This is a genomic window from Thermodesulfovibrio thiophilus DSM 17215 (assembly GCF_000423865.1).
Lineage (GTDB): Bacteria > Nitrospirota > Thermodesulfovibrionia > Thermodesulfovibrionales > Thermodesulfovibrionaceae > Thermodesulfovibrio > Thermodesulfovibrio thiophilus.
Window position 1 is genome coordinate 1 of the sequence record NZ_AUIU01000015.1, and the last position, 115,343, is coordinate 115,343.

The window sequence follows — 115,343 nt, forward strand, 5'->3', positions numbered from 1 at the left end:
AATCTCTTTTACTGTCTTTGTAGAATCTAAAGTAAGTTCTACTGCTTCAATCTTAAATTCTTTTGTGTAAACTCTCCTTTTAATCATCGTAATTCTCCTTTCTACTCCTTTCTACTCCTTTCTACTTATTTTTATAGTTGCCTTATCTTTTTGTCTACTAAATTGTAGCAAGTTCACTTCTTTCCTTAATTCTTTTAGCCATTTTTGCAGGGGAAAGGACTATTTATGACCTATATCATATTTTTTTATGCTTTAACAGGATAAAATTAGAATAACAAAGATAATCAAGGGGGATAAGACTATGATAAAAAGACTGATAGTCCATATTGATGAAGAAAAATGTGATGGCTGCGGAGCCTGTGTTGATGCCTGTGCTGAAGGTGCCATTCAAATTGTAAATGGCAGGGCAAAGCTTGTCGATGAGATTTACTGCGATGGACTTGGCGCATGTCTTGGAAGCTGTCCAAAGGAAGCAATAACAATAGTTGAAACAGAGGCTGTGCCTTTCAATGAAGAAGAGACAAAAAAACATCTTGAATTTTTAAAAAGTCATTCAACTCCATCCTGTGAGTGTCACTCTTTTGCCAAAAATCATAAACTCCCAAACTGGCCCATTCAGCTCAAGCTTGTATCTGTAAATGCTCCATTTTTGAAAAATTGTAATCTTCTTATTGCTGCAGACTGCACGGCATTTTCGTATGCTGACTTCCACAGCGATATTCGTAAAGATAAAAAATTGATTATCGCCTGTCCAAAACTTGACGACGCAAAACTTTATATGGAAAAACTGACAGACATTTTTAAATTAAATAACATCAAATCAGTTACAGTGCTAAGAATGGCAGTTCCATGCTGTGGAGGTCTTACCTGGATTGTTAAAGAGGCATTGAAGTTATCAGATAAAGACATTACCTTGAGCGAAAAATTGATTGATATTGATGGAACTATGAAGATTTATTAAGTTCATCAATAACCTTTTTTGCAAGCTTTAGATTAAATCCAGGAAGTGTAGCTATTTCATCTTCAGTTGCAGATTTTATCCTGGCAATACTGCCAAAGTGTTTAAGTAAAGTAAGTCTTCTTTTTTTACCAACTCCTGCAATCTTTTCAAGAACTGATTCAAATGAAGCTTTTTTTCTTAACTTCTTATGATAGCTAATTGCAACTCTATGTGCCTCATCTCTGATTTTCCTTAAAAGCAGAGATGAAGGTCTTTTATCATCCAGAGATATTTTCCTTCCATCAGAAAATACAAGTCTATCTGGCTCTTTTGCAATTGCAAAAACATTCATTTCTGCTTTTAACTCTTTTACAACTTTGAGAGCTGTATTGAGATGTCCCCTTCCTCCATCAATTAAGATTAATTCAGGTTTTGGTACACCTTCCTGAGTGTCAAATTTAGTAATAACTCTGAAAACAATCTCCCTCATTGAAGAGTAGTCATCAATTCCAGGAGTTTCTTTTATTTTTAAATGTCGGTAGAGGTTTTTGTTAAATGCTCCATCTTCCCAATAAACAAAGCTTCCAACAGAATGAGTTCCAAAAAGTGTTGAAACATCAAAAGCTCCAATTCTTGACGGAGTGTCTCTGAGATTAAGTCTCTCCTTAAGCTCGTTCAGGATTGTTTCATGCGATGAGCTTTTTGATTTTAGATGAATTGTTGCATTGTTCAATGCCATATTGAGCAAAGACTTTTCTTCATTCGTAGTGGGTTTTCTCAATTCAACTATGTCATTTCTTTTGTCTTTAAGCCATTGTTTAATTTCATCTATATTGTCAGGAATACTTTGTAAAACTATGATAGGTGGAGGGATTAAAGCCTCTTTTGAATAGACTGCTTCAATAATTGAAATAGTTAATTCTTCTTTAGTTTCATAAAAAGCCTTTTTTACAATATAATCCTTTGAACCTACAAGCAAACCGTTTCTTACAAAAAGAATATTCACAGATATTTTTGAGTTTTCAGTATAAGTAGCTATAACATCAATGTTTTCAAAGGTTTGTAGTACAACCCTCTGTTCTGTAAAAATTTTTTCGAGCCTTTTAATCTGGTCTCTCACCATTGCAGCTTCCTCAAACTTCAGGTCATCAGAAAGTTTTTGCATTTTCTCATATAGCATGCTTAATAACTGCTTTTTTTGTCCTTTTAAAAATAAAATAACCTCTTCAATGCCTTTCATATATTTTTCCCTGCTGATGAGTTTTGCACAGGGAGCAGGGCATCTTTTCATCTGATATTGCACACATGGTCTTATTGATTTGCTCAGATTATATTTACATGTTCTTATCGGGAAGTTTTTTCTGATAAAAGACAAAGCTTCCCACATTGATTGAGCAGGAACATAAGGACCGAAGTATAAATTTCCATCTTTTTTCGGTTTACGCACAACCTCAATCCTGGGCCATTGTTCAGCTATCGTTATTTTTAAATATGGATAGCTCTTATCATCTCTCAGCAATACATTAAAAGGTGGTTTATACTGTTTTATGAGGTTTGCTTCAAGAACTAAAGCTTCAAATTCGTTTGATGTTACAATATATGAAAAATCCTTAACAAGCTCAACCATTTTTGATTTTCTGGGATCAAGATCACCATGAAAATAGCTTCTTAGCCTGTTTCTCAAAATCTTAGCTTTCCCTACATACAGAATCCTGCCTTTTTTATCTTTGAACAAATATACTCCTGGCAGAGCAGGAACTGTTGCAAGTTCTATCATAATAGTATTTTATCTCAAACTTGCTGTATCCAGATACTTTGAGTCTGAAAAATTGGCTTAAACATACAGCTCTACTATTATATAAACTTGCGATTTTTTATGGATGATTGCTATTATAAAAAGATTTAAAAATTTTGGAGGTGAATTATGAATTTTTTAAATTTCATATCTAATGCTTATGCAATGGGACCTGCTCCACAGGGAGGTGCTGGAGGACAGGGGGATCCGATTATGAGTCTTGTTGCAAGTCTCCTTCCTTTGATTTTAATCATCGTTATTTTCTATTTCCTTCTTATAAGACCGCAGCAGAAAAGGGCAAAACAGCATAGACAGATGCTTGACAATATTAAAAGAGGAGATAAGGTGATAACTGTTGGAGGAGTATACGGTGTTGTTGAAAGCGTGAATCCTAATACTGTAGTTGTTAAGATTGCTGAAAATGTTAAGGTTAAACTATCAAAACAATCAATTGCAGCATTGAGGCCCTCAACTGACGAGGATTAATACTGTTTTATGAGAAAAAGCATTTATTTGCGAATAGTATTAATAGTTTTAACGGTGTTGGTTGCAGTAATTTTCTTTTTGCCGAACACTCCGCTATTTGACTATATGCCACAGTGGTGGAAGAAAAATATGCCTAATAAAGGAATTGTTCTTGGTCTTGACCTAAGGGGTGGTTCTCATCTGATTTTTGAGGTTGACCTCAACAGAGCGCGACAGATAACAGTGGAGAGAATTGGCATGCATCTTCAAAATCTTTTGGACAAGAAAGGACTAAAATCATCCCTCAAGGTTGAAGGAGAAAAGATATATATCCATCCTGGAAATGATGAAATAAAAAAATTAATAAGAGAAAACTATCCAGACCTGTCTCTCTCTGAAAAGGAAAACAGTATTGTAGCTCAGCTCCCAGAGTCTGCTCTTAAAAAAGTTGAAACAAACTCTGTGGAGCAGGCTATTGAGGTAATTAGAAATAGAATTGACCAGCTTGGTGTTAGTGAGCCAACAATACATCGTCAGGGTGAAAATGAAATCGTTGTTCAACTGCCAGGAGTTAAAGACCCCAGGAAAGCTGTTGAAATAATTGGCAAGACAGCTCAACTTGAGTTTAAGCTTCTTGATGAAGAAACTCCTTTATGGAAGGAGCTTCCTTCATTGATAAAAGTTGGAGAGGAAGACGATTTTCTTAAACAATGGAGTACTAAAATTCCTGAGTCTGATGAAATAGTTTTTCAAAAAATTGTAAATAAAGAAACAGGTGAGGTTTATAAAAGGCCTTATATTGTGAAAAAAGAAGCACTTCTTAGAGGTGATCTGCTTGCAGAGGCTCATATAAGCATTGATCAGAGATTTAATGAACCATATGTATCATTAAGATTCAATGATGCCGGAGCAAAAATTTTTGAAGATATTACCGCCAAATATGTCAAACATAGACTTGCCATAATTCTTGATGGGAATGTTTACTCTGCGCCTGTTATTCAGGAAAGAATTGAAGGAGGAAATGCTCAGATTACAGGAAGTTTTTCTCTTGAAGAGGCGAAAGATTTAGCAATTGTGTTAAGGGCAGGAGCTCTTCCTGCGCCTGTAAAGCTTATTCAGAATGTAACTGTTGGACCTACTCTTGGAAAAGACTCAATTGAGGCTGGCAAAATGGCTGTGATAATTGCAGCTTTGTTTGTTGCTTTGTTTATGATTTTTTATTATCGGCTGAGTGGTTTAATTGCTGATCTTGCGTTGGTATTGAATATTATTCTACTCATTGGTGCTCTTGCTGCATTAAATGCAACACTTACCCTGCCAGGTATTGCAGGAATAGCTCTGGCTATAGGAATGGCTGTGGACTCAAATGTTTTAATGTTTGAAAGAATACGAGAGGAACTCAGACTTGGCAAAACTCCGAAAGCTTCTATTGAATCTGGATATAAAAAGGCTTTCTGGACTATTTTTGACTCTCATATAACAACGCTTATTACGGCAGCGGTACTTTTTCATTTTGGTTCCGGTCCTATAAAAGGTTTTGCTGTAACCCTGACTCTTGGTGTTGCAATAAATCTTTTTACAGCTCTGATAGGTACAAAAACTGTTTTTGACTTTATTTATATTGGAAAGGAGCGTAAGAGCCTGAGTATATGATACATTTTCTTGGCAAAACAAATATTGATTTTTTAGGTAAAAAATATTTCGCCCTGATTTTCTCATGTGCAATGATAGTTCTTGGATTAGTTGCAATCTTTCATATTCATGCTGGCAATGCAAATCTAGGAGTTGACTTTGCTGGTGGATTAGGCCTGCAGGTGAGATTCTCACAGCCTGTAACACTTGCCGAAGTAAGAGAAGTTCTTGATCAGGTGCAAATAAAAGATGCTGATATACAGGAGCTTCCAACAGAAAAGAAGATTCTAATAAAGCTAAAGAAGCAAGAGGAAGGAGCTCAGGATACAATCGAAAAAGCATTGAAGGACAGTCTTGTAACTAAAGAGCCAATTATTGAATCAGTGACTGCAATAGGACCAAAAATTGGAGAACGTACAAAGAGGGATGCATTACTTGCAATTCTGGCTGCAACTCTTGGAATTCTTCTTTACATTGCTATAAGATTCAGGTTTCATTTTGCCATAGGCGCTACAATTGCAACATTTCATGATGTTATGGCTTTACTTGGAATTTTCTATCTTCTTGACAAGGAAATCAACCTGATATTTATAAGTGCTCTTTTAACAATTGCGGGTTATTCTCTTACTGATACAGTCGTTGTTTTTGATAGAATCCGTGAAAATCTTGGCAAAGTTGCAAAAGGCAATGTAACACTCGAGGCATTGATGAATAAGAGCATCAATGAGGTATTATCACGAACAATTATAACGTCTCTTACAACTTTTATTTCAGCTTTAGCTTTATTTTTCTTTGGAGGAGAGGTATTGCACGATTTTGCACTTGCTATGATGCTCGGCATAATCATTGGAACATACTCATCAATATTTATAGCAAGTCCTGTGGTGCTTTTGATTGGTAAAAACTCTCTGATCAAGAGATAAAATGCAGTACAGTGAATGGGTTGTTGTTAAGACAAATCAAGAATATCTTCAGTATATATCGCAGTCCTTAAACATATCTCTGCCACTTGCACAGGTTCTTGTATCAAGAGGACTTAAAGACATTGATGAAATTTATTCATTTCTTAATCCTTCAATCGATAGAATTGACCCATTTGAAATTTCCGGGATTTATGATGCTGTAAAAATAATAAATCAAGCCATATCTAACGGAGTTAAGATTCTCATTAATGGGGATTATGACGCTGATGGACTGACATCAACAGCAATTCTGTATGATACTTTGCATAAAATGGGAGCTCAGGTTTTTTATCACATTCCACATAGAATTCATCACGGATACGGTTTGAGCACTGCGAGCATTGAAAAAGCCAGAAAAATGGGAGCAAAGCTGATTATAACTGTTGACTGTGGAATAAAAGATTTCGATACTATTCAGTATGCGAAAAAAGAAGGAATTGATGTAATTATTACTGATCACCATGAACCTTTAAGAGTAAATGGAGAGTTAATTTTACCTGATGCTCTCTTTATAGTAAATCCAAAAATCGATGAAAATTTGTACTATCAATGCCTTGCAGGAGTTGGGGTTGCTTTTATGCTTGCCATGGCATTAAACAGAGACAATGCAATGGAGTATCTTGACCTTGTAACACTCGGAACTTATGCTGATATGGTACCTCTTAATACTACTAATCGAGCATTAATAAAGCATGGCTGGGGACTTATCGAAACTCCTGTCAGACCATCTATAAAGAGGTTAAAAGATATAACAGGTGTAAACTCAAACAGCCTTAAAGGATTTCATCTTAGCTTTTATCTTATTCCAAGAATTAATGCACCTGGAAGGATTGATCATGCTCAGGATGTTGTCAAATTTTTAATTTCAGAACAATCGGATGAGATTGAAAAGCTCGGTCAATGGTTAAACCAGATAAATTCTTTAAGACAGAAAACAGAAGAAAAAATTATGCAGGAAGTTGAAGAAAAGCTTACAAAAGAATTTAATGACGAACCAGTAATTGTTTTATGGGGGGATTGGCATCCTGGAGTTGCTGGAACAGTGGCAAGTAAACTTCTTGAAAGATTCAACAGGCCTGTGTTCATTTTTTCTGTTCAGAATGAAAAAGCGAAAGGTTCAGCTCGAAGCCCGGCAAATGTTAATCTTCAGGAACTTCTGATTAACAGCAAAGATTTACTCGTAAGATTCGGTGGACATAAACAGGCAGCAGGTATGACACTTTTAAAAGAAAACCTTACAAAGTTTAAAGAAAAAGTTTGCAGTATTATCAGGGATCAGGTTTTGGACGATAAAAATATTCTCTGTCTTGATGCAGCTGTTAGCCTTTCAGAAATAAATCAAAAAGTAACTGAAGAAATAAAACTTCTTGAACCTTTTGGAGAAGGAAATCGAGAACCTGTTTTTGGAGCAAAAGATCTAACTGTGGTAAATTTAAGGAAAGTGGGTAATAATCATCTTAAAATGTTTTTGAGACAGAATGGTAGTACTGTCTCAAGCATAGGATTTGATATGGGAGAAGAAAATGTCCTTGAAGGATGCCTTGTTGATGCTGCTTTTACTCCCACTATGAATGAGTGGGAGGGCATGAAAACGTTACAGCTTCATCTTAAAGCATTACGAAGGTCACAGGGATGAGATTTACAGTAACTGATCTTTTGAATAAAAAGCAGCAAAAGCAAAAAATTACAATGCTCACAGCCTATGATTATCCCTTTGCTCATCTTGTTGATGAAGCTGGAATAGATATGATTCTTGTGGGTGATTCTCTTTCAATGGTTGTTCAGGGAAATGATACAACACTGCCTGTAACAATGAAAGAAATGATTTATCATACAAAAATTGTAGCTCGATCAACAAAAAGAGCTATGATTGTTGCTGATATGCCTTTTATGTCATATCAAATCAGAGTTGATAAAGCAGTTGAAAATGCCGGCAGGTTAATTAAAGAGGCAGGTGCTCATGCTGTTAAAATTGAAGGAGGAAGAGAAATCTTACAGCATGTAAAAGCAATTACAGAGGCTGAAATTCCTGTTGTGGGACACATAGGATTAACTCCACAAGCTGTGTTGAGAATGGGTGGATATAAGCTTCAGGGCAAAACAGATGAGCAGGCAAATAGAATAAAGGACGATGCTTTAATATTACAGGAGGCCGGAGCAATAGCAGTTGTATTAGAGGTTATTCCGTCAAAATTAGCAAAAGAAATCACAGAGACACTTCAAATTCCTACCATTGGTATTGGCGCAGGTCCTTATTGTGATGGTCAGGTTCTGGTAATTCATGATTTGCTTGGTTTGTTTGAAAAATTCACACCTAAGTTTGTGAAAAAATATGCAAACATAAGAGGAGATATTTTACAGGCGCTAAAACAGTATAAAGAAGAGGTTGAAAGAGGAGAATTTCCCGATAAGGAGCATTCATTTTAAGGAGGCAAAGCATGCTTGAACCTGATAAACAATTAGAAATCATCAAAAGAGGAACTGTTGAGATAATCCTTGAGGAGGATTTAAAAAAGAAGCTTGAACGCTCATATAAAGAGAACAAGTCTTTAAAAATAAAAGTGGGTTTTGATCCTACAGCTCCAGATATTCATCTTGGGCACACTGTGCTACTTGAGAAGATGAGGCAGTTTCAGGAACTTGGACACAAAGTGATTTTTTTAATTGGTGATTTTACAGGAATGATTGGAGACCCATCTGGTAAAACTGAAACCAGGAAACCTCTTACAAGGGATGAAGTGTTAAGCAATGCTGAAACTTATAAAGAGCAGGTTTTCAAAATCCTTGATTCAGAAAAGACAGTAATAATGTTTAACAGCGAGTGGTTTGGTAGTATGTCTGCTCTTGATATGTGCAGACTTGCAGGTTCAGAAACTGTTGCAAGAATGCTTGAAAGGGAGGATTTTAAAAAGCGTTTTCAGGAAGGGAAACCAATCTCAATTTTAGAATTTTTATATCCTTTGCTTCAGTCCTATGATTCTGTTCATTTAAAAGCTGATATCGAGCTTGGAGGCACAGATCAGAAGTTTAATCTTCTTATGGGAAGGCAGCTTATGAAGACATATGGACTGGAAGAGCAGGTGATAATAACAATGCCTCTTCTTGAAGGGCTTGATGGAGTTCATAAAATGTCAAAGAGTCTTGGAAATTATATTGGAATAAATGAATCACCTGATACTATGTTTGGCAAGATAATGTCAATTAATGATGAACTTATGCTTAAATATTATGAACTTTTAAGTCATATATCAATAGAAGAGCTTAATCAACTTAAAAAAGATATAAAAGAAGGCAGAATTAATCCAAGAGACGCAAAAGAGGCTCTCGCAATTGAAATTGTAACGAGATATTACGGTCAGGATAAGGCACAGAAGGCAAAAGAAAACTTTATAAGGCTTTTCAAACAGAAAGAAGTGCCTGAAGATATTCAGGTTGTTGAAATGAAGGCTGAGGAGGACGGAGTCTGGTTGCCAAAAATTCTTAAAGAACAAAGCGTTACAGCAAGTACATCAGAGTCAATAAGACTCATTAAACAGGGTGCTGTAAGAGTGAATGATAAACAGATCTATAATCCTGATATAAAGCTTAAAGCAGGCGAGTATGTTGTAAAGGTTGGCAAAAGAAGATTTTTAAAGATAAAAATTAACTAAAAAACTCCCCGGAGCGGAGCTGTTCCGGGGAGTGCTACAATCTACCTTACAATACTCATAAGGTCATTTAACATATTATCTGTTGTTGTTATTACTCTAACATTTGCCTGATAACCTCTTTGTGCGGCAATCATTCGGACAAATTCTTCTGCAAGGTCAACATTGCTTGCTTCAAGTGAGTTTGAATATACTGTACCAACTCCTACTGTACCGGGTGCTCCATATATTGGGCCACCTGAGCTGTAAGATTCAAGAAATAAATTTTTACCCACTTTTGTGAGATTGGGTGCAGCTACAAATTTGGAAAGAACTACTTGTGCGACTTTTTTTACCTGGCCGTTTGTAAATACACCTGACATTACACCATTCTGATCAACAGTGACGCCTATTAGATTACCTGTAGAATATCCATCTTGAGTTTGAAATACAATAGCATTTGGAGACCCATATTGAGTTGAGTCGGCAAAATTTAAAGTGATATTTTGAGGATTTGTAGCGCCCCATGCAGAAAAATCAAACGATACAGCATTAGCCTGTGTAGAAGTGTCAGGAGTGATACTCTGAAGCGTGCCATTAGAGTTGAACTGCAATTGTATAGGTTGAGTTCCTGCAGTTGCGGTATCAAAATCTATTTCTGTATAGTTTGGCTGATTTGGATTAGTTCCGTCATCATATATAACATGAGCTTCCCATTGATTCGCTGTTGAAGTTTTTACAAAATAGGTATAAACAAGATGTGAGTTTCCAAGACTGTCATATACTGTAATTGCATTTGAATAATTATATGATGAAGAATCTGGCAAATCAGATCCTGAAGTGAAACTCCATGTTTTGGTATCGTCTCTTGAGTCCAGATTTACCTGCATATTTATATTGGTTGTTGCTGAAGGGTTACTCATCAATCCTGCAAGATGAACATCGCTTATGGTACCTGTTAGATTGCCAGACTGGTCCATCTGATATGCCTGAAGCCTGTATCCATTTGGATCAACAACATAGCCATTTTTATCAAGACGAAACTGTCCTGCACGTGTGTAATAGGTGGGACCATTTGTCTGTTTTACAATAAAAAATCCATCTCCATCAATTGCCAGATCAAGAGGATTTGATGTTGACTCTAGAGTTCCCTGTGTGAACAATTTCTGAATATCAACAATCATTGTTCCACGACCAACCTGCATTGCCGATGCGCCACCTAGAGTTTGACTCAGAATGTCTCCGAAGTTAGCTCTACTTCCTTTAAATCCTGGCGTATTTGCATTTGCAATATTATCGCCAATTACTGATAAAGCCACACCATTGGCATTAAGTCCACTTATTCCTGTAAAAAGTGATGTTAGCACGGATTATTCACCTCCTAAGCTTTTATTCCCTGAATTTTATCAATTGTTAGAGTTTTGCTTCCCACATCAACTGAAAGTGTGCCATCCTGATAGCTTATTCCTTTCACTGTAAACTCTTCTGAATCGGTTGTTATAATTGTTTTACCTATAAGATTGGCTCCAAGTGTTAATGCATCTTCATTTGTCTTGGTAGAAATAAAGTTGTTCAAAGTGTCTCCGATATTAACAACTTGTTCTAACGCAGAAAACATTGCAAGCTGACTTACAAACTGTGTATTATCCATTGGATTTAACGGATCCTGATACTTAAGTTGAGCTGTAAGAAGTTTGAGAAATGCTTCTTTGTCAATTGCGTTGTTGCCGGTAGCAGTTGTTTTCTCCTGTGTTGTATAAAGCGGATTGTTAAATATTGATGTTACATCTGACATTTTGCACCTCCTGATTATGCAAAGTATTCAAAAAATTTCTGGTTACCTTTATATTTTTGCTGACTCTGTCCATTATAAGAATCACTGTATCCTCGATGGTCCTTTGTTAAATCAAGCAGAAAGTCAGAAACTTTCACTCCTCTTGATTCAAGGTTGCTTTTTATTTCTGGAATTAATCCTGTAATCATCTCCTTTATGTGAGGATAGTCAACTTTCATATCAGCTTTTATGCCTGAACTGTCCATAGAAATTCGGATTAATATTTTCCCGAGCTCTGGGGGTTCTAATTGGACAGTAATAGATTTCTGCGAAGTGGATACTGATTTAAAAACAATATCTGATAGATTTTGAATATTAGAAACAGAAAGTTCGATTTTTTGAGGATTTTTGGGTGCAGTATTTGAAATATTATGCATGATATTAAGCTGAGATAGAGTATCATTGAAATTTTTTTCATCTGTTTTATGTTGAAGATTTGTCAATGTTTCAACTTTGTCGCTTAAAAATTGCAAAACTCTTGTACTGTTATCAGTCTCATGCCTGGTCGGCAGAGAAACAGAAAATCCTTTATCAAGAGATAACGAATTTTTATCTATATTCATAGAAACCAATTCTTTAGTTGTTTCATTCTTCACGATGGTAGAATTATCTGTAAAAGATTTAGCTGTTATATTAGAGTCTTTCACAATAGGCAACTCTTTCATTACACTGGCGTTTATGGAATTAAAATCCTCACTTACTGGCATTATTTTCATGTTCTGCAGCAATGATGATAACTTTTCCATATTAAGATTACCATTTTGAAATAAACTTAAAAGTTCAGACTTGACATTATCATCAAGTTGTAAAACTCCAGAAAAATTCTGATTGTTCTGTAAAACAAGAGAAAATGGCAATGCTCCAGCAGGTAGTACCATTAAATCATCATTAATGTTTGAATTCTTGCTTTCAAACAGAATCTTTAAAAGTTCATTAAGAAATGCATCAATACCTAAATTCTGGGTAGATGATATATTATTTTGCATATCTGAAATATTCAGTCCGTTTAAATTTAAATTATTCAGTATCATCATATTATGATGAAGAAATATCAATTTCCATACCAGATATCAAAAAGGAACTTTCAGTATTGACAGTGTTTTAAAATATAACTTTTTTATTAGTTCAAAAAATAAAAATTAGTCATTGATAAAGGAAAAAATTTCCTACTTGGAAGACTTTTCTGTTATTAAATTACGAATGCGCAGAAATAATTAGCAGTAAATCTCAGCAAACAAATCACGCATTGACAAACAGATTATATTTTATTACAATACTTTATGAAAAAGAGTGGTAGAAAAGGACTAAAAGATCTACATCAGTCTTGTATAATAGGAAGTGATATACATAAAAATTATACATTAAAAGGAAAATTCTGGATTGAAGGTCATGAAGGCACTTTTCTTGGATATGGGAGAATTGCTTTACTTGAAAGAATTAAACAATACGGATCTATTTCAAAAGCTGCAAAGTCAATGAATATGTCTTACAGACATGCGTGGAGACTTATAACTTCAATGAACAGACAGGCTGGTAAACCATTTATTGAAACTCATGTAGGTGGTAAAGATGGTGGTGGTACAATTTTAACAGAGGCTGGTGAACGAGCAATTGAGCAATTCTGGAGCATTCATAAAAGTTTAAAGAAATTTTTTTCAGAAAAGATTAAAAAGTTTGATGTTTAGATTTTTTTATAATTATCGTTATGTTTAAATAAATATAATGGAGGTGTGGTGTAAGATGAAAAAATTAGTAACAATGCTATTATTTATTTTAATTTTTCTGGTAAGTGGAAGTCTTTATGCCGAACAGAAATGTACAGAAGTGTATGGAAAAGGACTAAATAAAATTTCAGTGGCTACTGGAAGTCCTGGTGAACTCGGACTTTTAAAAGTACTTGGTGAAGAGTTCAGTAAACAAGAAAATGCTACTCTCTGCTGGATAAAAGCTGGCACAGGAGAAGCTTTGAAGCTCTTAAAAGATAAAAAAGTTGATATGGTTATGGTTCACGCTCCTGAGGCTGAAAAAAAGGCTATTAAGGAAGGATGGGCTTCAAATAGAACCCTTATTGGGTCGAATGAACTATATATTGTTGGACCAATCAATGATCCAGCAAGAATTTCAGAAGCTAAGGATGTTATAGAGGCTTACAGGCGTATTAGTAATGCAAAGGCTAAATTTGTTTCAAGGGGAGATAATTCCGGTACTCATAAAAAAGAGATGGAAATATGGCAAAAGGCAGGTATTTCACCACAGGGAGACTGGTACATTATTACAAAGGATTTTATGAGTGCGAGTTTAAAAAGAGCTAATGATGAGAAAGCCTATTTTATGACTGACAGCAGCACCTGGATAATGATGAAAAAGGATTTACCCAATCTAAAAGTCCTTTTCAAAGGAGACAAACTTCTTGTGAATGTTTATCATGCTCTCTGTCAGGGAAATTGTAGCCCTATAGCGAAAAAATTTATAAACTTTCTGGTCTCTGAAAAAGGTCAGAGCATTATAGGAAACTTCGGAAAAGATCAATATGAAGAAGCCTTTTATAATGGTGCCAACTATGCCAGACAATATGAAGAATAAGATAAAATGCCTGCTTAAAAATTACAAAGGAGGAGGGTTAAGATGAAGATTTTTTTAAGCTTATTGTTAGCTGGATTAATTATGTTTGCTGTTAATGCTCAGGCAGCGGAAAATGTAATGATTCTTTCTACAACCACTTCGGTAGAAAATTCAGGATTGTTGAGTTATATTTTACCATCGTTTGAGAAGAAAACTGGCATAAAAGTTAAAGTTGTTGCAAGAGGAACAGGAGCAGCGATAGAGATGGGTAAAAGAGGCGATGCTGATGCTGTTTTTGTTCATGCCAAGGAGCTTGAGCTTCAGGCAGTAAAGGAAGGATGGTTTGTAAATCGTCATGATGTATGCTATAACGACTTTATTATAGTTGGTCCTCCAAATGATCCTGCAAAAGTAAAAGGTTCTCACTCTGCCACTGAAGCATTCAAAAAAATCGCTGCATCCCAAAGTTTTTTTGTTTCAAGGGGAGATAATTCCGGTACTCATGTAAAAGAGTTGAAGCTATGGGAAACTGCTGGTATTAATCCGAAAGGACAAAAATGGTATTTAGAAGCTGGACAGGGAATGGAGAAAACTCTAAGAATTGCAAATGAAAAGCGTGCATATACTCTTTCAGACAGAGGAACATGGCTTGCAATAAGGGATAAACAGGATTTGGCAATCTTGTTTGAAGGTGACCCGGTATTATACAATCAATATGGAGTTATGGCGGTCAATCCAGAGAAACACAAGCATGTTAAATATAACGAAGCAATGCAGTTTATAAACTGGATTATATCAAAAGAAGGACAGGCAGCCATTGCTTCATTTAAAGATAAGTACGGGAATCAGCTATTTATCCCGAATGCAAAATGAATTTTATTTTAGAAGCTTTTAAGCAGGCATTTTATCTTATTGTTAATCTTGACAGAGAGCTCCTCACGATTATATGTCTTTCTTTAGAAGTTTCAGGAGGAGCTCTCCTTATTGCAGCAATTACAGGAATTCCAATAGGAGCTTTTGCAGGACTGAAGAAATTTTATGGCAGGCAAGCAGTACTCACTATACTTAACACATTTATGGGACTTCCACCTGTTGTTGTAGGCCTTTTTCTCTATCTTCTTCTTTCTCGGAGTGGTCCGTTTGGTTTTTTAAGCTTGCTGTATACTCCCACCGCAATGGTTATTGCTCAAAGCATTCTTGCATTTCCAATTGTTGCAGCTCTTACTCATTCGGCATGCGTTAAGGTTGACTCAAATGTAAGGCTGGCTGCTAAAACGCTCGGTGCGACTTCTCTGCAAATAACACTTACAGTAATAAGGGAAGCACGATATGGAATAATAGCTGCTGTTGTTGCAGCCTTTGGAAGAGTGATGGCAGAGGTTGGATCAATACTCATTGTGGGTGGGAATATTGCAGGATATACAAGAGTTATGACTACCACAATTGCCCTTGAAACAGACAAGGGCAACTTTGAGCTTGCAATGGCACTTGGAATAATACTGCTTTTAATCTCCTTTGCAATAAATTTTGTTTTATTTTCATTTCAGAAAAAGGGAGTTATCAAACATCAATGGCTTTAAATTTAGTTATTTCAAAAATCAAGAAATTTTACAATGGTAAAGAAGTCCTGAAGGATTGTTCATTTTCCTTTGATAAAAGCGGAATATATGTTTTGATGGGACCCAATGGATCAGGGAAATCCACACTTTTACGAATCTGTGCGCTTTTAGAACAGCCTGATACTGGTGAGGTTAATTATTTTGAAGATAACAAAGCGTTACAGAATGATTTAAATCTGATGAGAAGAATTACACTTGTTCTGCCAAATATCGGAGCTTTCAATACAACAGTATTCAAGAATATTGCCTATGGACTGAAAATAAGAGGAATGAAACGAGAAGAAATAAAAGAACGAGTTGAAAAGGCACTGGATTTTGTCGGCTTACTTCATAAAAAAAATCAGAATGCTCTTACTCTTTCAAGTGGAGAAATAAAAAGAATGGGAATTGCACGAGCTATTGTTTTAGAACCAGAGATTTTGTTTCTTGATGAACCAACAGCCTCTGTTGATACTGAAAATACAAAAATTATAGAGGATATAATAATTCAATTAAAAAAGAATCGTAACTCAATCGTAATCATGTCAACACATGACACATCTTCAGCAAAAAGAGCTGGAGATTTTGTATTATTTCTCAATGATGGTAAACTTGTTTCGTAACTGGAGCCCTGTCCTTCGCATAGAAGCTCTTTAAAGAAGCCTGCCAGCTATATTAAAGCTTTAATAGTAAAATTTTTATATTATATGTATAATCTAACCAGAATGCCTAAAAATATAATAAGTATTAAGTGGTTTTTTGTAATAACAATGATAGTCCTCGTTGCAACCATTTCCATAAGTAACTATCTTTTTTCTTATTATCTATATCAGGTTTATCTCAATAAACATTTTTACACCGCCTCTTGTCTTTTAAAAAAAGAAATTGAAAACTTCACCAGACCCGTTGAAACCTTTTTATACAATATTCAGAGTCTTGTCTGCCGTGATGTTTTAAATTTTAAAGACGTTGAAAAAACTAACAGATTATTGATGGACTTTATGAAAAAGTACCCCCATGTAACATCAATAAACTATGGAGATGATAAGGGAAATGGGTATTTGATTTTAAATGATAAAGGTAGATGGTTAAATAGACTCAAAAAGGCAGAGGATAGTGGATATGTAACATGGCATACTCTGAATGATAATGGAAAAATAACGAAACAAAGTAAAATTAAAGATAACTTTGACCCCAGAAATACAATCTGGTATAACGAGACAATACTAAATCAAGAGATTCAATGGAGTAAAGAATATATTTTAAGAACAACCAAAGACCCCGGAGTAACTGCATCTTTGATGCTATTATGTGGACCCTCTAAAAAAGTTATCGGCACAGACATAATGATAAAAGATTTATCAGAATTTTTAACTCACATAAAGCAACATATCCACCCACATGCAAAGCTCTATCTTATTTCTCATGAAAATAATGAATATTATGATGACAATGTCATAGCTTTTACAGATGAAGTAAAACCAGAGCCTGGAAAAATTTATACTGTAAATAAAAAAGATTTCCCATTGCTTTACAGTATACTGAACTCAGACAATTTTGATAAATCTTTTACCAGAGTACATTTTAAGAAAAATAAGTGGTTCGTTAATATTGAAAGGTGGAAGACTGCCAATAAAGAACTTTCCCTTGTGATTTTAACACCGAACAGAGTTATAACAGAACATCTTAATTTTTATCTATTTTATCAATCTCTTTTCACTTTATTGTTGATATCATGTGCATTTTTATATATTGCCAAAAGATATATAACCCCTTTGCTGGACATCTCAAAAGAAGTGAAATTTATGGGGATTAGAGAATTGGCTTTAAATAAATATGCTGAAAGAAATGATGAGATAGGACATTTAAGCAAAGCCATATCTGAAGCATCTGTAAGTATTATAAAAAATAAAGAGATAGAAAAGAAAATGAAGGAAGCTGAATATTTTGAGTCTGTAAGGCGTTGTCTTGGTGAAGCAGTGCATAGATTTAAAGATTTAATTAATATAATTCAGGGATTTGCGATTCTTGCTCAAGCAAAAGTTACAGATGATTTTGTTAAGAACGCTTTACAACAAATAATAAATGTATCCAAAAGAACGACATATCTTATAAAAGAACTGCTAACAGTTACTGGAGAGAGGAAATATGATATGCAGATTTTTAATTTAAATGCTGTTATTGGTTCAATGAAGACAAAATTGCAGGTATACGTTGGTAATACGATAACGATAGTTTATGACCTTTCAGAACAACCACTTCAGATCAAGTTTGATATTGAGGCATTTGAAGAATTTATTATGAATTTAATATCAAATGCAAAAGATGCTATGAAGGATGGCGGAACAATAACAATTAAAACAGGAACTGCTCTACTGTTAGATAAAAAATTTGTATTGCTTTCTATATCAGATACAGGTACGGGTATGGATGAAGAGACAATGAAAAGAATATTTGAGCCATTTTTTACAACAAAAGGATCACAGGGTACAGGGCTTGGTCTGTCAATTGTTTATAGAATTATCAAAGACCATGAAGGATTTATAGAAGTTCAAAGTGCGTTGAACAAAGGGACTACATTCAAAATTTATATTCCTGTTCAACTATAATAATTTTAAAGCTATATCCACAGCATCTTCTGCTGAAGTTGCTTTTATAATGCCTGGAATATGCCATGTGTTTAAGCCTATAACTTTTTTCCCTGTTTTTAATGCCAGAGCTATCTCACTTAGAGTGCCGTATTGTCCTCCAATTGCAATTAAAATATCAGAGGCTCTTACGATTAAAGCATTCCTTATCTCTCCAAGCCCTGTAGGAATAGGTATTTTAACATAAGGATTTGCATCTGCTTTACTGTCTGTTGGTAATAGACCTACAGTTATCCCTCCTTCAGCACACACACCACGAGATGCTGCCTCCATCACTCCGCCTAAACCTCCAGTAATTACGATAAATCCATTTCGTGCGAGAAGCCTGCCAACTTTCTCTGCTAATTCTAAAAGTTGCGTGTTAGCGTTACCAGCCCCTATGACGCCGGCTGTTTTCATTTTAATTCAACAATTGTAACAGCATCTCCTCCTTCCTGGGGAGAGCCTTTTGAAAAAGTTTTAACTAATGGATGGTCTTTCAAAAACTCTCTTGCAGAATCTCTCAGGATACCTTTACCGATGCCGTGAATAATAACTCCTGTTGAAAATTCGCTCAGAGAGAGTTCATTTAAAAATCTTTCAATTAAAGGAATTGCCTCATCAACTCTTAAACCGCGAATATCCAGTTTTTTTTGTGTCGCTTCTCCATTGCGTTCTGGGTGGGTTATTATATTAATTTTTCTTTCCTTATTTTGCCAGAATTGCATTTTTTCAAGGTCATTAATCTTTGCTTCTATCTGCACGGTGTCTGTTTGAATTCTGGCTCTTTCATTGTCAATATCTAAAACTTTCCCTGATAAGTTAAGGCTTCTTATTTTCACAACATCACCGAGTTGGATTTGTTCAACGGTTTTAACTTCTTCAGGCCTAAATCTTCTTGAAATCTCTGAAATTTTGTGGGATATTTCTTTAAGTCTTTTTCTGTCTGCTTTTTTAGCTTCTTCATAAAGCAAGTTAATCTCTGCTTTCATTTTTTTAAGCATTGATTGAGCCTCTATTTTTGCCTGTTCAATAAGTTTTTTCTTATTTTCAACGGCTAAAAGAACTTCTTTTTCTAATTTCTCCTTTTCAGATATGAGAGTAGTTTTAATTTTTTCAATTTCTTGTAGTTTTTCATTGTATTGCCTTTTAAGTTTTTCAAGTTCATCCATTAGTTCATATATTTTTCTATTTTGCATGCCTTTGAGTGCATAAGCTCTCTGAATAATTTTTTCAGGAAAACCATACTTCTGAGCCACTTCAAGTGCATAGGAAGGCGTAAGACTACCAATGCTTAATTTATAAAGTGGAGTCATATTGCTTTCATCAAAAAGCATTGATGCCACTTCCATATTCTTATCAGCCATAGCAAAAACTTTAACTTTGCTTAAGTGCGTTGTTGCAAAAGTAAATGCCTGTTTATTTTTCAACTCTTCAAGAATTGCGCATGCTAAAGCAGAGCCCTCTTCAGGGTCTGTGTTTGTACCTATCTCATCAAGGATAACAAGACTGTCTATGTCAGCCTGTTCAATAATATTTTTAAGAGTTACAATATGAGATGCAAAGCTTGAAAGATGTTCTTCTATAGAGCCTTCATGAGAAAAGTCAACATATATTTTTTTAACAAACGGAATTGTTGAGGATGGACTTGCTGGAATTGGCAGTCCTGAAATGGCCATGCTTACAAGAAGTCCTATTGTTTTTATGGCTACAGTCTTTCCTCCTGCATTAGGTCCTGTAATAACAAGAACTTTTTTGTCTTTAAGTTCCAAATGAAGTGGAACAACCTTGTCTTTTGAAAGCATAAGGACAGGATGTTTTGCATTAATGAGTCTTATCTGCGGCTGTACGCTTAGTTCGGGTACCTCTGCATTAAACTTTTTAGCGAAGTTGTATATTGAATGCATTTTATCAAGATAAACAAGCAGATTAAACTCTTTTTGAAGAGTTTCAGCAATCTGACAAATGTCAAAAGAGATATCCTTTAAGATTTTTATCTCTTCCAGCTTTTCTTCAATTAAAAGTTCTTCCAGCTTTTTAGAAAAATGTGCAATTTCATATGGCTCAAGAAAGGCTGTCTCGCCAGAACGGGAAATATCATGAACAATTCCAGAGACCTGTCCCTTTGAGTCCATTCTTACAGGAATAACCCATCTATTGTTTCTTTTTGTTATAAATCTGTCCTGAAGGAAGACACTTATATCTGGACGATTTATTATTTCTTCCAGTTTATTTTTTATTCGTTCCTCTGTTATCTTAATCTGTTTTCTGATGTATTTAAGAGCTGGAGATGCTGTATCAAGAAGATTACCATCTTCATCAACTGTGTTTCCCAGCCTTTCAAGCATGTATGGCTGTCCTACGAGTAAGTTGTTTTCAAGAATATTTTTAATTTTTTTATTGAGATAATGGAAATTAAAAAATTGTTCAATTAGTGGAGAAATTTTATCTAGGACTCTCAGAATTTTTAAAAATACTGTGAGTTCTTGCGATTCGAAGAAAGCTCCTTCTTTTTCTGCCCTTTCAATTAATGGATAAACATCAGGGAAAGGCGAGACAGGGAGCTGTCCGCCTTTGTCAACAAACTCTTTTAAATCTACAAATTCCTTTAGAGAGTTTTCTACTTCTTCAAAGCTCTCAAAAGGATAAATTTTATTAATGGATTTTTTTGTAGCTTCTGAATTTGTAAATTCTTCTATTACACTTAAAACTTTAAAATAATCTAAATCCTTAAGAGGTTGATCTTCAATCAATCAAGCCTCTCCAGAAGCTTTTTCTTTTTTTCATCAATCATTTTAGAAAGCTTTTCAATCTGGTTTAAAATCTCTTTTTTAGTGTCAGCACTTAATTCCTGTCCGCGCTCTTTCATATCGTTAATTTTTTCTTTTAACATTTCTGAAATCTCTTCAATTTCATCATAGAGGTCTTCAGCTGCTTTTACTGTTTTTTTCTTAAGTTCTTTTGCTTTCTTTTTAATATCCTTTCTTGTTTCCTGTCCAGATTGTGGTGCATATAAAAGCGCTACTGCTGCTCCGATAAATCCTCCAAAAAGGAATGCTGCTAAAATTTTACCTTCTTCTTTCATGTCTGCCTCCTTAATTTATATTTATATTCCATTTTAACACTTTTTATTATCAATTGTTCTTTCTAATTACCATAAAATTTTGTAGCCATACCGTATTTATTTCAGCTATAATTATTTAAATTAAAAAATAAAAACCCGGAGGTGTTATATGCTTTCTAAAATTCCTTTTTCATTGGAAAATATTGCAGATGAAGATCTTGACAGACAGATATTAAGGATCGCTATTATTGCTGAATTTGATGCAATTAATCTGTATGAACAACTTTCATCTTTAACAAAAGATGAAAAGATGAAAGCTATTTTTCTTGACATTGCAAGAGAAGAAAAAACTCATGTTGGTGAGTTTCTTACTTTGCTTCTTATGAATGACGAAGAACAGGAAGACGAACTTGATGAAGGCAAGGAAGAGGTAGAAGAACTATTAGAAGAAGATGAGGAATAACTCAGAAGGGTTTGATAATTAAAAGGGCATATATAAGATAAAAAGAACCCGAAAAAATCAAAGTAATAGGGGAAATTCGTTTTTTCAAAAGAATTTCCCCTATTAATATTAATCCTGCCAGAATTGCCAGACATGCGCTCAATAATGCATAACCAGTAATTTGCCAGTCTGTAAATATAATTCCAACTGACACAGGAAAAGTAGACTGAAAAACCATTGCACCTGTTACATTTCCCATTGCAAGAGTATCTCTGCCCTTAAATGTCCAGGTTATAGAGTTAAATTTTTCTGGAAGTTCTGTAGCTATAGGAGCAATTAAAAGCGCAAAAAGAAGTGGATCAAAGCCAAAGTTAAATGCTACTTTTTGCAGAGCTTCTACAAATCCATTAGCACCTTCAATCATTATAAAAAGAGCAATCAAAACTTGCATCAAAGAAAAAAATCCCTTAAATTTTTTCACCGGTAGAAGTTGCCCTAAAAATTTTTCCATATATAGCTTTTCTTCATAGAGAATTTGATTGCTTTCACCTTTAAAAGTTAGATAAATGTAATAAATATAAGCAATTACAAGTAAAATTGCTACAATAAAGTGTTGTTTTATAAAAATTGGAAGGAAAATGCCTGCGGAATACATAATTAGAAAAAATATCAGATCTCTTTTTATAGAACTTATCTCCGCATCTATTGCAAAGCTTTCTCTTCTTTTTAAAAAACGGCTAAATACAGATGTTACGCCTATCATTAAAAATGCAAGAGTTGCAAGCATGAATGGAGCACCTAAAATAGCACCGATTCCTATAGAATGTCCTGCTTGTCCTTTATGTAAAAGAATAGCAACTAATGGAAGTATGGTTTCAGGTAGTGCTGTTCCAACTGCTGCAAGAATACTTCCCACCACTGCCTGACTGAGAGAAAGTCTTTTGCCGAAAACTTCGATACCGTTCGTAAATATCTCCGCACTCAGCAATATCAAGAGAAGACAAAAAATGAGTAGAAAAATATCACCTATCATGTTTAAAATTATAAACTAAACTATAATGTATTAACAATTAAATTATTGAATAATTTTTTGGTTATGAAAGGAGATAAGCATGGAAAAAACTAAACAAAATATCGAATTAACGTCCAATGCAATAGAAGTTTTAAAACGGCGATATCTAAAAAGGGACGAAGAAGGCAGATTAATTGAAACTCCTGAAGAGTTATTTAAAAGAGTGGCTACTGCAATTGCCCAAATAGATGCGAAGTATGGTAAATCAGAAAAAGAGATTTACAAGACAAAAGATGAATTTTTTGAATTAATTACATCACTCAGATTTTTACCTAACAGTCCTACGCTTATGAATGCAGGAACACCTCTTGGTCAATTAAGCGCTTGTTTTGTTCTTCCTGTTGAGGATTCTATGGAAGGCATTTTTGATGCTGTTAAGTATGCTGCAATGATCCATAAATCCGGTGGTGGTACAGGGTTTAGTTTCTCTCGCTTGAGGCCTAAGGGTGATGTTGTGGGATCAACAAAGGGAATAAGTTCAGGCCCTGTCTCATTTATGGGTGTTTTTGACTCAGCAACAGAGGCTGTTAAGCAGGGAGGGAGACGCAGAGGTGCTAATATGGGACTTTTGCGTGTTGATCATCCAGATATACTTGAATTCATTAGATGCAAGGATGACCTTACGAGATTTACAAATTTTAATATTTCTGTTGGCTTAACTGAAGAGTTTATGAAAGCTGTTATAAATGATGAAGAATATGAGCTTGTTAATCCAAGAACAGGTCAAATAGTAAAGAAACTTAAAGCAAAAGATGTTTTTGATTTGATAATTCATCAGGCATGGAAAAATGGTGAGCCAGGAATAGTTTTTCTTGATCGAATCAATGCTGCAAATCCAACCCCGCAGCTGGGAGAGATTGAAGCAACCAATCCATGCGGAGAGCAACCTCTTTTTGCATATGAGTCCTGTAATCTTGGGTCAATAAATCTTGCAAAAATGGTAAAAGACACGTCGGTTAACTGGGAACTTCTCAGGGATACTGTGTGGAAAGCAGTTCATTTTCTTGATAATGTAATTGATGCAAACAAATATCCGCTTGTACTTATTGAAAAAATGACAAAGTCTAACAGAAAGATTGGTCTTGGAGTAATGGGATGGGCTGATATGCTTGTTCAGTTAAAAATTCCATATCATTCCAAAGAGGCTTTGAATTTAGCAGAACAGATAATGAAGTTTATACTTAATGAAGGCAGACTTGCTTCAATACAACTTGCAAAAGAAAGAGGAACTTTCCCTAATTATGAAAAAAGCATATACTATGATAAACTTCCTTTAAGAAATGCTACTATAACAACAATTGCGCCAACAGGAACCTTAAGCATCATAGCTGCATGTTCTTCAGGAATAGAGCCTTTCTTTGCATTATGTTTTGCAAGAAATGTTATGGACGGGACAAGACTTGTTGAAGTTAACCAGTATTTTAAAAAGGAAATGGAACGACTCGGGCTGTGGTCAGATTCTCTTGCAGAGAAAATAGCTGAAACAGGTTCCATTCAGCAGATAAAGGAAATACCTGAGGAAATAAAGAAAATTTTTGTAACAGCGCATGAGATTGCTCCATCAGAACATATTCGTATGCAGGCAGCATTTCAGCAATATGTTGATAATGCTGTAAGCAAAACAGTGAATCTTCCACATGACGCTACAGAAGAAGATGTAAGAGAAGTCTATCTGCTTGCCTATCGTCTAGGCTGTAAAGGTGTTACTGTTTACAGGGATGGCTCAAGGCAGGGACAGGTTATTCAGAAGGGACAGAAAACAGAGACTCAATTAACACAGATAAGCCTGAAACCAAGAAAAAGACCGGAAACACTTAAAGGTATAACAAGATTGATGAAAACAGGTTGTGGCAATCTTTATGTAACAATCAATAAAGATAAAGATGGAAAACCATTTGAAGTATTCACAAATATAGGTAAAGCAGGTGGGTGTGCAGCATCACAGGCAGAAGCAATTGGAAGGCTTATATCTCTTGCTATGAGAAGTGGAATCGAAACACAAGAAATAGTAAAACAACTTAAAGGAATTTCCTGTCATGCTCCTGTCTGGTCAGGTAATGGTAAGATTACGAGCTGCTCAGATGCTATTGCAAAGGCAATTGAAGCTGAGTTAAGAGATAGTAGAGGCGATATAATAGAAGACAAAGACGAAATAAAAAGTAATTCAGAAGTTGCTCATTATGGAGCCTGTCCTGAGTGCGGAAGCTCTTTATCATATGAAGAGGGATGTGTTATATGCCATAGTTGCGGGTTTACCAGGTGTAGCTGATGAAAAATAATAAAATAAAATTTAATTGTTAAAAAAAAGAAATGAAAACAAAAAGAGAATTTATTATTGTTGGTGACAGGGTTCTTATTGAGCCTGATGAAAAAATAGATAAAACATCTGCTGGCCTTTTTTTACCTCCGACTGTGAAAGAAAAGGATAAAGTTCTTGCTGGAAGGATTATCAAAGTGGGACCTGGTTATCCTGTACATGACCCTTCGTTAGTACTTGAAGAGCCGTGGAAACAAACAAATACTGAATCCATCAAATATATTCCGCTTCAGGCTCGTGAAGGTGACTATGCACTTTTTCTTAAAGATGCAGGGATTGAGATAGAGTTTGAAGAAAAGAAGTATTTAATTGTGCCACACTCAGCAATACTTGTATTGATAAGAACTACAATTATAGAGGATGAGGATGATAGAGGATTTTAAGTCTTCTGATACATGGCGTGTTTTTAGAATACTATCAGAGCTTGTTGAAGGATTTGAAACTCTTCACGGAATTGGACCTGCTATATCAATATTTGGAAGTTCAAGATTGAAAGAGGACAATTTTTATTATCAGGAAGCTATGAAAGTTGCACAGCTTTTAAGCCAATCTGGCTTTTCAATTATAACAGGCGGAGGGCCTGGTATAATGGAAGCTGCAAACCGAGGAGCAAAGATGGGAAAAGGGAAATCAATCGGACTTAATATCGAAATACCACATGAACAGCATCCGAACCCTTATCTGGATATTTCTATTTCATTTAGATATTTCTTTTTAAGAAAGCTCATGTTTATAAAATATGCTTTTGGATTTATAATATTTCCCGGAGGATTTGGAACTCTTGATGAACTTTTTGAAGCTTTAACTCTTGTTCAGACAGGCAAAATTGAATCTTTTCCGATCATTCTTTATAGCAAAGCTTACTGGGAAACCTTGCTTGAATGGTTTGTAACTACACCAAAAACAACGGGGACAATAAATATTGAAGATTTTAAATATTTTCAAATATTGGACAAACCTCAAGATGTATGCAACTATCTGAAAAATCATCTTCTCAGACTCGGAATTCCTTTACCTGATTTTGAATGCGGATAAATGATAAACCTGAAAGATCTTAATTTATTTCAAACAGAAAAAATCATAAAAGATGAATCCTTGCCTTCCTACAGAGCAAAACAGCTTATTAACTGGATTTATAGAAAATTTGCAATCTCTGTGGATGAGATTACTGAATGGTCAAAAGCTCTTAGAGAAAGCTTTTCAAAAAAATATTATATCGGTAATCTTATTTTGATTGACAGAAAAATTAGTCGTGATGGAACTGAAAAATTTCTTTGGAAACTTGAAGATGAAGAACAGATAGAAAGTGTTTTGCTTCCTGATAAAGATAGATTAACTCTCTGCATTTCAAGTCAGGTCGGGTGTGCTCTTAAATGCAGATTCTGTCTTACCGGGCAAATTGGATTTAAAAGAAATCTGAAGGTATGGGAAATAATTGACCAGTTTATTCAGGTAACTAGGTTAATAGAAAAGGATGCTAAAAAAATTACAAATATTGTTTTTATGGGAATGGGTGAACCTTTGTTAAACTTTGAGAATGTTATTGAAGCATTATGGAGGTTTAAAAACCTACTTCAGTTTTCACCTCAAAGAATTACTCTATCCACAGCCGGGATTATTCCTGCTCTTAAACAACTTCCGTATAAAGCACCCAATATAAAACTCGCGGTTTCATTAAACACTGTAGATCCTGAAATGAGAAGCTTCCTCATGCCAATTAATAAACAATATCCACTACATGAACTCTTGAATTCTTTGAAAGAATATCCGTTAAAGCCCAGAGAAAGAATCACATTTGAGTATATTATGCTAAAAGGCATAAACTGTTCAGAGAAAGATGCTTACAGGCTTGCTAAACTTCTCAGGGATATTCCCTCAAAGATAAATCTCATTCCTTTTAATCCATGGGCAGGTTCTGAGTTTGATAATCCTGATGAAGAGGATATTGTCAATTTTCAGGAAATACTGATATCAAAGGGATATTCAGTTTTTATAAGAAAAAGCAAAGGTAAAGATATTCTTGCAGCTTGCGGACAGTTAAAAGCAGTGTATTCTTAATTTTCATAAAGCCTGAAGTCAAATGTTAGACGGCTGGAATAAAGACAGGATTATTTTGTAATTTGAGAGATTTTATGCTTCGATATCTATTCTGTGTTCTGAAGTCTTTTCCTCTGAAGAAGAGCTTTCTTCATTAGATTCTTCTTTCTTTTTAAACTTTTTTTTGATTTTGTATTTTGCAAAAACAGAGCCTTCTCTTAAAGATCGTATGCCTCGATACTGTCCCAGCGGATCTATCCTGTCTTCTGCAGTCATTTTCTTAACTCAGTAGAAAATCTTTTTGCTTGTCAAATTTTATTGTAAACAATCCTATGAGCTCTTTTAGAGATTCTTCTGTCATCCCAACGGATTCATAATCTATTTCAGTTTCAATGGGATCTTTTAACCCTATTGCAAGATTAAGACATATCTGGTCTGCAACTCTGACCAGGTTACAGATGTTTGCAAAAGCCTGATCTTCATAATCCGGATAAGGATAGGTATGATGATAAGTTATAATCATTTCTAATTTTTCAGGAAGTTTCCACTTTTTAGCTATAAGATTGCCTATGGTTGTGTGATTAAATCCAAGTACCTCATTTTCGATTTCAATTAACGTACGTTTTTCTTTATACATTTTTTCATAAATTTGTATATACAGTTCAGGCATTGCATTGTTGATTACTGTTTTACCAACATCATGCATTAATCCACACACAAGAGCCTCATCTGAGGTAGCAAGACGCGTTACCATGGCAAGCAAACTTGAACATAGAGCAACTCCAAGACTGTGTTCCCACAGTTTTTGCTCAAATATTCCAAATTGCCTGTTCAAATCTTTCAAAGATGCTGCAATCACAAGTGATTTTAAAGTTTCAAAACCTATAAGAAGCAGAGCTTGAGAAATATCTTCAATTTTTCTATCTCTACCGTAATATGGAGAGTTTGCTATTCTTAAAAGTCTTGTTGCAAAACCCTGGTCACGTGATATTATTTCTTCTAGAGCTTTTAAAGAAGCGAAATCATCTTTTATAAGATTCATCACTTTCATGGCAACTGGAGGCAAAGAAGGGATATCAACTGTTTTAAGAATGATTCTTTCTATCATTTCTTCCTGCAAGGCATCCTCCTATACTGAATTTATTATTTCACCAGCTATCTCTTCAAGAGGTATTACTTTATCAGCAATACCTGCTTCTACTACTGCACGTGGCATACCGTATACTACACAACTTTCTTCACTTTGAGCAAATACTCTTCCGCCAGTTTCTTTTATTCTTTTACATCCTTTAGCTCCATCATTCCCCATGCCAGTTAATATTACTCCAAGACTTCTACCTGGGAAACAATCTGCAACAGAGAACATCAGAAAATCCACACTTGGCCTGTATATAAATTCTTCTTTTTCCTCTGAAATCGAAACATAAGTCTCAATACCTCTTCTTTTAATTCTCATATGTCCTCTGCCAGGAGCTACATATACAATGCCAGGTTTTACACTTTCTCCTTCTTCAGCTTCTTTAACATGAAGATGACTTAGCTGGTCAAGCCTCTCTGCAAAAGGTTTTGTGAAATTTGGTGGCATGTGTTGTGCAATTACCACTGGAACTGGAAAATCTTTTGGTAGTTTTGGAATTATTTCCTGTAAAGCTTTAGGCCCACCTGTTGATGTACCTATTGATACTATACCTACTTTTCTTTCTCCAGTTGTTCTAACCTTTGGCATTTCTTTTGGTATTTCAATTTGTTTCTCTGTTGTTTTAGATACAGGTCTTTTCCTTACAATGCCTCTTTTGCCTATTGTTTTAATTTTATCTATGAGCATGCTTTTGATCTTGACAATGTTGACGGATAGTTCTGCCAGGTTTTTAGGAATAAAATCAACAGCCCCAAGTTCAAGAGCTTCAAGTGTTACCTTTGCTCCTTCTGTTGTTAATGAACTAACCATGATCACAGGAACCGGGTTTTTCTGCATTATTTCTTTTAATGCAGTGATTCCGTCCATTCTTGGCATCTCAACATCCATTGTTACTATATCAGGTTTAAGTTCCTGAACCATCTGAACAGCTTCAATTCCATCTCTTGCCATGCCGATTACTTTTATCTCAGGGTCTTCCTGAAGCATTGAAGATATAGCTTTTCTCATGAATGCAGAGTCATCTACAACAAGTACTTTAATCATATATCGCGCTCCTTAAAAGCCAAATTCTTTAAGTAAGTCATCTACATCTTCCTGTGAAACTTTTTCAGTTTCTTTTTGAACTACTTCTTTTTCTTCAATTTTTAATCCAAACGTTTTTATGAGTCTGATAAGCTCAACTTCCAGGTCTCCTACAAGTGATATCACTTTTTTAAGAACCTGTCCTGTTAAATCCTGAAAGGATTGAGTTGTGATAATTTCGGTTAGATCATCTTCAAGAGAGTTTTTAAAATTTTTAAGAACCTCTATACTTTCTGCTGGTCCCTGAATTTGTCTTAAATGATTTGAAAAGTTATCCATCTGTAAAATATATTTTTCAGCAATTTCTAAAGTTCTTTGAGCTGCTTCTTCTGTTTTATCAATGACCATCTGAAGTTGATCAACTGCTCGAGGCATCTTTTCTGTAGCAATTTCTTTCAATCTTGGATCAAGAGCTTCTCTAAAATTTTTCAGAGAATCATGTAGCTTTCTTGCTACCTTTCCGACTTCCTTAAATAAATCACTCTGGCTTTTTTGAATAATGTTGTTCATTATTTTATTTGCCTGTTCGTAATCTCCCTGTGCAACCATATTCATAAAATTAGTTATCTCTTCTAGAAGCATATATTTTGGATCATCTTTTGATAGCCCCTTTTCTTGATAAAACTTGACCGGATCAACAATCTCTTTGAAGGTCATTTCTCCACCCATACCAGTAAGCTTTTTAATGACCTCAACTCTGTTACCATCTTCATGGATTTCCACTATATCTTCTTCAAAAAGACTCTGGTCTTCAGTAGGAATTAATTTTTTTGTATCAAGCAAAACAAGTAATCTATCATTTAAACGAGCAACTCCTTCCACCTGACTCTGGCCGTGTTGTAAAAATTCTTCAGCAGGCTCAATATCTTTTTCATCTATATTTACAACTCCTGTAATATCATCAACCAAAGCACCAAATGTTATCTTTCCTGATGAAATTACAATTACTTTACTGCCAGGGCTTTGTTCTTGGATACCAAGAATTTTTTTTAAATTTACCACAGGAATTATTCTGCCACGAAGATTTGTAACTCCTTCAACATAATAAGGGACACCTGGCATTTTTGTGATCTGAGGAAGTTTAATAATTTCCTGCACTTTAAGAATAGGCACGGTGTATTCGTTTCTTTCAAGAATAAAACCGATATACTGTTTCATGTCGATACTCCTTAAAATTTATTTTATAGTTAAAACTCTTCTTGAAAGTCCAGCAAGATCGAGTATTAAAACTACCTTTCCATCTCCTGTTATGGTAGCACCCATTATTCCACATTCTTCTGAATCTATACCATTTATTGTTTTTATAACAATTTCTTCCTGCCCAAGCACAGATTCAACGGAAATACAGAATTTTCTGTCTCCCACAGATGCAACAAGAACATATTTCCTATCATTATCGGCATTATCGGGAGCTCCAAGAATATCATTAAGTAAAAAAAGCGGTAATACTCGATCTCTTATTGTCAGAACCTTCTGTCCTGTTACTTCTTTAATATCATTAATACTAATTCTTAATGTTTCTTCAATCATAGACTGAGGAATAGCATAAATTTCATTTCCTACCTGAACCATCATGGCCTGAATTATTGCGAGCGTGAGAGGTAGACTGATTCTGAATGTTGTACCCTTATCTTTTTCAGTAAAAATTTCTACATAGCCATTAAGTTTTGCAACATTTGATTTAACCACATCCATCCCGACACCACGTCCACTTACCTCTGTTGAAACATCTTTTGTTGAGAAACCAGGTAAAAAAATTAAATTTATTATAGCTTCCTCAGACATTTTTTCAGCTTCTTCTAGTGTAATTAATCCCTTTGTAATGGCCTTTGCTTTAACTGCTTCGTAATCTATTCCCTTACCATCATCGGTGATATCTATTACAATCTGAGTTCCTTTTTGATAAGCATTTATAACGATTTTACCTTTTGGAGATTTACCTTTTAATTCTCTTTCTTCTGGAGTTTCTATACCGTGATCTAATGAGTTTCTTATTATGTGGACAAGAGGATCTCCAATGTGTTCAATGACTGATTTGTCAACTTCTGTATCTTCACCTATAATCTCTAGGTCAACTTCTTTATTAAGTGCTCTTGCAAGATCTCTTACCATTCTTGGGAATTTTACAAAAACTTTCTGAAGCGGTTGCATTCTCATTTTCATTACTGCAAGCTGTAAATCAGAGGTAACTCTATCAAGAAAAGAGGTTGTTTCAATCAGTCCTTCTACATGTTCATCTCCTGCATATTTTGCTTCAAGTTTATTCGATAAATTAAGAAGTCTGTTGCGGGCTAAAACTATCTCACCAGCAAGGTCCATTACTTTATCTATTCTTTCTACATCAACTCTGAGAGTGGAAACTTCTTTTTCTTTCTCTTTTGGAATCTGTGTAACAATGTCTTCAGCTTTTGGAATTTTTGTTTCAGGTTCTTCTGATAATGGTTCTTCAGGCTTCTGTTCAGTCTCTGGTTGTTCAGCTTCTTTTAATTGTTCTGAAGAAGATTTCTCAAGTGTTTTATCAAGTAACTCAAGAACAGGTTGGATATTTTCTAGTACTTCATCTTTTGCTTTAATATGAGAAATTAGCAGTCGTAATGTATCTGTTGCTTTAAGAATAGCATCAGTTATCTCTGGAGAAATATGTATTTCTCCTTCCCTTACTTTTTTTAAAATAGTTTCTGCTCTGTGTGCAACATCAACGACATCTTGAAAGCCCAAAAATCCGGCAGCACCTTTAAGAGTATGCATACCTCTGAATATTTCGTTTATGATTTCAGGATCCTGGCCTTTTTGTTCCAGTTCAACAAAAAGAGGATCAAGTTGTTCAAGAATTTCTTCTGCTTCAACAATAAATTCGTTTATTATCTCATCCATCTCATCAGCCATTACTGTCCTCCCTTAAGAGATGGTTTTTTCTGAGCGATTTTTTCAAGTTTCTCTTTTAAAACTTCTCCTGTAAATGGTTTAACTATGTAATTGTCAACTCCGGCTTTTATCGCTTCGATAACTTTCTCTTTCTCAGCCTCTGCTGTAACCATTAAAAAAGGGATATCTTTTAATGCTGGATCACTTCTTACATTTTTTAAAAGATCAATGCCTTCCATAACAGGCATATTCCAATCACAAACTACAAGCCCATATTCTGAATTTCTTAATTTTTTAAGAGCTTCTTCTCCATTCTCTGCTTCATCAATGTTTTCAAAACCAAGCTGTTTAAGAAGATTTTTTATAATTCGCCGCATCGTTGGGAAGTCATCTACAACAAGAACTTTTATCTTATAATTAAACATCGTAACCTCCTGATATCTTTTTATCAAATTTACTAAAAAATTTTTTCAAAATCTTTTTTATGCTTTGTGAAATTTCCTCAGAAGTTGTAGGTTTTACAAGATAATCATCAACTCCTGCTTCGAAAGCTTTTCTCTTTTCTTCTTCATCAGCCTCTGTTGTTATCATAACAATAGGAATATTAGAACGCTCTTGGCTAGATCTTATTTGCTTGACAAGCTCTATGCCATCCATATAAGGCATATTCATATCTGTAAGAATCAAATTTATATCTTCAATACCTAACTTTTGTAATGCTTCTATACCATTTTCAGCTGTTACAACCTCATATCCCTTACTGTTGAGAATTAAAGAAATCATTTTTCGAGTTGTTTTATCATCATCCACTACAAGGACTTTCATAATATCCTCCTATTAAACTTTTTGATATACAACAACTTTATTTATAACTACAGGATGGAAAGCCCTCGTAATATTGTGAAGACTTTCAGATGTTCCAACAAACAGATATCCTTTAGGACGTAAAACATCATAAATCAGAGAAACAGCTTTCTTTTTTGCCTTATCATCAAAATAAATTAATACATTTCTGCAGAACACAACATCCAGTCCCTTAAGCTGTTTTACTTCTTTTTCTTCTATAAGATTTATATTCATAAATTTCACCATTGATTTTATGGTTTCTGAAAGAACATATACGCCACTTGAATCTTTAAAATATTTTGCCAGATATTGAGGTGGAACATTTCTGATTGAATAAGAGCCATACATGGCTCTCTTAGCAGAAATAAGCACACTCTCACTTATATCTGAAGCATATATCTCTTTTCTGAATGAAATTAATTCCTGTTTATCAGCTAAAATCATGGCAATTGTATAAGGTTCTTCTCCTGTTGAACACGCAGCAGACCAGATTTTTATATCTTTTCTTCCCATTTGCGAATTTTCTTTTATTATCTGTGAAATAAGAGGATCCGAAAAAACTTCAAATTGCTGTGGTTCTCTAAAGAAAAATGTTTCATTTGTTGTAATAGTATCATAAAGCTTTGCTATATCCTGCTTTGTAGCACTGTATTTTAAAAAATAAAGATAGTCTTCAAAATTGCGTAAATTTTTATCTCTTAAAATTTTACTGAGTCTGTTTTCTAAAAAATATTTTTTATTGTCAGGTACATATATGCCTGTTTTTTCATAAATAAAGTCTCTGAGCTGTACAAACACTTCGTCAGATATTGTTCCAGAAGAGGATGCAGCCAGTGCTATCATATTCTCTGTAAAACCTCCTGTATCTTTTCTTTTACCTCTTGAGCAGGATGATCTTTCTTCGGGACAAGTATGTCATAAACTTTCTCTGGATTTCCTGTTTCTTCCAGAGCTTCTATAGCGGCAATTACAACAGGAGGAAATGGGTCATCAAGAAGAGATGATATTTTCTCTAATAAAATTTCAGGATCACATGCTTTACTGATAGCTTTAATTGTATAGTATCTGATCCAGGGATCTTCATCTTCCAGACATTGAAGCAGTTCTTCAGAACAAAAATTAGCCTCTCCAAGTGCTAAAATAGCTGATTTTTTTAAGTCTTTATCTTCAGATTTAATGAATTCAAGAATTTTATTTAATGCTTCTGGTGAGGCGAGCTTTCCCAGTTGATAAATGGCTGCTTTACGAACTTCTTTATCATCGCATTGAATAAGCATATTCAGAATATCCATTGAATATGTTATGCCAGCAAGAGCTTTTTTTACTTCCCTTTTATAAGATTTTAAATTCTTTAGAAATTTTTCCTGGTCAATGATTAAAAGAGCTTCTACAATTGTTTCAATATTATCTTGATATATCTCTCTTTCAAGCAAATCTAACAGAGAGTCATATGCTTCAGAAGCTCTTATCATTCCTAAAGCCTGTATTGCTGCTTTTCTAACATTTGCATCAGGATCTTCATGACTCTTTTTTACCAGATGCTGTATAGTTTCCTTTGCACCGATATCACCAAGAGCCCTTGCAGAGGCAATTCTTATGTCTCTTTTTATGTCTTCAAGAAGTTTTATTAAAATTGGGATGGCTTTTTTGCTTTTTAATCTACCAAGCACTCTGATAACAAAAGCTTTAGCTCGATATTTGAGTTTATTGTTTGCAAGCATAGAAATTAAAGCATCTTCAGAATTTATATAAACGAGGGTGTCTTCTAATGCTTTAATTTTTTCTTCATAATCAAAACATGAAGGATCAAGAGCTCCTGCTTCTTCTACAATAAAAGAAGCTGCTTCTATAAGATTTGTTAATTTTATACCTTTTAATGCTATTAATTTTTCTTCCCATTCCTTACTTTGTAAAATAGATATAATTTCTTCCTTTAAATTGTACTCAAGTGGAATGATGTTTATTCTTATTAAAGCCTTTACTATTTCTATTCTTTCATCTTTATTCGCAACAGGAAAATATCTTAAAAGAGGTTCAGCAATTTTTTCTGTTCCAATTTTGCCAAGTGTTTCTATTGCTTCTGCTTTGATTACAAGGGAGTCTGTATTCAAAATAAGTTTACCTATTTGTTCTGCAGCTTCAGCTGCTTGAAGCATTGCCAGAGCCTGCAAAACATAAAAAACAATCCATTCTTCATCTTTTAAACTCTCTATAAGAGCTGGTATTGCTTCTTTATATCCGAGTTCTCCCAATGCATTAGCAGCAGCAGCTCTTACATTTCCATTGTCATCTTTAAGTAGAGGAAGCACTTTTGATGGATCAAATCCGGTTTTTATTTGTCCGATTAAATCAAGAGCAAATTTTCTTATATCAGCATCTTTATCCTTTAAAAGTTTATATAAAAGTTCCGGTGCTCTGTGTCCGATTTCTTTTATAATCAATAGCGCTGTGTTTCTTAAATAAGTCTCCTCTTCTCTTAAGAGAGGGATAACCATATATGCAACAAGTTCTCCAGAATTTGTAAAGAATGCATTATCCGAATTGCCGAGATATATAAGAGATTGAGTTGCAGCTTCTTGAACAGCTGTGCTTTCATCTCTTAAAGCTTTAATCAACGGATATACCGCCCGTTCATCGGCTTGAGCAAGCTCTTCTGCAGCTTTCCTGCGTCTAAAAGAATCAGGATGATTAAGAAGCCTGAAAACAGTTTGTTTTATATTTTTCATTGTTAACCCTCCTGATTCAGTTGATAATATTATACAAAATTTCTTAGTTAACCAACTTCAGTTTCAAGAAAATTTTTTAGTTTCAATAAAACTTTACCATGAATCTGACTTACTCTGGATAGAGAAACTCCCAAAACTTCGGCAATTTCTTTCATGTTTAAATCTTCATAATAATAAAGAGTTATAACAAGTTTTTCTGTTTCCGAAAGATGCTTTATCGCAGCAGATAAATTCTTTTTCAATTCTCGAAATTTTATTTCTTCAAAAAGATTTTTTTCATCAGAAATGACATCAATAAGAGTTAATGTATCTCCATCCTTACCGTGTATAGATGAATCTAAGCTTATTATCTCAGATGCTGTCATGCTTTGATATATTTCCTGTAATTCTTCTTGGGTAATATTTAAAGATTCTGCAAGCTCTTTATCTGTTGGTTCTCTACCAGAATGTTTTAAACTGTTATAAGCTTTTCTGACACCTTCTATTTTCCTGCGAAATTCTTTTGAAAAAACATCCAAAGAACGAATCTCATCCAGTATGGCACCTCTTATTCTGTAATCTATAAAAGAAGCAAGAGGGACATTAAAGGAGGGATTGTATTTATTTAAACTTTCAAGTAATCCCTTAATCCCGGCTGAAATTAAATCATTTAATTCCAGAGTATTTTGTACAATATGATAGTATTTTAAAGCATGATGCTTTATTTTTGGCAGGAACTGTCTAATAAGTTTTTCTTTATCATCTTCAGAATAAAACATATAAATTTATGTTGTTAATGCTTTCTTAAGGAAAAACTGCATCCCTCCTTTTAATAAATCTACCTCTTTTTGTAAAAATTGCTTTGCAATTTCTGTCAGTTTTCTTGAAAATTCAGATGTTGGATATAAATTTATATATGGCTTTTGTTCAATAATAGCATATTTTATTTTTTCATCATATGGCAGTGCTCCAAGCCAGTCAAGAGTTATGCCAAGAAATCTCTCTGTTACCATAGAAAGTTTTTTAAAGGTTTCTCTAGCCTCTTTATTATTTTTAGTGTTATTAACAACTATACGAAAGTTTTTTTCTTGGTGTTCTCTATAGAGAATCTTAATTAATGCATAGGCGTCTGCAATGGATGTTGGCTCAGGAGTAACTATGATGATATTGTCATGAGCAGCAGAACAGAAAAAAGTTACATTGTCAGAAATGCCTGCACCGGTGTCAATAAGAAAAATATCATAATCAGAATTGAGGTCTTCAAGTGCCTGAATAATCTTCATTTTTTGCTCAATCCCGAGTTGAGTGAGGTCTCTCATGCCTGAACTGGCTGGTATGATATCGATGCCTTCCGATGTTTTAACAATAATGTCAGCCATTGATTTTTCACCTGATATTAAATGCTTTATATTGTATTTTGGTGCGATTCCGAACATTATATCAATATTGCTTAGGCCTATATCTGCATCCATGAGCAGCACTCTCTTTTGCATGCTTCTGAAAATGAGTGCAATGTTTGTTACAAAATTAGTTTTGCCAACTCCTCCCTTTCCACTTGATACAGTTATGATTCTCGGTATATTAATTTTCATATCCTCCTCCTACAACTAGAGTTGTTATGGTATTAGGAGGAAATATTCGAGCTGTATCTTCATTGTAAGAACCTGACGTGATAAAACTTACAGGTTTGCCAGATAAAACTGTTAGATTATATAAATTTCCATAGGTCTGAGCTAAATCAATTTTGGAAAAGCTTATGCAATCAACTGAAGCTGTATCCATTGTTTTTAATGCTTTAAAACTTGACTGCATTGACATTGATGCATCCATAAGAAGACATTTTTTTATGGGCATATCTTTTAACAGATTTTTAAGATCATCTGCTAGATTCATATTTATATCTCCTGGAGTATCAATGAGCAATTTTTTTCTATCAATCTCTTTATGCATTATTTTATAAAGTTCTTTTGGTTCGTTCACAACTTTTGCCTCGCATTTTAATTTTATTGCTACTTCTTTTATATAAGCCACAGAACTGATTCGCTGGTCAAGAGAAATCACCATAATTTTTTCATTGTTAGACTTTAAAAGCCTTCCCATTTTAAAAACTGTAGTTGTTTTACCAACTCCTGGAAGTCCATAGAAAATAAATCCCCTTTCCTCATCAAAGTTATTTCTGCAGATGTTCATTTCATGTTCAAGAGCTGTTCTTAATTCATTCATATCATTTGCTTTTTCTATAAGCATTAACGCGAGATAAGGCTCAACATTATTTTTTATCAGAAAATTGTAAAGTCCTCTTTTTGATATATCATCAAGTGAAGGGAATAGTTTTGTAACACTTTCTCTTAAGATGCTTACTTCAGCTTTAAGTTTTTCTATTTCCTTTAGGAGTTCATAATCAGGTTCTGAATTCAATCTCTTATTCAGTACCTCTGCTGCTGGTATTTCATCTTCTGCATCTATAGCTGCAGTTATCTCTATATAACTACCCTCTGAAAGCGGGTCTTTTTTTGAATAGCTTGACAGAATTACTGCATCAGGCCCCATTTCTTTTTTAACTGTTTCTAAAACTTCTTTAAAGCTTCTTCCCTGGAACTTCTTTATCTTCATTCATTCCCTCCTAATCAGGTTTTACTGTGCCAATGATAAATATTTTTACTCCCTGAGCTATCTCCTGTGGTGAAAGCACAGGTAATGACGGAGCAATTCTTTCAACTGATCTTTTTATAAATCGTCTTATTGCCTGAGAACATATTAAGACAGGTTGATATCCTTTTATGGTCGCTTCGTCTGCGATATGTTTGACTTTTTCAATTATTTTTTCCATCAATACAGGATCTGAAGCAAAATTTATACCCTGTGGTGTTGTCTGAAGGGATTCAATAAATGTTTTTTCAAGCGAAGGGTCGAAAAGAATTACAGAAATGGAACCGTCAGGATTCTGTACACTTTTTGTTATCTGTCTTGACAATGCCTGTCTGACATACTCAGTTAAAATATCAGGGTCTTTTGTTATATTTGCATATTCTGCAAGAGTTTCCAGAATTGTCTGTAAATCCTTTATTGATACTCGTTCTCTTAAAAGATTCTGAAGAACTTTTTGAACCTGCGAAAGATTTAGAACATTTGGAACCAAGTCATCAACAACTCTTGGATGAGTTTTTGCAAGATTATCAAGCAGTCTCTGGGTTTCCTGTTTCCCGAGCAGTTCGTAACCATAGTTTCTGAGAATTTCTCTTAAATGAGTAACGATAACAGAAGCAGCATCAACAACAGTAAAACCAAGCATCTGAGATTTTGAGACATCTTTCTCTTCAATCCATAAAGCGTCCACGCCAAAAGCTGGATCTTTTGTGGGAATGCCATCAATATCCTGTCCAGGACGTGCTCCTATTGCAAGATATCTTCCCGGAATTATCTCTGAGGTTGATATCTCAATGCCCTTTATCAGAATACTGTATTGGGACGGCTTTAGGATTAGATTGTCTTTTATATGAATTGATGGCACTATATAACCCATCTCCATTGCTATCTGTTTTCTCAGTGAACGAATGCGTTCAACTAAAGAACTGTCACCTTCAACAAGAGGAATAAGATTATATCCGATTTCAAGTGAGATAGGATCAACCCTCAAGAGGCTTTCAAGTTGTGCTTCCATTGAAAGAGGTTTTTCTTCCATAGGAGGTGGCGTAACTGCTTTGTCTTTCTTTTCTTTGCTCACCATTAAATAGGCAACTGCTCCTGAAACAAGTGCAATAGTTATAAATGGAAGATGAGGCAGTCCTGGTATCAATCCCAGAAGCAGGAGAACTCCTCCTGCAGTTGCAAGAGTTTTGGGATTTTTAAAAAGCTGCTGTAAAATATCCTGTCCGAGATTTGCCTCAGTTGCTGCTCTTGAGACAACAATACCTGCGGCTGTTGATGTAATCAAAGCTGGAATCTGTGCTGCAAGGCCATCTCCTATTGTCAGTATTACGTAGGTCTGCACTGCATCACTGATTGCCATGCCTTTCTGAATCACTCCGATGAGAATTCCACCTATAATATTTATAATCATGATAATAATCGCTGCAATTGCGTCACCACGAATAAATTTAGAAGCACCATCCATTGCACCATAAAAGTCAGCCTCTCTGCTTATTTCTTCTCTTCTGCGTCTTGCCTCTTTTTCATCAATAAGCCCTGCATTTAGGTCTGCATCTATACTCATCTGTTTACCTGGCATTGCATCCAGTGTAAAACGAGCAGAAACTTCAGCAATCCTTCCTGCACCTTTTGTGATTACAATAAAATTGATTATTACCAGGATTAAAAAAACAATTAAGCCAACAACAAAGTTTCCGCTGACGACAAACTCTCCAAATGCTTTAATAACCTTTCCTGCTGCTTCAGTTCCAATCTCTCCACGAGTAAGAATCAATCGAGTTGAAGCGATGTTAAGAGAAAGTCTGAGAAGTGTCGCAATCAGCAAAACAGAAGGAAAAACTGAGAAATCGAGCGGTTTTCTAACATAAGATGAAACGAGTATAATCAGAATTGAAAGAGTGATACTCATTGTAAGAGAAAGGTCAAGCATGAAAGGTGGTAAAGGAACAATCATGAATATCAGTATTAGAATTATTCCAACAGCGATTAAGACATCGCTTCTTATGTAACTTAAAATGTTCATACCACCTGTCTTCCCTTGATTTTATAAACAGCTGCTAAAATCGCAGCAACTGCTTTATAGAGTGCAGCTGGAATTTCATGTCCAACTGGAATTTTATATAAAGCTCGTGCAAGCGGTTTGTTTTCATAAATCGGAATTCCTGCCTGACGTGCAATCTCTTTTATTCTCTCAGCAAGAATATTTGCTCCTTTTGCTACAATCTCAGGGGCATGCATGTTTGTAGAGTCATACTTTATGCAAACAGCAAAATGCAGCGGGTTCGTGATAACAACATCTGCTTTGGGCACTTCCTGCATCATTCTTCTGCGTGCCATTTCTCTCTGAAGACTTCTTATTCTTGCTCTCACTAATGGAGAGCCTTCGGTTTCTTTAAATTCTTCTTTAATCTCTTGTTTTGTCATTCTCAAGTTCCTTTCATACTGCCATCTCTGATAAGCAAAATCTATACCTGCAAACATTGTAAGCATGATAAGGCATGCAAGTACAAGCTGATAAATTTTCTGGAAACTGAGACCGGCTATAGTCTTAACATCCATGTCAACAAGAAGCGGCAGAAGATTGACATCTTTTTTTAGAACAAAATATATTACCATGCCCAGAGCAATAAGTTTTAAGGTCCCTTTTATAGCTTCAAAAAGAGCATTCATTGAAAAAAGTCTTTTAAGCCCTTTTAAAGGACTTATTTTAGAAATATCCGGAACAAGTGGTGCACCTGTGAAAAGAAATCCTGTCTGAATAAAATGAACAAGCAGAACACTGAAAATAATAACTCCTGCAATGGGAGTAAACTGGACAAAAAACCATTTGATCTCTTCCTGCATTATCGTCAGTATAGCTCCACCTATAAAATCAGGATTTTTTATCCTTATAAATGAGTTTTTCAGATGCTGCATTATTCCTAAAAGAAATGTTCCTGAAAATACAAAATAAAGAAAAATCATCCATGTTCCAATTATACTAGTTAATTCTCTACTCCTTGGCACCTCACCTTTTTGTCTTGCCTTTTCCTTTCTTCGAGGAGTAGCCTGTTCTGTCCGTTCTTGAAGTTCTTCTGGCATGTCTTACCTCAGCAAACTGAACAATGCGTCTTTAAGATTTATAAATGCTTTTCCAAGAACCATTGTAAACATCGGAATGCTAATCCACATAGTAATGACTCCAGTTGCAAGCAGAAGAGGGAATCCTACAAAAAATACATTTGCCTGGGGCATAATTCTTGATAGAAAACCAAGCCCTATGTTCATTAAAACCTGAACAAGTATCACAGGTGCTGAAAGTTTTAATGCTAAAGGAAATAGTAAATAAGAAAACTCTATCACATTGCCTGTAAATGAATATTTTGCTGGTAATTCAAAACTTTTTATAATCATTTCTACAAGCGTTAGATGTAAATCAAGTGAGAAAAAAAGAGCTATTGTAAACATTTCATAAAAAACACTGATTGGCCCCATGAGTTCTCCAAACTGAGGATTGAACACATTTGCAACGGAAAAACCAATTTGAATACTCATCCACTGGGCAGCTGTTTCAACTGCTGCGATTATAACTCTTGTCATCAGTCCTATAGCCAGACCGAACACTACGGCATTAAAAATAGATATAAAAAGATTTTCCTCCTTGACAGGTAAAAAAGGCATTATTGCAATAGATACAGATAGAGCAAAAAAGGCTCTGAACATCAAGGGAACAGTTCGACTTCCAATATAAGGAAGGAAAAATAAAATTGTTGAAACCCTTATAAAAACAGGGATGAATTTATAAAAGTTTGTTGTAATGAGATCCAGATAGTTCATTTATTTTACATACATTGGAAGATTTTCAAAAATTCCTCTTGTAAATCGCATCATGACATTGACAATCCATGGCAGTGTGAGAAGCAATGTGAGAAACACGGCAATTACTTTCGGAACGAAACTTATTGTCATCTCTTGAAGTTGGGTTATTGCCTGAAATAAACCTATAATTAGTCCCACCAGGAGGCTTACAAGCAAAACAGGGCCACCCACCAGAAGAATTGTCTCAAATGTTTGTTTTGATATATAGTTTAACAACTCTACTGTCATTTAAATCCTCCTGCAAGAGAGCCAATTATTAACTGCCATCCATCCACAAGAACAAACAGTAAAAGTTTAAAAGGCATTGATATCATGGCTGGTGGTACCATAAACATTCCCATTGAAAGCAATATGCTTGCCACTACAATATCGATAATCAAAAATGGAAGAAAAATTAAAAATCCTATTTCAAATGCTCTTTTAAGCTCTCCAAGAGCAAATGCTGGAACAACTATTTTCATCGGTAAATCCATTGGAATTGCTGGTTTTATCTCTGTTTTTGAAAGCTTAAGAAAAAGAGCCAGGTCTCTTTCTCTTGTCTGTTTCAACATGAACTCTTTAAACGGCACTGATGTTCTGTTTATTGCTTCCTGCATTGTAACCTCTTTTTTTGAAAGAGGAATGTATGCTTCATTATAAGCTCTGTCTAATGTTGGAGACATAATAAAAAGTGTGAGAAACAGAGAAAGTCCAACTATTACCTGATTTGGTGGAACTGCAGGAGTTCCCAATGCCTGTCTGAGAAGGGAAAGAACTATAACTATTCTTGTAAAAGATGTCATCATAATAAGTGTTGCAGGAAGGAAAGTAAGCAGTGTTATAAAAACTAAAAGATCCACTGCTGAGGAAAATCCAAAGAGCCCATCTAATCCAGCAGGTTGAGGAGCTGAAAAACAGACTGCAGGTATAAAAACTAAGGAAATAGTAAGCAGGCTGTTTTTAAAAAATTTTTGCCAAGCAGGCTTTTTCTCATAGATTTCATCATCAAAGATTGCTTTAATCTTTGCGGAATCAAGTTTGCTTAAGAGGCTTAGACCATTTTCTGATATTCCAACAAGGAGATATTCATCAAAAGCTTTTAAAACTCCTATGCCCTTTTTATATCCTACTGGCTGGTAATATATAATCTGAATAAAGCCCTTTCCAGGATTTATTTTGTTTTTCATTAAACGTAAAACAATGTACATGGCTGCAATAATAAACACTAAAGATGCGATAACCTTAAAGTATTCCATTCTATCACCTATGAAAGCTGTTTTACTCTTTCCTGCGGGCTTATAATATCAGTAATTCTTATCCCGAATTTTTCATTTACCACAACAACCTCTCCTCTTCCAATAAGCTTGCCGTTAACATAAACCTCCATTGGTTCACCTGCAAGCTTATCAAGAGCAACAACAGAACCTTGCGTTAACTGAAGAAGTTCCTGAACAAGAATTTTTGTTTGTCCAATGATAACTGTTAGTTCAAGAGGAATATCAAGAATGAATTCTATATCTCTTATTTTGGGTTTGTCAGCAGAGGGCGTAAACTCCTGAATATCTGGAGTTTGAACCTCTTTTTGAGTTTTCATAGCTTTTTCCATTTCAACAGCTTTTGCCATATCAAGTTCTTCTTCAGATATTTCTTCTGGATGTTGTTCCTGAGGTTTATTTTCTTCCATTTTTATGCCTCCCCTGATATTTTTACTGCGTAGTTTCCTTTAAAAGTGCCAAACTTTCCCTTAAATTTTTTAACACCTTCAACAAGGACATCGATATCTTCATCTACTCTTTTTTGAAGAGTAATAATGTCTCCTGTTTGAATGTTTAACAGAGTTTGAAAATCTATAGTGACTTTGCCAAGTACTGCTTCTATTCGCACTGGAGCTTCTTTTAACTGTGTTTTAAGGCGTCCTATCCATTTCATATCTATTTCATCTGTATCAGCCAAAAATGCACTGTAAAGCTTCTCTTTGATTGGTTCAACAGAAGAGTAAGGGATGCATACCATAATTCTACATTCTCGTGTTTCAATTTCAAGGGTAAAATTCGTCTCTATAACCACATCCACAGGAGTAACGATTGTAACAAACTGAGGGTTCATCTCACTACGAATATAATGTGGTTTTATTGGAAACACAGGCTTCCATGCCTCTTCCATGCTCTCAAGAAACATCATGACAACTTTGTGAATAATTCTCTGTTCTATTGGAGTAAACTCTCTTCCTTCAGGTTTGTAATAACCTTTACCAGAACCTCCGAAATAAAACTCTATCAGGCTGAAAATCATTGATGCATCAAACACAACCAGACTGAATCCTCTGAGAGGTTCGAGTTTTATAATATTTAAACTTGAAGGGAACGGAACTGAACGTAGAAAATCATAAAACTTTGTTATATTAACATTAACATTTACAACTTCAACTATTTTCCTTATGTCAGAGGCAAGGGCTATGCGAAATGCTCTTGCAAGACGCTCATTAATGATATCCAGAGATGGCATTCTGCCTCGAACAATTTTTTCCTGAGATGTGAAATCATATGATCTTATTCCTGAAGGAGCTTCTGCTGTTTCAGTTTCTACTTCTCCTCCTGAGATGCCTTTTAACAGGGCATCTATTTCTTCCTGTGATAGAATTTCGTTATTGTCTGGCATGGCTACTGCATCACAAAATCTGTAAGATAAACATTTACAACACTATTGTCGCCAAGAATCTGATTAATTCTTTGCTTTATCTCGTCTTTAAGAAGTAATTTCCCTTCTGGAGTAATCAATTCATCTGACGTTTTATTTGTAAGAAGAGTTATTATAATATCTCTTATTTGAGGTGTTTTGTTTTTTGCTGATTCAAGCAATCTTGCATCAGAAAGTTCAATCTGAATAGAAACTTTAAGATACTTTGATCCACTCTGGTCCATTAAGTTGACTACAAACGGCTCAAGTGCAAAATTAACAGTAATAGTATTTTTTGAGTCTTTTGTAATAATGCCTTTTTTGTCTGTACTACCCTTTACAAGTAAAAGATAAGCTCCTGCTGCACCAACTGCAAGCACAACAACAGCAATAATAATTATTAATGAAAATTTTCTCTTTTTCTTAGGTTTTTCCTGTTGAGTTTCAGGTTGTTCTTCTTCTAATTTTGCTGTTTTTTCTTTTGCCATAACCATAGCCTCCTTTTGAGTTTTATCTAAATTTAAAACATTTAGCATAGTTTATGCCATTTTATACAGAAACTTAAAGGTGCCAAAGAATTTATATTTTTTCATACAGAGAATTTCAGTTTTATGCTGAGTTGCATCTGTTTGGGAATTTATTATCCTTGATGATTCTAAGGTTAAATTAAAATATCCTGCCAATATTTTGACGACCTAACGGTCATTTGACAGTTTATCTTTTGAACCATCGTTTGATTTCTTCAAAGCTGATAAATTTTTTAATCGGTCTTCCGTGAGGACAATGCTCTGGATCAGATGTTTTGGCAAGTTCTTTAAGCAAAGTTTTTATTTCAAGGTATCCTATTTCATCATTTGATCTTAATGAACTATGGCATGCAACAGTTGCGGCAATCTTACTTTTTATATCAACAAAATCAGGTTTTACTGTTTCCTCTTTAAATGTTGCAACAATATTTTCAATTATTCCTGCTATATCAGCATCCTTGAGGATTTCAGGGATTGCTCTTATTATTATTGAATTTTTCCCGAAGTCTTCAGCTTCTATTCCCAGTTCATTAAGCAGGGGAAGGTTTTCTATGATTATCTCGTAGTCTAAAGGATTTAACTGTATAACATGAGGGAAAACAAGTTTTATAGTTTGATTTTCCATTCTATTTAAAATTTTTTCAAAGTTTATTCGTTCATGGGCAGCATGATAGTCAAGAAAGACCATACCATCAGCTTGAGATAAAGCTAAAATTGCATTACCGATATTTAAAAATTGAAATACTTCGTCTTTATTAAAAATAGACTCAGTCTCGAAAGTTGAAATTTGTTCCTTTTCCCATTCAGTAATGGTTTCTCCAACAAATAATGGGTTAACATCTGGCTTAATTATTCTGAAAATAAGCTGATGAATTTTATGGGGTGTGCGAAATTTAACTTCTTTTTTTGCAGGATGAACATTAAAATCCACATCTTCTGGAGAAAGATTGATAAAGATAAAGAACTGGGGATGAGTTTCCTTTATCTGTAAAGCTTTGTATATTGTGCTTACAATAGAAGAGTCTCTTACAGGACGTCGATTGACAAATATGCTCTGATTGGTTCTCTGTCTTCTTAAAAGTTCATCACTGCCTAAAAAAAGTTGAATCCTATAGCCATCCTTTTCAATCGTTTCAGTTTTAAGTTTCTCTATAAATTCTATACCAAACAGTTGTGCGATTCTTTCAGTAAGACTATCTGTTGTTGGAGTATGTAATACTTCTTGCTCATCAATAATTAGAGAGAATGATATCTCAGGGTATGCAAGACAGTAATTCTGCACTGTTTCAATTATATTAGATTTTTCTGTATAGGGAGATTTAAGGAAATTACGCCTTACTGGAGTATTGAAAAATAAATCATTAACCTCTATAATTGTTCCTTTTGTAGACACTGGCTTTCTCTCAATAACCCTGCCTCCAACAAGATAAAGCTCTGTTCCTGTGTTTTCCTCTTTATGCTGGGTGACAATTCTTAACTTGCTTACCTGAGCTATTGAGTAAAGAGCTTCACCACGAAAACCAAGTGTATTGATGCTAAAGAGATCCCTTTCATCATTTAATTTGCTTGTTGCATGTCGTTGAAATGCAAGAATAACGTCATTATTTGAAATTCCCTCTCCATCATCAATAACTTTTATTGCAGCGATGCCATACTCTTTTATAAAAACTGATATAGATTTTGCATATGCATCAATTGAGTTTTCAATGAGCTCTTTAACAACTGAGGCTGGTCTCTCTACAACCTCTCCTGCAGCAATTTTTCCAATCAGAGTTTCAGAAAGTATCTTAATTCTGCTCATTATTTAAACTTTTACCACCATGCAGGGTATCCATAATCAAAATACCAAGGTGAGGATCCATACCAAAACCATATTGATGGCCTCCAGTAGTAGTCTCTATACCATCTATTTTTCCATAAATATGTTGCCTGAGCCTCAATTAAAGGAAAAGTGTACGGCATTCCATCAATTTTACCCTCTTTAAATCCTTTAAATCTTCCAACGACTGTTAAGAACCTTCCCTTTGAATAAACTTCACAGTCTAAAAAATTTTTTGAGGCCACGATAAATCTGCCTTCTGATGCATCTGTTTCTTCGGGATAACCTTCTCTATCAAGAGGGAAATGAAGAATTTCAAATGTTGTTTCATTTTGGGCATTGGTGCAGCTAACAATCCTGCCTCCCCATAGTAGTGAGACATCTTTGTATTTTTCAGGATTGTTCCTGACAACTGAAAAAGGCACATCCCTTAATGCAGGAATTTCCTCTAAAGGCTTTGGAAGTGTGGCACATCCGGATATTGAAAATAAGAAAAACAATGCAATTAGTATGTTAAGCTGTACCTTCTGAGGGAAAATTAATAAATGTATTATATTAAAAAATCGCATGCTCAAGAAATTGAACAAGTTTTCAATATTTTGGCACGATATCTAAATATTCGGTTAAACTTCTTTATGAAAATTGTATGTTTTTTAACTTTATGTAACATTAATTTATTATATCAATTATTTGGTAAAATGGACCATTGCCTTATTATTTTAAATTTTCGCATAAGATTTTTTTGTTATAAAAAAATTAATATTAAATTATATATTTTATATGTCATACTATTTTTTAAATAAAGTCCAAAGAAATATGGAGGTAAAGATTATGACGAGGAAAATAATACTATTTTATCTGGTCCCTTTTGTCCTTTTGTTTTCCTGTTCAACTATTATCCAGCATGTCAATTTAGAACAAGATAAAATATATGCTGTTGTTCCTTTTGAGAATTATACTGATACACCTATGGCAGGTTATACTGTGGCATCTATTTTAGAAGCCAGTTTAAGAGCTAAAGGTATAAAAGTAGCAAGGACAGTATGGACATTTAAGGACAGAGAACCCTCAAAGGAAGAACTGGAACAACTCTTTAAGGAAGTTTCGCATAATGCAGATTATATTATTACAGGTACAGTAAATGAGTTTAGATATAAAACAGGCATAGATGGAGAACCTGCTGTAAGCTTGAGCGTGTTTATTTATGATGCCAAAAAAGGTACGATCATTAAAGGATCATCTGCATCTGCTTCTGGTTGGTCCCATGAATCTCTGGGAACTATAACTCAAAAATTAATAAGAGATATTTTTCAGTAAAATGGTTTTATGAATTTCATAAAGAACTTTATTCCTAATGTTATATTACTAGAGATTCTTCTTTTTTCAGTTATTTCCATTGTTATAGAATATTTTTTCAATAAAAGTGATCCTTTGTTTTTTTATACTTATTTTTCTCCTACTTTATTAATTTCTATAGCTTTTTCTCTGTATTATGGTTTTATTGGAGGATTGACTTTTTTTGGTATTCTGGTGATCAGCTCATTATTTTTTTACAAAAGTTTTCCTTTACAGGAAATTTTCTGGAATCTGCTTATAGTGCTTGTAGCCTCTGAATTTCGATACTACTGGCAAAGAAGAATACAGAGTGCTGAGTCAGAAAAACAATATTTGTTGCAGCAAATAGATAATATGAGGAAAAATTTATATCTTCTTAATCTTTCTCATGATGCGCTTGAGTCCAATTACATAATAAAACCTTACAGCTTAAGAGAAATGATCAATGAATTAAAAACTAAATTATTACAATGCAATGAAAAACAGGAACTTTCAGAATTCTTTTTAGATATACTTATGAAAAATTTTCAGGTTTATAGTGCCTCTCTTTATCAAAAGAAAGAAGGAAGATTTTATCGGTTGGCAAGTCTATCAGATGAAGAAGAACTTGATTCAAAAGATCCAATGATTAAGGCTGCAATAGAGACAGAAACAGCCAAATACATATCACCCAGCATTTTTAATAATATCACTAATTATGAGAAAAGCTTAAAATATCTTGCAGTAGTTGTAGTAAGAAGTGAAGAAGACCTTTATCTGCTTACTATAAGGGAGATGCTTTTTGTGAATCTTAATGACGCAATCCTTAATTACATATATATTTTGTTTCAATATATCATTGAGGACCTCTCCATCAGTAAAAAATTGTGCACTTATTACAACAAGAACAATATAGCCTGTGATTTTGATTTTATCCGGGAATTTTATAAGATGTATGAACTGAAAAAGAAAGCCTACATAGATAGTAGTGTGGTAGTTTTCAGTTGTGAGGTGATAACACCCGAATTAAAATATAACGCTAAATATTTTATTAGGTCTCTTGATAAAGTTTGTTTCTGTGAAGAAAAAAACTTTATAATTTTTCTTCTGCCTTTTACTGCTCATGCAGGAGCTATGATTTTTTCTCAGAGAATTACAGCTAAATTAGGCGGATTAAAATTTAAAACTATATTGGATTTAAATGAACCTACAATAGAAAAACTTCTTGAAAAAGGAAGTTTAAAATAAATGAACAAGCGAGTTTATATATCTTTAATATCAGAAATTATAGGTTTAATTATTTTTTTTAGTATGCTTAATGTTGTAACGTTATCTCTTTTTTTAGTTCTACATGGCATAGCTTCTTTTATGTTATTATCAGTCTTAATTCCTTTAAGTCCTAAAACCTTCAATAAAAAAATCTTCTGGCTTTTATTTTGTTCAATATATTTTACCGGACCAATTGGAATAGTTGGATCTTTTATATTTTATTTGATATTACTTAAACAATACAGAGAGTTTATTTCTATTTATGAAAGTGTAAACATAGAAAATGTACCAAATGTAACTTTTAAAAAACGAGAAATAGGGGAAGGGATATTACAAATTACCAATCCTAAGGTGGTTGTATATATGAGTAAATTTACACATCCTGTTTCGGTTAATTTTTTAAAAAATTTTACAAAAAATGACAATGATGAAATACGACTTTTAGCATTTTCAACTCTATTAAACATGGAAAAGAATATAATAGATCAAATAAATTTATTAAACAACCAGTTAGAAAATATAAAAAATAAGGGGAAAAAATGTTATATTTTTTACTCCTTAGGGGAACTGTACTGGGAATTAGTTTATTTAAACATTCCTGAACAGGAGCTCATTCCATTTTACTTAAATGAAGCTTTGCGTTATATAAAACAAGCATTAGAGATAGAAGAAAATCCAAAATTCTATTTTCTTCTTGGCAGAATTTACCTGAAGTTAAATGAAATAGATTCAGCTCAGGATGCCTTTTACAAAGCTCTTAAACTCGGTTTTCCTGAAGAAAGGGTAGTAATTTATCTGCTTGAAGTATATTATATCAAAAAAGATTTTTTAGAAATTTTTAATATCTTAAAAAAATTCAAAAATTTCAAACCTTTAGATTATAAAACTGAGTCAATCTTGAAAGTTTGGCAATGAAAATCATTGATAAACAAAAACCCATTGATGTTCTTTTTATATCAGAAGGAACATATCCGTATGTTCATGGCGGAGTAGCAAGCTGGATTCACGAAATAATAACAGCAATGGGAGATAAAAAATTCGGGGTAATTTTTTTAGGATCAAAGGAAGAAGATTATAACGGCATTCAATATAGGTTTCCTGAAAATTTAGTGTACCTTGAATCATATTTTATGGTTTCTGGAAGAGAATATCCGCCTGCAGCTTATATCTCAGGTTCAGATAAAGTGAAAAAAATAGATGCTTTTTTAAACGATGAAGGAAATATCGTAGAAGAGCTATTGAATATTTATTTTTATCTCTCTGATGTTACATTGGCTGATATTCTCTATGGCAAAAAAACTTTTGATATGATTGAAGACCTGTATATCCGGAAAGAGCTAAATATTCCTTTTATAGATTTTTTCTGGACACTGAGAAATATATTTATCCCTTTATGGATTGCGGTTAAGGCAATACTTTCAGTGCTTGATAGAGAAATATCCTTAATACACAGTCCATCAACAGGCTATGCTGGTTTTTTGGGAGCTTTGTTTAAGAAAACCAGGGATATTCCATATATAGTTACTGAACATGGAATTTATACACTGGAACGGAAAATAGACCTGTTGAATACAAACTGGATACCAAAAGGTTCAAATCCTGTTTTCAGAAGTATTGAAGTTGAAGAGTTAAAAAAATTATGGATAAATTTTTTTATTAATTTGGGAAAAATCTGTTACAAACAGGCAAATAAAGTTATTTGTTTATTTGAAGGCGCTAAATCTATTCAGATGTCACTAGGTTGCTCACCAGAAAAAATAGATGTTGAACTTGCTACAATTTAGTAGACAAAAAGATAAGGCAACTATAAAAATAAGTAGAAAGGAGTAGAAAGGAGAATTACGATGATTAAAAGGAGAGTTTACACAAAAGAATTTAAGATTGAAGCAGTAGAACTTACTTTAGATTCTACAAAGACAGTAAAAGAGATTCCAGAAGATTTAGGAGTTCCTTACCATTTATTATGCAAATGGAGGAGCAAGTACTTACAGGAAGGCACAAATAGTTTTCCAGGTCATGGTAATGTAAAAGAAAGTGAAAAAGAGTTAAAGAGAGTTGAAAAAGAGCTAAAGAATGTAACAGAGGAGAGAGACATATTAAAAAAAGCTTTGGCCATTTTTTCACAAAATCCACGGAGAAATATAATTTCATGAAGTTTTATAAAAATAAATATTCTTTTGAAAAAATGTGTCAGATACTAAAAGTGGATAGAAGCAGCTATTATAAGTGGTTAAAGAGAGGGAAAAGCAAAAGACAACAATATAATGAAGAACTACTGGTTTTAATAAGGCAGGAATATATTAAAAGTGGGTGTTTATATGGTAGTCCGAGGATAACAGCTGTTTTAAAGAAGAATAATGTGGCATGTTCCAGGCCAAGGGTAGCACGTTTAATGAGACAAAATAATATAGTGAGTAAAATAAAAAGAAGATATAAAGCCACCACAGATTCCATGCACAAATATGAAGTCTCTAAAAATTTATTAGAAAAAAGAGTTACAGTATCAAAACCTAATGAGGTCTGGGTTTCAGATATTACTTACATTCCAACCAAAGAGGGATTTATTTATCTAACAACAGTTATGGATTTATATAATCGTGAAATAGTAGGTCATTCTAAATCAAACAGTTTAACAGCTATTGACACAACAATGAAAGCATTAAGAAATGCCTGTATTAAGAGAAGACCTTATAGTGGATTAATATTTCATTCTGACAGAGGGGTTCAGTATGCATGTAATGATTTTAGAAAGTTGTTAAATTCATATGGAATGAAACAGAGCATGAGTGGTAAAGGAAATTGTTATGATAATGCTGTGGCTGAAAGTTTTTTTAAAACATTAAAAACAGAACTTATTTATCAAAAGAAAGGTGGTTATAAATCTAAAGAAGATGCCAGAAGGGAGATTTTTGAATATATAGAATGTTTTTATAACTCTAAGAGATTACATTCTGCTCTTGGATATAATAGCCCAAGAGAATATTTAGAAAAATATTATAGAGGTTATTACAAATGTGCTTAACTTTGTGTGGAAAAAATTGTTGCAATTCCATGTTATTCCCAATGGAGTAAAAATAGAACAATATGCTCTCTTAAGACAACAAAGAGATAGCATACCTCCAGTCGTTGCATTGATTGGACGAGTTACGCCTGTTAAAGATGTTAAAACTTTTATAAAAGCAATGAAAATTCTTATTGAAAAAATGCCAGAGGCAGAGGGCTGGATAGTAGGCCCGGATGTAGAGGATCCGGATTATGCTAAAGAATGTAAAATGCTGGTAAATACACTGAGATTAGAGGATAAAGTAAAGTTTTTAGGCTTCCAAAAGTTAACAGATATTCTACCTTATATCGGTTTGAGTACTCTTACATCTATTAGTGAAGGTATGCCTCTTGTTGTGCTTGAGTCTTTTGCTACTGGTGTGCCCTGTGTTGCAACTGATGCAGGTTCTATAAAGCAACTTGTATATGGTGGATTGAATGATGACGATATACAATTAGGCAAGGCTGGGGAAATTATTTCTGCAGGAGACTCCAGAGCTTTTGCAGATGCTTATTATAAATTTCTCACAGATAAACAATTATATACAAATGCTCAATTTACAGCTATTCAACGAGTTGAGAGATTCTATTCTTTTGCTACATTTATCAATAATTATCAAAAGATTTATGAAACTTTTATAGGAGTGAATTCTTGGCAGGAATATCAATCCAGTTAAATAAAATTCTAAAGAAAAGCGGTCTTACAAATTTATTAGCCGCTACTGCCTACTCTGCGGTTCTGAGTTCAGGCAACTGGATTATTGCAGTTGTCAGTATATTTGTGTCTTCTACTTTATCATACAAGTTCGCAAAAACTCCTGATACAACTATAATTTATCAAATTTATATAACATACACGCTGGCAATAAGTCTTATTGTATCTGGTCCATTACAGTTAATGTTTACGCGTTATATAGCAGATAAATTTTTTAAAAAACGGTTTGATGAGATTCTACCAAATTACTTAGGAGCTGTAGTCTCTGTTATGGGATGTTCTTTTGTTGTATCAGTTATTCTTTCTTTTTACTTTTTTAAATCTCTGCCATGCTATTACCATCTAATTTTTTCTTGTACGATATCGACATTGAGCGGAGTATGGATCACCAATGCACTTTTATCAGGGTTAAAGAGCTATAAATATATTCTTTTTTCATTTGCTTTTAGTTATTTGTTTATAGGAATTTCCTTCTTTTTTACATCTAAACTTGAACTTATCTGGACATTTGTATCTTTTTATGCAGGACAGATTGTGCTTTTATGCCTTTTAATGATAAGAGTTATTCTGGATTATCCTTCAAAAAAATTATTCAGTCTTGAATTCTGGTATAAAAGAAAATCTTATTACAGCCTTCTTCTATCAGGGCTATTTTACAATATTGGCATATGGGCAGATAAATTTATTTTCTGGTTTAATCCAGTTACTGGAAAGCCTGTTTTTGGGAACTTAAGAGCTTCTGTTATGTATGATATTCCTATTATTCTTGCTTACATCTGCCTAATTCCTGGTATAGCAGTTTTTTTCTTAAAACTTGAGGTTGAATTTGCAAGCAGTTATGATAACTATTACAGTGCAGTAAGAAGCTGGGGAAAACTTGAAGATCTTTACAGACTTGCAAATAAAATGATTGATAATGCAAGAACCACACTATATGATACCTTGAGAGTTCAGGGCATTGGAGGAGTATTAATTTTTTTCTTTGAAGAAAAGATTTTTAAATTTTTTAATCTGCCTTCTATTTATATTCCTCTTTTTAATATTTTGTTGGTTGGAGCCATTCTTCAGCTTGCGTTTATGGTAATCTTTGCTATTTTATCTTACTTCGACCGAAGAAGAGACCTTGCAATAATAAGCTTTATATTTGCATTAGGAAATCTGATTTTTACCATGATAACTCAGTTGTTAGGTCCTTATTACTATGGTTATGGTTTTGCCCTGTCGGTTCTGATAGCTGTATTAGTAGGTATGTTATGTTTAAGGAGGTTTCTGAATGAAGTACATTATAGGACTTTTGTTTTTATTTCTTAGCTGTGTCTCTGTAAATGCCATTACAAAACCAGAAAGTATTTTATTTTATTATGCCAACAGACCACTTTCAGATGATATTTTTTATGCTTTTGACTGGATAGTGTTGGATATGGACAACTCTTATTTAGATGTCTTAAAAGATAAATTCTATATGCAAAATAAGGCAAAACTCATAGGATATATAAGCATAGGAGAAATAGAAAAGTACAGGCAGTATTTTAATGATTTAAAGAAGTTTGCTATAGGAGAAAATCCTATGTGGGATAGTTTAGTAGCAGATTTAAGGAATAAAGATTATACAGATTTTCTTATTAATGTGATTGCAAAAAAGATATCAGAGAAAGGTTTTGATGGTTTTTTTCTGGATACTCTTGATTCGTATCAGTTAGTAGCCAAAAAAGAGGAATGGATAGAATTCCAGAAAGCAGAGATTGAGTTAATTAAAAAATTAAAACAGAAGTTCCCTGATAAATTGATAATACTTAACAGAGGTTTTGAAATAATCGATAATATATATCTTGATGTTGATGGTGTTGCAGTTGAAAGTCTATTTTATGGTCTTGATAATAATAGAAGATATATACAGGTTGGGCAAGAGGAACGAGGCTTTTTACTTAAACAACTACAAAAAATAAAAACATATGGACTTCCGGTAATAGTTATTGATTACTTAGACCCAAAAGAAACAACCAAAGCAAGATATGTTGTAGAAAAAATTTCCGAACTTGGGTTTATTCCTTACATTGCTGATAAGCAACTGTCAAAAATTGGTTATTCCAAGTTTCAGATAATTCCAAGAAAAGTAGTCTTGCTGTATAACTCTTCCTCTGCTCCTTTAAGACAAATTGCAGACATTCACCGACTTATACAGATGCCTCTGGAATATCTTGGTTTTATCCCTGAGTTATATGATGTCAATCAGGAACTTCCAGAAGTTTCTCCAAATTCTGGATATGCAGGAGTAGTATCAATGAATCTTGATATTAGAAGTGAAAAAATTGAATCATGGTTACTGCAGGCGAAAGATGCTGGTTTAAAAATTTTTTTTATCAATGACATACCGTTTAGAGAAAATTCATCAGCTCTTGCTGAATTTGGAATTAATCTTATAAAAAATAAGGATAAAAAGGGTTCAAAGTTTAAGATGGTGAAAAAGATGGCTGGAGACGGCTTTGAAGCTCCTTTATTAATTCCTTATACAGATAGTCTTGTCACTGTTTTAAAAGGACAAGCAGTTGTTAAGTTAGAAAATTCTTCAGGACAGTTATATATTCCATTTGCTTTGACTGAGTGGGGAGGATACGCTATTAATGAATCTTTTATAAATTATGCAGAATTATGGGTTTATAATCCTTTTAAAATTTTTGAACAAGTTTTTAAAAGGGAGCAATTTCCAATACCTGATACTACTACAGAAAATGGAAGAAGAATTTTAACTGCTCATATTGATGGAGATGGATTTTATGGAAATGCGGAGTTTAACTCTTTAAAAACAACAGGAGAAGTTATAAGAGATGAAATCTTGAAAGCTTTTCCAATTCCGCATTCGGTTTCAATAATAGAAGCTGAGATTGCTCCATGGGGATTATATCCTGAAAAATCAAAAAAACTGGAAAATGTGGTAAAAAGCATATTTGAACTTCCAAATGTTGAACCAGCATCCCACTCTTTCAGTCATCCTTTTATCTGGCAGTTTAATCTGCCTGTACAGTTTCAACCTACGGAGCTTTATTATGGTCACAATTTATCAATAAAAGGATACCAATTGAACATTGAAAGAGAAATTGCAGGTTCTATAAATTACATAAACAGTCTTTTAAAAGACTCAAAAAAAAGAGCTAACCTGTTTCTCTGGACAGGAGATTGCAACCCTGATGAGGAACAAATACGTCTTACTTACAAATCTAGAGTCTTTAATGTAAATGGTGGAGACACTGTTATAACTCAGCAGGAGCCTTTTCTATCAAGAATAGCTCCTATGGGAGTAAACTATGGTTCATACTTCCAGATTTATACTCCAGTGCAAAATGAAAATATTTTTACCAATCTCTGGAAAGGTCCATTTTGGGGATATATTAATGTCATGCAGACATTTGAACTTACAGAAAAACCAGTAAGGCTGAAGCCTATATCCATTTATTATCACTATTACTCAGGAAGTAAGCAGGCTTCTTTAAATGCTCTTAAAAAAGTTTACAACTATGCCATATCTCAGAGAGTAAATCCTGTATTTTTATCTGAATACGCAGAGAAAGTGCTTGATTTCAGACAGACAGTAATATCAAAAGATTCAGAATCGTTAAGAGTAAAAAATGCAGGTTATTTAAGAACTCTCAGGATCCCGGCAGAATTTGGATTCCCAGATATAAAAGAAAGTAAGGGTGTTGTTGGATTTTTTACAGATTCAGGTAATACTTATTTGCATCTTGATGGTTCAGGTGATTACATAATAAAGTTTTCAAAAGAAAAACCGAAAAATTTCTATTTAATAAGTTCAAATGGTCAGGTAGAAAGCTTTATAAAACAGGAAAACACTTATATTCTTAAACTTAAAGCCTATGTGCCTCTTCAGCTACAGTTTGAAAAAGGAATGTGTGAAGTATTCATGAAAAAAGAGGAAAAATATGCAGAAATCAAAGCAATATGTCCTGATTAACACTTTTCCTTTAAAGGAGATTTTTGCTTTTACAGGTATATTTTTAGGTGTTCTCATTTTTCTATTTCCTGGAGATGATATTGAAAAAAGAGTTCTTCAGGAAGAAAATGCAAATCTTGATTTATCGATAATGTATCTTGAAAATATCACACGAATCCACAAAAGTCCGGCAATATTTGAAGCTCTTGTAGATAGGTATGCAAAGAAAGGTGATTATGTTCGAGCTTCTGAATCAATAAATGAGCTCAGGAGACTTTTCCCATCAGAAAAATCAAGCTATTTACGAGGAGAGTATGCAATATTAAAGAGCATGTACTTTTCAACATCTGATGCACAGAAAAAAGAAGAGCTTATCGCAAAAATGGAAAATATTTTAAACGATGCAGTTCTTACAACCAATGATGAAAAATTTGTTTACTGGGCTTTCAAAGAAAGCATATATATAGATTCTTTTAACACTACACTTGTTTCAGTTAAAAAACTTTTCAGTCTTACAAAACAGCAGAAATGGTTACAATTTGCTGTTGATTATGCAATAGCACATTCAAAATATAAAGTTGCCCAAAGTTTAATAGAGGAGTATGTAACATATTGCAGCGATACAGATTGTGCAAAGTTTATCATCAAATCTGCCCTTGCCACAGGAGATCCAGGATTTGCAGCAGATATCTCAATGAAAATTGCAAAAAAAGGGGAGCTTATTCAATGAGGCTCTTTATTTTTAGCTTTATTCTTTGTTTATTTTTTCAGGTATGCTTATGCTATAGTGAGAATTCTACATTGAATACTGAAATAAATCATAATAAAAATAATTCAAGAGAACAAAAAAAACAACTCGATAACGATGCGGAACTTTACAGGCTCTTGCTTTCTTCTCTTTTAGGTTCAAATAAACTGCAAGAAGCAGAGAAAATAGCCTATAAGGGTACTTTGTTGTTTCCAGATGACCCCTATTGGTGGAAAACGTATGCAGAAATTTTAATATGGAATGGAAAGTCTTCAGAAGCAGTTATGCCATTAATTAAAGCTTTCGAACTATCTAAAGATAGAAGTATAGCTGAAAAAGCTTTTCGTATAGCCATTGCTACAAATAGATACGATATTGCAAAAAAGCTTCTCAACTATGTAAAAGCGTCACCGCTGGAACAAAGAGCTATTTATGATGCTCTGGGAGATGTTGAAGGATTAATAAATACTCTGAAAAAAAACAATGATAGAGATTCTAAATATACTCTTGCTCAGGTACTGTTTGCAATAAACAAAAAGGAAGAAGCATTGACGGTTCTAAAAGAGATGGAGCAATTGTACGGACTTAGTACGGATGCGGTGCTTTTAAAGACAAACATTTTTTACTCTCAAAGAAAATTCAATGAAGCTTTAGAAACTCTTAAAGATTACTCTGTTAATGTGAAACCTAAAGAGTTTGATTTCTGGGATACGATGTCAGACCTTGCATGGATGCTGCAGGACCTTAATACAGCAAAAGAGGCTTCTTATGTTTTGATTGAAACTGGAAAGGGACAGATAAAAGATTATGATAGAGTTTCTACAGTACTGTCTTTTGAAGATCCTGAAAAAGCTATAGAAATAAGCTTTAAAGGATGGAACAATTTAAAGTCTGATTATTTACTTGAGAGAGCATTTTATTTAGCATATTCTACTGAAAAATGGGAAAAAATTATTAAAATGGCTTCTGATGAAGATACAGAAATATTTAAAAATGATAATGTACTTATAGCTTACTTAACAGCACTTCAAAAAACAGGGAAAAATGCAGAAGCATTGAGTATTATGGATAGAGAACTTGAAAAAAGATTTTCTAAAACTGTACTTTCTTTTTATATATATTCGCTTATAGATTCAGAGGAATTTACAAAATTAAAAGAAATTTTAAAAAAATACAGAAAATATCAATTTGATTCAGAGCTTGCTCCTCCTTTCTGCCTTGCTTATTTGAACTTACAACAGGGACAAAAAGCTTATCAGGTTTATATAAAAGGCGAAATCAAAGACCCTCTTTTAATGGCTGATATATTGAGCCTTTTGGGTAAAGAAGAAGAGGCGAGAAACTTAAGGTTTAAAGAGTTTAACAGGGTATCAGAGATGCTTAAACAAAATCCACAGCTTTTACAGGATCCTGAATTTTTAAGAGATTACCTTTCTTCAGGATTTTATTTTATGAGCGTATCCCAGTATGAAAGAGTTATTCAAAAAGCTCAAAAAATTCTTTCCAGATCTGTATTGAGAGATATACAATCTGCTTATTTTCTTTATTATGAAAGAAGGGAACAAGTTGTTAGATCAGCAAAATTTTATAAAGATACTTTAAAGCCTTGGATGTGGTTAAACCTGGCAATATGGAATGAAGATCGCTATCTTATGGCAGACCTTCTAAAAAAATATCCAGATATATTACCTATAAAAGACAGGGTTACTGCTTTACAGAAAACAGGGGAAATACAAAAGGCATTGGAATATGCATTTCAAGGACTCGATGACAATCCTTATGACAGCATGCTCTATAAAGATTTTAAAGATATCATAACTGAGTATGAGGACAATTTCAGCAGTAATATCAGTTATATAAAAAGAAAGTACTATTCAGGGATACAGATGAAGTACGATTTACACTATAAATTAATTGAGCAGGGATATGGTTTGGGTTTAAATGTTAACACATTGAGCCGTATTCACAAAGATTCATCAGAACTTGCTAAATCACCATTTATCCATTCGGAATATCTTTTTTTTGAAAAAATATTTGATAAAGGATTTACGACACTTTATCTTGGTAAAATAAAACGGTTAGATGAAAACTTTTCTGCAAGGCTCCATGGAAAGATACAATTTTTAAAAGATATCAATATGTTTTATGAGCTTGGCAAAAATATTGAAGCAACAGAAACTTTATATCTTCTGCTCGGTGGTATGAAAGATAGTTTAAAAATTGGTGCAGATTATAACCTCAATCCCAGAGTGCTTGTTCACTTAGAATTAGAAAATTCTATTTATCACTCCTCTGATAATAAAAAAATTGGAGAAGGTTTTAATTCTTCGGTTGATATTCAGTATAAGCTGAGATTTGAGTATCCTGACTATACTGTAAACTTTTACAGTGATTATGGACATTATTCCGAACGTCATAAAAAAGGTAATATTTCTGAACTTTCACCGTATCAGGATTTTGAAGCATTACCTGAAGATTATCTTAATACCGGAATAGGCTTTTCATTTGGTTATGAAAATAAAGACTCTTATGTGAGGGTATGGAGACCGTTTTTAAGAGTTGATGCAGGTTACAATACTATTGGCTCTCTTTCTTACGGATCTTCTGTTGGAATGGGTGGTGCGTTCTTAGGTAAGGATAATCTTAGCTTTGAGGTAAGTTTGAACAGGAATGCCGGTGGTTTAAAAGAAACGCTATTACAGATAGGCCTATTTTATAAATTCTGGTTTTAGTTAAAGCCTGATTTTTTTAAAAACTTTGCCTGTTTTCCTTACCGGAATATACTCAACAGATTGTCTAACAGGTTGAGGATAAAGATTCATAAGAAGCATTACCTCTTTTGGCATTTCTGTTGAAATAGGAAGTCCCATCTGCTTTGCTATTTCAGCACTTATGGGATAGTCATGAGTCCATTTACCTGATACAAGCTGTTCTGCAATGTCTTGAGCTTTATCCGTAGAATTTTTATTTGAGAGAATTTCTATAATTGTTTCTTTCATCTGTCTTATTGCCTTCTCAGCCTGATCAGCTAAAATTAAAGTATTATCATCTATCTCACTTATCGGTTTTTTCTGAACAACATTCAACACAGAGACAGCAGGCTGCTGTCCTATCTGTGGATCAAGAGGACCTAAAACAGCATGTTCACACATGACAATTTCATCAGCAGAAAGAGCAATAAGGGTTCCACCAGACATTGCATAATGAGGAACAAAAACAGTAACTTTCCCTTTCTGTCTTGAAAGAGCTCTTGCAATCTGCGTGGCTGCAATGGCAAGCCCGCCAGGAGTATGAATTACAAGGTCAATAGGAGTTTCATCATCAGTTAAATGAATGGCTCTTAAAACTTCTTCAGAATCATTAATATCGATGTATCTCATTATTGGAAAACCTAAAAAGCTCATTGTCTCCTGTCTGTGAACAAGCAGAATAACCCGACTTCCACGCTTTTTTTCAATCTCAGCAATAAGTCTGATTCTTGCATTTTCAAGTAGCTTCTGTTTTAGAATCGGTTGTATTGCAATTATTATAAGAAAAAGCCAGAAAAATATAGTTGCATCAAAATGCATTTTAACCTCCAGTAGTTAATTATGACTTTTAAATTTTATCTTATCTACCCCATATTATTTCAACAGCGGAGTATTTGATGGCTTTTTTGATAAGTTCTTCAAAGTTGATAGGGTTTTTACCTTTTACAGCTATTGCATATTGAAAATTACCAAGAAGTCTGGAATTAAGATAAAGCGGGGTTAGGGTTCCGAGTAATATTGTTCTTGTAACATTAGCGTTAACATCTATAACCTGTCCATCAGGCAGTTTAAGATCAAAACCTGAAGGAGTGATTCCCTCCAATACTGTGCCAGGTATCAATGGCTCTGTAAATATGTGCACTTCATCAAAACCAGCTTTTTTAAGAGCGTAATGAAGTGTGAACGGTTTCCATCTTGTTACATGATGAGGTGGATAGTCATTATACCACCATTTATATTTTCTGTATCCTTTAGCTGTGTTTTCAAATTTATAAAAAGGAGGGCAACTTAATATGAGTACTCCACTTTCATCAAGAAGGGAGTGGATTTCTTTTAAAAACTTCATCGGTTCGTAAACATGTTCAAGCACTTCAAAAGCAGTGATAATGTTGTAAGCTCTTTTAAAATCTTCTGAAAGCTCATCAAAAGACAGAGCCTGCACTACATTGAGTTTATTTGTATTTTTTGCAATTTCAACAGCTTTTTCAGATGCTTCCATTCCATATGGTTCAAAACCAAATTTTTTTGCAATAAGAAGGAAAAATCCTGTTGAACAGCCAATATCAAAAAGTCTTCCCTTTGGAATTTGAGAAAGAATTGGTAACAAAACATTGAATCTTGGAGTCCTGCTCCATTTTTCAACTTCTATATTTTCTTGTTCAACATTTTGATATGAGTCATATGCCATATTGCCATAACTCAGAAGATCCTTATGATTTTTATTGTAGGCATCTTCGTAATCCATAATCTTCATTGGATATGTAAAATGAAGTCCACAGGAAGGACATTCAAACACTCTTGAACCATTTATCACTTCAAAAAGTGGAATATCACCCGCAAAATCGCAGACAATGCATTTTTGCGGCTTTGGATATTCTTTGACTCTAAGTAATTCTGCATCTTTCAATGCAAAATAAATAACATCCGGTGGTATACTTTCTATGCAGGGACTATAAAACTGTCTTTTAATTTGTGCTTCTATGCAGGGTCCTTCTGTTGCATGCTTCATGCATGGGGAGACACAGCTCTGTCCGGTATAATTTGGTGCAAGAGGTATTACAGTCTGATAGTTTGAAGCTCTCAGTTCTGCATCTATAGGTCCTGAAATAAGCACTGTGGGTTTTTTAAGTCCTGCAGCTATATGAAGTGTTGCTGTATCTGCTGTAATAACAGCATCAGATAAAGATACAGAGGCTATCAGATATTTTATATTTTTCATGAAAACTGATAAATTCGCCGCTCTGATACCATAAACATCAAGTGCTGTCTCAACAGTTATATCTTCATCTGGTAAAGAGCAAATCACAGGTACATACTCATCCCAGATTAAATCTTCAATTTCTTTAAGTAGTTTAGGTGGCAGTGTTCTGTGTACTGAAGATGCAAGATAATGAAAAAGTAAGACCTTTTTACCACCAGAAGCCTGTTTTATTCTATCAAAAACTTCTTTCATTTCATTCAGAACAGCTTCGTCAACATTGATATCAGGAGTTTCTTCATCTGCTTTATATATACAGAGTTTCCAGAGAAAGTAGTCAATCAGGCTCAGGTTGTCAAACTGTGGAGTATTAACCATCTCGATTGTTTTTACAATGTAATCTGCTTTTGCAACTTCTTTGAATGAAACAGGCATTGGAAGAAGATTATCAATGTATGGTAATCCCTCAAGCACAGGTTTTGCTCTGCCTGAAATTGTAACATTAAGCGTTATATCGGGATATTTTTTTTTGATTTCCCGTAAGGCAGGAGTCATGCACAGTGCATCACCAATTGCTGCTTGAGCTATTACAAGCAGAGTTTTACCATTTAAAGGCTCACCTTTATAAAATGGAGGAAGTACGCTATGTGCCTGTTCAAATCTTGATTTTACAGGTTCAGGCAGTGCATTGAATACATCATCAGCAAAAAGGAACTTATCTCCTGGTTTTATTTTAAAGTTGTAATCATTAAAATTAAAATCAATTTTATCTTTTGCCTTCCAGATTTTCATTTTTTTATTGGTTCTTTAAAATTGTATTGTTCATCTTCAAGAAGAATCTGAACTCCAATTTTTTTGTTTTTGTTTATCAAAAACGGAGATTTAAGATTTGCAGCAACACCATCATTATATTTTAGCAGAGCAACATAAACATCAAGTTCGTTTTCTGTCTCAGCGTCAAGTACTGATGCAATTTCATCACTGATTTCAAATCCATAGCTTGGAAAAAATTTAAATGGAGGTATAACAAGTATTGCTACGTCAGGGTCATCAACTGCAATAAGCCATTTAACCGGATCAAGACATTCACGGAGAATAAATCTTTCACCAGGAATTCCTGGAATTCCTGCTGGAAAATTTATTATTTTATTTTCATCAATTACCATCTCTCCAAAACGCTCTGATTTAAGCTTAATCATAAAGTTCACTCCTTTATAATGTCATCCAGTTTTATCTCTTTTGAAGATTTCAGTGCCTCAATATTACTTTCTCTGAGTTTTTCATAAAGCTCTCCTCTGAAAATCTGAATCCCCTTTGGAGCTTCAATTCCTATCTTAATCTGAGAGCCATCAATATCGATGATTTTTATTATAATATTATCGCCAATTCTTATGTATTGGCCTGATTTTCTTGTCAGAACAAGCATTATTAACTCAGAAAATCAAAAAGATTACTACGGAAGAAATCTGTAAATGTTACTCTTAATGCCTGTAAAACACTCATTCTCTGAGTAAGATCTGAGATTACCTGAACAGCATCAGCATCCTGATCATTTGAGAGAGACTGTTGAGTGTTTGTTTTAATATCAAGGTTGTAGTCAGTAATACTCTCAATTTTACTGAGTCTTGCTCCAATAATAGATTGTTGTTTATAAAGATTGTCTGATATTTTATCCATATAATCAACTGCCTTCTGAATTTTTCCCTGATCATTGTTTTCAAGAGCAACCTTAAGAAAATAAACTGCCCTCAGGTAGTTGCTTTCATTGAGGTAGTTGTTATTAAAGCTGTAGTAATTGGGATCTGTTGCGTCTGTGATATAATTGTAACCATTTATGTTATTTTCAACTGTCATAGTCGCAGACCCTGTTTCAGGGCTGTAAGATAAGAGATTTAGTCCTGTCCCAGCTGCATCTGTTGTGTTTATAGAGATTCTGATTTGATCCGACTTTCCAGCTGGCATACTATTAATTACTAGACGATAGTCTGGTACAGTGGATGTACCTGTGTTCACAACCCATGCTTTAACATAATCTCCTGCCTGAGAATTGATTGCATCTCTTACATCATTTAAAGAAGCAGGAGCACCAATTGTAACCTCTACCGGGTTATTGTCAGCAAATTTTATGGTGAGCGTCCCCCCATTTGTTGTAAATGGTGTTGTTGGATCTATTATAGCACCACCTGAAGGCCTGGACATCAACAATGCAGAAAGAGGATCAACATCATGAATACTACCTGTGTCTGTTTGATTATATGGCGTAAACACCTGCGTTGAAGCCCCTACATAAGTGAAAAATTTCGAAGCTGGTAAATTTACAGGTACGTCAAGAAAAGAGTTTATATCAAGATATTGAAGATTTGAATCAGACTCATAAACTCCTGTTGATGCGTTTACAGGAGGTGTATCGCCTTTATATCCGGCAAATATATATCTTCCTCCTATTTTTGTGTTTACTGTGTCAATACTGCGCTGAATTAATGTGTTGACATCATCTGCCAAAGCAAGTCTGCCTGTAGCTGAAAGTGTGTCTGTGGAACCCTGAACAGCATACTGTTTTGCCTGTATAACCATGTTTTTAAGGTCTTCAATAGCTGTTTCAATAGCAGAATTATAATTTTTTGCAGTATCAATAACTCTCTGATATTCATCAAGTGCGGCAATTTCTGACTTGTATTTAGTAATTCTTGAAATTGCAACTGGATCATCGCCCGGAGAAAGAACTCTCTTTCCTGTTGCAAGTTGTAGTTGATCTTTATACATTGCGTCAAGCTGTTTGTTAAGATTGGCCACAAATGTTTCATAAAAGAAATTTGTTGTAACTTTCATGTTAGCTCACCATATCAAATAATGTTTTTAGAATTTCATCTGCAACTTTTATTACCCTTGCAGATGCTTCATACATCTTCTGATACTTAACGAGATTTACAGCTTCTTCATCAAGGCTTACTCCTGAGATGTCCTGTCTTTTTTGATCTATCTGCTGGACAAGGGATTGTTGAAAACTCTTCTGAGTCTGCGCACTGGATGAGTAAACACCGATTTCAGAAACTATTGATCTATAAAAATCAACAGGATTGGAATTGCCAATTATTGAACTATTGAGTAAATTATAAATTTTTCTTGCATTGTCATTATCCATTACTCCACTTGTAGAGCCTGTTGGATTCTCTCCGGCTGCTGCAATTTTATTTATATCATTAATTGCAACTTCTGAATACATAGTAGGGTTTGATTTTATTTGATATGTAAAATTAAGATCTGCTGAAGGATTTTTCAAAGTTATTTCTATGTTATTGAAACTTAATTTGTAGTAAGTGTCAGTTCCTTCTGTCCATGAAGTCACAGTAGGAGATACTGATGTAGGAGGAGTTGTGGTTAAATCGTTGACAGTCCAATTTGTACCATCAAATTGAATTTGATATTTATCGTATGTGCTTGTATTTATATCTTTGAGGTTTATTGCCATATCTGAATATGAACCATTTGAAATTGTTAAATCATAAAGCGAATTGAAAAAATTATTCCCACTTGAACCATCAAGACCATAACCTGATCTATGTTGTTCATTAATTGCTTCTGTTAAGTCAAAAACAAACATATTAAGTTTATTCATATACTCTGGAATTACATTATCTCTTAAATCAATCCCGGCTTTTAGTTTCCCACCCTGGATTAAAGTTGTAACATCAACATTACTTGAACCCATTTGAAGACTGAACTTCATATTTTGAGTGTTGTTATCAAGTCCTACACTTAACTGGTAAGCTTTCCCTCCATCAACAAGAGGCATTCCACCTACTAAAATAGAGTATCTTCCGAAGTTGTCTTCAAAGTATGTAATTTTGACAATGTCGTTGAGTTGTTTAACAAGATTGTCTCTCTGATCTTTTGCATCGAGGGCACCAGGATTTGCCGCAATTTTTTCATTAAGCGCATTTATCTGATCAATATATTGATTGGCCTGATCAACAAGGTTCTGCGTATCTTTGTAGATTTCGTCTCTCTCTTCAATTAAAGATTGATAGGAAATCTTAATTCGTTTTGTAAGATAATCTGCTTTATCGAGGAGCAAATTCCGTTCAGTTGTTCCTGAAGGATTTTGGCTGAGTTCCTGCCAGGCATTAAAAAAGTCATTTATTAAATTGCCCATTGAATCATCAGAGGCTTCATTGAAAATATTTTCAAGCGTTAGCATCCCATTCTGAAAAACATTCCAGTATGTAAGATTGGAACTTTCAGTCTTGAGCTGCAGATCTATAAAGGAGTCATACATTCTCTGAATATCTATAATCTTTACTCCACTACCTGAAACTCCTGAAGTGCTTACTATCCCTGATGTAATATTTTGAAGTATAACATCTTGTCTTGTGTATCCATCAGTTGCTGCGTTCGCTATATTGTGAGAGGTCACTTCCAGTGCCTTTTGATAGGTTAATATTCCAGATTTTCCAATATCAAAAAGAGCTGTAAGCCCCATTCTATACCTCCTTGGAGAAGTTCTGTCTGGCAGTTATCCCGAAACTTTCAAGAAATTTCACTGCTGTTCCAATATGCACAATTGAGCGATCAATGAGTTGTTCGTTTATCTTCTGAATTTCAGCAATTGCACAAAGCAGAGTTTTCATATTCTTATACAGTTCTTGAAGCCGGGATATTTCATCAGACTCCTCATTATCAGCATTTTTTAAAATTTCAGAAAGACAGCTACCATTCAGTCCATGTTTTTTAAGAAGTTTCTCTCTTTCTTCCTCCCACAAAGACAGTTTCACAAGAGCCTGTTCCTTATCTCTGAGTATTCTTTCAAGCTCTGCAGATTTAAGTCCAACAATAGCGTCTCTCTCTTCTGAAACAATGCTGTACAGATTGCCAAGCAGAGCTTTTTCTTTTTCAAGAATGTTCACAAGCTCTTTATGCAAGCTTGTCAATTAGCGCCTCCTTTATTATTTTCCCTGCAACTTCGCTTCCTTTAACTTCATAAGTTCCTGAATTTATAGCATTTTTTAGCTCTTCAACTTTATCTGCTCTTATATCTGGAATATTGCTTGTTTCAACCATAAGTCTTGATATATTTTTTGCTGATTCAGAAACTGTAACCTGGTCTTTTGTTAGGACTTCTTCCCTTTTTTCAGATGTCTTTCCTTGAGATTTTTCAGGAGCTATCTGCGTATTTGGTATAATTCCATCTATTCTTACTGGTCCTCCTATCATTTTAAACACCTCCTTTTTGATAGTTTATATTTATGAAATCGACGATTTTTCTAAATTATTTATCATAGCCATTGGGTTTATAGGTTTCCCATTTTTGCGAACTTCAAAATGAAGATGAGGACCTGTGGTCCTTCCAGTTGAACCTGAAAGAGCAATTGTTTTATCAGGACTAACTGTATCTCCAGTTTTAACAAGATTCTTTGAGTTGTGAGCATAAACAGTCTGAAGTCCGTCATCATGCTCTATTATAATGCAGTTTCCATATCCCTTGCTGTACCCTGAATAAATAACTTTTCCAGACGAAACAGGCTTTATTTTTGTTTTTGTAGGAACAGCTATATCAACTCCATTATGATGTTTTACTTTCCCATCTATGGGATCTATTCTCAATCCAAATGATGACGTGATTTTTCCAGAAATAGGTAAAGAAGAAAACTTTGATGATAAATTTAAAGATAATTTTGAAGGTTTTTCAATTTTTTGTTCATTAGATTGAGAGGGATTTAGTTCAATTTTTTGATTCTTTGCTATGTTATTAAAAAAAGCCGGATTTTGTGTTAAAAATTTTCCAATTCCTAAATCTCTTTCAGCCATCATCTGTGCAACTTCAGGAATAACAGCAGTCATATAAGTGGAGGTTGTCTTTTCTTTAGCCAGAGACGTGCTTTCAAACATTACTTTTAAAAGTTCACTCAGAAAAAGTGTTTCTATCTTTTTTGATAGCTCTTTTATCTGAGGAGAAGTTTCCTGTTTTGCTGGCGACAGAGTTATTTGTGTCATAATGTCCTCCCTACATTATCACTAAATCAGCCTTAAGAGCCCCTGCTGTTTTAAGTGCCTGAAGTATGGATATTAAATCTTTTGGTGTAACTCCAAGAGTATTCAGTGCATTAACAAGCTCTCCAACTGTTGAGCCTTCTACCTCAACCAGAGAGGCTTTCTTTTCTTCAACTGTAACCTCTGTTCTTGGGACTATCTCTGTTCTTGCTCTTTCAGGAGCTAAAGGAGGCGGTTGAACTACCTCTGGTGTTTCTTTTATTGTAATTGTTAAACCTCCATGAGCTAGAGCTGTGGAAGCAATCTTGACATGAGAGCCGATAACAACAGTACCTGTTCTTTCATTAATTACAACACGAGCTGGTTGATCTGTGACTACGTCAATTTTTTCAACCTCAGTCATAAAATCAAGAACACTTCCTCTATATCTTGGTGGAACATTAACTGAAATTGTTGAAGAATCTATAGCTTTTGCAACACCTGATTGAAAAGTTTGATTTATTTTATCAGCTACTGTGGTGGCAGTAGTTATATCAGGAAATTGTAATAGAAGCTGAAGCTCATTTTTTGCATTCAGATTAACTGGAACAGTTTTTTCAACAATAGCTCCTTCAGGAATAGAACCAGCGTTTTGGTGATTTTTTATTGCCCGTGCACCACGACCTGCAACAATAAATCCACCAATTGAAATTGGACCCTGGGCTAATGCATATACTTCTCCATCTGGACCTGTAAGAGGAGTCATCAGAAGAGTTCCTCCCTGAAGACTTTTTGCATCACCAATTGATGAAACCTGAACATCTATCTTTGAACCTGGTTTTACATTGGTTGGCAATTTTGCTGTGACCATAACTGCAGCAACATTTTTAACTTTACCTTTTAAATCTCTGGCATTAAGTGTAATACCCATTCTCTTCATCATATTAACAATGGGCTGGTAAAAATATGTCCCATCTTTATCTCCTGTTCCATTTAAACCAACCACAAGTCCGAATCCAACAAGTTCGTTTTCTCGTACTCCTGCCCAGTTTGCAATATCCTTAATTCTCTCAGCAAAAGCTGAGGTTGTAAATAACAGTATGATCAGTATCGTGATTGTAAGATTTATTGGACTAAAAATAGATTTTATTATTTTATCAATCATTTTCAGCCTCCGTTTAAAAGGGCCATATTTTATCAAGTAATCTTACAAGCCATCCCTGTGATTGCTTATCTCCCAGAGTACCTTCACCAACAAGATATATTTGAGCATCAGCAACATACTGACTCAAAATTGTATTGCTCTGACTTATGTCATCAGGTCTTATAATGCCTCTGAGCACCAGTATTTCCTTTTCATTGTTAACTATAACCTCTTTACGTGATTCAATAACAAGATTTTTATTAGGTAAAACTTCTACTACTTTGGCAGTAATGGTTCCTGTAATCTTTCCTGCTCTTTCTGTGTCAGCATCTCCTTTAAAATCACTCAGTGCAGAACCTTTTATATTTGGAGAAAAAACATTTGTTCCTCTGTAAAGTCCGTTTATAAGCGGCCATGTCTGAATGTTAAAATCTGTATTCATACCAAGAAATGTATCAAGACCATAGTTTGTTGAAGAGTTCCTCGATGCATTTGTTGAGGCTGTTTTTTGAGCAGATGTGCTCTCATTTATTATGATTGTAACTAAATCATTTACCCTCCGAGCTTTATTGTCTTCGTAAAGAGAAGCACTATTTCTCCACAAAGAGCCTTCAGATGCGACTTGTTGAGGAGGTTCTGGATAATACTTTGGTGGCATTCCAGCATTTTTAATGTCTCTTACTTCTTTAAGCTCTGAACATGCTGACAGAAATATGATGAAGACAGGCAAAATTAATAATAATTTTTTCATAGCGATACCCTCACTTTATCTTTATCCACTAACTTCCCAACAATTTCCTTGCCAGTTTGAAGGCATCGGACTCGGGCATTGCTTCCAACTATTGCGTCAGATTTAAGAACACCTTCTGTCATTATTGTGACCTGTCCTTTATTTATTATTACATTAACCTTGCTACCTCTTTTAACAGGTATTCCAGGGTAAAGATGCTCCTCTTTAATAATTAATCCCTGAGCAAGAGTTCTTTTTAAAACTTTACCAATTATGAGCTCTTTATTGGTAATAGCTCCGAAAGGAATTCTACTTACAGGTTGCTTTATTCCTATAATATCGTCTTCATTAATTGTATCACCTCTTCTTAGAGGTTTTTGAGCAACGTAAATAACAGTCAAAATGTCATAATTTGCAATTGCTCTATACTGTCTTTTATTGCAGTTAAAGGTGAATTCAACGGAGCTTGGTCTTTTTATTTCCCTGATTTTTAAATCTTCTGGAAGACAGCTTTCTTGAGGTTGAAATGCAATAAATTTGATCTGGTCAACCCGAACTTCCTTGTTGATAGCTGACTTTTTTATCTCTCTGGCAAGCATGTTTGCCAATATAGAAGTATCGAAAGCAAGCGACGTAGAGATTGAAAGCAGTGATAATAAAATAGTGAAAATAAAAAGATTAAAATATTTCATGGCTACCTCTTAAGCGCTACTACGGTCTGTAACATCTCATCAGAGGTCTGCACTGCTTTAGAATTAATATCAAAAGCTCTCTGGGCAATTATCATATTTGCAAGTTCTTCAACAATGTTCACATTTGACATCTCTAAAAAACCCTGAACAATTGTTCCTCTTCCTTCTAATCCCGGAGTTCCTGTTGTAGGTGTTCCGGATGCATCTGTTTCAAGAAAAAGATTTTTACCAATTGCCTGTAATCCTGCAGGATTAATAAATCTTGCAAGCTCAATTCTTCCAATTTCCACTGGAGCAACAGTTCCAGGCTGAAGCACTGTAACAGTTCCGTCAGCACCAACTGTAAGTTTTGTTGCGTCCTCTGGAACAGTGATGCTTGGTTCAAGAGGATAACCGTCATTAGTTACAATCCTCCCATCTCTGTCGATTCTAAAGTTTCCTGCTCTTGTATATGCGATTGTTCCATCAGGCAGCGTTGTCTGAAAGAATCCATCTCCCTGAATAGCCCAATCAAGATCATTATTCGTGTTAACTAAATCACCAGGTGTAAAAAATTTTGCCACTGCAACAGGTTTCACACCGAGTCCAACCTGTATTCCTGTTGGATACTGAGTTCCATCATCAGATGGTGCACCTGGATTAATAACATTTTGATAGAGCAAGTCCTGAAACTCTGCTCTTCCTTTCTTGTAGCCAGTTGTGTTCACATTTGCAAGATTATGAGAAATAACATCAAGATTTAACTGCTGTGCATACATTCCTGTGGCTGCTGTAAAAAGTGACCTTAACATCTTTTGCCTCCTTTATATTCTTGCGATTTCACTTACAGCTCTCTGGGCAAGTTGATCAAAATTAGTAGTTAGCCTTTGACTTAAATCAAAATTTCTTATTGCCTGAATCATCTGAACCATTTCATTCATTGGATTTATATTTGAACTCTCTATCCAGCCCTGAAGAATTTGTCCGGTTGCCTGACCTGCTTCTTGTCCTTCATAAAGAGATTGTCCGATATGTTTTACATTATTTAACCTGACGAGCTTTAGTCTTGAAACAAGGTTGTTATCAACAAAAATACTTCCATCTTGACCTACTTCAATTCTGTCTTTATCAACTATTGGAAGTATTATTGGATTATTATTTTCATCAAGCACCCTTAATCCAGCATGTGTAATTAGATAGTTTTCTTTATCTTTTGTAAAGGAACCTTCTCTGGTATATATAATGCGATTGCCTTGCCTTACAGCAAAAAATCCCTCTCCCTGAATAGCAAAGTCAAAAAGATTGCGTGTTTGCTTTAATGAACCCTGAGACAGATCAATATACTGTCCACCAAAATATGTCTGAGCACGAGCATTATGATAAATAGCATTGAGCTCAGCGGGTTTTCCTGAGAGAAGAGGATAAAGCTTGCTTGAAAAACTCTGCCTTTTATAACCTGTAGTGTTGATGTTTGCAAGATTGTTTGCAACAGAGGAAAGTTCATTTTCCCTCATCATCATTCCAGTCATCGATATGTATATGCCTTTGTACATGCTATTTAAAAATAGCAATATTTATGCCATTAATTAATCATGATAATTTATTGAAAAATTTAAGAAATCATAAATATTAGAGCATTCTATTAATAGGAAAAATTTTCCTTGAAGGAATTTTTAAGCAAACACGTTATTATGAAAGATATATGCCAGATGTTTAGTTGTACTATTAAGTTATGAACTAAATTTATTAGTATTTGCAGGCTACGTTGCTTAATTAATTGAGACTACTGTGATATACTAAAGTTATTAAACATATTTTAATTTCTTGATTAATTATTGAATAAAAGCAGGAGGAATTGTGGTAAGAGTTAGATTTGCACCGAGTCCAACAGGACATCTACATATTGGAGGAGCAAGAACTGCTCTTTTTAACTGGCTTTTTGCAAGGCATAACAATGGAAACTTTATCTTGAGAATTGAAGATACAGACAGGTCTCGTTCAACAGAAGAGTATATTGAATCAATTATTGAGGCATTGAAATGGCTTGGTCTTGACTGGGATGAAGGACCATTCAGACAGACTGATAGGATGGAAATATATCAGAAGATAGCTTATAAGCTTCTTGAAGAAGGCAAAGCATATCGTTGTTACTGCAGTCCTCAGGAGCTTGAAGAAAGAAGGCAAAGGGCTTTAAAAGAAGGCAAAACTCCAAGATATGATCGTAGATGTCGAAGTCTAACAGAAGTTCTTGATAAACCATTTGCAATTCGGTTTAAAATGCCCTTTGAAGGAGAGACATATGTGGATGATCTTGTTAAAGGCAGGGTAATATTTAAAAATAGCGAGATTGAAGACCTTGTAATTCTAAGAAGTGATGGAACTCCCACATACAATTTCTGCGTTGTTGTTGATGACTTTGATATGAAAATTACTCATGTAATAAGAGGAGAGGATCACCTTAATAACACTCCAAAACAGATCCATATTTATCATGCGCTTGGCATGGAACTTCCTGCTTTTGCTCATATTCCAATGATTCTTGGTGCTGACAAATCACGTTTAAGTAAAAGGCATGGAGCAACGGCTGTTCTTTCTTACAGAGATGAGGGATACCTTCCAGAGGCTCTTGTTAATTATCTTGTTCGTCTGGGTTGGTCATATGGTGACCAGGAAATATTCACAAGAGAGGAATTGATTAAATATTTCAGCCTGGAAAATGTTGGAAAGGCAAACGCCGTTTTTAATCCTGAAAAACTGTTATGGTTAAACAGTGAGTATATCAAACTTACAGATGAAGCAATGCTTTTTGAAAAGGTCAAACCTTTTTTGATAAAAGAAGGGTATTTAAAGGAAAACGAATCAGTAGATATAAGCTGGGCATGTAAGGCCATAAAATCTCTCAAAGAAAGATGTAGAACCCTTCAAGAACTTGCGCATGCTATGAGATATTATCTTCTTGATTATGTTGATATTGATTTAAAGGCAAAAGCCAAGTATATAAACTCTGATTCAATTCCGATACTTAAGGAGGTTACAGAGAAACTTGCATCACTTGATGAATTCACTCAACCAAATATTGAAAAGATCTTCATGGACATGGTGAATAAGAAAAATTTAAAGCTTGGTCAAGTAGCTCAACCAGTGAGAGTTGTAATAACTGGAAGCACTGTAAGTCCGGGAATATACGAAGTTTTAGAAATTTTAGGTAAGGAAAAAGCGATTAAGAGGTTAAGGAGGGTTATAGATGTCTCTTGATAAAGAATTGCTTGAAATTATAGTTTGTCCAAAATGCAAGAATGATTTAATTTATGAACAGGAAAAAGAAAGGCTTGTCTGTATAAAATGCAATGTTTACTATCCAGTGAGAGAAGATATTCCTATTCTTTTAATTGATGAGGCTAAGCCACTTGGTAGAGAATATTTAGTTCAATAGTGGTAGCTTTTTCCATGAATAATTGTCATTGCTCTGTAAATCTGCTCAAGCAATATGAGTCTTGTCAGCTCGTGAGTAAATGTTAATGGTGAAAGGGAAACTATTAATTCTGATGCATTAGAAACTTCATCATTTACTCCATAAGTTCCACCAATAACAAATTGATGAAATGATTTATTTTTTATTAATTTTGCAAACTCTATAGAATTAAATAATTGACCGGATTCATGAAGAAGAATAAATTCATTTTTTACTCTATTTAGTATGGTTTTCGATTCTTCCTGTATGACCTTTTGTCTTTCTCCATGTGCTTCTTTAAGTTCGATGATATCAATTTTCGCATAGGCATATAGTAGCTTAAAATAGTGTTCTATACCTTCTTTAATAAACCTGATTTTTGTTTTACCTGGATAGAGAATTTTTATTCTATACAAATTAATCCTGCCTGATAAGTTTCAGAAGTTCTTCAAATGAGACTGTTTTTACTCCAAGTTCCTGCGCTTTTGTTAGTTTGCTGCCAGGGTCTTCTCCGACAACAAGATAGTCAGTGTTTCTAGAAACAGACGATGACACCCTTCCTCCTGCTTGTTCAATTATTTCCTGAACTTCATGTCTTGGTCTTGGAAGCGTTCCTGTTATAACAAAAGTAAGACCCTTAATGGGCAAAGGTTTTTCTTTTTCCTGATAATCTGGATTTTCAACTGTCAATCCCATTCGTTTAAGTTCATCAATAGCTTCAAGGTTTTCTTCATTATTAAAGAACTGTTCAATTGCTCGGGCAGTTTTTTCTCCAATCTGTGGAATTTTAATAAGTTGCTCCATCTTAACATGGTACAGATCTTCAATTGTTCTGAAATGTTCAGCAAGAAGTTTTGCAGCATACTCGCCAACCTGACTGATTCCAAGAGCATAGATGAATCTGGCAAGAGTTGTTCTCTTGCTGCGCTCAATGGCTTCAATTAGTTTTTTTGATGAAAGTTCGGCAAAGCCTGGAAGATCTCTCAGGTGATCCTGTTTTAGTTTATAAATATCTACAAAATTTTTTATTAGTCCTCTCTCATGAAGAAGTGATACTGTTTTATCTCCTAATCCTTCAATATTCATTGCTCTTCTTGATGCAAAATGCTTTATACGTTCTTCAACCTGTGCAGGACAGTTAAGGTTAATGCATTTAAGAGCAACCTCACCTGGTTCTCTAACGATCTTTGCCCCGCATATTGGGCAGTGTGCTGGAGCCTCCGGTTCAGTTTCATTGCCTGTTCTACGATCAATAACAACTCCGATTATATGTGGAATTACTTCACCTGCTCTTTCAACAATGACGTAGTCTCCAATTTTGATATTCTTTCTTTTTATCTCATCCCAGTTGTGAAGTGTAGACTTTGATACAGTGACTCCGCCAATTCTTACAGGCTCAAGAATTGCAACAGGTGTTATAACTCCTGTTCGTCCAACACTGGATAAAATATTAATAAGTCTTGTGATACCCTGGTGTGCCGGGTATTTATAGGCAATGGCCCATCTTGGCTCTCTTGTTTTTGTTCCGAGACGCTTCTGAAGCTCAAAATCGTTGACTTTAACAACTGCTCCATCAGTTTCAAAAGGATATGTCTGACGTATTCTTTCAAGTTCTTTTATGGCATTTATTACTTCATCAACTCCTCTTGCAATTTTAATATATGCTGGAATAGGAAATCGTGCTTTACGTAGCCATTCTATAAAATCAAACTGAGATTTAATTTCTATTCCAGAATAGTAACCAATTCCATAGCATGCCATATGAAGTTTTCTTCTGGCTGTGATAGAAGGATCAAGTTGACGCACGGAGCCTGATGCTGCATTTCTCGGGTTTGCAAAAACAGGCTCTCCGCGTTCCTGTCGTTCTTTATTTATCCTTTCAAACTCATCAATATTCATGTAAACTTCGCCTCTTATGTCAATCTCATCAGGAACTTTATCCACTCCTTCAATTCTCAATGGAATTGCTTTTATCGTTTTAATGTTCTGAGTAATGTCTTCACCGACATATCCATCACCACGAGTACCCGCTTTAAAAAAAACTCCATTTTTGTAGGAAAGTTCAACTGCAAGGCCATCATATTTGGGTTCAACAGTGTATTCAATAGACTCATTTGTTCCGAGAAGACGTTTTATCCTTGCGTCAAACTCTCTTAGTTCTTCAATGGAAAAAGCATTATCAAGAGAAAGCATCGGTTCACGATGTTCCACCTTTTCAAATTTCTCTGAAGGTGATGCTCCAACTCTCTGTGTTGGCGAGTCAGGGAGTATATACCCCCATTGTTCCTCAAGTTCTTTGAGTCTTCTTAGCATCATATCATACTCTTCATCTGAGATAACAGGGCTATCGAGAACATAATAGCGATAGTTATGATAGTTTAGCTCTTTGACAAGCTTTTCAATCTCTTTTTTTATTTCTTCAGGAATTTCTTTCATCTATAAAACTTTTTCAAGAAGTTTCAATGCATTAAATGTAGCTTCTTTTTTGTTTGAAAGTCTATCGTTATCAAGATTTAATTCTATGGTATAATTTTGTTTTAGCGTTGCAACAGCTATGTAAATAAGTCCCTTTGGTTTTCCCTCCATTGTGTCAGGACCTAAATTTCCAGTTGTTGCAATTGAGTAGTCAGAGCCTGTAAGATGTTTTATTGAATTAGACATAGCTTCAGCCATTTGAAGTGAAATTACTCCATATTTGAAGACTTCTTCGTTGATGTTTAAAATCTTTTTTTTCATTTCTGTGGCGTAAACAACAACTCCACCACTAAAAACTTTACTTGCTCCTGGAACATCTGTAATTGTGGAACTTATAAGGCCTCCTGTACAGGATTCAGCTATTGAAAGAGTTTTATTTTTTTCTGATAATTTTTTGACAATCTCTGTTGCAAGATTACTTAATTTATTCATGAGTAAATTATAGCAAACTTAAAAAATAATAAAAAAGGAGGATTTTAATCCTCCTTTTTTATTAAGATAGCTGTAATACAACTTTATTAAGCGCCTTGGCGTTTTTCTCCAAGTTCTATGTAACTTCCACCGAAGTATGTATAAATTAAGTCTCCCGCGTCAATGAGTTCTCTGATTGCTTCTTTTATCTGAGCATCAGCTAATCCCTGCTGCCTGAAATGTTTAATAATATCATTTTGTTTGTATTTCTTTTTACCTGCGGATTCTTTTATAAGATTATAAATCTGTTTTTTAAGCTCCTCTTTGTCCATTTAAAAACTCTCCTTTCATAAAAAATTAATAAGGAGGGTAATACATACCCTCCTTATTTTATTCTTAATTATTTAACCCATTTAAACTGTGTTGTAGTTCTGAATGTTTCTCTTGCAATTGTCCAGTCATCAATATGCTGGAATGTAAATGGCAATCCTGTTACAGCAAAGAATTTCTCCCACCCAATTCTCTCTATCCATTCACCAACTCTTTCATGCTTCCTAGCACCTGCAATATAGGCATCAAGAATTATCTTTGTTGCCTTGACAACTTCTGGCCATCTTGGTGGATTATTTGGTAAATATGGAATAGCAAGTTTAGAAAATTTTGGATGACTTCTAAGGTTACCAACCTTTCCACCCACCACTATTGCAACTCCGTCATTCTCTGGGTCAGCAATTTCCAATGCAGGGCATACTGAAAAGCAGTTACCACAGTACATACATTTCTCAGGATTAATTTTAACTGATTTTTTTGCTGGATCAGGTGTTATTGCTGCTGTTGGGCAGGCAGCCATTGTAGTTGGAAGCTCACAGACGTTTTTAAAAGTATCATGGTCTATTCTTGGAAGCTTTCTGTGAATTCCAACAAAAGCTATATCTGAGCAGTGAACTGCACCACACATATTTGTACAGCATGCAACAGCAAGTCTTACTTTATTTGGTGTTTCTTTTGTTGTAAAGTAATCAGCAAGTTCATCCATCAAAGATTTAACCAATCCAGAAGCATCAACTGCTGCAGAATGACAGTGAACCCATCCCTGAGTATGGACAATATTGCTTATTCTTGAACCAATTCCACCTATCATGTATTTTTTAGCTTTAAGTTCATCAATTAGAGGCTGAACTTTACTTTCATCAGAAACAAGAAATTCTATATTATTTCTTGTCGTAAATCTGAAATATCCACCACAGTACTTCTCAGCAATATCTGCAATCTCTCTTAATGTAACCGTGCTTAGAATCCTTGGAGATGCAACTCTTACTGTCCAGATTTTATCTCCAGAATTTGCTATATGAACCATTAAGCCAGGGCTTAATATTTCATGCGTTTTCCAGTCACCATAGTTTTTCTGAATTACCGGTGGTAAAAAATTCTTATAATGTGGACATCCTATATCTGTTTTTCTTTGTTTTACATCAACTACATCAGGAATTACATAAGGCATAATTTTTTCCTCCTTTTATTCTCGTTATTTTATATAAGTTTCCCATGGCTTCTTGGATAGATCTTCTTCTGTCCAGAACCAGAATGGATCTCTTCTTGGTTCTTTAACTATCTCAGGTGTTGGCTCAAGTCCGCATACTTCAAGGAATTCTCTCATTCCACGGCGAATTATAAGTTCTCCAATTCTTTCTCTGTTCTTTCCATATTCATTCCACCAATCCCACATTTTTCTTGTCAGGTCTTTCAATTCATCATAAGGAGGCTCCATTTTCATAAATGGAACTATTACCCATGATAGTGTAGCGCCTATAACAAAAGGTGCTTTTGAACCAATAAGTATAGTCGCACCTTTCTCGCCATTTGGTCTTAATGCATGAGGCATTCTGGTTATGCAGTGCATACAACGTAGGCAGTCTGAATTATTTATTTTAAGGCCATTTTCATTATAACTTATACACTGTCCAGGGCACATATTTACTATTTCTTCCTGAATGTTCATGCCTTTTTTAGCATAGTCTTTTACTGCATCCTGATCTATCTCAATTGTTCCTCTCCATGTTCCAATAACAGAACAGTCTGCACGGGCTATTGAAGCATTACAATCAACAGGACAACCAACTATTTTAAATTTAAATTTATATGGAAATTGAGGTCTGTGAAGCTCGTCCTGAAATTCCTGAGTTAACTCATATGTAATATCAAGAGTATCAATCATTGACCATTCACATCTTGCCGGGCCAAGACAACAGCTTGGAGTTCTCATTGCAGAACCTGAACCGCCAAGATCAAACCCATTAATGCTTAAAACTGTGGCAATAGGTTCAAGATTTTCAGTTACTGTTCCCAATAAAACCATATCACCTGTTGAACCATGGAAGTTTGTCAGACCGCTTCCATATTTGTCCCATAGATCGCATATAAATCTGATTGTCTCAGAAGTATAAAATAATCCTGATGGCTGATTTACACGAACTGTGTGAAAGTGAGCAACTCCTGGAAACTCATCTGCTAATTGTGAGTATCTTCCAATAACTCCTCCACCGTATCCTCTGACACCAACAATTCCTCCATGCTTCCAGTAGGTTACTTTGTCTCTAAAACTTTTTTCTAACTGACCAAGTTCATCTGCAGCCATTGAATTTTTAGCAGCTGCTTTTTTGATTTCAGTGACGAAACTCGGGAAAGGACCCTTTTCAAGCTCATCCAATAAAGGTGTTTCATACTTCTTCGTCATAGCTTCCTCCTGCTTGTGATTTTTTAAAATTATACCATAAATTTTAATGTCTATACACAGTAAAATAGTTATAGTTCTTTGGTCAAATAAAAAAAATTTATGCTAACATTAAAGCTTTTAAATGAAAAATAAGATAAAATACTAAAATGCAGATAAGATGGATCGAGCTTAACGGCTTTAAATCTTTTCCTGAAAGAACGAAAATAGAGATACATGAAGGAATAACCTGCTTTGTAGGACCAAATGGAGCGGGTAAAAGCAATATTGTTGATGCCTTCAGATGGATTCTTGGAGAGCATAATCCCAGAACCCTTAGAGGAGAAAAGATGGAAGAAGTAATTTTTCAGGGTTCAGCGTCAAAAAGAGAAAAAGGTATAGCTGAAGTGAGCATTCTTTTGGATACTCAAAAGAAGTCAGAAAATGGGAATGAACCTGAAAAAGAACAAATCGAAATAAAGAGAAGATTTTATAGAACAGGGGAATCATATTTTATTATTAATGAAAAACATTCTCGTCTTAAAGATATAAAAGAAATTTTTGTTTCTGAAGGAGTTGATATAAGGACATATGCAATAATTGATCAGATAAAAATAAATGAACTTCTTACAAGACCTGCTCAGAGAAAGGCTCTTCTTGAAGAGTGTGCTGGAATTTCGATATATAAATTAAAAAAGACAGAAGCTGAGACAAAGCTACAATCGTCGAAAGAGAACTTGCAGAGGCTTGAAGACATTATCGGAGAAATCAGAAAACAGCTTTCTTTGCTTGAAAGGCAGGCAAAAAAAGCTGAAAAGTATAAGAAAATATCAGGAGAGTTGAAAAACTTAGAGCTAAGAGCTTCAAAAAAAGAAACCCTCTGCTTTGTTGATGAATTAAATAATTTCAATGCTGAAATTGAAAGCCTTGAAATGAAACATGCACAACTTAAAGATAAAATTGAAAAAATTATAAGAAGTATCAGTCAGCAAAAAAATCAGATATCAGTAATGGAAATCTCCATCCAGGATGTTGACAGACAGATAAGGCAATTTGAAGTTGAAAAGGCGAAATTAGAAAAAGAAATCGCTCTTTGTTCCATGGAGCTACAAAATAAAAGAGAGCAGATTGTAAGGCTGACAGAAGAAAACTCCACATTGAGTATTGAAATAGAAAAAATACAACAGCAACTTAATGATTCTATAGCTCTTTGTAGTGAAATAGAGGGAAGCATAACTGTATTTCAAAAAGAAATAATTGATAAGGAACAAACAATTTTAGAGTCTCAGAAAGAATTAGAAAAAGTTGAGATAGAGTTAGAAAAAGATAGAAAAAATCTTTTCAATCTTTCTACTGAACTTGTAAATAAAAAAAACCACTATCAGTCAATAAAAAAATCCTTTGAAAATGCACAGAATAGAACTAATATTCTCAAACAAAAAATTAAAGAAACAAAACTAAAAGTTATATCCTTTGAAAAAGAACTTAAAGCGAGGAATGAAAAAATTCAGAGTCTTAACATAAATTTTCAAACAGAAACTTCAGAAATGGACAAACTAAAGCAAGAGATAATAGGTTTAGAAAAGGAATTGGAAGAAAAAGCACAGTTGCTTATTGAGAAAAAGCAGTTTGAAGCTGTTATAAATGGCAAAATACAGGCACTTGAGTCAGAAATATGGGAAGAGGACAGAACATGTAAACTTTTTTTTGAATGTATAGATGTAACTCCTGATATGGAGGAATTAATTGAGAGTTTTTTTGATGAAAAACTCAGAGCAATAGTAGTTGATAATATTGATGAAATCAAAGATACAGGAAATAAAAAAATTTTTTTTCTGAAAAATATTTCTCAGGGTACTGTCAGCTCTAATGATTTTATGCTGACAGAAAGACCATTAAAGTATCTGAAGGAATTTGTAAAAATCAAGGAAAATGGAATAAGCAAAAATTTTTTCGATAATGTTTTGATTGTTGAAGACCTTAAAGAGGCTATACAGCTTAAAAAATTTTTACCGCATGCTTCTTTTATTACAATGAACGGTGAAGTGCTTTTTGCAGAAGGGTTTATTAAAACAGGCAAAGGAGAAAGTATTCTTGTAAAAAAAAGAATGCTTGAAGAACTAAATAGAGAAAAATTAGATATATTCTATCAAATTGAAAGCATCGGAAATGATATTGAAAAAATTAAGATTAAAAAACAGGAACTCATAAAACAACTTGAAAACAAAAGAGAAAAAATTTCGCAAATCAGGACAGAAATTATCCATACAGAAGCCAGATACAGAAATTGTCTTAATGAGATAGAATCAACAAAAAAGAAAATCACATACATGGAAAACGAAGAAAAAGCTTTAAATAATGAGATTGAGCAGAATAAAGAATTAATAACAAAGACTCAGTCAGAAATTGAGTATATATCATATTCTATTGCTGATGTCGAAGAAAAAATTGAAAAATTGAAAAATCTTCAGGCGGAGACATCCAACATTCATAATGCAATAAAAGAAGAGTTGTCACAGAAGAGAGTGAGTATGTCCACAATAAAAGAGAGACTCAATGCCAAAAAAAGTGAAATAGACAGACTTAATGAAGAGGTAAAAAAAAATTCTAATACAAAAAAAAGGAATCAAAATGAGATTGAACAAAACACTAAAAGAATTAGTCAAATTGAAGTAGAAATAAAAGAAAAAAGCAGCCAAATTGCAACTGTTTCTGAACAAATACAAAGGCTAACAGAACAAAAGGCAACTCTTCTGACAGAGTTTAACAATAATAAAAATTCTCTCAATCAGCTTGATAAGGATTATCAGAAGTTGAACCAGGAATTACAGAGTCTTACAACAATAACAGGTGAAAAGAAAGCTATTGTGGGAGAGACAAAATTGAAACTTGAAAACCTCTGGAATGAGATTTATAACCGTTACGGGATTGATATTCTTAAGGAAGATATTGAACCAGCAGAAGATCTTCAAGCAATCAAACAAAAAATTACTCATCTTGCGCTTCAACTTAAAGAAATAGGACCTGTAGATGTTGAAATTTTGAGAGAGTATGAAGAAGTAAAAGAAAGATATGATTTTTTAATTATCCAGCAAAAAGATATCATGACATCAATTGAGGAGCTTGAGGAAGCAATAAAGAAGATTAATTCACTTACAAGAAAAACCCTGAGACAAACATTCAGTTTGCTCAAAGAGAAATTTAATAGCCTGTTTAGTGAACTTTTTGGTGGCGGAAAAGCAGACCTGGTTCTTACTGATGAAAACAATATTCTTGAGTCAGAGATTGAGATACAGGTTCAACTGCCTGGCAAAAAAACCAATAATATAAATCTTATTTCAGGTGGAGAGAAAACTCTTACAGCACTGGCTTTTATATTTGCCTGTCTTTCAATTCGTCCTTCTCCAGTATGCATTCTCGATGAAATAGATTCACCACTTGATGACCCAAACACTTTGAGATGCCGGAATATGATAAAAGCATTGAGCAATAAAACTCAGTTTCTGGTTATTACTCATAATAAACTCATGATGGAACTGGCAGATTACATATATGGAGTTACGATGCAGGAGGAAGGGGTATCAACTGTGATTTCTCTTGGATTACGTGAAGCAGAGGTATATTTGTGAAAGATTTGAATTTAATTAATGGTATTGATATTTCAGATGAAAAAGAAGATTTGGTCTGTTACAGCTATGATGCTTCATATGGAAAGGGCACAATTCCAGAAGTTGTTGCCTGGCCTAAAAATACAGAAGAAATTGTCAGAATTGTAAAATGGGCAATAAACAGGGGTTTAAAAATTGTTCCAAGAGGTGCTGGAACAGGTATGGCAGGAGGAACTATTCCTGTTAATTCAAGAAGCATTGTTATCAGTCTTGAAAGAATGAACAATGTAGTTGATATAAATACTCGAAACCTTATTGCAACTGTTGAGCCCGGAGTGATAAACGGAGATCTCCAGAAGGAACTCTTAATTCATGAACTTTTTTATCCACCTGACCCTGCATCCCTTGAGTACTGCACAATTGGTGGAAATGTTTCAACAAATGCAGGTGGTCCACGAGCTATAAAATATGGTGTTACAAGAAACTATGTAATGGAGCTCGAGGTTATCCTTTCAAACGGCAATGTGCTTAGTTTAGGTGGAAAAACTGTTAAGAGGGTTGTAGGATATGAAATAAAAGAGCTTTTTATTGGTTCAGAGGGAACACTTGGCATAATTTCAAAGGTAAGTCTCAGAGTTCTGCCACAACCTGAAGAGGTCATCACGCTTCTTATAAGTTTTAAAAATCTTTTGGATGCAGGAGAGTTTATTGCAAAAACTATCGGAACAGGAATTATCCCAAGAACTCTTGAGTTCCTCGACAGTTTATGTCTTCGGATGATTGAAGAAAATAGAGAATTCGGGTTACCAGCAGATGTGGAGGCACTACTTCTTGTTGAAGTTGATGGAGAACTCACTTCAATTAAAAGGCAGGCTGAGAAAATAGTTGATATAGCAAGAAAATTTAGAGGAGAAACTCAGATTGCAACAGACTACTATTCAAAGGAAAACTTATGGCATGCAAGACGAAGTATTTCTCCATGCATTTTAAAGATGAAAGATAAAGAAAAAATCAACATTGATATTACTGTTCCCATTGATAATCTTCCCAGAATGCTTTTAAGTATTAAAGAACTTTCTCAAAATTCTGGAATTCCGATTATTTCTTTTGGCCATGCAGGAGATGGCAATATTCATGTAAATATTTTGGTAACCAAAGGTGATGAGGAATATCGGCAGAAAGGCTTTGAGATTGCAAAAAAAATATTTGAGCTAACAGTTGGTTTTGAAGGAGCTATTTCAGGAGAACATGGCATTGGGATAACAAAAAAGCCATATATTGAAATACAGTTAACAAGACAGCATCTTGAACTTATGAAAGCAATCAAAAGAGTATTTGATCCAAAGGAAGTTATGAATCCAGGAAAGATTTTTTGAATATCCTCTGCAGTATCCCATCAAGTTCATCAAGGGAGTTGTAAAATATCTCGAGTTTGCCTTTTTTGCCTTTATGAAGAATTTTCACCTTTGCTCCGAGTTCACTTATCAGCTTGTCTTCAAGATCTTTGATCTCAGGAATCTCTGTATTTGCTTTTACTGCCTGAGGTTTGCTCATTCTTTTTACAAGTTCCTCAGTCTGTCTGACTGATAAAGATTTTTTTATCACTACTTTGGCAGCTTCAAGTTGCTTTTGAGGGTCTTCAATGGACAGTATCGCTTTTGCATGACCGACTGTTAGACTACCATTTTTTAGATATTCTCTTGCTTCCTCAGGAAGTTTAAGTATCCTCAAATAATTTGCAATTGTAGCCCTGTCCTTTCCAACTCTTTTTGATAACTCCTCCTGAGTTATGTCGAACTCTCTTAGAAGTCTTTCAAAAGCTGAAGCAGTTTCTACAGGGTCAAGATCTTCTCTTTGAATATTTTCAATAAGTGCGATCTCAACTGCCTCTCTAGGGGAGACATCTTTGATGACAGCGGGAATTTTTTCAAGCCCTGCAATTTTAGCTGCCTTCCATCTACGTTCTCCAGCGATTATCCTGAATGTTCCATCGCCAACTCTTGAGACAACAATGGGCTGTATAATTCCCTTCTCTTTAATTGATTGTGCAAGCTCTTTTAATGACCCCTCATTAAAACCTGTTCTTGGCTGAGATGTACCAGGAAGTATTCGTTCTATCTCAATCTCAATAAGAGTGTCTTCTTTTTTGGGAATTAATGCATCCAGCCCTTTACCGAGTGCTTTCTTCATTTAAAAACTCCATGGCAAAACTTAAATAACTCTGCGATCCTTTTGACCTTATATCATAGAAAACAGCTGGTTTTCCATGACTTGGAGCCTCTGCCAGAGTAATATTTCTTGGTATCACTGTATTATAAACTTTTTTACCGAAAAATCGTCTTACTTCCTCTGCAACCTGTTTCGAAAGCGTGTTTCTGCTGTCAAACATTGTAAGAAGAATGCCTTGAATTTGAAGTTGAGGATTCAGCTTGGTTTTAACAAGTTCAAATGTTTTTATAAGTAATCCAAGTCCTTCCAGTGCATAATACTCACATTGCACGGGAATGAGAATGGAGGTTGCAGATACAAGACAGTTAAGCGTTAAAAGTCCTAAAGACGGTGGCGCATCAATTAAAATATAATCAAAATCTGAAACTACTGGAACTAAAATATTTCTTAAAAGAAACTCTCGTGTTTCTTTCTGTATGAGCTCAACTTCAACTCCAACCAGGTCTATTGTTGATGGAATTATCCATAAATTTTCAAAAGCTGTTTTAGTGATAACTGAATCTATAGATGCAGAGTCTAAAAAAAGGTCATAAAGGCTGGACTCAAGTTCTGACCTTTCTATGCCTGCTCCTGTTGAGAGATTTCCCTGCGGATCTGAATCAACAAGAAGAACTTTTTTCCCTTCAATGCTGAGACAGGCTCCAAGATTTAAAGCTGTTGTTGTTTTACCAACCCCACCTTTTTGATTAACTATTGTTATTATTTTACCCATTGTTTATTTTAACATTACTACTTCAGAACTTCAGGAGGATACACGTCTTTCATAAAATCAATCCATATGGGAAGTGCAGTCCGTGATCCAGCTTCTTTTGGACCAATTGGTTTATGATTATCTCTTCCAACCCATACACTCACAAGTAAGTCATTGTCAAAACCAACAAACCATGCATCTGAAAAATCATTGGTTGTTCCTGTTTTTCCATAGATTTCTCTATCCAGTTCTTTTGCCCTTTGTGCTGTTCCTGATAAAACAACTTCCCTTAATAATTCACGCATTGATTCAACAATTTCTTCAGACAGAATAGTTTCAGCTTCTGGCTTGTTTTCTTCGATTACAACACCATTGTGATCTATAATTTTTTCATAAAAAATTGGTTTTATTTTTTTTCCTGTTGCAAAAACTGAATAAGACTGGGTGAGTTCTATTGGTTTTATATCAGAAGCTCCGAGCGCAGTTGAAAGATATGGGTAAATTTTTGTGCTGAGTCCGCATTGTTCAGCAAATTCAACCACTTTTTTTATTCCCACCTGAGAGGCAAGTCTCACAGTTGCAGCATTCAGAGAACGAGCAATTGCTGTGCGAAGTGAAACTTCTCCATAGTATTCGTTATTATAGTTTCTAGGACTCCATATTTTATTAGCTGTGGCCCCTGGAAAAGACACAGGTGTATCAAGAATTAAATCATCAGGGCTGTAGCCCTCCATAAGAGCAACAGCGTAAACAAAAGGCTTAAAAGCACTACCAGGCTGACGCAGAGAAAAAACTCTGTTATACTGAGTTTCCCAGAAGTCATTCCCTCCAACAAGGGCTTTCACATAACCGGTTTTAAGTTCCATTGCAATTAACGCTGCCTGAACCTGAGGTTTTGTCCTTTTATGAATTTCAGCAAGTCCTTTGGTTACAGCTTCCTCTGCTTTCTTTTGAAGGTTATAATCAATTGTTGCATAAATTCTTAATCCATCTTTGTAAAGCCTGTCTCCATATTTTGATTCAAGTTCCTGCCTCAACACCTCAACAAAATATGGAGCTTCGAACTTTCTCCAGTGAGGATGTTCTGGCAGAGGTTCTTTCAGTGATTCATTGTATTGTTCCTTTGTAATAAATCCCTCTTCAAGCATTTTTCGTAAAATTATGTTTCTTCGTTTTAATACTATATCAGGTTTTTTAAAAGGATTATAAGCTGATGGAGCTTTTGGCAGGGATGCAAGAAGGGCAATTTCTGATATTTTAAGCTCTTTAAAGGATTTTCCGAAATAAGTTTCAGCAGCAGCTGCTATTCCATATGCTCTGTTACCAAAGTAAGCCTGATTCAGATAAAGTCCGAGTATTTCATCCTTTGTATACTTTTTCTCAATCTGCATTGAAAGCAATGCTTCTTTTAATTTTCTCGTTATGCTTCGTTCAGGATTAAGGAAAAGCATTTTTGCAAGCTGCTGTGTAATTGTGCTTCCACCTTCGACAATGCTTCGTGATTTTATATCTCTATAAAGGGCACGCAAGATTCCAATAACATCAACGCCAGGATGTTTGTAAAATCTCACATCCTCTGCAGCAATAAATGCTTGTTTAATAATATCAGGTATTTCATAATAGGGAACAAATGTTCTTCTTTCATAGAAAAACTCTGTAAGAACCTGACCATCAGATGAATATACAATGGAAGATTCACTTGGTCTGTATCCCTCCAATGCTTTTATATCGGGCAGATCTGAAAAAAGCCAGTATATATAACCACCAATAACACCGATAAAAAAAAGAGAACTAAATAATAAAATGTGAATTATTTTTATTTTCATATCACTTGATAATTAACTTTTTTTCGTTAATATTTCTATTTTCTATCTTAAAACATTTCACTTCAAACTCTGGTTCAAAAGCAACTATCAAATAGTAAACATCATAAAAAACAAGCTCTATGTCCTTGTGAGATGGATAGGCATAACCATAAGGATGACTGTGAAATATAGCCATCATGTCCATTCCCTTATTTCTTATATCTTTCATTGCCTTAAGTTGTTCAGTTGGTTCCATAAAGTAACTGATGGACGAGATTTCAACATTTTTTATCTTATAAATAATACTGGCCAGATTGTCCTTGCCCGCAAGAATTCCACATGCCTCATATGGTAAACAATTTCTGCAATGCTCTATCATTTCATTATAGGTTTCTTTTTTAATCTTCATTTTTTTGACATATTTCACAGGCTGGATTTTTTACAAATTTCACTTCCCTGAAAAATCCCTTTAAAGCATCATAAATGATCATTCTTTCATGAATTGGCTTACCTATTTTAAGCAAGAGCTTGATTGACTCAACAGCCTGAAGAGCTCCGATTACACCGGCAACAGGAGATAGAATACCCTCCTGCCCTATATCATCTTTTGCCTCATTAAATATGCATCTATAGCATGGGCCATAGGGGGGTATTATATCAAAAACATGTCCTTCGAATTTTGCGACAGCTCCCATCACCAATGGTTTAAGCAGTTTTAAACAGATGTCATTTAAGATAAGTCTGGTACTGAAATTATCAGGGCAGGCAACAACAAGGTCATATAATTTGATTATATCTGGAGCATTTTTATAATTAATCTCATCTGGATATGGAAGTACTTCCACTTCACTGTTAAGTTTTTTAAGGCTTATCATGGCTGATATAGCCTTTGGCATTCCAATCCGCTCTTCATTATGAAGAATTTGTCTTTGAAGATTACTTATTTCAACTGTGTCAGGATCAACTATACCAATGTGGCCAACCCCTGACGCTGTAAGATAATAAGAAACAGCACTTCCAAGACCGCCTGCACCTACAATTAAAACCTTTGAATTTTTTAATTTTTCCTGACCTTCAAGACCAATCTGAGGAAGTATAATATGTCTTTGATATCTCAAAAAATTAGTATTCCTCTCCCTCAACTCTTATAAATACACTTTTCCCTGCAACAACAGGTAATTTGTCTATTTTATCAACTGCATCCAGCACATCATTTTCTCTGGCTTTATGAGTTAAAATCACAAGAGGAACAGCACCAGCTTTTGACCGCCCTTTTTGAATAACTGATGCAATACTTATATTGTGTCGTCCAAAAACTCCTGAAATTTTTGAAAGCACTCCAGGACTGTCAAGAGCTGTAAACCTGAAATAATATCTGCTTTCGATTTCTTGAACTGGTTTAATATTATACTTCTCTGAAAAATCAAAAGGTAAAGTTTCAGAACCCTTTGCAATATCAACTATATCTGCCACAACCGCTGAACCTGTTGGCATACTGCCAGCTCCTCTTCCATAGTAAAGAGTTGGTCCAACACTATCACCTTCAACATATATGGCATTGAAAACGCCATCAACTTTTGAGATTAAATAGTTATCTGGAATCATTGTTGGATGAACTCTGAGTTCAATCTCTCCATCGAGAATTTTGGTTATTGCAAGAAGCTTGATTTTGTAACCAAACTCTCCTGCAAAGGCTATATCCTGAGCAGTTATTTTAGTTATACCCTCGCAATAGACTTTATTGAAACTCAATGGAATTCCATAGGCAAGGGAGGCTAAAATTGTAAGCTTATGAGCTGAGTCTATCCCTTCAATATCAAGCGTTGGATCAGCTTCTGCATACCCAAGATCCTGAGCCTGTCTGAGAGCATCCTGAAAATCTATTTTTTCATCGGTCATTTTTGTAAAAATATAGTTTGTTGTGCCATTTATTATTCCATAAATTGCAAGCATTTTATTTGCAACAAGACCTTCTCTCATCACTTTAATTATTGGTATTCCTCCACCTACAGAAGCTTCAAAGCCAAGCTTGACACCTTTCTGTCTGGCTTCCAGAAATATATCATTACCTTCCTCCGCTAAAAGCGCCTTGTTAGCTGTAACAACATGTTTGCCATTTCTGAATGCTTCAATGATAAAATCTTTTGCCGGATGAATTCCTCCAATAAGCTCGACAACTATATCGATCTCAGGATTTTTAATAAGTTCCATTGCGTCTGTTGTTAGAATTTCTTTTGAAAGAGTTATCTCTCTTGGTTTTTCAATGTCTTTATCAGCAACTTTTTTTAAAATCAGGTCTATACCTGTTCTTTTTTTTATAAGCTCTCTCTGATTGAGAAGGATTTTTATTGTTCCTGTTCCAACTGTTCCAAATCCAATTATTCCAATTCTGACCTGTTTCATATTTTACCTTTAACTAACTTTTCTTATTTTTTTTACTGAAGGTACAAGATTTAGTGCTTTTTTAATTCCCTTAACTGCCTGTCTGATTCTATGCTCATTTTCAACAAGAGCAATTCTTACAAAGCCTTCTCCACCTTCGCCAAATCCAATTCCAGGAGAAACCGCAACCTTTGCTTCATTTATCAAAAACTTTGAAAATTCAAGTGATCCCATTTTTTTAAATGGTTCTGGAATCTCTGCCCATACAAACATAGTTGCTTTTGGGGGTTCAATCTTCCAACCAGCCTGATTAAGTCCTCTGATGAGCACATCTCTTCTTCGTTCATAGGTTTTTCTCATTTCTTCAACACAATCCTGAGGACCTCTCAATGCAACAATTGATGCAATCTGAATTGGTTGAAACATGCCATAATCAAGATAGCTTTTTATCTTTGTTAGCGCTCCAACAATCTCTTTATTTCCAACGCAGAAGCCGACTCTCCAGCCAGCCATTGAGTAGCTCTTTGTCATGGAGAAAAACTCAACTCCAACATCCTTTGCTCCTGGAACCTGTAGAAAGCTTGGCGCTTTGTAATCATCAAAAACAAGATCAGCATATGCAAGGTCATGAATAACCATAATATTGTTTTCCTTTGCAAAATCAACAACTTTTCTAAAGAAGTCAAGATTTTCAACTACCGCTGTTGTCGGATTGTGTGGAAAGTTAATTATTAAAATTTTTGGTCTGGGCCATGAGTTTTTATATACCTGTTCCAACTCATAAAAAAAGTCCGTACACGGGCATATATTAAATGTTCTAATATCTCCGCCCGCAATAATTGCACCATAGGGGTGAATTGGATATGCAGGAGAGGGAGTAAGCACAACATCACCTGGTTGTATTGCCGCAAGCAATAAATGACTCAATCCCTCTTTAGAACCGATTGTAACAACAGCTTCAGTTTCAGGGTCTATGTCGACATCAAATCTTCTCTTATACCACTCAGAAATTGCACATCTTAGTTGAGTAATCCCTCTGCTGGCTGAGTATCTGTGATTTTTTGCAAGTTTTGCCGCCTCGCAGAGTTTATCAACTATATGTTTTGGTGTAGCTAAATCAGGATTCCCCATGCCGAGATCTATAATATCTTCACCTTTTCGTCTTAACTCCATTTTCAGTTGATTCACAACAGCAAATACATAGGGAGGCAGTCTTTTTATTCTTGGAAAATCAAACATTTTTCCCCTCCAGTTTTTATTTAATCATTTGCATTTTTTAACATTTCTGTCAATATATTTTTTAATAATACCACCAATTTTATTTTCTTTCCCTTTACCGAAAACTATTTTTGTGGGATTGAAAAAAATCAAAATTTTCCATATTTTCCATCTTTCAGCGCTGAATATATTTCATATGCTCTTGTAGAGCTTCTAACAAGAGGTCCACTCAACACTATTTTAAATCCTGTTTTAAAAGCAAACTCTGCAATCTCTTCAAATACTTCTAACTTTATATATTCTACCACAGGTAATGCTCTTTTTGATGGTTGCAGATACTGTCCTATTGTAACTATATCGCATCCAGCATTATTTAAATCCTGCAAAGTCTGTAGTACTTCTTCAATAGTTTCTCCAAGTCCTAACATAAATCCTGATTTGGTAATAATTTCAGAATTAATCTTTTTTGCAGATTCAAGAACTTTTAATGAACGACAGTAATCAGCTTTCCTTACATAGCCGTAAAGCTTCCGTACTGTTTCTATATTATGAGCGAAAACAGATATGCATGAATTAACAACTTTTTCAATAGAACTTTTATTTCCTTGAAAATCTGGTACAAGAACCTCAATCAGAACATTATCATTGAGCTTTTTAATTTCCATTATTGTGCTTGCAAAATGTTCTGCACCTCCATCAACAAGGTCGTCTCTTGTAGGAGATGTTATGACAACATATTTTAATAAAAGATCATTTACTGCATGAGCAATTTTTTCAGGCTCTTTATTATCTGGAAAAGCAGGATTGCCTTTTTCTGCGTTGCAAAAACTGCATCCTCTCGTACAGATATTCCCAAGAATCATAAATGTTGCTGCTGGTTCCTTATAACAGACAGTTCTGTTTGGGCATCTTAATGTTTCACATACAGTATTAATATTGCGATGTTTAAAATATTTTTGGGTTGTTTTTATTCCTTTTAATTGGGTTTTTACCCATTCTGGAAGAGGCATTTGATGGAAGGTTTATGAAAAGGGGAGCAAGACGCTCCCCTCAGGTTGTCAGATTTTTTCTACATTAACTGCTTTAGGTCCGCGGTCTCCCTCAACAACGTCAAATTTAACTCTGTCGCCTTGTTTTAGAGTCTTAAATCCATCACTTTTAATTGAAGTGTAATGGACAAAGACATCCTGTCCGCCATCCTGCTGAATAAACCCAAATCCCTTCGACTCATTAAACCACTTAACACGTCCTTCAAAAGTCATACTTCTTAAAACCTCCTTTTTCTCTCCCTGTCTAATAGCAGGTACTAAAAACTCTGCAAAATGCACAGCTAATCTTTTATAACATGGTCACTTTAAAAAAGTAAAGGATTTTTTTAGAAAAAATTAATATACACAAAAATTATCAGCGTATGGTGTTTTTAAAATAAAAATTAGGGTTTTCGGATTGACAGACATATAAAAATTTTTTTATTCTTATCTTATGGAAAAATTGGCAAAAATTTTTAAGGCATTATCTGATGAAACCCGTCTTAAAGTTATTAAGCTCCTTGAAAAGGGCGAACTTTGTGTATGTGAGATTGTGGCAGCTTTAAATATGATACAGCCGAAGGTTTCTTTTCATCTTTCAGTGCTTAAAGATGCCGGACTTGTAAAAATGAGAAGAGAAGGGAAATGGATCATTTATAGCCTTGATGACGCGGATTTATTCAAGAGATTTTTGATTTTTTCAGTTTTAGAAAAAATTCCTGATGAAAAAATTATCAATGAACTTAGGAATTTAAACAGATTCAAGGAAAATGAGGACCCTCGTTTACTGTTTAAACTCCAAAAAGATAAAAATATATAATAAACTAAAGAGCGAATTCATTGATTTTTCTAATTTTTATATTTAATTGAATTTTGTCTTGCATTTTTCTAGAAACTTATGCTAATATTAAATTGTCTGGTGGCTATACCGGCGGGGAAACACCCGTTCCCATACCGAACACGGAAGTTAAGCTCGCCAGGGCCGATGATACTATGACCGTGAGGTCATGGGAAAGTAGGTCGCTGCCAGGCTTTTTTTTTATTGCTCAATCTATCTTTTTCAAATTCATTCCAAAAAAATTTTTAAAGCCTTTGTTATAAATAAGTCAAACAGGTTTTATTTATTGTCATATGGTAAAATAAAAAACTAATATATTTCGGAGGTTAAATTGAGCTATATAGTTGTTACAGGTGGAGCTGGGTTTATCGGGGCGAATGTTATAAAAAGGCTCAATGAACGTGGAGAAGAAAAAATTATTGTGGTTGATAATTTAAATTCATCTGAAAAATGGAAAAACTTAGTCGAACTTTCCTTTGAAGATTACGTTCACAAAACTAAATTTATTGAAATGATAAAAAATGAAACTTTTACCAGGGCATTCCGAGCAATAATGCATCTTGGTGCAAGAAGCAGTACAACTGAAAAAAATGTGGAATTTCTAATGGAAAACAACTATAACTATACAAAGGAGCTGGCGAAATACTGCCTTGCAAATAATGTCAGATTTATATATGCATCAAGTGCAGCAACCTATGGTGATGGATCGCGGGGTTTCTCTGACGAGCACGCTCTTATTCCTCTGTTAAGGCCTTTAAATGCCTATGGATACTCCAAGCAGATATTTGATTTATGGGCATTAAAAAATGGATTTCTTGATAAAATAGTTGGGTTAAAATATTTTAATGTTTACGGTCCAGGAGAATGGCATAAAGGTGAAATGAGAAGTATGGTTCTTAAAGCCTACGAGCAGATAAAAAAAGACAAGAAAATAAAACTCTTTAAATCCTATAACACTCTATATAAAGATGGCGAACAATTGAGGGATTTTATTTATGTTAAAGATGCTGTTGAAATGACTATATTTTTTCTTGAAAAAACGGAATTAAATGGAATTTTTAATGTTGGAACAGGAATTGCACGTTCATGGAATGATCTGGCAAATGCTGTTTTTTCTGCTCTTAGGATGCAGCCTGAAATTGAATATATTGATATGCCTGAAGAAATCAAAAATAAATATCAATATTTTACAAAAGCTGAAATGACCAAGCTGAAATCAGCAGGTTATAATAACCCAACATTTTCTCTTGAAGATGCGGTAAGAGATTACATATTAAACTATCTTGAAAAATGCTAAATCTGTTTCTGAGTTAAAACTATGAACAGATAAATCTGGCAGAGTTTTTCAAGAAGTGCAGATGTATAAAATGCTTCATTGATATTTTGGCCAACTGTAACTGCGCCATGCTTTGATAAAAAAACAGCTTTTTTATCTGCCAATGCTTTGACAGATTCAATTGCAAGATCATCAGTACCTGAAGGAGCATAATTTGCAACACTGATTTCTCCTCCAAGAAACTCTTTTTGTTCATCAAGAATAACAGGAAGAGATAGATTTAAAGCTGCCATTGTACAGGCAAAAATTGAATGTGTATGAATTACTGCATTTACATCTTTTCTTGATTTGTAAATTTCAACATGAAGTTTATATTCAGACGAAGGCATTTTATGTCCATCTATTATATTCCCTTCAAAATTAATCTCAACAATATCAGAGGATTTAAGTTTTTCGTAGGATTTGGAACTTGGAGTAATTAAAATAAGTTTATCTCCCACTCTCAGACTTATATTACCGCTGTGTGCTGTAACAAAGCCTTTTTTATAGATTTGTTTTGTATATTTTACTATTTCTTCTCTTTCTTTTTTCCATTTCATAATTTTATATTATAAACAAATATAATTAATTTCATTTATTACTTCTGGAGGATTTTATGAGAAGCTTTTTAAAAATGGTTTTTTTATTATTAATTCTTTTTCCTCTTAATCTTGTGTATGCCTATACAATGGATGATCTATTTAACGAATTGGATACTCCTCAATGGAGCGAAAAGGTATCTGATCCTGCTTTTATAGAAAAATTTAAAAATCCTGATATGGTATCCACTGTTATAAACTTTACAGATACTGGAAAATATCACTGGCGATATAGACTCAGAGCAATAAAACTTCTTGGAAGTATTGGAACTCCTCAGGCTAAGAAAGCTTTATTAGACAGGTTTCAGGATTATTTCTTTCATCGTGACTGTCCTGCTTTAAAATCTTATTTAGCAGATGCACTGGGAAATTTTAAACCAGAAATGAGATTAATTGAAGTTCTGAAAGAGGGTTTAAAAGACCCTGAACTGCTAGTTCGAGAAGCCGCAGCTCGGTCCCTTGGAAAGCTCAGGATGCCTGAGTCTATAAAGTATCTGAAAGAGGCTTTCTTATCCGAAAAAAGTATGGCAGTGAAAATAGCCATTGTTAATGCATTAAAAGAGATAGATACACCAGAGGCAAAAAACTTTATAATCCAGATAGCATCTGAGACAAATAACAGGGAGTTAATAAATGCTCTTGGAGGCTCTATATAATCCAGATTTGTTAGAAAAATTGGATCCAGATGGAATTATTGAAGTCTTTGAAGCAACAACAGAAATTCTTAAACAAGAGCCTCCATATGTGAAACTTAACTATTTTGAAGGTGAAGCAGTTTTTGCAGGAGATACACATGGAGATTTTTCAACCACAAAATATATTATAAAAAAGTTTCTCACCAATAAAACTGAACAATATCTGATATTTCTCGGAGATTATATTGACAGAGAGCCTGAACCTGAAGGTTCTCTTTATAATCTTCTTTATTTATGCTTGCTTAAAATAAACATTCCTGATAGAGTTTTTCTTTTAAAGGGTAACCATGAAGCTCACTATTCAGTTTTTTGTTATCCCTACGCGTTTGACCGAGAACTTATAGAAATATTTGGAAATTTTGGAATAAAAATTCACCGCGCTGCTGTATCTCTTTTTAAAGAAATGCCATTGATGATAAAAACAACCAATGGAGTTATAGCATCCCATGCAGGATTTCCTCTTCATGGGCAGGAGATTAATGATAAATCAAGACAGGATTTAATTATAGATATACTATGGTCTGATGCTGATATATCTCCTATGTTTCGAGGATTTGGAATTCCCAAATTCACAGAAGATCAGCTTATTCATTTTTTAAAAACTTATAATGCATCCTGCTTTATAAGAGGACATGATTACAATGTTGCGGGTAAATCTATTTATTCAAACAGATGTATAACAGTATTTACCTGCCGAAGATATTCGTCAATTGCCGGTATAAAAATAGCAAGAGTTGATTTAGCAAAAAAAATCAATGACGCAGCCGGTGTTATTTTAGAAGAAATCAGCCCTTCTTTTGATACATTGCTATGAATCTTTCAATACTTCTGTCATATGTAGCCTCGACCTCTGGTGTAAAGTAACATGCAGGAAGTTCTCGTCTTTTCCTGTGATAGGCAATACAATCGCAACATATGCCATTTCTTTCACAGCCTTCATAACTACATGTACATATTTTTCTGTTTCGTTCAATCTTGCATTCCATAATACTCCTCCACTTTTAGTTATTTTATATTTTACTTTATCTGTATCGTGCTAGTCATTATTGAAATTAATCCGCAAATAAAAGATATTTTGTTTTGTTCATTGAAAAAATGTGCTATAATTTAGCAACTAATGTCTGAATTTCAACATTAAAAGTTAAAACAAGGAGGGGGTTGAGGGTGTTTAAAAATCTCACAATTGGTAAAAAACTTGGCATAGGTTTTGGAGTATTAATTTTTCTTCTCTTAATTTTTGGTGGTGTGACAATCATACAACTGGGTATTATCAAAAAGAATGCTACAGATATTGATGAAAGAATTGACAAAGTAAACAATTCAGTTGGAATAAGACGGGCTGCGATAGCAATTTTTTCTTCAGTGAGGGATATGTTAATTATTGATGATATGAAAAAGAAAGAAGAGGCTAAAAAATCAATTGAAGAAAACAGAGCCAAATATAAAGAACTAATCGAAGCAATAAAGAAGATAACATATACGAAAGAAGGAATGACACTTTTACAAAATATAGAAGAAGCATTGAAAGATGCAGCACATTACAACAATCAAGTAATTGAACTTGTAATGGCTGGGAAAAAACAGGAGGCAATAGCTCTGTATTATAAAGAAGTGAATCCAAGAATTGTGAAACTAGAAAAGACTCTTGATGAAGAAGTTATTTTTCAGAGAAAAGGATTAAATGCAAGTCTGAATGAAATGAATAATGTTATAAAAAAAGAGACAGTAACAGTTGTTATACTGACAGTTTCAGGTTTAATTTTTGGAGTTTTCTCTGCCACACTTATCTCTCGTTCCATTAGTAAACCAGTTGCTGAGCTAAAAGACGCACTTGAAAGAATAGGTCAGGGAGATCTGACAGTTGAGATAAAAGCTGAAAGCAAAGATGAGATAGGAGTGATTTCAAATTCATTAACACAGGCAATTGTAAGCATTAAAAATCTAATTGGACAATCAAAGACAATATCAAGTTCTCTTGCATCATCATCAGAGCAGCTAAGTGCCACAACAGAAGAGATATCGAGGAATCTAAAATCCCAGACAGAGAGAGCCAGTCAGATAGCATCAGCAGCAGAAGAGATGTCTCAGACAGTTGTTGATATAGCAAAGAATGCATCAAACATAGCAGAAGTAAGTGTTACCACAGCGAATGTAGCAAAAGAAGGAAAAGATATGACCATAAACACAGCAGAAGAGATAAAAATAATAGAAGACTCAGTAAATAAACTATCCGGTATAGTGAATGATCTTGGAGAGCGTTCACGTCAAATAGGAGAGATAGTGACAGTGATAAAAGACATAGCAGATCAGACAAATCTACTTGCATTAAATGCAGCGATAGAGGCAGCAAGGGCAGGAGAGCAAGGTAGAGGCTTTGCAGTAGTAGCAGATGAAGTGAGGAAACTTGCGGAGAGAACGGCAAAAGCAACAGATGAGATAGCGGATATGATAACAAGGATACAGACAGAGGTAAATGTTGCTGAACAGTCAATGGAAGATGCAACAAAGAAAGTGGCAAGTGGAGTAGAACTGTCAGAGAAAGCAGCAAATACACTCACACAGATACTCAACAAAGCGCAGGAACTGCAAAGCATGATACAACAGATAGCCAGTGCAACAGAGGAGATGTCATCAGTGACAGACCATATAACACAGGATATAGGAGGTATAGCAGAGGGTTCAAAAGAAATCTCAGTAGCAGTGGATCAGTCAGCTCAGACAGCATCGGACATTGCAAGATTGGGTGGAGAGTTAAATGCTGCCATAGGCAGATTCAAAGTTTAAACGTGGAGGAGCTATGTTTATTGAAACATCTTTGTTAACGTTCATAGTAGTAATTTTTTTAGCAATTTATATTCTGAGCAGTGCAATTAAAATTCTTAAAGAATATGAAAGAGGTGTTGTATTCAGGCTTGGTAGAATAATCCCGGTTAAGGGCCCGGGGCTTATCCTTATATGGCCTGTTATTGATAAGCTGGTTAAAATAAGCTTGAGAATTGTAACAATGGATGTTCCTGCGCAGGATATTATTACAAAAGATAATGTCTCTGTTAAGGTTAATGCTGTTGTATATTTTAAGCCGGTTGATCCCATTAAAGCTATTACAGCGGTTGAAGACTTTTACTATGCAACAAGTCAGATTGCTCAGACAACTCTCAGAAGCATTCTTGGACAGAGCGAACTTCAGGATTTATTGACAAATCGTGACCAGATTAATGCAGAACTTCAAAAGGTTATTGACTCCCAGACAGAACCATGGGGAATTAAGGTAACAGCAGTGGAGGTTAAGAATGTTGACCTGCCACAGGAAATGCTGAGAGCAATGGCAAGGCAGGCAGAAGCTGAAAGAGAACGTAGAGCAAAAATCATTCATGCAGAAGGAGAACTTCAGGCAGCTGAAAAACTTACAGAAGCAGCGAGAATTATTTCTTCTGAACCAGCAGCCATCCAATTGAGATATCTTCAGACTCTGAAAGAAATTGCTTCTGAGAAAAATTCAACAATTCTTTTCCCTCTTCCAATTGATTTAATAACACCATTTCTGGAGAAATTATCTGGTGGTAAAAAATAAACCAGCTTTTAAAGCACTGTTCAGAGTTTTTGCTCTGGCAGTGCTTATTGCTTTAATTGTTTTTGTCTCCTACGAATTGGGTATTATTGAATTTTTTCTTAATGAAGAAAAACTTAAAAATTTTATTCAATCACTTGGTCCTGCAGGCATAGTTGGTTTTGTACTTCTTCAGGCTTTTCAGGTAATTGCTGCTCCAATTCCAGGTGAAGTTACAGGATTACTTGGTGGTTATCTATATGGAACAGTTGGTGGCATTATTTTATCAACTATAGGACTTACCATTGGTTCAATGCTTGCCTTTATTCTTGGCAGAGTATTTGGCAGACCTTTTGTTGAGAAAGTTGCTGATCCGGTGGTTCTTAATAAATTTGATTATCTTTTGCATCATAAAGGTGCTTTTTTAGTATTTTTTCTGTTTTTAATCCCTGGATTTCCAAAAGATTATCTAAGCTATTTTCTAGGGTTGAGCAGGCTTTCTCTTATAGAATTCACAGTAATTGCAGGAGTTGGAAGACTTTTGGGCACAGTTTTGCTTTCACTTGGAGGAAGTTATCTGAGACATCATGAGTATAAAAACTTTATTACTCTCACAGGCATTGCAATTATTGTAATGGCAACAGTATGGCTATTTAAGAATAAAATTGAACGACTCTTAAGAAAATGGCATATAAGTAGATATAAAAAAATCAAGGACAGCAAAAAAAAAGACTCACAGTCTTCTGCTCAGAATAAAAAATGAAAATAAGGTTCTATCGCTGTTTTACCACTTAATTAAAGCACTCCCCCATGTAAGTCCTGCACCGAATGCTGCAAGCATCACATAGTCACCCTGTTTTAGTCTGCCTTCTCTGACAGCTTCATCCAGAGCAATTGGTATTGACGCAGATGAAGTATTTCCATATTTTTGAATATTAATCTTCACCTTTTCCATTGACAACTCAAGCCTTTTTGCCATTGCCTGAATAATCCTTATATTTGCCTGATGTGGAATTAAAAGACCCAATTGGGAAGAAGTTATTCCGCCTTTCTTGAGTGTGGTTTCAACAATTTCTTCAAGTGTTTTAACTGCCACTTTGAATGTCTCATTACCTTTCATTTTTATAAAATTAAGTCTTTGTTTTATTGCGTCTTCAGTAACAGGAAGCTTTGATCCTCCTGCAGGCATATGAATAAAATCCCACATTGTTCCATCCGAGAAAATGTCTATTATTCTGATACCTTCATCATTTTCAGAAGGCTCAAGAATAACAGCTCCAGCTCCATCAGCAAGAAGAACACACGTTGTTCTGTCTGTCCAGTCTGTAAATTTTGAAAGTATTTCAGCACCAACAACCAGTGCTCTTCGGGATGCTCCTGTTCTTATAAATTTTTCAGCAATAGATAGAGCATAAATGAAGCCTGTGCATGCTCCATTTATGTCAAAAGCCACCGCATGTGTTGCTCCGAGTTTCATCTGTAAAACACATCCACAGGATGGAGTTAGCATATCAGGGGTTACAGTTGCAACCACTATTAAATCAAGGTCATCTGCGGTTAAATTGGCATTTTTTAAAGCTTTTGTTGCAGCTTCATAGGCGAGGTCACTTGTTGCCTGATGAAGAGAAGCAATTCGTCTTTCTTTTATTCCTGTTCTCTCTATAATCCATTCATCTGTTGTTTCAACCATTTTTTCAAGATCATGATTTGTCAAGACGTTTTCAGGAACATAAGAGCCTGTTGATACTATTCTGGCATTCATTAATTTCCCCCGGTATAATAATTTAAATTTTCAGAGATGTTTTTATATATCTGTTTGGTTGCCATTTTTACAGCAACCTGTATAGCATTTTTAATTGCCTTAGCTGAAGATCTTCCATGACATATTAGAGACGTGCCGTTAATTCCTAGTAATAATGCACCACCGTATTCTGAATAATCAATCTTTTTTTTGAAACTTCTTATAGCTGGTTTTATCATCATATAACCAATTTTTCCAGTTATTACATCTGCAACCTCTCTTTTAAGCATCTTCATCAGAGCATCTGCAAGTCCTTCGCCAACTTTCAAAACGATATTGCCTATAAAACCATCACATACAACAACATCTGCTAAACCGAAAAATATATCCTTTCCCTCAATATTGCCTGTAAAATTTAAAGTTGTTGCCTGAAGTAGCTTGAAAGCTTCTTTTGTAAGTTCATTTCCCTTTGAACCCTCTTCGCCAATGCTCAGAAGGGCAATTCTGGGAGATTGTGTCCCAAATAGTGCTTTATGATACGCATCTCCCATAAATGCAAACTGGAGAAGATGTTCTGGTTTGCAGTCTACATTAGCACCTGCATCAAGTAAAATAAAATGTCCCTTCAGACAGGGCATAACAGCGGCAATCGCAGGACGTTCAACATCAGGCAGTTTGCCAAGCAGAAGATAACTTAAAGCCATCATTGCACCAGAATGACCTGCGCTTATAACAGCATCAGCTTTACCATCTCTGACAAGTTGCACCGCTATTCTCATGGAAGTATTTCGTCTTCGGATAGCAGAAGATACATTTTCATCCATTTTAATTGTATCTTCTGTATGAAAAATGATAATATTGCCTTTTAGTTCTTTTTTATCAGTTAAAAAACTCTTTATTTTTTGTTCATCACCTACAAGAATAATCTCAACATCCTGATCAACTGCCACTTCATAAGCACCAAGAACATTAACATCGGGGGCAAAATCGCCCCCCATTGCATCTACAGCAATTCGTAACATTTTTTAATTTACTCTTCAATCTCTAGAATTTTCCTGCCTTTGTAAGAGCCGCAATTAGGACATACCCTATGAGATAGCTTTGGTTCTTTGCAATCATGACAAAGAACCAAGTTAGGCGCTGTTATTTTCCAGTTAGCCCTTCTTTTATCTCTTTTAGATGGGGTATGACGATGCCTTGGATTAGCCATATTTTTTCATCCTCCTTAAAAGTGATTGTAATACTGCCATTCTTGGATCAATTTCTTTAACCTCGCATTGACACTCAAATTTATTCAAATCTGTACCACATATTGGACATAAGCCTTTACAATCTTCAGAGCATAAAGGTTTCATCGGGATATTAAGCAATATCTGGTCACGAATTATATCATCTGTATCAATTAGTCCTTCCCTATAAAAATCAACATCCATTTCATCTCTTTTCAGTTCAACCAGTTCTTCTCTATTCAATTCTTCTATTGGATGATAATTCAGTTCAATAAGAGTTTTTATTTGCATTTTATAATCTTTCAAACATCTGCTACATTCAAGTTCAACTTCTCCAGTAATAATTCCTTTTACCAATACTTCTAGCCCTTTTTTGTCCAGACTTAATATTGCCTTAAAAGGCTGTGTAATTGTTACTCCATCTATCTTTGGAGTGTCTTCCAGCTCAATATTAAGTCCTTCTAACGGAATGTCAAAGACCTCAATTTTCATTTAAAAACCTCAAAAATAAAATATTAATTAAAGACCAAACAAAATATTTTAACAGAAAATGAAACTTCCTTTACAATTAAGGATACAATAAGAAATTCACTCTATTTTAATTCGATGTATGGTCTATGCTGCTTTTTTCAATTTTTCCATTATTTTCCAGCTTTTTAAAATATCAACACCTCTCTGTAGCTGAGTATCATCTTTTTCATCAACTTCCTGTGGTGCTTTTTCCTGCGGTTCAACTTTTTCTCCTTTTAAATGCTCTTCAAGATCCTTCTCCCTGATAACAGGCACTTCTTTTCCATTTTTGCTTTCAAGCTTAACTACAATGTCAGGTATTATTCCAACTGCATGGATACTTTTTCCTTTTGGTGTATAGTATTTTGCTGTTGTAAGTTTTAATGCTGAACCATCACTGAGCGGAATAAGACTCTGAACAGAACCCTTACCAAATGTTTGAACTCCTAAAATCAATGCTCTTCCCCAGTCCTGCAAAGCTCCAGCAACTATTTCCGATGCTGAAGCAGAACCCTGATTTACAAGAACAATCATCGGAATATCAGTGTATGACGGTCGCAGTTGTTCTGTATAATACTGCATTTTTTCACCAACTCGTCCCTGGATTGATACAACAAGATGTTTTTGAGGTAAAAACTGCTCAGAAACATCAACAGCACTCTGAAGAAGCCCGCCAGGATTATTTCTTAAATCAAGAATAAGGCTTTGCATTCCTGAATCTTTAAGACTCTTTAATGCTTCTGCAAGGTCCTGAGCTGTGCTTTCCTGAAACTGTACCAATTTTATATATCCTATTTCCTTATCAATCATTCTGTATTTAACACTTTTGATTTTAATGATATCTCTTACGATTGTTATGTCTTTTAGTTGTTTCCATTCATCTCTCTGGATTGTAAGAGTGACAGCTTTCCCTTTTGGTCCACGCATTTTTGAGACAGCATCATTAATATTCATATCTTTTGTTAATGTTCCATCAATTTTTATTATTTTATCGCCTGCTTTAATTCCTGCTTTCCATGCAGGAGTGTCTTCAATTGGAGCAATTACTGTGAGTACTCCATCTTTTATCCCAATCTGAATACCTATCCCTCCGAATTCTCCTTTGGTCTCTGTTTGGAATTCTTTAAAAGCCTCGGGTGGTAAATAAGCAGAATGAGGGTCAAGAGAATTTACCATTCCTTTTATGGCAGAACGAATAAGTTCTTGAGGATTAACCTCTTCTACATAGTTCTTTTTTATTGTGGTAAAAACTTCTGTAAAACTACGTAAATCTTGATAAATCGCATCTGTGCTTTGAGCAGCTGACCATCGTCCTATCATTATTCCCATGACAGTGATAACGAAAATTAATGAAAAAATTGTAATTTTTTTCTTCATTGTTATGTATCTCCCTCCCTTTTATCTTCTTAACCACTGTTCTGGATTGAGTGGTTTACCTCTATATCTTACTTCAAAATAAACAGCTGTGGTATCTATATTTGATTTTTCGCTTACTGTACCCACCACTTGACCTGTTTTCACATAAGAACCATCTCTTACGCTCACCGAGCCAAGATTTCCATATACTGTGTAATATCCATCGCCATGACTTATTATAACAAGGTTTTCATATCCTTTGAAATAGTTTGCATAAACAACTTTACCTTCAGCAGATGCTTTTACACTGGTGCCAGGAGAAGCTTGTATATAAATTCCGCTTCTGAACATTGGAACATTAAACACGGGATCTTTCTGACTTCCATAATGAACAACAATCTGCCCATTTACAGGCCATATAAGAGTTCCTCTTTTTTGAGTAAATCCACGTTCTGGTAAAGAACCAGATTTGCCTTTCTTTTTTTCTTTTTGTTCAGTTTGTTGAATAAGTCTGGTAAGTCTTTTTGCATTGTTTTCAAGTTCAGCTATTTTTTTCTCATAAAGAGCTTTATTCTGTCTTACTTTAGCTAGTAAAATTTCTCTTTCTCTTTGTTTCTGTTTTTGATCATACTCTGCTTTTTTGAGTGATTGTTCCTCCTGTTTTAAAGATGCATAAAGCCTCTGCAATTCTGTTTGTTGCATAATCAAACTATTGAGCTCTGCTTGATATTGGTCTATAAGTTTTTTATCAATATTAATAATTTTTTGAGTATTTTTTACTAAGCGAAATGCTTTTGTAGTATCCTCTTGCATTAAAATGATTAAAAGAGGATCTGGTTGATTATGCATTCTTTGCATTGCTTTTATTCTACTTAAAAGATAACTTTTCCTTGCTTCAAGTTGATTACTATAACTTTTTATCCCTTTTTCTGTTTCAGCAATTTTTAATTGAAGATTTTTTATTTTTGCTCTATGATTTTTTATTTTTTTTTCTATTATATTAATATCGTTTGAAACTTTTTTTAAATCTTCAATAACATTCTGTTCAATCTTCTTTGTTTCCTGTAGTTTCTTTTTGTGAACATTAAGCTCTTTTTTGATCTGTTTTAACTCCTCTCTGGGTGGAGCAGCCTGGCTCAGAGAACTTAACATAATAAAAAACATACCTATTGCAATTGTTATTTTTTTCAACATTGCTATTGATATTTTATTCTTCCAAGTGCAAAAAATGAAGAAAACATTCCAAAAAATATACCAAACAATGGCAAGACACAGAAAATCTCTAAAGGAAATGCTACAGTAGTAATAGCAGGCAGAAATTCTGAAAAACTTCTTGAATGTATAACAAAATATACTATTATCATTAAAATAGTTGCAAACAAAGCTCCTCCAAGACCGAGAATTCCGCCTTCTATTAAAAATGGAAATCTTATATATGAAGGAGTTGCACCGAGAAGTTTTAAAATTTCAATTTCTTCTGTTTTTTTCCAGTAAAAACTTTTTACAGTAGCATAAATTATAAATAAAACAGCCAGTAAAAGAAAACAGAATACGACTAAAGCAAAATTCCATAAAGTTACTTTTATTATCTTTAATCCATTTATAATTTTAGCTGGATAGTAAATATCATCAACACTTCCAAATCCTTTAATTTTTTTTATTATTTCTTCGATATTTTGCAAACTTTCTTCTTTTATAAAAGCCTCTATTGTATCAGATAAAGGATTATATCCAATGAGTTGTATCATCGAGGGATCAATAATATTTTTCATTTCTTTTAACGCTTCATCTTTTGAAATATACTGTAATCTAGAAAAAACTCCAGATTTTTTTAGTTGATCAGTTATAGAAGAAATTTCAGATTTACTTACTCCATCTTTTAAATAAATAACAATAGCAGCTTTTGTTGAAAGCTTCTTTGTAAACAACTCAAGATTGTAAAGAAGTAGAGAAACGCCTGTCACAATAAAAAAACATATTCCAATACTGAGCATTGACAGCAAAGTTGACCATCTATTAATCCATAATCCCTTAATTGCAGATATAATATGTCTTTTCATTGTATAATTTTCCCTTCTTTTAAACTAAAAACTCTGTAATGTGTATTTTTAAAAAGTTCTGAATTATGTGTCGCAATAACAACACTGCATCCTTTGGCATTTATTCTTTTAAAAAGAGCCATAATATCCTGTGAAGCCTCTGGATCAAGGTTACCTGTTGGCTCATCTGCAAGAACTATATGAGGATTTATAATGATTGCTCGTGCTATTGCAACCTTCTGCTGCTCTCCACCAGAGAGAGTTCTAACAAGGTTGTCTGCCTTTGATCTTAAGGCAACATCTTTCAGAGCATCAAGCACTCTCTGTCTTATATCTCTTTCTTTTTCACCAATAACCCTGAGTGGAAGGGCTATATTGTCAAATACTGTAAGGTCATGCCTTAACCTGAAATCCTGAAATACAAAACTTACGATCCTTCTTAAAAAAGGTATCTCTGAATGTTTAATATTTGAAAGGTCAAAATTTTCAACTTTTATTGTCCCTTCATCAGGGACTTCGCTTCCAAAGATTAATTTAAGAAGCGTTGTTTTGCCTGCTCCAGAAGGACCTGTTATAAAAACAAGCTCTCCTTTTTCTATATTAAAAGAAAGATCCTGTAAAACCGCTACTGAGCTATAATACTTAAAAACTCCTGAAAAAGTTATCATTTTTTAAAAAATTCTTTAACTATTTTAACTATATTTTCAGCTGTAAGCCCATAGAATTTAAGCAATTCTTTTGATGGGCCAGAACATCCAAAACTATCACTTATCCCGATTCTTTTTATAGCAACAGGATGGTTTTCAGCCAAAAATTCACTGACAGCCGAACCAAGCCCTCCAATTATTGAATGTTCTTCTGCTGTTATGACTAATTTTGAAGCTTTTGCAGTTTTAAATAATGCGTCCTCATCAAGTGGCTTTACTGATGAAAAGTTTGCCACACCAGTATCAATGCCATCTTTACGCAAGACCTCAGCTGCTTTCAGTGCTTCTGAAACCATCAATCCATTGGCAACTATGTTTGCATCTTTACCAATTCTAAATATATAAGCTTTACCAATCTGAAATCTGTAATCTTCAGGCATTACCGCTTGAACTTTAGCTCTGCCAAGCCTTATATACACCGGGCCATAATATTCTGATGCTTTTACAATACTCTGAGCAGTTTCATATGCATCTGAAGGCACAATAACACTCATTCCCGGAATAACACGCATGAGGGCAATATCCTCTAATGCCTGATGAGTTGCACCATCTTCTCCAACTGTAATTCCTCCATGTGTTGCAACAACTTTTACATTTGCATTTGAGTAGCAAACAGTCTGTCTTATCTGTTCCCATGCTCTACCGGTTGCAAATATTGCAAATGTTGACGCAAATGGAATTTTTCCAGTTAGAGCCAGTCCGGCTGCTGTTCCAATCATATCCTGTTCAGAGATTCCCATATTAAAGAATCTATCAGGAAAGAGTTTTGCAAACTTTGCCGTTTTTGTTGAACAACTGAGATCAGCATCAAGAACAACTATGTCAGGATTTTTCTTTCCCAGTTCAACGAGGGTAATCCCATAAGCATCTCTTGTTGCCATATCTTTTCCGTAGAATTCGGATAAATCACTCAAACTGCAAATAGATTCAGTTTTGCCCATTTTTTAACTCCTTAAGTGCAATCTCCAGCTCTTCATGGGTGGGAGCCATCCCATGATATTGAACTTTGCCTTCAAATATAGAAACTCCTTTACCTTTCACAGTGTTTGCCACAATCATTGTAGGCTTTTCTTTTATCTTTTCAGCTTCATCAAGAGCATTAATAATTTCGTACATATCATGCCCATCGATTGTAAAAACATTCCATCCAAAAGCTATAAATTTATCTTCTATTGGTTCGACATTCATAACATCTGAACAATATCCATCAATCTGTAAATTATTATGATCAACTATTGCACAGAGATTATCTATTTTATAATGAGCAGCCGTCATGGCAGCTTCCCAAATCTGACCTTCCTGAATTTCTCCATCTCCTAATAGGCAGTAAACTCTTGATAAAATCCTCTCAAGCCTCAATCCAAGAGCCATTCCATTTGCAACAGAAAGCCCCTGACCAAGTGAACCAGTGGAGACCTCAATGCCTGGAATGCTCTTACAGCATGGATGTCCCTGAAGAGGTGAATTAAGCCTTCGTAAACTTCCAAGTAATGACTTATCAAAATAACCTGATAATGCAAGAACTGCATAAAGCACCGGTGCAGCATGCCCCTTTGAAAGAACAAATCTGTCACGCTCTTTCCATCGAGGGTTTTGTGGGTCGTGTTTCATTTTATAAAAATAAAGAGCAGTTACAATATCCGCTGCAGAAAGACTTCCTCCTGTATGTCCAGATCCTGCTTTAGTGAGCATTTTAACAATTTCAATCCTTAGTTGTCTTGCTTTATCTTTTAAAAATTCTATATCTGCCACTGCATCCACCTCAATTTGTTGATTGATTTTTTAATTATAAATCAAAAATCTGAAAAAAGACAGCATATTCATTTTCGTGGTATCTTAAAGATATGGATGAAATTTATCTTTTAGACGGAAGTTGTTTTGTTTACAGAGCCTATCACGCTATAAAGGCTTTGATCACATCCAGAGGCTTTCCAACCAATGCAATCTATGGATTTATAAGAATGCTTCTCAAACTTCTTAAAGAAAAGGATGTTCAGTATCTACTCATTGCTTTTGATAGCCCTCATCCTACAAAAAGGCATATAGTGTATGAGGATTATAAAATAACAAGGCCTGAAACACCCGGGGATTTACCGATTCAACTTGAGCAAATAAAAAAAATTATTGATGCTTTTGGCATAAAAAGGATTGAAATTCCTGGCTATGAAGCTGATGATATTATAGCTACAGTAGTTTTAAATCTCAATAACCAATCAATTACTAACAATATTTTTATTGTCAGTCTTGACAAGGATATGCTTCAGCTTGTTTCTGATAATGTAAAAATATATGATCCATTCAGTAACCTTATCATTGATAGAGACTATGTAATTAAAAAATACGGAATTCCTCCAGAAAAACTCAATGATTTCATGGCCTTTACAGGGGATAGTATTGATAATATTCCCGGAGTTAAGGGTATTGGAGAAAAAACCGCAGCAGAGCTTATGAAGAGATATGGTTCTGTTGAAGCTATATTGAAAAATCTTGACATAATCAAGCCTGCAAGGGTGGCTGAACTTATCAGAAAAAATATAGATTCTCTAAAATTTAGCAGGGAACTTGTAGCATTGAAGAGTGATGCTCCAATCAAACTACAAATCGATGACATTAAAATAAAGGAGCAGGATAATGACAAACTCACACAATTGTTTCAGGAATTTGAGTTCAGCACGCTTTTAAAAGAGGTTGTGACTAAAAACAATGAAATTAGAAACTCTGATGCTATAACAACAATAAAAGCCGGGATTGAACGGATTTTAGAAAAAATACATGAAAAAGGAGTATTCACGCTAACTCTTACTGAGAATAAATCGGATATTTTTAAGACAACTTCAAAAGTAATCAACTCAAAAGATGATTATACGATAAATATAGGAATTAATGGAGATATCTACGAAGTAGCTTTACAGGATTCTAAAGTGAACAAAATTTTATCTTTAGATGCATTGAAGATTGTATATAACGCAAAAGAGATATTAAAAAAACTTAAACATGCAGGCATGAAACTCTATTCTCCTTACTTTGATATTATGATAGCAGCTTATTTGATAAATCCAAATAGAGGAAAATACAATTTCAATGAAATTACACTTGAGTTTCTTGGGAAGCTCTACGACAGTCTAGAATCTTCCAATTTGATAATGTTTGAACTTTACGAAAAACTACATAGAGAACTGAAAGAAAAAGAGCTTGAGAGACTTTATTTTGATATTGAGATGCCTTTGATAGATGTTCTTTTTGAGATGGAAGAAGCCGGTATAAAAATTAATATTGACAAACTTGAGGCTCTCACAAAACAGATATCTTTTGAGCTTGACAAACTCAGAGAAAAAATTTATGGACTCGCTGGAGCTGAGTTTAACATTAACTCTCCAAAACAGCTTTCAGAGGTTTTATATGATAAACTCGGACTTAAATCCAGAAAAAGAGGTAAAAAGGCACGTTCAACCGAGATGGAGGTTCTTGAAGAACTTTCTGTACAGCATGAACTACCACAAGAAGTGATTAACTATCGTACGCTGAATAAACTTTTAACAGGATATCTTCTCCCCTTAAAAGATCACATAAATCCCGCAACCAATAGAATACATACAAAATGGTCTCAAACAGTAGCTGGAACAGGAAGAATTGTTAGCAGCGAACCAAATCTTCAGAATATTCCTGTAAAAGGACAGTGGGCTCAGCTTTTACGAGAAGTTTTTGTTCCTGAAGATGGCTTTTTGTTTTTAAGTGCTGACTATTCTCAGATTGAACTGAGACTTCTGGCTCATCTTAGTGAAGATCCTGCTTTAATCAGAGCATTTAAGGAGGGTAAAGATATTCATAATGCCACGGCATCTGAGATTTTTTCAGTTAATGAAAATGATGTTACTGAGGAACAGCGAAGAATTGCCAAAACAGTGAATTTTGGTATTTCATACGGAATAAGCCCATTTGGACTTTCTGAATCGATAAAAATTCCCTATGAAAAGGCTCAGGAGCTGATTGATCTTTATTTTTTGAGATATCCACAGGTAAAAAAATTTATTGAAGAAAGCATCGAATTTGCAAAGGAAAATGGCTATGTAAAAACACTTTTTGGAAGAATTAGACCTGTCTCTGAAATTAACAGTCAAAATCAATTTCTCAGATCACAGGCAGAAAGAATTGCTGTGAATGCAAGAGTGCAGGGAACTGCAGCAGATATCATAAAAATCGCAATGGTAAAAATTCATAATAGAATCAGGCAGGAGATGCTGAATGCAAAGATTATTTTACAGATTCATGATGAAATAGTGCTTGAGGTTAAAGAACAATTACTAGGAAGAGTAAGTGACATTGTTCAGAATGAAATGAAAGATTTTAATTTAAAAGTTCCTCTTGAGGTCAATGTATTTACTGGAAAGAGCCTGAATCTATAAAATATAAGTTTGTCTCTAAGAGCAGATACTTCTATTTATAAACTCTGGTTGTTATAGTTTCAATCAGAGTTTCAATTTTTTTGGTTGTATCAATTTTTATAAGTTTTTCGGAAGAAATTTCGATTGGTTCTTCAAATCGTTTCTTTTGAGCTAAATAAATTTCCCACCTCGCATCTGAAATATCCGGATCTAATGCTCTTTTTTTAAATCTTTCCTTTATGACACTGTCTTCTGCTGTACTCCAGATCCAGTAAATATCTGCTAAACAAAGTTCTGTCATGACCAGCTCTCTGTGGTGTTTTTTAAGAAATGTGGCATCAAGAATAACATCTCTTCCTTTTTTTGACTCTTCTTTAGCAAGGTCTATCATTTTTTTATACGTTTTATCAGTAAAATCCTGAGTGTAAATTCCCTGTTCAAATGGTTCATATTTATGCTCCTCTGGAGGCAGTCCGGCAAGGTTTTTCCTTACAATATCTGATGCAATCAAGTTAGAAAGAGTGTGATTCTTTAATTCTCTTGCAATTGTTGACTTTCCTGTTCCTGAAAAGCCAAAAACCACAAAAATCCGGGGTTTGAAACCACTGTAAATACAGGCAAGGTCAAAATATCTCTGAGCTTGTTCAAGTTCCTTTTGTCTTGTTTTGTCTGTTAATGATGAATCTTCAGATGTAAAACAGGCAATTTTACCTCTTACATAGGCACGGTAACATTTGTAAAAATTAAGAACTTTAATTAAACCTCTATCTCCTGATCTTTCAATGTAGCTTTCTATAAAATATTTTGAAAGCTCCCAATAACCGTGAAAGTCAAGGTCCATACTTAAAAAAGCTATGTCACCTGCCACATCTCCGCATCTGAATCTTTCATTAAACTCAACACAGTCAAATATATAAACTTTTTTAAGATTGTCAAAACATATATTGGCAGAATAAAGGTCTCCATGTCCTTCACGAATATAACCTTCTTTTATGCGACTATGAAAAACTGAGGCATTCTTCTTAATAAAAGTTCTGGTCCAGTTGATGATTGCATTATATCTCCATTTATTTAAAGCTTTGCCAACAAATTTCTCTGTCTGTGCAAAGTTTTCTTCAGTGTTAAACGAAACAGTATCTATTGAGCCATATTCATTAACTCCAGTACCTGTTTTTGCTGATTTGTAAAATGAAACTAAAATATCAACAATTAAATCAATATGTTTTTTCGTTAGAGCATCCTGGTTCAATATGTTTTGCATCATTCCTTCTTCCGGAAGTCTTTTCATCTTTACAGCATACTCAACAGGATTTTCACTGTTTTCAACTTTATAGCCATATTTTGTCTCTGAAATAGGCACAACTCCGAGATAGATATCAGGACATAGCCTACTGTTCAGTTCAATCTCTTTTTCACAGAAAAATTTTCTTTTTTCAAGAGTCGTATAATCAAGAAAGCCAAAATTTACAGGCTTTTTTATTTTGTAAACAAACCGGTCAATAAAAACATACGATATATGAGTCTGCTCAACCCATAGCTTTTCTGGTTTATCCGGAAAGGAGTTTATATTTAAAGCATGTGCCCAGTTTATCATATGTTCTCCATTTTTAATTCTTGTAATTCCTGGATAAGGATATTATAATTATTTTTTAGACTTCATGAAATCTTTATTTAAACATATTGTTTTTAAAGGCGGGCTCAGGCTCTTCTTCTGGCTTGGAAAGTTGTTGAGGAAACAACAACTCCCTAAAATTTCAAAAATCATAGCAACTATTTTATATCGTCTTCCATGGTCACGTAAATCTATTACATTAGATAATCTTAAAATTGCTTTTGAAAATAAATATAATGAGCAAGAATTAAAAGATATTTTAAAAAAATTTCTTCAGGAAGTGATTTCAATTGCTCTTGAAGTTGCATTTATTGTAAAAAAAAAGGAGCCGCTGTCTCACTGGGCAGTTGCCGCAGGCCTTGAACATCTTGATGATGCATTGAAACAAGGTAAAGGAGTTATTGCTTTAAGTGCCCATATTGGAAACATTCCTATAATGCTTGCATGGCTTGCAGAAAAAGGATATCCTGTGGCTGTTCTTTTTAAAGAGGGGAAATATCTTCCAGAGGGTTTTCTTTACAGGCTTATCAGTTCTTATAAAATTTATCCAATTCCATTTTGTTCTGACAGAGAAGTTCCGAAGGAAATAATAAAGGCATTAAATAAAAATATGATTGTTTTTATACTTGCTGATCAGTCAAGAAGAGGAGTTTATGCAAGGTTTTTTGGTAAGCTTGTGCAATGTCAGAAAGGTGCTTTTTTAATTGCTTTAAGAAAGATGTGTCCTGTTATTCCTGTTTTCATTACAAGGCAAGAAAATATATATAAAATAAAAGTTTATCAATCAATAAATATGTCTGACGATAAAAATATTGTTGAATATATTGAGCAATATAATTCACTTCTTGAGAGTATTATATTGCAACATCCTGAGCAATATTACTGGTTTCACAGAAGATTTAAGAAGATGAAGCTTCTGTAAACTGAAGATGCCATAACTCCCTGTATAGTCCTTCACGAGACAGAAGTTCCTCATGAGTTCCCTGTTCAATTATTTTTCCTTTATCTATGACAATAATTTTGTCAGCTCTTTTTATTGTTGAGAGTCGGTGGGCAATTACTATGGTTGTTCTGCCTTTTATCATTTCTTCAAGTGCTCGTTGAATTTTTTCTTCTGATTCTGTGTCAAGAGATGCAGTTGCTTCATCAAGTAG

General features: G+C 34.4%; 116 protein-coding genes, 1 rRNA gene and 1 pseudogene (1 of these 118 running past the window's edge). 43 read left to right on the top strand and 75 right to left on the bottom strand.

All coding sequences use genetic code 11. The features are described 5' to 3' along the window. The coding region (locus G581_RS12440) for a transposase (RefSeq protein ID WP_420835049.1) at window positions 1-87 on the bottom strand (87 nt) is incomplete at its 3' end. 214 nt (window positions 88-301) lie between these two features. Here G581_RS12440 and G581_RS0106740 point away from each other — a divergent pair. Beyond that, window positions 302-961: an ATP-binding protein gene (locus tag G581_RS0106740; RefSeq protein WP_028845174.1), complete on the top strand. Its 660-nt coding sequence runs from the start codon at window positions 302-304 to the stop codon at window positions 959-961. Here G581_RS0106740 and uvrC read toward each other — a convergent pair. After that, window positions 945-2,717 carry an excinuclease ABC subunit UvrC gene (uvrC, locus tag G581_RS0106745; protein WP_028845175.1) on the bottom strand — a complete coding sequence of 591 codons (1,773 nt, stop codon included), beginning with the start codon at window positions 2,715-2,717 and terminating at the stop codon, window positions 945-947. The two genes, G581_RS0106740 and uvrC, sit on opposite strands and share 17 nt — an antisense overlap. Window positions 2,718-2,864: 147 nt before the next feature. Here uvrC and yajC point away from each other — a divergent pair, with 147 nt between their 5' ends. Genes yajC through tyrS form a run of 6 tightly spaced genes read left to right on the top strand, consistent with a single transcriptional unit; the run spans window position 2,865 to window position 9,444 of the window. Beyond that, on the top strand, window positions 2,865-3,221 hold the full coding sequence (gene yajC / locus G581_RS0106750) for a preprotein translocase subunit YajC (RefSeq protein WP_028845176.1): 357 nt from the start codon (window positions 2,865-2,867) through the stop codon (window positions 3,219-3,221). A gap of 9 nt (window positions 3,222-3,230) precedes the next feature. Next, a complete protein-coding gene (gene secD / locus G581_RS0106755) occupies window positions 3,231-4,853 on the top strand; it encodes a protein translocase subunit SecD (RefSeq protein WP_028845177.1) in 1,623 nt (540 codons plus the stop codon). Beyond that, on the top strand, window positions 4,850-5,755 hold the full coding sequence (gene secF / locus G581_RS0106760; RefSeq protein ID WP_038065410.1) for a protein translocase subunit SecF: 906 nt from the start codon (window positions 4,850-4,852) through the stop codon (window positions 5,753-5,755). Before secD ends, secF begins: the two co-directional genes overlap by 4 nt. A 1-nt stretch (window position 5,756) precedes the next feature. After that, the gene (gene recJ / locus G581_RS0106765) at window positions 5,757-7,430 is read left to right on the top strand and encodes a single-stranded-DNA-specific exonuclease RecJ (protein WP_028845179.1); all 1,674 of its coding nucleotides are present in this window, start codon (window positions 5,757-5,759) and stop codon (window positions 7,428-7,430) included. After that, the gene (gene panB, locus G581_RS0106770) at window positions 7,427-8,221 is read left to right on the top strand and encodes a 3-methyl-2-oxobutanoate hydroxymethyltransferase (RefSeq protein ID WP_028845180.1); all 795 of its coding nucleotides are present in this window, start codon (window positions 7,427-7,429) and stop codon (window positions 8,219-8,221) included. Before recJ ends, panB begins: the two co-directional genes overlap by 4 nt. A gap of 11 nt (window positions 8,222-8,232) precedes the next feature. Beyond that, window positions 8,233-9,444 carry a tyrosine--tRNA ligase gene (gene tyrS / locus G581_RS0106775; protein WP_028845181.1) on the top strand — a complete coding sequence of 404 codons (1,212 nt, stop codon included), beginning with the start codon at window positions 8,233-8,235 and terminating at the stop codon, window positions 9,442-9,444. A 41-nt stretch (window positions 9,445-9,485) separates the two neighbouring features. On the opposite strand, the gene flgE is transcribed toward tyrS, so the two are convergent. From flgE to G581_RS0106790, 3 genes are read right to left on the bottom strand one after another with little or no spacing between them, the layout of a single operon-like run. Next, window positions 9,486-10,787, bottom strand: coding sequence for a flagellar hook protein FlgE (flgE, locus tag G581_RS0106780; RefSeq protein WP_028845182.1), 1,302 nt, complete (start codon window positions 10,785-10,787; stop codon window positions 9,486-9,488). 14 nt (window positions 10,788-10,801) lie between these two features. Next, complete coding sequence (locus G581_RS0106785) at window positions 10,802-11,215, bottom strand: flagellar hook assembly protein FlgD (RefSeq protein ID WP_028845183.1); 414 nt, start codon at window positions 11,213-11,215, stop codon at window positions 10,802-10,804. Between the two features lie 14 nt (window positions 11,216-11,229). Then, a complete protein-coding gene (locus G581_RS0106790) occupies window positions 11,230-12,288 on the bottom strand; it encodes a flagellar hook-length control protein FliK (protein ID WP_028845184.1) in 1,059 nt (352 codons plus the stop codon). A gap of 246 nt (window positions 12,289-12,534) precedes the next feature. Between G581_RS0106790 and G581_RS0106795 the strand changes: the two genes are divergently transcribed. From G581_RS0106795 to G581_RS0106820, 6 genes are all read left to right on the top strand, one after another. Continuing rightward, window positions 12,535-12,939 (top strand): winged helix-turn-helix domain-containing protein, encoded by a 405-nt coding sequence (locus G581_RS0106795; protein ID WP_028845185.1) that lies wholly within the window; start codon window positions 12,535-12,537, stop codon window positions 12,937-12,939. A 55-nt stretch (window positions 12,940-12,994) separates the two neighbouring features. Beyond that, window positions 12,995-13,837 (top strand): ABC transporter substrate-binding protein, encoded by an 843-nt coding sequence (locus tag G581_RS0106800; protein ID WP_028845186.1) that lies wholly within the window; start codon window positions 12,995-12,997, stop codon window positions 13,835-13,837. Window positions 13,838-13,879: 42 nt separating this feature from the next. After that, entirely contained in the window at window positions 13,880-14,689 is an 810-nt protein-coding gene (locus G581_RS0106805; protein ID WP_028845187.1) for an ABC transporter substrate-binding protein, read from the top strand. Then, window positions 14,686-15,396 carry an ABC transporter permease gene (locus G581_RS0106810; protein WP_028845188.1) on the top strand — a complete coding sequence of 237 codons (711 nt, stop codon included), beginning with the start codon at window positions 14,686-14,688 and terminating at the stop codon, window positions 15,394-15,396. The genes G581_RS0106805 and G581_RS0106810 overlap by 4 nt, the downstream gene beginning before the upstream one ends. After that, on the top strand, window positions 15,387-16,037 hold the full coding sequence (locus G581_RS0106815; protein WP_028845189.1) for an ATP-binding cassette domain-containing protein: 651 nt from the start codon (window positions 15,387-15,389) through the stop codon (window positions 16,035-16,037). Before G581_RS0106810 ends, G581_RS0106815 begins: the two co-directional genes overlap by 10 nt. Window positions 16,038-16,139: 102 nt before the next feature. Beyond that, entirely contained in the window at window positions 16,140-18,023 is a 1,884-nt protein-coding gene (locus G581_RS0106820) for a two-component system sensor histidine kinase NtrB (protein WP_156875224.1), read from the top strand. On the opposite strand, the gene G581_RS0106825 is transcribed toward G581_RS0106820, so the two are convergent. The 3 genes from G581_RS0106825 to G581_RS0106835 are packed head-to-tail and all read right to left on the bottom strand — an operon-like array spanning window position 18,018 to window position 21,126. Beyond that, window positions 18,018-18,461 (bottom strand): TIGR00725 family protein, encoded by a 444-nt coding sequence (locus G581_RS0106825; RefSeq protein WP_028845191.1) that lies wholly within the window; start codon window positions 18,459-18,461, stop codon window positions 18,018-18,020. The genes G581_RS0106820 and G581_RS0106825 overlap by 6 nt on opposite strands. Next, window positions 18,458-20,794 (bottom strand): endonuclease MutS2, encoded by a 2,337-nt coding sequence (locus tag G581_RS0106830; RefSeq protein ID WP_028845192.1) that lies wholly within the window; start codon window positions 20,792-20,794, stop codon window positions 18,458-18,460. The genes G581_RS0106825 and G581_RS0106830 overlap by 4 nt, the downstream gene beginning before the upstream one ends. Continuing rightward, window positions 20,791-21,126: a YtxH domain-containing protein gene (locus tag G581_RS0106835; RefSeq protein WP_028845193.1), complete on the bottom strand. Its 336-nt coding sequence runs from the start codon at window positions 21,124-21,126 to the stop codon at window positions 20,791-20,793. The genes G581_RS0106830 and G581_RS0106835 overlap by 4 nt, the downstream gene beginning before the upstream one ends. Window positions 21,127-21,274: 148 nt before the next feature. Between G581_RS0106835 and G581_RS0106840 the strand changes: the two genes are divergently transcribed. After that, window positions 21,275-21,568, top strand: a complete 294-nt coding sequence (locus G581_RS0106840) for a ferritin family protein (RefSeq protein ID WP_028845194.1) — start codon at window positions 21,275-21,277, stop codon at window positions 21,566-21,568. Between the two features lies 1 nt (window position 21,569). Here the strand turns inward: G581_RS0106840 and G581_RS0106845 are convergent, their stop codons facing one another. Further along, window positions 21,570-22,580: a sodium:calcium antiporter gene (locus tag G581_RS0106845; RefSeq protein WP_028845195.1), complete on the bottom strand. Its 1,011-nt coding sequence runs from the start codon at window positions 22,578-22,580 to the stop codon at window positions 21,570-21,572. A 79-nt stretch (window positions 22,581-22,659) separates the two neighbouring features. On the opposite strand from G581_RS0106845, the gene G581_RS0106850 reads away from it, so the two are divergent. The 4 genes from G581_RS0106850 to rlmN are packed head-to-tail and all read left to right on the top strand — an operon-like array spanning window position 22,660 to window position 26,994. After that, a complete protein-coding gene (locus G581_RS0106850; RefSeq protein WP_028845196.1) occupies window positions 22,660-24,888 on the top strand; it encodes a vitamin B12-dependent ribonucleotide reductase in 2,229 nt (742 codons plus the stop codon). 41 nt (window positions 24,889-24,929) lie between these two features. Then, window positions 24,930-25,319: a co-chaperone GroES gene (locus G581_RS0106855; RefSeq protein ID WP_028845197.1), complete on the top strand. Its 390-nt coding sequence runs from the start codon at window positions 24,930-24,932 to the stop codon at window positions 25,317-25,319. Further along, complete coding sequence (locus G581_RS10870; protein ID WP_038065413.1) at window positions 25,303-25,971, top strand: LOG family protein; 669 nt, start codon at window positions 25,303-25,305, stop codon at window positions 25,969-25,971. The genes G581_RS0106855 and G581_RS10870 overlap by 17 nt, the downstream gene beginning before the upstream one ends. Then, on the top strand, window positions 25,972-26,994 hold the full coding sequence (gene rlmN, locus G581_RS0106865; protein WP_028845198.1) for a dual-specificity RNA methyltransferase RlmN: 1,023 nt from the start codon (window positions 25,972-25,974) through the stop codon (window positions 26,992-26,994). A gap of 72 nt (window positions 26,995-27,066) precedes the next feature. Here rlmN and G581_RS0106870 read toward each other — a convergent pair whose 3' ends face one another. The 23 genes and pseudogenes from G581_RS0106870 to G581_RS10890 all read right to left on the bottom strand — a co-directional run bounded on the left by G581_RS0106870 (window position 27,067) and on the right by G581_RS10890 (window position 47,687). After that, window positions 27,067-27,249, bottom strand: coding sequence for a hypothetical protein (locus G581_RS0106870; RefSeq protein WP_028845199.1), 183 nt, complete (start codon window positions 27,247-27,249; stop codon window positions 27,067-27,069). 4 nt (window positions 27,250-27,253) lie between these two features. After that, window positions 27,254-28,081, bottom strand: coding sequence for an HDOD domain-containing protein (locus G581_RS0106875; RefSeq protein WP_169368410.1), 828 nt, complete (start codon window positions 28,079-28,081; stop codon window positions 27,254-27,256). A gap of 21 nt (window positions 28,082-28,102) precedes the next feature. Further along, window positions 28,103-29,155: a protein-glutamate methylesterase/protein-glutamine glutaminase gene (locus G581_RS0106880; protein WP_028845201.1), complete on the bottom strand. Its 1,053-nt coding sequence runs from the start codon at window positions 29,153-29,155 to the stop codon at window positions 28,103-28,105. 12 nt (window positions 29,156-29,167) lie between these two features. After that, window positions 29,168-30,352 (bottom strand): protein phosphatase CheZ, encoded by a 1,185-nt coding sequence (locus G581_RS0106885; RefSeq protein ID WP_028845202.1) that lies wholly within the window; start codon window positions 30,350-30,352, stop codon window positions 29,168-29,170. 18 nt (window positions 30,353-30,370) lie between these two features. Further along, complete coding sequence (locus G581_RS0106890; protein WP_028845203.1) at window positions 30,371-32,080, bottom strand: chemotaxis protein CheA; 1,710 nt, start codon at window positions 32,078-32,080, stop codon at window positions 30,371-30,373. Then, a complete protein-coding gene (locus tag G581_RS0106895; protein ID WP_028845204.1) occupies window positions 32,080-32,484 on the bottom strand; it encodes a chemotaxis response regulator CheY in 405 nt (134 codons plus the stop codon). The genes G581_RS0106890 and G581_RS0106895 overlap by 1 nt, the downstream gene beginning before the upstream one ends. Then, window positions 32,477-32,884, bottom strand: a complete 408-nt coding sequence (locus G581_RS10875; protein WP_051178980.1) for a response regulator — start codon at window positions 32,882-32,884, stop codon at window positions 32,477-32,479. Before G581_RS10875 ends, G581_RS0106895 begins: the two co-directional genes overlap by 8 nt. Window positions 32,885-32,896: 12 nt before the next feature. Beyond that, complete coding sequence (locus G581_RS0106905) at window positions 32,897-33,748, bottom strand: CheR family methyltransferase (RefSeq protein ID WP_028845205.1); 852 nt, start codon at window positions 33,746-33,748, stop codon at window positions 32,897-32,899. Next, entirely contained in the window at window positions 33,745-35,631 is a 1,887-nt protein-coding gene (locus G581_RS0106910) for a HEAT repeat domain-containing protein (RefSeq protein ID WP_028845206.1), read from the bottom strand. Before G581_RS0106910 ends, G581_RS0106905 begins: the two co-directional genes overlap by 4 nt. 47 nt (window positions 35,632-35,678) lie before the next feature. Then, a complete protein-coding gene (locus G581_RS10880; RefSeq protein WP_051178983.1) occupies window positions 35,679-36,389 on the bottom strand; it encodes a sigma-70 family RNA polymerase sigma factor in 711 nt (236 codons plus the stop codon). Between the two features lie 6 nt (window positions 36,390-36,395). Further along, window positions 36,396-37,202, bottom strand: coding sequence for a MinD/ParA family protein (locus G581_RS0106920; protein ID WP_028845207.1), 807 nt, complete (start codon window positions 37,200-37,202; stop codon window positions 36,396-36,398). Beyond that, window positions 37,192-38,223 (bottom strand): flagellar biosynthesis protein FlhF, encoded by a 1,032-nt coding sequence (locus tag G581_RS0106925; RefSeq protein WP_028845208.1) that lies wholly within the window; start codon window positions 38,221-38,223, stop codon window positions 37,192-37,194. The genes G581_RS0106920 and G581_RS0106925 overlap by 11 nt, the downstream gene beginning before the upstream one ends. Window positions 38,224-38,233: 10 nt before the next feature. Continuing rightward, the gene (gene flhA, locus G581_RS0106930) at window positions 38,234-40,282 is read right to left on the bottom strand and encodes a flagellar biosynthesis protein FlhA (RefSeq protein ID WP_028845209.1); all 2,049 of its coding nucleotides are present in this window, start codon (window positions 40,280-40,282) and stop codon (window positions 38,234-38,236) included. Continuing rightward, entirely contained in the window at window positions 40,279-41,340 is a 1,062-nt protein-coding gene (flhB, locus tag G581_RS0106935) for a flagellar biosynthesis protein FlhB (protein WP_028845210.1), read from the bottom strand. The genes flhA and flhB overlap by 4 nt, the downstream gene beginning before the upstream one ends. 3 nt (window positions 41,341-41,343) lie before the next feature. Next, on the bottom strand, window positions 41,344-42,075 hold the full coding sequence (locus G581_RS0106940; protein ID WP_028845211.1) for a flagellar biosynthetic protein FliR: 732 nt from the start codon (window positions 42,073-42,075) through the stop codon (window positions 41,344-41,346). Further along, window positions 42,076-42,345, bottom strand: a complete 270-nt coding sequence (gene fliQ, locus G581_RS0106945; RefSeq protein ID WP_028845212.1) for a flagellar biosynthesis protein FliQ — start codon at window positions 42,343-42,345, stop codon at window positions 42,076-42,078. It abuts the gene before it with no gap. After that, window positions 42,342-43,049, bottom strand: coding sequence for a flagellar type III secretion system pore protein FliP (gene fliP, locus G581_RS12350; protein ID WP_420835050.1), 708 nt, complete (start codon window positions 43,047-43,049; stop codon window positions 42,342-42,344). Before fliP ends, fliQ begins: the two co-directional genes overlap by 4 nt. 60 nt (window positions 43,050-43,109) lie before the next feature. Further along, a pseudogene (locus G581_RS12445) lies at window positions 43,110-43,352 on the bottom strand (flagellar biosynthetic protein FliO); the annotation flags it as partial. Between the two features lie 8 nt (window positions 43,353-43,360). Beyond that, window positions 43,361-43,780, bottom strand: a complete 420-nt coding sequence (gene fliN / locus G581_RS0106955) for a flagellar motor switch protein FliN (RefSeq protein ID WP_028845213.1) — start codon at window positions 43,778-43,780, stop codon at window positions 43,361-43,363. 2 nt (window positions 43,781-43,782) lie between these two features. Then, window positions 43,783-44,754, bottom strand: a complete 972-nt coding sequence (gene fliM, locus G581_RS0106960; RefSeq protein ID WP_028845214.1) for a flagellar motor switch protein FliM — start codon at window positions 44,752-44,754, stop codon at window positions 43,783-43,785. Between the two features lie 2 nt (window positions 44,755-44,756). Beyond that, window positions 44,757-45,260, bottom strand: coding sequence for a flagellar basal body-associated FliL family protein (locus tag G581_RS0106965; protein ID WP_028845215.1), 504 nt, complete (start codon window positions 45,258-45,260; stop codon window positions 44,757-44,759). 226 nt (window positions 45,261-45,486) lie between these two features. Then, window positions 45,487-47,100 carry a DNA mismatch repair endonuclease MutL gene (mutL, locus tag G581_RS0106970; RefSeq protein ID WP_028845216.1) on the bottom strand — a complete coding sequence of 538 codons (1,614 nt, stop codon included), beginning with the start codon at window positions 47,098-47,100 and terminating at the stop codon, window positions 45,487-45,489. Window positions 47,101-47,111: 11 nt separating this feature from the next. Next, window positions 47,112-47,687: a Slp family lipoprotein gene (locus G581_RS10890; protein WP_083962654.1), complete on the bottom strand. Its 576-nt coding sequence runs from the start codon at window positions 47,685-47,687 to the stop codon at window positions 47,112-47,114. Window positions 47,688-47,949: 262 nt separating this feature from the next. Here G581_RS10890 and G581_RS0106985 point away from each other — a divergent pair, with 262 nt between their 5' ends. From G581_RS0106985 to G581_RS0107035, 11 genes are all read left to right on the top strand, one after another. Continuing rightward, window positions 47,950-48,435 carry a hypothetical protein gene (locus tag G581_RS0106985; RefSeq protein WP_038065419.1) on the top strand — a complete coding sequence of 162 codons (486 nt, stop codon included), beginning with the start codon at window positions 47,950-47,952 and terminating at the stop codon, window positions 48,433-48,435. A gap of 9 nt (window positions 48,436-48,444) precedes the next feature. Beyond that, window positions 48,445-49,680, top strand: a complete 1,236-nt coding sequence (locus tag G581_RS0106990; RefSeq protein WP_028845219.1) for a hypothetical protein — start codon at window positions 48,445-48,447, stop codon at window positions 49,678-49,680. Further along, window positions 49,681-50,616 carry a tetratricopeptide repeat protein gene (locus G581_RS0106995; RefSeq protein ID WP_028845220.1) on the top strand — a complete coding sequence of 312 codons (936 nt, stop codon included), beginning with the start codon at window positions 49,681-49,683 and terminating at the stop codon, window positions 50,614-50,616. After that, window positions 50,613-51,485: a GT4 family glycosyltransferase PelF gene (gene pelF / locus G581_RS0107000; RefSeq protein WP_028845221.1), complete on the top strand. Its 873-nt coding sequence runs from the start codon at window positions 50,613-50,615 to the stop codon at window positions 51,483-51,485. Before G581_RS0106995 ends, pelF (G581_RS0107000) begins: the two co-directional genes overlap by 4 nt. A 60-nt stretch (window positions 51,486-51,545) precedes the next feature. Then, on the top strand, window positions 51,546-51,854 hold the full coding sequence (locus G581_RS12480; RefSeq protein ID WP_038065423.1) for a transposase: 309 nt from the start codon (window positions 51,546-51,548) through the stop codon (window positions 51,852-51,854). Then, window positions 51,797-52,723 carry an IS3 family transposase gene (locus tag G581_RS0107010; RefSeq protein ID WP_156875226.1) on the top strand — a complete coding sequence of 309 codons (927 nt, stop codon included), beginning with the start codon at window positions 51,797-51,799 and terminating at the stop codon, window positions 52,721-52,723. The genes G581_RS12480 and G581_RS0107010 overlap by 58 nt, the downstream gene beginning before the upstream one ends. Further along, window positions 52,716-53,420: a GT4 family glycosyltransferase PelF gene (pelF, locus tag G581_RS10895; RefSeq protein WP_051178988.1), complete on the top strand. Its 705-nt coding sequence runs from the start codon at window positions 52,716-52,718 to the stop codon at window positions 53,418-53,420. The genes G581_RS0107010 and pelF (G581_RS10895) overlap by 8 nt, the downstream gene beginning before the upstream one ends. Further along, entirely contained in the window at window positions 53,396-54,769 is a 1,374-nt protein-coding gene (gene pelG, locus G581_RS0107020; protein WP_028845224.1) for an exopolysaccharide Pel transporter PelG, read from the top strand. Before pelF (G581_RS10895) ends, pelG begins: the two co-directional genes overlap by 25 nt. After that, complete coding sequence (locus G581_RS10900) at window positions 54,732-57,425, top strand: endo alpha-1,4 polygalactosaminidase (RefSeq protein WP_051178991.1); 2,694 nt, start codon at window positions 54,732-54,734, stop codon at window positions 57,423-57,425. Before pelG ends, G581_RS10900 begins: the two co-directional genes overlap by 38 nt. Continuing rightward, window positions 57,394-58,134 (top strand): hypothetical protein, encoded by a 741-nt coding sequence (locus G581_RS0107030; protein ID WP_028845225.1) that lies wholly within the window; start codon window positions 57,394-57,396, stop codon window positions 58,132-58,134. The genes G581_RS10900 and G581_RS0107030 overlap by 32 nt, the downstream gene beginning before the upstream one ends. Before the next feature lie 71 nt (window positions 58,135-58,205). Continuing rightward, window positions 58,206-60,884 carry a tetratricopeptide repeat protein gene (locus G581_RS0107035; RefSeq protein ID WP_169368414.1) on the top strand — a complete coding sequence of 893 codons (2,679 nt, stop codon included), beginning with the start codon at window positions 58,206-58,208 and terminating at the stop codon, window positions 60,882-60,884. Here the strand turns inward: G581_RS0107035 and G581_RS0107040 are convergent, their stop codons facing one another. The 14 genes from G581_RS0107040 to G581_RS0107105 are packed head-to-tail and all read right to left on the bottom strand — an operon-like array spanning window position 60,885 to window position 73,164. Beyond that, the gene (locus G581_RS0107040; protein WP_028845227.1) at window positions 60,885-61,721 is read right to left on the bottom strand and encodes an SDH family Clp fold serine proteinase; all 837 of its coding nucleotides are present in this window, start codon (window positions 61,719-61,721) and stop codon (window positions 60,885-60,887) included. 40 nt (window positions 61,722-61,761) lie between these two features. Further along, window positions 61,762-63,891 (bottom strand): methyltransferase domain-containing protein, encoded by a 2,130-nt coding sequence (locus G581_RS0107045; protein ID WP_028845228.1) that lies wholly within the window; start codon window positions 63,889-63,891, stop codon window positions 61,762-61,764. Next, a complete protein-coding gene (fliW, locus tag G581_RS0107050) occupies window positions 63,888-64,298 on the bottom strand; it encodes a flagellar assembly protein FliW (RefSeq protein ID WP_028845229.1) in 411 nt (136 codons plus the stop codon). Before fliW ends, G581_RS0107045 begins: the two co-directional genes overlap by 4 nt. A 5-nt stretch (window positions 64,299-64,303) precedes the next feature. Continuing rightward, window positions 64,304-64,525 (bottom strand): carbon storage regulator CsrA, encoded by a 222-nt coding sequence (csrA, locus tag G581_RS0107055; protein ID WP_028845230.1) that lies wholly within the window; start codon window positions 64,523-64,525, stop codon window positions 64,304-64,306. A 2-nt stretch (window positions 64,526-64,527) separates the two neighbouring features. Continuing rightward, entirely contained in the window at window positions 64,528-65,928 is a 1,401-nt protein-coding gene (gene flgL / locus G581_RS11680) for a flagellar hook-associated protein FlgL (RefSeq protein ID WP_051178994.1), read from the bottom strand. Between the two features lies 1 nt (window position 65,929). Continuing rightward, window positions 65,930-67,579: a flagellar hook-associated protein FlgK gene (flgK, locus tag G581_RS0107065; protein ID WP_028845231.1), complete on the bottom strand. Its 1,650-nt coding sequence runs from the start codon at window positions 67,577-67,579 to the stop codon at window positions 65,930-65,932. Between the two features lies 1 nt (window position 67,580). Next, window positions 67,581-68,027, bottom strand: coding sequence for a flagellar protein FlgN (locus tag G581_RS0107070; RefSeq protein WP_028845232.1), 447 nt, complete (start codon window positions 68,025-68,027; stop codon window positions 67,581-67,583). After that, on the bottom strand, window positions 68,011-68,310 hold the full coding sequence (flgM, locus tag G581_RS10910) for a flagellar biosynthesis anti-sigma factor FlgM (RefSeq protein ID WP_051178999.1): 300 nt from the start codon (window positions 68,308-68,310) through the stop codon (window positions 68,011-68,013). The genes G581_RS0107070 and flgM overlap by 17 nt, the downstream gene beginning before the upstream one ends. Window positions 68,311-68,340: 30 nt before the next feature. Beyond that, on the bottom strand, window positions 68,341-69,090 hold the full coding sequence (locus tag G581_RS11685; RefSeq protein WP_051179001.1) for a M23 family metallopeptidase: 750 nt from the start codon (window positions 69,088-69,090) through the stop codon (window positions 68,341-68,343). Between the two features lie 10 nt (window positions 69,091-69,100). Continuing rightward, entirely contained in the window at window positions 69,101-70,231 is a 1,131-nt protein-coding gene (locus tag G581_RS0107085) for a flagellar basal body P-ring protein FlgI (protein WP_038065431.1), read from the bottom strand. A gap of 13 nt (window positions 70,232-70,244) precedes the next feature. After that, entirely contained in the window at window positions 70,245-70,961 is a 717-nt protein-coding gene (locus G581_RS0107090; protein WP_038065434.1) for a flagellar basal body L-ring protein FlgH, read from the bottom strand. After that, window positions 70,958-71,632, bottom strand: a complete 675-nt coding sequence (flgA, locus tag G581_RS0107095) for a flagellar basal body P-ring formation chaperone FlgA (RefSeq protein ID WP_028845235.1) — start codon at window positions 71,630-71,632, stop codon at window positions 70,958-70,960. Before flgA ends, G581_RS0107090 begins: the two co-directional genes overlap by 4 nt. Before the next feature lie 2 nt (window positions 71,633-71,634). Beyond that, entirely contained in the window at window positions 71,635-72,423 is a 789-nt protein-coding gene (flgG, locus tag G581_RS0107100; RefSeq protein ID WP_028845236.1) for a flagellar basal-body rod protein FlgG, read from the bottom strand. A gap of 12 nt (window positions 72,424-72,435) precedes the next feature. After that, window positions 72,436-73,164 (bottom strand): flagellar hook-basal body protein, encoded by a 729-nt coding sequence (locus G581_RS0107105; RefSeq protein WP_083962656.1) that lies wholly within the window; start codon window positions 73,162-73,164, stop codon window positions 72,436-72,438. A gap of 304 nt (window positions 73,165-73,468) precedes the next feature. On the opposite strand from G581_RS0107105, the gene gltX reads away from it, so the two are divergent. Together gltX and G581_RS0107115 are read left to right on the top strand one after the other, a co-directional pair. Beyond that, the gene (gene gltX, locus G581_RS0107110) at window positions 73,469-74,866 is read left to right on the top strand and encodes a glutamate--tRNA ligase (protein WP_028845238.1); all 1,398 of its coding nucleotides are present in this window, start codon (window positions 73,469-73,471) and stop codon (window positions 74,864-74,866) included. Continuing rightward, window positions 74,856-75,044: a Trm112 family protein gene (locus tag G581_RS0107115; RefSeq protein WP_028845239.1), complete on the top strand. Its 189-nt coding sequence runs from the start codon at window positions 74,856-74,858 to the stop codon at window positions 75,042-75,044. The genes gltX and G581_RS0107115 overlap by 11 nt, the downstream gene beginning before the upstream one ends. On the opposite strand, the gene G581_RS0107120 is transcribed toward G581_RS0107115, so the two are convergent. The 6 genes from G581_RS0107120 to dsrA all read right to left on the bottom strand — a co-directional run bounded on the left by G581_RS0107120 (window position 75,038) and on the right by dsrA (window position 80,682). Further along, a complete protein-coding gene (locus tag G581_RS0107120) occupies window positions 75,038-75,478 on the bottom strand; it encodes a 23S rRNA (pseudouridine(1915)-N(3))-methyltransferase RlmH (RefSeq protein WP_038065440.1) in 441 nt (146 codons plus the stop codon). The genes G581_RS0107115 and G581_RS0107120 overlap by 7 nt on opposite strands. A gap of 1 nt (window position 75,479) precedes the next feature. Beyond that, window positions 75,480-77,498, bottom strand: a complete 2,019-nt coding sequence (gene ligA, locus G581_RS0107125; RefSeq protein WP_028845241.1) for an NAD-dependent DNA ligase LigA — start codon at window positions 77,496-77,498, stop codon at window positions 75,480-75,482. Next, entirely contained in the window at window positions 77,499-77,969 is a 471-nt protein-coding gene (locus G581_RS10920; RefSeq protein ID WP_051179003.1) for a CinA family protein, read from the bottom strand. An 86-nt stretch (window positions 77,970-78,055) separates the two neighbouring features. Then, window positions 78,056-78,280, bottom strand: coding sequence for a hypothetical protein (locus tag G581_RS0107135; protein WP_028845242.1), 225 nt, complete (start codon window positions 78,278-78,280; stop codon window positions 78,056-78,058). Between the two features lie 68 nt (window positions 78,281-78,348). Further along, window positions 78,349-79,449, bottom strand: coding sequence for a dissimilatory-type sulfite reductase subunit beta (gene dsrB / locus G581_RS0107140; RefSeq protein WP_038065444.1), 1,101 nt, complete (start codon window positions 79,447-79,449; stop codon window positions 78,349-78,351). Between the two features lie 24 nt (window positions 79,450-79,473). Continuing rightward, window positions 79,474-80,682: a dissimilatory-type sulfite reductase subunit alpha gene (gene dsrA, locus G581_RS0107145; RefSeq protein WP_028845244.1), complete on the bottom strand. Its 1,209-nt coding sequence runs from the start codon at window positions 80,680-80,682 to the stop codon at window positions 79,474-79,476. A 146-nt stretch (window positions 80,683-80,828) separates the two neighbouring features. Between dsrA and smc the strand changes: the two genes are divergently transcribed. Continuing rightward, window positions 80,829-84,287 carry a chromosome segregation protein SMC gene (gene smc, locus G581_RS0107150; protein WP_028845245.1) on the top strand — a complete coding sequence of 1,153 codons (3,459 nt, stop codon included), beginning with the start codon at window positions 80,829-80,831 and terminating at the stop codon, window positions 84,285-84,287. Then, on the top strand, window positions 84,284-85,642 hold the full coding sequence (locus tag G581_RS0107155) for an FAD-binding oxidoreductase (RefSeq protein ID WP_028845246.1): 1,359 nt from the start codon (window positions 84,284-84,286) through the stop codon (window positions 85,640-85,642). Before smc ends, G581_RS0107155 begins: the two co-directional genes overlap by 4 nt. Here G581_RS0107155 and G581_RS0107160 read toward each other — a convergent pair. The 9 genes from G581_RS0107160 to G581_RS0107205 form a co-directional block, all read right to left on the bottom strand. Then, window positions 85,617-86,456 (bottom strand): ParB/RepB/Spo0J family partition protein, encoded by an 840-nt coding sequence (locus tag G581_RS0107160; protein ID WP_028845247.1) that lies wholly within the window; start codon window positions 86,454-86,456, stop codon window positions 85,617-85,619. The genes G581_RS0107155 and G581_RS0107160 overlap by 26 nt on opposite strands. Further along, on the bottom strand, window positions 86,437-87,207 hold the full coding sequence (locus G581_RS0107165) for a ParA family protein (protein ID WP_028845248.1): 771 nt from the start codon (window positions 87,205-87,207) through the stop codon (window positions 86,437-86,439). The genes G581_RS0107160 and G581_RS0107165 overlap by 20 nt, the downstream gene beginning before the upstream one ends. Window positions 87,208-87,224: 17 nt before the next feature. Beyond that, the gene (locus G581_RS10925; RefSeq protein ID WP_051179005.1) at window positions 87,225-89,012 is read right to left on the bottom strand and encodes a penicillin-binding protein 1A; all 1,788 of its coding nucleotides are present in this window, start codon (window positions 89,010-89,012) and stop codon (window positions 87,225-87,227) included. Window position 89,013: 1 nt separating this feature from the next. Continuing rightward, window positions 89,014-89,400, bottom strand: coding sequence for a M67 family metallopeptidase (locus tag G581_RS10930; RefSeq protein ID WP_169368416.1), 387 nt, complete (start codon window positions 89,398-89,400; stop codon window positions 89,014-89,016). Next, the gene (locus tag G581_RS10935) at window positions 89,390-90,109 is read right to left on the bottom strand and encodes a HesA/MoeB/ThiF family protein (RefSeq protein WP_239639047.1); all 720 of its coding nucleotides are present in this window, start codon (window positions 90,107-90,109) and stop codon (window positions 89,390-89,392) included. The genes G581_RS10930 and G581_RS10935 overlap by 11 nt, the downstream gene beginning before the upstream one ends. Window positions 90,110-90,113: 4 nt before the next feature. Further along, on the bottom strand, window positions 90,114-91,394 hold the full coding sequence (locus G581_RS0107185) for a homoserine dehydrogenase (RefSeq protein ID WP_028845249.1): 1,281 nt from the start codon (window positions 91,392-91,394) through the stop codon (window positions 90,114-90,116). A 9-nt stretch (window positions 91,395-91,403) separates the two neighbouring features. Beyond that, window positions 91,404-92,612, bottom strand: a complete 1,209-nt coding sequence (gene alaC, locus G581_RS0107190) for an alanine transaminase (RefSeq protein ID WP_028845250.1) — start codon at window positions 92,610-92,612, stop codon at window positions 91,404-91,406. A 128-nt stretch (window positions 92,613-92,740) separates the two neighbouring features. After that, window positions 92,741-93,601, bottom strand: coding sequence for a lipoyl synthase (gene lipA / locus G581_RS0107200; protein ID WP_028845251.1), 861 nt, complete (start codon window positions 93,599-93,601; stop codon window positions 92,741-92,743). Window positions 93,602-93,649: 48 nt separating this feature from the next. Then, entirely contained in the window at window positions 93,650-93,853 is a 204-nt protein-coding gene (locus G581_RS0107205; protein ID WP_028845252.1) for a cold-shock protein, read from the bottom strand. Between the two features lie 220 nt (window positions 93,854-94,073). On the opposite strand from G581_RS0107205, the gene G581_RS10940 reads away from it, so the two are divergent. From G581_RS10940 to rfaD, 3 genes are all read left to right on the top strand, one after another. After that, window positions 94,074-94,439 (top strand): ArsR/SmtB family transcription factor, encoded by a 366-nt coding sequence (locus tag G581_RS10940; RefSeq protein ID WP_051179010.1) that lies wholly within the window; start codon window positions 94,074-94,076, stop codon window positions 94,437-94,439. A 95-nt stretch (window positions 94,440-94,534) separates the two neighbouring features. Then, window positions 94,535-94,651: ribosomal RNA gene (rrf, locus tag G581_RS0107215) — 5S ribosomal RNA — on the top strand. A 137-nt stretch (window positions 94,652-94,788) separates the two neighbouring features. Then, window positions 94,789-95,754 (top strand): ADP-glyceromanno-heptose 6-epimerase, encoded by a 966-nt coding sequence (gene rfaD, locus G581_RS0107220; RefSeq protein WP_028845253.1) that lies wholly within the window; start codon window positions 94,789-94,791, stop codon window positions 95,752-95,754. Here the strand turns inward: rfaD and G581_RS10945 are convergent. After that, window positions 95,751-96,332 carry a class II aldolase/adducin family protein gene (locus G581_RS10945; protein ID WP_051179014.1) on the bottom strand — a complete coding sequence of 194 codons (582 nt, stop codon included), beginning with the start codon at window positions 96,330-96,332 and terminating at the stop codon, window positions 95,751-95,753. The two genes, rfaD and G581_RS10945, sit on opposite strands and share 4 nt — an antisense overlap. A 56-nt stretch (window positions 96,333-96,388) precedes the next feature. Between G581_RS10945 and G581_RS0107230 the strand changes: the two genes are divergently transcribed. Both G581_RS0107230 and G581_RS0107235 read left to right on the top strand, forming a co-directional pair. After that, complete coding sequence (locus tag G581_RS0107230) at window positions 96,389-97,027, top strand: HEAT repeat domain-containing protein (protein WP_028845254.1); 639 nt, start codon at window positions 96,389-96,391, stop codon at window positions 97,025-97,027. Further along, window positions 97,005-97,880, top strand: coding sequence for a metallophosphoesterase family protein (locus tag G581_RS0107235; RefSeq protein WP_028845255.1), 876 nt, complete (start codon window positions 97,005-97,007; stop codon window positions 97,878-97,880). Before G581_RS0107230 ends, G581_RS0107235 begins: the two co-directional genes overlap by 23 nt. Here G581_RS0107235 and G581_RS0107240 read toward each other — a convergent pair. Further along, on the bottom strand, window positions 97,852-98,052 hold the full coding sequence (locus G581_RS0107240) for a DUF6485 family protein (protein WP_028845256.1): 201 nt from the start codon (window positions 98,050-98,052) through the stop codon (window positions 97,852-97,854). The two genes, G581_RS0107235 and G581_RS0107240, sit on opposite strands and share 29 nt — an antisense overlap. Before the next feature lie 178 nt (window positions 98,053-98,230). Here G581_RS0107240 and G581_RS0107245 point away from each other — a divergent pair, with 178 nt between their 5' ends. Genes G581_RS0107245 through G581_RS11690 form a run of 3 tightly spaced genes read left to right on the top strand, consistent with a single transcriptional unit; the run spans window position 98,231 to window position 101,376 of the window. After that, entirely contained in the window at window positions 98,231-99,850 is a 1,620-nt protein-coding gene (locus G581_RS0107245; RefSeq protein WP_028845257.1) for a methyl-accepting chemotaxis protein, read from the top strand. Window positions 99,851-99,863: 13 nt separating this feature from the next. Beyond that, entirely contained in the window at window positions 99,864-100,637 is a 774-nt protein-coding gene (locus tag G581_RS0107250; protein WP_028845258.1) for a slipin family protein, read from the top strand. Continuing rightward, on the top strand, window positions 100,624-101,376 hold the full coding sequence (locus G581_RS11690; RefSeq protein ID WP_051179016.1) for a TVP38/TMEM64 family protein: 753 nt from the start codon (window positions 100,624-100,626) through the stop codon (window positions 101,374-101,376). Before G581_RS0107250 ends, G581_RS11690 begins: the two co-directional genes overlap by 14 nt. A 21-nt stretch (window positions 101,377-101,397) precedes the next feature. Here the strand turns inward: G581_RS11690 and G581_RS0107260 are convergent, their stop codons facing one another. From G581_RS0107260 to G581_RS0107305, 10 genes are all read right to left on the bottom strand, one after another. Beyond that, on the bottom strand, window positions 101,398-102,375 hold the full coding sequence (locus G581_RS0107260) for a beta-ketoacyl-ACP synthase III (RefSeq protein ID WP_028845259.1): 978 nt from the start codon (window positions 102,373-102,375) through the stop codon (window positions 101,398-101,400). Beyond that, window positions 102,375-103,376 (bottom strand): phosphate acyltransferase PlsX, encoded by a 1,002-nt coding sequence (gene plsX, locus G581_RS0107265; protein ID WP_028845260.1) that lies wholly within the window; start codon window positions 103,374-103,376, stop codon window positions 102,375-102,377. Before plsX ends, G581_RS0107260 begins: the two co-directional genes overlap by 1 nt. A gap of 8 nt (window positions 103,377-103,384) precedes the next feature. Then, window positions 103,385-103,564 (bottom strand): 50S ribosomal protein L32, encoded by a 180-nt coding sequence (rpmF, locus tag G581_RS0107270; protein ID WP_028845261.1) that lies wholly within the window; start codon window positions 103,562-103,564, stop codon window positions 103,385-103,387. Then, the gene (locus tag G581_RS10955) at window positions 103,557-104,075 is read right to left on the bottom strand and encodes a YceD family protein (protein WP_051179019.1); all 519 of its coding nucleotides are present in this window, start codon (window positions 104,073-104,075) and stop codon (window positions 103,557-103,559) included. The genes rpmF and G581_RS10955 overlap by 8 nt, the downstream gene beginning before the upstream one ends. Window positions 104,076-104,198: 123 nt before the next feature. Continuing rightward, window positions 104,199-105,470 carry a S41 family peptidase gene (locus tag G581_RS0107280; protein WP_028845262.1) on the bottom strand — a complete coding sequence of 424 codons (1,272 nt, stop codon included), beginning with the start codon at window positions 105,468-105,470 and terminating at the stop codon, window positions 104,199-104,201. A gap of 21 nt (window positions 105,471-105,491) precedes the next feature. Further along, window positions 105,492-106,643: a murein hydrolase activator EnvC family protein gene (locus tag G581_RS0107285; protein WP_028845263.1), complete on the bottom strand. Its 1,152-nt coding sequence runs from the start codon at window positions 106,641-106,643 to the stop codon at window positions 105,492-105,494. Between the two features lie 2 nt (window positions 106,644-106,645). Next, entirely contained in the window at window positions 106,646-107,509 is an 864-nt protein-coding gene (locus G581_RS0107290) for a cell division protein FtsX (protein WP_028845264.1), read from the bottom strand. Then, window positions 107,506-108,156: a cell division ATP-binding protein FtsE gene (ftsE, locus tag G581_RS0107295; RefSeq protein ID WP_028845265.1), complete on the bottom strand. Its 651-nt coding sequence runs from the start codon at window positions 108,154-108,156 to the stop codon at window positions 107,506-107,508. Before ftsE ends, G581_RS0107290 begins: the two co-directional genes overlap by 4 nt. Continuing rightward, window positions 108,153-109,136: a transketolase family protein gene (locus tag G581_RS0107300; RefSeq protein WP_083962657.1), complete on the bottom strand. Its 984-nt coding sequence runs from the start codon at window positions 109,134-109,136 to the stop codon at window positions 108,153-108,155. Before G581_RS0107300 ends, ftsE begins: the two co-directional genes overlap by 4 nt. Beyond that, window positions 109,123-109,947 (bottom strand): transketolase, encoded by an 825-nt coding sequence (locus tag G581_RS0107305; protein WP_028845267.1) that lies wholly within the window; start codon window positions 109,945-109,947, stop codon window positions 109,123-109,125. The genes G581_RS0107300 and G581_RS0107305 overlap by 14 nt, the downstream gene beginning before the upstream one ends. Before the next feature lie 92 nt (window positions 109,948-110,039). Between G581_RS0107305 and polA the strand changes: the two genes are divergently transcribed. After that, the gene (polA, locus tag G581_RS0107310) at window positions 110,040-112,598 is read left to right on the top strand and encodes a DNA polymerase I (protein WP_028845268.1); all 2,559 of its coding nucleotides are present in this window, start codon (window positions 110,040-110,042) and stop codon (window positions 112,596-112,598) included. A 31-nt stretch (window positions 112,599-112,629) separates the two neighbouring features. On the opposite strand, the gene G581_RS0107315 is transcribed toward polA, so the two are convergent. Then, a complete protein-coding gene (locus tag G581_RS0107315; RefSeq protein ID WP_028845269.1) occupies window positions 112,630-114,171 on the bottom strand; it encodes a bifunctional aminoglycoside phosphotransferase/ATP-binding protein in 1,542 nt (513 codons plus the stop codon). Window positions 114,172-114,235: 64 nt separating this feature from the next. On the opposite strand from G581_RS0107315, the gene G581_RS0107320 reads away from it, so the two are divergent. Beyond that, complete coding sequence (locus tag G581_RS0107320) at window positions 114,236-115,111, top strand: lysophospholipid acyltransferase family protein (RefSeq protein ID WP_028845270.1); 876 nt, start codon at window positions 114,236-114,238, stop codon at window positions 115,109-115,111. Here G581_RS0107320 and G581_RS0107325 read toward each other — a convergent pair. Continuing rightward, window positions 115,089-115,343 carry the final stretch of an ABC transporter ATP-binding protein gene (locus G581_RS0107325; RefSeq protein ID WP_028845271.1) on the bottom strand. Its footprint extends 1,527 nt past the window's final position, so 255 of the gene's 1,782 nt are visible here — the last part of the coding sequence; the start codon falls outside the window, past its right edge; the stop codon is at window positions 115,089-115,091. The two genes, G581_RS0107320 and G581_RS0107325, sit on opposite strands and share 23 nt — an antisense overlap.

What these genes read in the sequence shown, in the direction of transcription:
- G581_RS0106740 (WP_028845174.1), top strand. Translation starts at nt 302, where the DNA reads ATGATAAAAAGACTGATAGTCCATATTGATGAAGAAAAATGTGATGGC.
- uvrC (WP_028845175.1), bottom strand. Translation starts at nt 2,717, where the DNA reads ATGATAGAACTTGCAACAGTTCCTGCTCTGCCAGGAGTATATTTGTTC.
- yajC (WP_028845176.1), top strand. Translation starts at nt 2,865, where the DNA reads ATGAATTTTTTAAATTTCATATCTAATGCTTATGCAATGGGACCTGCT.
- secD (WP_028845177.1), top strand. Translation starts at nt 3,231, where the DNA reads ATGAGAAAAAGCATTTATTTGCGAATAGTATTAATAGTTTTAACGGTG.
- secF (WP_038065410.1), top strand. Translation starts at nt 4,850, where the DNA reads ATGATACATTTTCTTGGCAAAACAAATATTGATTTTTTAGGTAAAAAA.
- recJ (WP_028845179.1), top strand. Translation starts at nt 5,757, where the DNA reads ATGCAGTACAGTGAATGGGTTGTTGTTAAGACAAATCAAGAATATCTT.
- panB (WP_028845180.1), top strand. Translation starts at nt 7,427, where the DNA reads ATGAGATTTACAGTAACTGATCTTTTGAATAAAAAGCAGCAAAAGCAA.
- tyrS (WP_028845181.1), top strand. Translation starts at nt 8,233, where the DNA reads ATGCTTGAACCTGATAAACAATTAGAAATCATCAAAAGAGGAACTGTT.
- G581_RS0106785 (WP_028845183.1), bottom strand. Translation starts at nt 11,215, where the DNA reads ATGTCAGATGTAACATCAATATTTAACAATCCGCTTTATACAACACAG.
- G581_RS0106790 (WP_028845184.1), bottom strand. Translation starts at nt 12,288, where the DNA reads ATGATGATACTGAATAATTTAAATTTAAACGGACTGAATATTTCAGAT.
- G581_RS0106795 (WP_028845185.1), top strand. Translation starts at nt 12,535, where the DNA reads ATGAAAAAGAGTGGTAGAAAAGGACTAAAAGATCTACATCAGTCTTGT.
- G581_RS0106800 (WP_028845186.1), top strand. Translation starts at nt 12,995, where the DNA reads ATGAAAAAATTAGTAACAATGCTATTATTTATTTTAATTTTTCTGGTA.
- G581_RS0106805 (WP_028845187.1), top strand. Translation starts at nt 13,880, where the DNA reads ATGAAGATTTTTTTAAGCTTATTGTTAGCTGGATTAATTATGTTTGCT.
- G581_RS0106810 (WP_028845188.1), top strand. Translation starts at nt 14,686, where the DNA reads ATGAATTTTATTTTAGAAGCTTTTAAGCAGGCATTTTATCTTATTGTT.
- G581_RS0106815 (WP_028845189.1), top strand. Translation starts at nt 15,387, where the DNA reads ATGGCTTTAAATTTAGTTATTTCAAAAATCAAGAAATTTTACAATGGT.
- G581_RS0106820 (WP_156875224.1), top strand. Translation starts at nt 16,140, where the DNA reads ATGCCTAAAAATATAATAAGTATTAAGTGGTTTTTTGTAATAACAATG.
- G581_RS0106825 (WP_028845191.1), bottom strand. Translation starts at nt 18,461, where the DNA reads ATGAAAACAGCCGGCGTCATAGGGGCTGGTAACGCTAACACGCAACTT.
- G581_RS0106835 (WP_028845193.1), bottom strand. Translation starts at nt 21,126, where the DNA reads ATGAAAGAAGAAGGTAAAATTTTAGCAGCATTCCTTTTTGGAGGATTT.
- G581_RS0106840 (WP_028845194.1), top strand. Translation starts at nt 21,275, where the DNA reads ATGCTTTCTAAAATTCCTTTTTCATTGGAAAATATTGCAGATGAAGAT.
- G581_RS0106845 (WP_028845195.1), bottom strand. Translation starts at nt 22,580, where the DNA reads ATGATAGGTGATATTTTTCTACTCATTTTTTGTCTTCTCTTGATATTG.
- G581_RS0106850 (WP_028845196.1), top strand. Translation starts at nt 22,660, where the DNA reads ATGGAAAAAACTAAACAAAATATCGAATTAACGTCCAATGCAATAGAA.
- G581_RS0106855 (WP_028845197.1), top strand. Translation starts at nt 24,930, where the DNA reads ATGAAAACAAAAAGAGAATTTATTATTGTTGGTGACAGGGTTCTTATT.
- G581_RS10870 (WP_038065413.1), top strand. Translation starts at nt 25,303, where the DNA reads ATGATAGAGGATTTTAAGTCTTCTGATACATGGCGTGTTTTTAGAATA.
- rlmN (WP_028845198.1), top strand. Translation starts at nt 25,972, where the DNA reads ATGATAAACCTGAAAGATCTTAATTTATTTCAAACAGAAAAAATCATA.
- G581_RS0106870 (WP_028845199.1), bottom strand. Translation starts at nt 27,249, where the DNA reads ATGACTGCAGAAGACAGGATAGATCCGCTGGGACAGTATCGAGGCATA.
- G581_RS0106875 (WP_169368410.1), bottom strand. Translation starts at nt 28,081, where the DNA reads ATGATAGAAAGAATCATTCTTAAAACAGTTGATATCCCTTCTTTGCCT.
- G581_RS0106880 (WP_028845201.1), bottom strand. Translation starts at nt 29,155, where the DNA reads ATGATTAAAGTACTTGTTGTAGATGACTCTGCATTCATGAGAAAAGCT.
- G581_RS0106885 (WP_028845202.1), bottom strand. Translation starts at nt 30,352, where the DNA reads ATGAAACAGTATATCGGTTTTATTCTTGAAAGAAACGAATACACCGTG.
- G581_RS0106890 (WP_028845203.1), bottom strand. Translation starts at nt 32,080, where the DNA reads ATGGCTGATGAGATGGATGAGATAATAAACGAATTTATTGTTGAAGCA.
- G581_RS0106895 (WP_028845204.1), bottom strand. Translation starts at nt 32,484, where the DNA reads ATGTTTAATTATAAGATAAAAGTTCTTGTTGTAGATGACTTCCCAACG.
- G581_RS10875 (WP_051178980.1), bottom strand. Translation starts at nt 32,884, where the DNA reads ATGAAAGTCCTTGTAGTGGATGATGATAAAACAACTCGAAAAATGATT.
- G581_RS0106905 (WP_028845205.1), bottom strand. Translation starts at nt 33,748, where the DNA reads ATGATAGCACTGGCTGCATCCTCTTCTGGAACAATATCTGACGAAGTG.
- G581_RS0106910 (WP_028845206.1), bottom strand. Translation starts at nt 35,631, where the DNA reads ATGAAAAATATAAAACAAACTGTTTTCAGGCTTCTTAATCATCCTGAT.
- G581_RS10880 (WP_051178983.1), bottom strand. Translation starts at nt 36,389, where the DNA reads ATGTTTTATTCTGAAGATGATAAAGAAAAACTTATTAGACAGTTCCTG.
- G581_RS0106920 (WP_028845207.1), bottom strand. Translation starts at nt 37,202, where the DNA reads ATGAAAATTAATATACCGAGAATCATAACTGTATCAAGTGGAAAGGGA.
- G581_RS0106925 (WP_028845208.1), bottom strand. Translation starts at nt 38,223, where the DNA reads ATGAAGATAAAGAAGTTCCAGGGAAGAAGCTTTAAAGAAGTTTTAGAA.
- flhA (WP_028845209.1), bottom strand. Translation starts at nt 40,282, where the DNA reads ATGAACATTTTAAGTTACATAAGAAGCGATGTCTTAATCGCTGTTGGA.
- flhB (WP_028845210.1), bottom strand. Translation starts at nt 41,340, where the DNA reads ATGCCAGAAGAACTTCAAGAACGGACAGAACAGGCTACTCCTCGAAGA.
- G581_RS0106940 (WP_028845211.1), bottom strand. Translation starts at nt 42,075, where the DNA reads ATGAACTATCTGGATCTCATTACAACAAACTTTTATAAATTCATCCCT.
- fliQ (WP_028845212.1), bottom strand. Translation starts at nt 42,345, where the DNA reads ATGACAGTAGAGTTGTTAAACTATATATCAAAACAAACATTTGAGACA.
- fliN (WP_028845213.1), bottom strand. Translation starts at nt 43,780, where the DNA reads ATGGAAGAAAATAAACCTCAGGAACAACATCCAGAAGAAATATCTGAA.
- fliM (WP_028845214.1), bottom strand. Translation starts at nt 44,754, where the DNA reads ATGCCAGACAATAACGAAATTCTATCACAGGAAGAAATAGATGCCCTG.
- G581_RS0106965 (WP_028845215.1), bottom strand. Translation starts at nt 45,260, where the DNA reads ATGGCAAAAGAAAAAACAGCAAAATTAGAAGAAGAACAACCTGAAACT.
- mutL (WP_028845216.1), bottom strand. Translation starts at nt 47,100, where the DNA reads ATGAGCAGAATTAAGATACTTTCTGAAACTCTGATTGGAAAAATTGCT.
- G581_RS10890 (WP_083962654.1), bottom strand. Translation starts at nt 47,687, where the DNA reads ATGCGATTTTTTAATATAATACATTTATTAATTTTCCCTCAGAAGGTA.
- G581_RS0106985 (WP_038065419.1), top strand. Translation starts at nt 47,950, where the DNA reads ATGACGAGGAAAATAATACTATTTTATCTGGTCCCTTTTGTCCTTTTG.
- G581_RS0106990 (WP_028845219.1), top strand. Translation starts at nt 48,445, where the DNA reads ATGAATTTCATAAAGAACTTTATTCCTAATGTTATATTACTAGAGATT.
- G581_RS0106995 (WP_028845220.1), top strand. Translation starts at nt 49,681, where the DNA reads ATGAACAAGCGAGTTTATATATCTTTAATATCAGAAATTATAGGTTTA.
- pelF (WP_028845221.1), top strand. Translation starts at nt 50,613, where the DNA reads ATGAAAATCATTGATAAACAAAAACCCATTGATGTTCTTTTTATATCA.
- G581_RS12480 (WP_038065423.1), top strand. Translation starts at nt 51,546, where the DNA reads ATGATTAAAAGGAGAGTTTACACAAAAGAATTTAAGATTGAAGCAGTA.
- G581_RS10900 (WP_051178991.1), top strand. Translation starts at nt 54,732, where the DNA reads ATGAAGTACATTATAGGACTTTTGTTTTTATTTCTTAGCTGTGTCTCT.
- G581_RS0107030 (WP_028845225.1), top strand. Translation starts at nt 57,394, where the DNA reads ATGCAGAAATCAAAGCAATATGTCCTGATTAACACTTTTCCTTTAAAG.
- G581_RS0107040 (WP_028845227.1), bottom strand. Translation starts at nt 61,721, where the DNA reads ATGCATTTTGATGCAACTATATTTTTCTGGCTTTTTCTTATAATAATT.
- G581_RS0107045 (WP_028845228.1), bottom strand. Translation starts at nt 63,891, where the DNA reads ATGAAAATCTGGAAGGCAAAAGATAAAATTGATTTTAATTTTAATGAT.
- fliW (WP_028845229.1), bottom strand. Translation starts at nt 64,298, where the DNA reads ATGATTAAGCTTAAATCAGAGCGTTTTGGAGAGATGGTAATTGATGAA.
- csrA (WP_028845230.1), bottom strand. Translation starts at nt 64,525, where the DNA reads ATGCTTGTTCTGACAAGAAAATCAGGCCAATACATAAGAATTGGCGAT.
- flgL (WP_051178994.1), bottom strand. Translation starts at nt 65,928, where the DNA reads ATGAAAGTTACAACAAATTTCTTTTATGAAACATTTGTGGCCAATCTT.
- flgK (WP_028845231.1), bottom strand. Translation starts at nt 67,579, where the DNA reads ATGGGGCTTACAGCTCTTTTTGATATTGGAAAATCTGGAATATTAACC.
- flgM (WP_051178999.1), bottom strand. Translation starts at nt 68,310, where the DNA reads ATGATAGGAGGACCAGTAAGAATAGATGGAATTATACCAAATACGCAG.
- G581_RS11685 (WP_051179001.1), bottom strand. Translation starts at nt 69,090, where the DNA reads ATGACACAAATAACTCTGTCGCCAGCAAAACAGGAAACTTCTCCTCAG.
- G581_RS0107085 (WP_038065431.1), bottom strand. Translation starts at nt 70,231, where the DNA reads ATGATTGATAAAATAATAAAATCTATTTTTAGTCCAATAAATCTTACA.
- G581_RS0107090 (WP_038065434.1), bottom strand. Translation starts at nt 70,961, where the DNA reads ATGAAAAAATTATTATTAATTTTGCCTGTCTTCATCATATTTCTGTCA.
- flgA (WP_028845235.1), bottom strand. Translation starts at nt 71,632, where the DNA reads ATGAAATATTTTAATCTTTTTATTTTCACTATTTTATTATCACTGCTT.
- flgG (WP_028845236.1), bottom strand. Translation starts at nt 72,423, where the DNA reads ATGTTAAGGTCACTTTTTACAGCAGCCACAGGAATGTATGCACAGCAG.
- G581_RS0107105 (WP_083962656.1), bottom strand. Translation starts at nt 73,164, where the DNA reads ATGTACAAAGGCATATACATATCGATGACTGGAATGATGATGAGGGAA.
- G581_RS0107115 (WP_028845239.1), top strand. Translation starts at nt 74,856, where the DNA reads ATGTCTCTTGATAAAGAATTGCTTGAAATTATAGTTTGTCCAAAATGC.
- ligA (WP_028845241.1), bottom strand. Translation starts at nt 77,498, where the DNA reads ATGAAAGAAATTCCTGAAGAAATAAAAAAAGAGATTGAAAAGCTTGTC.
- G581_RS10920 (WP_051179003.1), bottom strand. Translation starts at nt 77,969, where the DNA reads ATGAATAAATTAAGTAATCTTGCAACAGAGATTGTCAAAAAATTATCA.
- G581_RS0107135 (WP_028845242.1), bottom strand. Translation starts at nt 78,280, where the DNA reads ATGGACAAAGAGGAGCTTAAAAAACAGATTTATAATCTTATAAAAGAA.
- dsrB (WP_038065444.1), bottom strand. Translation starts at nt 79,449, where the DNA reads ATGCCTTATGTAATTCCTGATGTAGTTGATGTAAAACAAAGAAAAACA.
- dsrA (WP_028845244.1), bottom strand. Translation starts at nt 80,682, where the DNA reads ATGACGAAGAAGTATGAAACACCTTTATTGGATGAGCTTGAAAAGGGT.
- smc (WP_028845245.1), top strand. Translation starts at nt 80,829, where the DNA reads ATGCAGATAAGATGGATCGAGCTTAACGGCTTTAAATCTTTTCCTGAA.
- G581_RS0107160 (WP_028845247.1), bottom strand. Translation starts at nt 86,456, where the DNA reads ATGAAGAAAGCACTCGGTAAAGGGCTGGATGCATTAATTCCCAAAAAA.
- G581_RS0107165 (WP_028845248.1), bottom strand. Translation starts at nt 87,207, where the DNA reads ATGGGTAAAATAATAACAATAGTTAATCAAAAAGGTGGGGTTGGTAAA.
- G581_RS10925 (WP_051179005.1), bottom strand. Translation starts at nt 89,012, where the DNA reads ATGAAAATAAAAATAATTCACATTTTATTATTTAGTTCTCTTTTTTTT.
- G581_RS10930 (WP_169368416.1), bottom strand. Translation starts at nt 89,400, where the DNA reads ATGAAGATTAAAAAAGAAACCTATAATGAAATGATAGAGCATTGCAGA.
- G581_RS0107185 (WP_028845249.1), bottom strand. Translation starts at nt 91,394, where the DNA reads ATGAAACAGGTCAGAATTGGAATAATTGGATTTGGAACAGTTGGAACA.
- alaC (WP_028845250.1), bottom strand. Translation starts at nt 92,612, where the DNA reads ATGTTTGATTTTCCAAGAATAAAAAGACTGCCTCCCTATGTATTTGCT.
- lipA (WP_028845251.1), bottom strand. Translation starts at nt 93,601, where the DNA reads ATGCCTCTTCCAGAATGGGTAAAAACCCAATTAAAAGGAATAAAAACA.
- G581_RS0107205 (WP_028845252.1), bottom strand. Translation starts at nt 93,853, where the DNA reads ATGACTTTTGAAGGACGTGTTAAGTGGTTTAATGAGTCGAAGGGATTT.
- G581_RS10940 (WP_051179010.1), top strand. Translation starts at nt 94,074, where the DNA reads ATGGAAAAATTGGCAAAAATTTTTAAGGCATTATCTGATGAAACCCGT.
- G581_RS10945 (WP_051179014.1), bottom strand. Translation starts at nt 96,332, where the DNA reads ATGAAATGGAAAAAAGAAAGAGAAGAAATAGTAAAATATACAAAACAA.
- G581_RS0107230 (WP_028845254.1), top strand. Translation starts at nt 96,389, where the DNA reads ATGAGAAGCTTTTTAAAAATGGTTTTTTTATTATTAATTCTTTTTCCT.
- G581_RS0107235 (WP_028845255.1), top strand. Translation starts at nt 97,005, where the DNA reads ATGCTCTTGGAGGCTCTATATAATCCAGATTTGTTAGAAAAATTGGAT.
- G581_RS0107240 (WP_028845256.1), bottom strand. Translation starts at nt 98,052, where the DNA reads ATGGAATGCAAGATTGAACGAAACAGAAAAATATGTACATGTAGTTAT.
- G581_RS0107250 (WP_028845258.1), top strand. Translation starts at nt 99,864, where the DNA reads ATGTTTATTGAAACATCTTTGTTAACGTTCATAGTAGTAATTTTTTTA.
- G581_RS0107260 (WP_028845259.1), bottom strand. Translation starts at nt 102,375, where the DNA reads ATGAATGCCAGAATAGTATCAACAGGCTCTTATGTTCCTGAAAACGTC.
- plsX (WP_028845260.1), bottom strand. Translation starts at nt 103,376, where the DNA reads ATGTTACGAATTGCTGTAGATGCAATGGGGGGCGATTTTGCCCCCGAT.
- rpmF (WP_028845261.1), bottom strand. Translation starts at nt 103,564, where the DNA reads ATGGCTAATCCAAGGCATCGTCATACCCCATCTAAAAGAGATAAAAGA.
- G581_RS10955 (WP_051179019.1), bottom strand. Translation starts at nt 104,075, where the DNA reads ATGAAAATTGAGGTCTTTGACATTCCGTTAGAAGGACTTAATATTGAG.
- G581_RS0107280 (WP_028845262.1), bottom strand. Translation starts at nt 105,470, where the DNA reads ATGAAGAAAAAAATTACAATTTTTTCATTAATTTTCGTTATCACTGTC.
- G581_RS0107285 (WP_028845263.1), bottom strand. Translation starts at nt 106,643, where the DNA reads ATGTTGAAAAAAATAACAATTGCAATAGGTATGTTTTTTATTATGTTA.
- G581_RS0107290 (WP_028845264.1), bottom strand. Translation starts at nt 107,509, where the DNA reads ATGAAAAGACATATTATATCTGCAATTAAGGGATTATGGATTAATAGA.
- ftsE (WP_028845265.1), bottom strand. Translation starts at nt 108,156, where the DNA reads ATGATAACTTTTTCAGGAGTTTTTAAGTATTATAGCTCAGTAGCGGTT.
- G581_RS0107300 (WP_083962657.1), bottom strand. Translation starts at nt 109,136, where the DNA reads ATGGGCAAAACTGAATCTATTTGCAGTTTGAGTGATTTATCCGAATTC.
- polA (WP_028845268.1), top strand. Translation starts at nt 110,040, where the DNA reads ATGGATGAAATTTATCTTTTAGACGGAAGTTGTTTTGTTTACAGAGCC.
- G581_RS0107315 (WP_028845269.1), bottom strand. Translation starts at nt 114,171, where the DNA reads ATGATAAACTGGGCACATGCTTTAAATATAAACTCCTTTCCGGATAAA.
- G581_RS0107320 (WP_028845270.1), top strand. Translation starts at nt 114,236, where the DNA reads ATGAAATCTTTATTTAAACATATTGTTTTTAAAGGCGGGCTCAGGCTC.